Here is a 110,796-nt window from a genome sequence, read left to right as displayed (position 1 = left end):
TCACCTCTTCCCATTCCGAACAGAGAAGTTAAGCCCGACTGCGCAGATGGTACTGCATTTATGTGGGAGAGTATGTCGCCGCCTTTTTTTTGAAAACCCTTCATCATTCGATGAGGGGTTTTTTGTTTTGTGAAATTTTTGAAACAAGCAACTCAATAGGTTGATTGTTTTTATTGGTTTAAGTTTTTAAAATAGTTACAATGTATATTTATCGGGCAATCATCACATTTTGGATTGGTTGGTCGGCAAATTTCTCTTCCTAAAAATGAGAAAGCCATTCCAATTTCATTCCAAATTTCATAAGGGAGTTGTTGTATTAATAGTTTTTCGATTTTATTTCCGTCTTCATATTTTGGTGTTAAACCAATTCTCGGCACAACTCTAATAACATGTAAATCAACTATTATACCTTCTGCTTTTTGATTGGTTTCTCTCAATATTACATTCGCAGATTTTCTTCCAATACCTTTCAAATCAATTAATTCTGTTAGGTTTGTTGGGATATTATTGTCAGTTTTTAGAAGTTTAGCTAATTCAAATATCCATATTGTTTTTGTTGGATAATTTTTAACTTTTTTAAAGTATGGAGTTATCTCTTCAATGCTTGAATTTGAAATGCTTTCAAGATTAGGAAATTTTTCAAAAAAAGGAATAGTGATATTATTAATATTCGCATCCGAATCCTGAGCTGACAAAATCACCATTATCAGTAATTGATAGGTATTGTTATAGTTTAGAGGATGCTTTCTTCCTTTATATTTATCAATTAAGGGTTCTAGATTTTCTTTCCAATTTTCAAATAGCATTTTTATTTTAAAGATAATAAAAAAAGGAGTTCAGCAATTAAGTTGAACTCCTTTAGTAAATTATTTATTTTAGACTATTTTACTAAACCTCTTGAAATAACAATTCTTTGAATTTCTGAAGTTCCTTCATATATCTGAGTGATTTTTGCATCACGCATCATTCGTTCTACATGGTATTCACTTACATAACCGTTTCCTCCGTGAATTTGTACGGCTTCGTTAGCAACTTCTAATGCGATTTCAGAAGCATATAATTTAGCCATAGCACCAGAATGTGCAATATCTTCACCATTGTCTTTTTCTGTTGCTGCTTTGTGAATTAACAATCTAGCACATGTGATTTTAACGTGCATATCGGCTAATTTGAAAGCAATTGCTTGGTGGTTGAAAATTGGTTTTCCAAAAGCAACACGCTCTTGAGAATATTTCAATGCTAATTCATAAGCTCCTTGTGCAATTCCTAACGCTTGTGATGCAATTCCAATACGCCCTCCGTTTAAAGTTGACATAGCGAACGCAAATCCAAATCCGTCAGCACCAATTCTATTTTCTTTTGGAACTTTTACATCGTTAAATAATAAGGTATGTGTGTCTGAACCACGGATTCCCATTTTCTTTTCTTTTGGACCTACTTCAAAACCTGGCATTCCTTTTTCTACAATAAGAACGTTTATTCCTTTGTGTCCTTTTGAAGCGTCGGTTTGAGCAATTACTAAATAAGTAGAAGCGGTTCCACCGTTTGTAATCCAGTTTTTAGTTCCGTTTACTAAATAATGGTCGCCCATATCGATAGCAGTAGTTCTTTGCGAAGTAGCATCTGAACCTGCTTCTGGCTCTGATAAACAGAAAGCTCCAATTTTTTCACCTTTAGCAAGTGGCGTTAAATATTTTACTTTTTGCTCTTCTGAACCATATTTTTCCAAACCAGCACAAACTAATGAGTTGTTTACCGACATGATAACCGCTGCAGAAGCATCCACTTTTGCAATTTCTTCCATTGCCAAAACGTATGATAAACTGTCTAATCCAGCTCCTCCGTATTTTGGATCAACCATCATTCCCATAAAACCTAGCTCAGCCATTTTCTTAACTTGCTCTGTAGGGAAGATAGAATGTTCGTCTCTTTCAATAACTCCAGGTAATAATTCTGTTTGAGCAAAATCTCTAGCAGCTTGCTGAATCATTAAATGCTCTTCGGTTAATTTAAAATCCATATTATTTAGATGTAATGTTTGATTATTTTGTAATTTCAGGAACCAAATGTAAAGATTAATTACCAAATTTTCAATAACAATTTGTAATTTTAACCCATGTTTAAAGAAAACTACAACGTTATCGGAGTTATGTCGGGCACATCCTTAGATGGTGTCGATTTAGCCTATATAAAATTCAAACATTCAGATTGTTGGACGTTTGAAATTTTTCAATCCGAAACCGTTTCGTATTCCGAAGAATGGCTTATTAAATTGAAAAATGCGATTCATTTTAGTCCATCAGAATTAGAAGAATTGAATGTCGCTTACACAAAACTTCTAGCTTCCATAATTTCTGAATTTATTTCCAAACATAAGCTGACCGAAATTGACGCCGTTTGTAGTCATGGTCATACTATTTTACACCAACCACAAAACGGATTTACACTTCAAATTGGAAATCTTCCAATGATTCGTGATTTAGTTAATCAAACCATTGTTTGCGATTTTAGAGTGCAAGATGTACAATTGGGAGGTCAAGGCGCACCATTAGTTCCGATTGGAGATGAATTACTTTTTTCGGAATATGATTATTGTTTGAATTTAGGTGGATTTTCGAATGTTTCCTTTAATGAAAATGGAAAACGAATTGCTTTTGATATTTCGCCCGTAAACACCGTTTTAAATTTCTATGCGAATGAATTAGGTTTTCCGTATGATGATGCTGGAAATTTTGCAAAATCTGGAAACATAAATCAAGAGTTATTGCAACAATTGAATGATTTGGAATTTTACAAATCACCATATCCAAAATCATTGGGAATGGAATTCGTGAACGCGGAAATTTTTCCTTTGATAAACTCGTTTTCAATTGATGTAAAAGACAAACTTTGCACATTTGTAGAACATATTGCTGTTCAAATTTCGAAAATATGTTCAAAATCAAATGCGAAATTATTTATAACTGGAGGAGGAGCTTATAATCAATTTTTAATTGAAAGATTACGTAGTTATTTGCCTACAACTAAGGTAGTAATTCCTGATGATAAAACCATTCAATTTAAAGAAGCGCTTATTTTTGGTTTTTTGGGTGTTTTACGATTGCGAAATGAAATTAATGTATTGTCTTCAGTAACAGGAGCTAGCAAAAATCATTCTTCTGGAAAAGTCTACATGTAAATGTTATATAAAACTAAAAAAAGGAGTTTAGGCTTTAGTGCTTAAACAGATTATGTATATTTGTAAAACGAATAAAATTTAACCGACACAATGAAAGATTTATTAAAGAAATTTGAAAACAAAGAACCAGAAATCGTATTTAATTGGAAAGACTCTGAAACTGAAGCAGAGGGATGGACAGTAATCAACTCGTTAAGAGGAGGTGCTGCAGGAGGTGGAACTCGTATGCGTAAAGGGTTAGATATGAACGAAGTACTTTCTTTAGCAAAAACGATGGAAGTTAAGTTTTCAGTTTCGGGACCAGCAATTGGTGGCGCTAAATCAGGAATCAATTTTGATCCAAGTGATCCTAGAAAAAAAGGAGTTTTAGAAAGATGGTTCAAAGCTGTTTCTCCTTTGTTAAAAAGTTACTATGGTACGGGAGGTGATTTAAATGTAGATGAAATTCATGAAGTAATTCCAATGACAGAAAATTGTGGTATTTGGCATCCACAAGAAGGAGTTTTCAACGGACATTTTAAACCATCGGAAGCTGAAAAAATCAATAGAATTGGTCAATTACGTCAAGGAGTTATTAAAGTGATTGAAAATCCAAATTTCTCTCCTGATGTAGAAAAAAAATATACCGTAGCAGATATGATTACTGGATATGGTGTTGCTCAAGCCGTTCGTCATTATTACGATATTTACGGAGGTGATGTGAAAGGTAAGAAAGCTATTGTTCAAGGTTTTGGAAATGTAGGTTCTGCTGCTGCTTATTATTTGTCACAAATGGGAGCAAAAGTGGTTGGAATCATCGATAGAGATGGTGGTGTTATCAACGAAAATGGATTCTCATTCGAAGAAATTAGAACATTATTTTTAAATAAAGACGGAAATAAATTAGTAGCAGATAACATGATTCCGTTTGAGGAAATCAATGAGAAAATTTGGTCTATTGGTGCTCAGGTTTTTGCTCCTTGTGCGGCGTCTAGATTAGTTACTAAAGAGCAAGTAGATAAAATGGTGGCTTCTGGATTAGAAGTTATTTCAAGTGGGGCAAACGTTCCATTTGCAGATAAAGAAATTTTCTTCGGACCAATTATGGAAGAAACTGATAAAAAAGTAAGTTTGATTCCTGATTTCATTGCAAATTGTGGAATGGCTAGGGTTTTTGCTTATTTTATGGAACAGAAAATTCAGATGACAGATGAGGCTATTTTCTCGGATACTTCGTATACCATTAAAAATGCAATTGAAAAAGCACATGCTTTAAATGCTGATAAAAAGAATATCAGCGCGACTGCATTTGAAATTGCGCTTAAACAATTAGTGTAATGAAGCTAACAAAACTTTTCAACTCTTTTTTTGAAAGCGAGAAAGCGGGCGGATTAATTTTATTAGTCTGTACCGCTTTTTCGTTGTTAATTTCCAATTCTGCAATAGCTCAAAATTATTTTGATATATGGCATTATCCTATAGCAAATCATAGTTTTGAATATTGGATCAATGATGGTCTAATGGCGATTTTCTTTTTGATGATTGGATTAGAATTAGAACGAGAAGTTTACAAGGGGGAACTATCAAAGATAAAAGATGCTATTTTGCCACTTTCAGGTGCTTTAGGTGGTATGCTTTTTCCAGCTTTGATTTTCTTGTTGTTTAATTTTGGCACCAAAACACAGTCTGGTATAGGTATTCCTATGGCAACTGACATTGCTTTTGCATTAGGAATTTTATCATTAGTAGGAAAGAATGTTCCAAATTCATTGAAGGTTTTTTTAACGGCTTTGGCTGTTATTGATGATTTAGGAGCAATTATTGTTATCGCTTTATTCTATACCAAAACACTTTTTTTGACGAATCTCTTAATTTCTTTATCCATTTTTGGTGGACTATTGATTTTAAACAGAATGAAGGTTTATAATCTTTGGATATATTTAGTTGCGGGTGTTTTTATGTGGTATTTTATGTTAAGTTCAGGGGTTCATGCAACAATTACAGGAGTACTTTTGGCCTTTGCGATACCTTTTCAGGATGGAAGTGAAAAATCGATATCTTATAAATTACAACATTTTTTACATAAGCCCGTTAATTTTATAATACTACCTTTATTTGCATTGTGTAATACAGCAATAGTTATAGGTTCAGACTGGATAAATAATTTTACAGAACCTTATTCTTTAGGTATTATTTTAGGATTAGCTGTAGGAAAACCGCTTGGTATTTTCTTGTTTACTTTCACAGCAGTTGCACTTGGATTAACGCAATTGCCTAAAGATTTGAATTGGATAAAAATAATTGGTGTTGGGGCTTTGGCTGGTATTGGTTTTACCATGTCGATTTTTATAACGCTTTTAGCTTTTGATGATAATGCTATTATTAATAATGCTAAGTTCATGATATTAGCGGCATCATTTTTATCAGGGATTATAGGTTTTTTGTTTTTTAAAGTTAAAAAGGCATAAAAATTGTATAATTTTAACTAATATATACGTTATAAGACTATTAATGTTATGTCTATGAGAAGAAAAGGTAATTTACTAGAACTCTTAACTGAATACGTCCCGTTATCGTTACTACTAACGGTTTTGTTAACAGTATTATTTTTTGTTTTATACAAGCAACTTCAAAAAAGTGATATTCCAGATGAAAGACGTTCTTTTATACTGAGTACTTATTCATTTCTTTCAATTGTATTGATTTTATTTTCTATTCGATTTTGGCCTCCCTCAAATATTAAAGAGTTAATTATCGCTCAAGGAGGAGGTGGTGGTGGAATAGAGGTGAATTTTGGGGATAGTGACTTAGGTTCGGGAGATAATTTTACGAGTGAAGTTTTAGATGTTACTAATCATAAGGTAATAGCTAGTTCCGAATCAGTCTCTGCTGAAGATATTATTACTCAAGATAACACTGATGATATTCCATCTGTTATCAAAACTCCTTCAAAAGAAAAAACAAATGAAGTTGTAAAAAAAGAAGTTAAACCAAGTGAGAGTAAAGTAGATCCAGTTAAGAAAAATTCAGCTTTGGCTAACATTCTTAATGGAAAAAATAAAGGGGGAGATGGTGATGATAATGTTGCCGGTAATAAAGGAGATAAAAAGGGGAGTTTAAGTTCTTCAGATTACTACGGAGATGGAGGGTCTGGTGGAGGATCTGGGGGTGGTAATGGTAAAGGTGTCGGAACTGGAGACGGTGACGGATATGGCCCTGGTTCAGGAAATGGAAGCGGAGGGGGGATTGGATATTCTCTTGGAAATAGAAAAGCATTAGTAAAACCTGCTCCAAAATATGTCTGTAACGAAACTGGTAAAGTAGTTGTGGAAGTTCAGGTTGATAAAACAGGAAGAACTATTAGCGCCGTTGCAGGTGTAAAAGGAACTACGAATACAGCTAAGTGTTTATTAGATCAAGCTAAAATAGCTGCATTAAATACAAAATGGCAGGCTAGTGAGAGCGCACCTGAAACACAAAGAGGGAATATTATATACAACTTTACAATTTCTGAATAGAGTAGTATAACTGTTATAAAAGAAAAGACCAACATTTGTTGGTCTTTTCTTTTATTAGTTAGGGTTTGTAGCAATCACAAACTTTAGATTGTTTTTGACTCCTATTTGTAAAACATCAACTAAATCTTGTACTTGCATATTAAAAGGAATTCTAATTACTACAGTTTGCTCTTTGTTTGGATCTATTTGAGCTAGTAATTCTTTTTCTAAATTTTCAAAAGATGTTTCTTGCTTATCTATGTAAAAGCGTTTCTCTTCTGTTACAGATATAGTAATTAATTGTTTATTTGTTTTTTCATTAGTTTTAGATTTTGGCAAAGTCATGCGAATTACATTAGGATTTGCCAATGTAGAAATAATTAGAAAAAACAAAAGCAAAAAGAACATGATGTCACTCATTGATGACGCATGAACTTCTGCATGAAATCTCCTGTTTCTTTTAATTGCCATGAGGTCTTTGAATTATATTTACGAATTCTAAAACTTGTTTTTGTACATTTAACATAAAATGGTCGATTTTGCCATTTAATAAATGATAACCTGCATAAGCAAAAAGACCCACAATAAGTCCTGCTCCTGATGAAATCATTTTTTCATATAGACCTCCTGAAATATTACCAATACTTATGTCTTCTGTAATTGAAATACTATAGAAAATTTTAATTACACCCCCAATAGTTCCAACAAATCCAAGTGTTGGCGCCATACCAGCAATTAATCCTAGATGTCCCATTTTTTCTTCCATTTGCCCCAATTCAATTTGGGCAGAACGCTCCATATTAGATTCAATTTCAGAGATTGGTCGGCCTATTGTAAGAATTCCCTCTTTAACTACTCTTGCAGTTGCACTGTCAATTCTTTCTGTTGCTCCTACTGCTAATTCTAAATTTCCATTATTTAAATGAGTTCGTACTTCTTTAAGTAGATAAGCGTCGTTTTTAGCAGATTTACTAATATACAAGTATCTCTCTATAATTAAGTAAATCGTGTAAAAGAATAAAATTGCTATTGGAATTAAAAAGACACCACCCTTGAAAACAAATTCTAAAACAGAAACCTCAGTATCAATTGGTTTTTTTTCTAGAACTTCTGCACCACTTTGTGCAATCGTGTCTATTTGAGTTTGTAAAAAATAAATCATCATATAAATTTACACTTAAAGTTAATCGTTAAAAATTAATTTGCAATAAAGATACTTTTCTATTACATATTAAACTAAAAAAAAGTAGAAATATTTTGTAAGATGTTTAATTTTATGAAAAATTTGAGAATGACTTACAAAGAGACTACAGATTGGATGTTTAGTCAGTTACCTATGTTTCAAATGCATGGTGCTTCGGCTTATAAAAAGGATTTAACCAATACAAATTTGTTAGTTGAACACCTTAAGCATCCAGAGTTTAAGTTTAAATCCATTCATGTGGCGGGAACTAATGGTAAAGGTTCAACATCATCAATGATTGCTTCAATTCTTCAAGAGGCTGGTTATAAAGTAGGGTTGTACACTTCGCCTCATTTAAAAGATTTCCGAGAACGAATCCGTATCAATGGTGTAATGATTTCGGAAGATTTTGTAGTGGATTTTGTTTCGGAAAATATGCCTTTTTTTGAAGCTCACCACTTAAGTTTTTTCGAAATGACAGTAGGTTTAGCTTTTGATTATTTTGCCAAAGAACAAGTCGATATTGCGGTGATTGAGGTGGGAATGGGCGGTAGACTTGATTCTACGAATGTAATTGACCCTTTAGTTTCTGTGATAACCAATATTGGTTTTGATCATACACAATTTTTAGGAGATACTCTACCTAAGATTGCTTTTGAGAAAGCGGGTATAATAAAATCAAATACGCCTGTGGTTATTGGGGAGTATTCGGAAGAGACAAAACCAGTTTTTTTAGATAAAGCTGCATCAGAACATGCGCCTATTTATTTTGCTCAAGATACGCCAGAAGTAACATATGAATGTGCTTTATTAGGCGATTATCAAATTCATAATAAGAAAACGGTTTTAAAAGCTATAAAGTTGTTGCAGTCCGACTTTGTTATTAAGGAGATTCATATTGTAAATGGATTTAAAAACGTAATTAAGAACACAGGTTTATTAGGTAGATGGCAAATTTTAAATAAAGCGCCCTTTATAGTTTGTGATACAGCACATAATAGTCACGGATTAAAAATTGTGATGAACCAAATTCAAAAACATTCTTTTGAAACTCTTCATGTGGTTTTGGGAGTTGTAAATGATAAAGATTTAGATGTTATTTTGCCATTATTTCCAACTAAAGCTAAATATTATTTTTGCAAACCTAATGTTCCTCGCGGATTAGAGGCTGAAATTTTAAAACAAAAAGCTAATGTCTTTGGTTTGTCTGGAGAAGTATTTCATTCGGTTTCAAGTGCTTACAGAGAGGCGAAAAATTCAGCATCAAAAGCTGATTTTATATATATTGGCGGAAGTACTTTTGTTGTGTCAGAAATTGTATAATTTTTTTCAAAAATACTTGCAGAAACAAATATTCCTTGTATATTTGCACTCGCAATACAGAACAAGTGTTGTTTTTTAATGGGGCAATTAGCTCAGCTGGTTCAGAGCACCTCGTTTACACCGAGGGGGTCAGGGGTTCGAATCCCTTATTGCCCACCAATTTTAAATCCTACAGTAATGTAGGATTTTTTGTTTTTAAATATTTCAATTTTATTATTCATCTAGTTTATCCTTTTGAATTTATTGTTGATTGTTTATTAATCTATTCGATGCATTTGGTACTAGTTATTTATGTAAAACAAAAAAACCTACAATTTGTAGGTTTTTCTTTTTTATAGTTTTTGAATTAGTAATTTACAAAATTTCTAACGTTTTTTCTAATGCCATTCCTCTAGACCCTTTGATGAGGAGTAAAGAATTTGAAGGTTTTTCAAGTTTTATAAATTCCGCAAAAGTGTTGAAGTTTTCAAAGAAATGTAAGTGATTGCTTTTTATTTCATTAGCGTAAAAATCTTTACCGATAAAATATGTTTGTATGTCTTTTTGTGATTTTAATATTTCAACTATTTTATTATGTTCCAATAAACTTTCCGATCCTAGTTCAAACATGTCTCCTAAAATGGCAATTTTATTATCCTTTTCGAGTTGTATAAAATTAGTTAACGCAGCAGTCATACTACTTGGATTTGCATTATAAGCGTCCAAAATAATCTCATTGCTGTTTTTTTGAATCAATTGTGATCGGTTGTTTTCTGGAATATAATTTTCAATTGCTTCTTTTATAAGTTCGTCTGTTACTTTGAAATAATTTCCAATTGTTATTGCGGCATTAATATTGTTGGCATTATAAATACCGATAAGATGTGAATTAATTTCAACGTCTTTATAGGTGATTTTTACCATCGGATTTGCTTCAACTCTAGTAATTTTTACATCACAATTGTCAGTTGTAACCCCAAATGTAAATTTATTTATTGAATACGTTTTTTCTTGTTGAATAGGATCGTCTAAATTGACAAAGACTGTTTTATTTTGTGTCTTAAGATAGTTATATAACTCACTTTTGCCTTTGATGACTCCATCCACACCTCCAAAGCCTTCTAAATGTGCTTTTCCAAAATTAGTAATGTATCCAAAGTCAGGTTGTGCTATTTGGCATAAAAATTCAATTTCTCTTTGATGATTTGCTCCCATTTCTACAATTCCAATTTCGGTTTCTTTTGTAAACCTCAGTAATGTTAGAGGGACACCAATATGGTTGTTAAGATTCCCAATGGTAGCTAATGTGTTATATTTTTTGGATAATACCGCGTGAATTAATTCTTTAGTGGTAGTCTTTCCATTACTTCCGGTTAAAGCAATTATGGGTAGTCCAAGATAATTTCTATGAAATTTTGCTAGTTCTTGTAATGTGATTAAAGTGTTGTCAACTAATATGGTGCTATCCTTTATGTAATAGTCTTTGTTGTCAATTATTACATACTTTGCCCCTTTTTTTAAGGCTTCTTTAGTAAAAGTGTTGGCGTCAAAATTTTCTCCTTTTAGAGCAAAAAATATACAGTCTAGCTCTATTTTTCTAGTATCAATTGAAACACCAGATGAGTTTAAGAATAGTGCATGTAAATCAGCTATAGGTAGTGAGTTCATATTGCTTATTTTATTAAAACGAATATATAAAAAAAGCCCTTTCATATGAAAGGGCTTTTGAAATATTTATTGAAAATTATTTTCTAACATTACCTCTTGCTGTTTTCGCTTTTGATTTTGGTCCTACTTTTGACATTGCACATCTAAAACCAATATAATCTGTAGCCATATCTTGAGGGAAGAATCTTCTTGATGCTGGGTCTAACCAATAAGCTCTATCTCTCCAAGAACCACCTTTATAAACTCTTACATTGTCGTCAATTAAAGTTGTTCTTTTGTTAGAAGTGTCAAATCTCTTATTCATTTTACCTAAACTATCTACAGAGATTGAGTGTTTCGGAGACTCGTACATTCTTTTTTCATCTTTAGATTCAGTAGTTTCTTCTGAACCACCAAATTTATAGAAACGTGTAGATTGTCTATCACCATCTCTATAATTTCTGTTGTCAGATGTAGAGAATTGAGTTCTTAAGTAAGTTTCATTTTCGTCAACAGGAACTTGAGCAATCTGACCAGGGAAATTTCTTGCCATGATTCTACCATTACTTAAAGTGTCATATTTAATGTTGTCAGAAGTTACTAACTCTACTACACCATCTTCACCAATTTTATTTTTCGTATATACGTTACCTCTGAAGTAGTTAAAGTCGTTAGCTTCGTCATCAACCATCGGTCTATAAACATCTTGTACCCATTCTGCTACGTTACCAGCCATATCGTATAATCCGAAATCATTTGGAGCATAACTTTTAACTTTATTAGTGATGTCAGCTCCGTCATCAGACCATCCAGCAATTCCTCCGTAATCTCCTTTACCTTGTTTGAAGTTAGCTAATTGATCGCCTCTGTATTGTCTTTTAGAAGAACGAGTATATTGACCATTCCAAGGATATTTTTTCTGTCCTTTGTAAATGTTGTATTCTCTGTTTCCTACTAAAGCTACGGCTGCGTATTCCCATTCAGCTTCAGTTGGAAGTCTGTACTCTGGTAAAATTAAACCTGAACTTCTTTGAGCATAAACATTTTTAGCAGAGTCAGAAGCTTTTTTTCTTCCAGATCCCATTTCTTTTTTAAGCACAACATCTGCATTACCACCAAAAGCTTTTGAAGGAGTATTGATGTATGTTTCTGTGTTGAATGATTTCTCAGCAGTTACTTCTTTACCTAAACTAATTTTATTATCTCTTTTTAAGTATCCTTCTCTTTCCAAGATATTTTCGTTTACACGGTCAGTTCTCCATTTACTGAACTCAACTGCTTGAATCCAGTTAACTCCTACTACTGGGTAGTCAGCATATGCTGGATGACGTAAGTAGTTGTTAGTCATGGTTTCGTTGTATCCTAAACGATTTCTCCATACTAAGGTATCAGGAATAACACCGTTATAGATGTTTTTGTAATTTTCATCAGTAGGAGGGAAAACAGTCTTTACCCAAAACAAATATTCTGTGTACATTTTGTTTGTTACCTCTGTCTCATCCATGAAAAATGACTGTACGTGTTGTTGGTTTGGAGAATTATTCCAATCGTGCATTACATCGTCCTGTACTTTACCCATTGTGAAAGTTCCACCTTCAATAGAAATCATTCCAGGAGGAGTTTCTTGTTGTTTAAACTTGTCATTGAATTGGAACCCGCCTTTTTTGTCATTAATTTTCCATCCCGTAGCAGTAGAACCACCTTTAGTGCTTCCTTTTTTGCTACAGCCAGTAAAACCTAAAGCTAGTGCCAATAACACGAACACTTTTAAAGCCATAATTTTCTTAATTTTCATACTTTTGTAGGTAATAAATTTTGCGTCGCAAGTTAATAATTATGAATTAATATGCAACATGTTTTTTAAATTTTGTAAAAAAAAATAATAATGGATTAATTATTTTCTTTCAAAACGATTTTATTTGTTTTTTATTGTGAAAAAATTGCATTAAGAAAAAATATTTTTTTCTCTTTGTAATATATATGTCCCAATTACGTTTTATACCTAATGAAAAAGTTTTTATTGTTTTTGTTTTTGATGTTTGTCATGTTTGTTTATTCTCAGCAATCGGAAAATGTTTCGATTTCTTGGAGTGCAAATACCAATTTTGATGCAGGCAGTGTATCATTAAAAATACCTCAGTTTGATCCACAATATCTAGAGGTTGACATTACTTCGAGAGTAATTCAATACAGACGATTTGTTCCTGTTTCAATGGCAACTAACATATCGAGTTTATCAATTACGAATTTAAATTTTCAAACCATATCAGAAACAGACCTTTATGATTTAAATAAAAAACTAATTCCTACAACCATTAATGCTAAACTTGAAATCCATAACACTAGAAATACGACTAAAGGATTGTTGATTTTGAGTCCTATAATTAAAGAGGGTAACATTTATAAAAAATTAATCTCATTTACCTATTCTTATCAAGAAAGTAATTCAGCACGAAACACCAATCAAAATGTTATTCAATCTGTTACAAATTCAGTTTTAACTAATGGAAGTTGGTATCGTTTTTATGTCGAAAAGTCGGGTGTTTATAAAATTTCAAAATCATTTCTGCAAAGTTTAGGTTTTAACGTTAATACAGATCCTAGAAATATTAAAATTTATGGAAATGGTGGCAAAATGTTACCTCTTTTAAATGCTACTTATTATCCAAATGATTTAGAAGAAAATGCAATTCAATTTATTGGTGAAGAAGATGGTGTTTTTGATAATACTGATTACATATTGTTTTATGCTGAAGGTGTTGATACTTGGAATTCTGAAAGCTTAACTTCAGTGAATTTATTTGCTGACAAATCGTATTACTATGTTACTTCATCTGGTTCGGCTGGTAAAAGAATTACTAATGCAGTAGAGCCAACAGGTACTCCTAATCTTTATTTTTCACAGTTTGATGATGTTGTCTATCATGAGAAAGATTTGGTAAATGCAGGAAAAGTTGGAAGAAGATGGTTTGGAGAACAATTTAATATAGATAATTCTCAAACATTCAATTTTTCTATTCCTAATATCGATGTAACGGTACCAGTTCAGATAAAAGTCAATACGGCTTCAAAATCATTTGGTAACTCATCTTTCAATATTAAAGCAAATACAATTGATTTAGGGACTTTGTTTTTTCCCCAACTTACTGCTGGAAGTGGTGTTGAAGGTTATGAATCGGCTCTTTCAGGAACTTTTACTGCCGCAAATTCAGACATATCAGTTCTTTTAACTTATGATAACGGAGGTGTGCCAAGTTCTAATGGATACTTGGATTTCATTCGAATCAAAACCAAGCGAAATTTAGTTGGATATGCTAAGCAGTTTAATTTCTTTAATGAACAAGAGCAAAACAACATAGGAATTGGCGAATATAAAATAACAAATGCAGCGGGTATATCACAAGTATGGGATGTTACCGATTTATACAATGTAACTAAATATGAAAATACAACTGGAGCTAATTTTAATTTTAAAGTTAACTTAGGTTCGGTTCGAAAATATGTGGCTGTTGATTTGTCAGATACTTATTTACCAAAGCGAGAAGCGAATGCGCTCGTAGCTAATCAAAATATCAAAGGAACAATTTTTAAAGATAGTCAGGGTAATTTTCAAGATATCGATTATTTGATAATTTCACCCGATTTTTTGTCAACTCAAGCGGAACGCTTAGCAGATTTTCATAGAAATTATTCTGGATTAGTTGTTCGAGTAGTTACTTTGGAAAAAATATATCAAGAATTTTCATCAGGAAAACAAGATTTAGCGGCTATTCGAAATTTTATTAAATATGTATATTGGAATGCTTCTACACCTGAAAAAAGGGTAAAGTTTGTAAATCTTTTTGGAGATGCTTCTTACGATTATAAAGATAGAGTGTTTAATAATACGAATATAGTTCCCGTTTTTCATGGGTTTAATCCCTTCGCTATTGAAACTAATAACACTTCAAATTTTTCTTTATTCTCTTCCTTTATGTCAGATGACTTTTTTGGTTTAATGGACGATAACGAAGGAACTATGTTGGGTGGTTTTGATGGAATTGATATAGCAGTTGGAAGAATGTTAGTTAGTTCAGTGACGCAAGCCAAAGAAATGGTGGATAAGGTAATTGAATATCACGATGAAAAATCTTATGGTAGATGGAGAAATAATTATGTAATTTATTCTGATGATGCGGATAATTTAACCGATTCAACTTTGCAATTTGGTTTAGATGGATTAGCGAATACATTGGTTACTCAAAAACCATTTGTTAATGTAAAAAAAATCCATTCGGATTCATATATTCAGCAGGTTGCCGCTGGAGGTGAACGTTATCCTGATGCCAAAAAAGATTTTTTAGATGCTTTGGAATTAGGGGCTTTAGTTTTTAATTATTTTGGACATGGAAATGAAGAATTTTTAGCCAGAGAAAGACTTTTTGAAAAATTAGAAGCTCAAAACCTTACAAATCGTTATCGCTATCCATTATTCATAACAATAACTTGTGAATTTACACGTTTTGATGATCCAAATCGTTTTACTGGAGGGGAGTATATGTATTGGAACAAAAATGGTGGGGCAATCGGGCTTATTGCTACAACCCGACAAATTGGTGTAACAACAGGGTTTGTTATGAATAATTTATTGAGTGAAGATTTGTATGCCTATGGTTCAAATGATTATCCCACAATTGCAGAAGCATTAAGATTAACTAAAATTAATACGGGTTCTGATAACAGAAGAGTTGTCTTCTTTATTGGTGATCCAGCACTAAAATTAGCCATTCCTAAGCCTAAAGTTATACTTACTAAAGTTAATGATGTTTCTGTTAATCAGCCGCTTCCTGTGCTTCAGGCACTGAGTTTAGTTAAAATTTCTGGCGAAGTGCGTGATGAAAATGATGTGGTTATTTCTGATTACAATGGAGATTTAGCCGTTCAAATTTTTGATAAAGATATTAGTCGCTCAACTTTGGCTAATGATGGTGTTGTAGCGCCAAGTCCAGGTGGGGTGACCATTATGGGGAATTATTTTTCTGCTGGCCAACAAATAAAAATGAATTTTTTAACCTCTGGCGAAACGGTATTTAGAGGAAACGCATCTGTTATTAATGGTCAGTTTGAGTTTAATTTTATTATGCCTCAAGATATAAGAATTCCTGTAGGTAATGGTAAAATTAGTTTTTATTCAAAAAGGAGTACTCCAGTTTTAGATAATCAAACAGGATATGATAGAACAATCCAAATTGGAGGAGTTAACGTAAATGCAGTAGCAGATACGAATCCTCCAAAAGTAAGGTTGCACATGAATGATGAATCTTTCGTTTCAGGTGGAATTACAAATTGTTCGCCAATTTTATTAGCTTTTTTGGAAGATGAAAACGGAATAAATACTGCTAGTGGAATAGGACATGATATTGTAGCAATCTTAGATGGTGATGAATCAAATCCGTATATTTTAAACGAATATTATGAAACTGAAAATAACGATTACACTAAAGGGTTTGTAAGATTTCCATTTCGAGAATTGTCTCCTGGGCTCCATACTATTTTATTTAAAGTTTGGGATGTTTATAACAATTTGGTTACAGCTGAAATCCAATTTAATGCTATTTGCTCCGATGAAGGTTTGCGAATTGAAAAAGTTTTGAACTATCCAAATCCTTTTGTGAGTTATACAGAATTTTGGTTTAATCACAATATGCCTTTTGAACCATTAGATGTTCAAGTTCAAATCGTAACTATTTCGGGTAAGTTGGTAAAAACAATAAACCAGCAAGTACTTACTGATGGTTTTTTGTGTAGGGATATTATTTGGGACGGAAGAGATGATTTTGGAGACAAAATTGGAAAGGGAGTTTATGTTTATAAAATAAAGGTTAGGTCGGTTACAACCGGTAAATCAGTAGAAAAATATGAGAAACTTGTTATCCTATAATAAAATACTATATTTGTAAAATTAATTTCTATGCAAAAAATGAAAAAAATTGGTTTATTATTAACCTTATTTGCAGTTGGTCAGTATGTTAAGGCTCAGGAAGATAATAGTAGAGTTATTACTACTGGAGTTCCTTTTCTATTAATTGCTGCTGATGCACGTTCTGCTGGTATGGCAGATATGGGGGTAGCTACTTCGGCAGATGCTTTTTCGCAACAATATAATCCTGCTAAATATGCTTTTTCCTTACAAAAGCAAGGTTTTTCGGTAAGTTATACGCCTTATTTGTCTAGTATTGCTAATGATATATCTTTAGGTCAAATAACTTATTATAATAGAATCAATGAGAGAAGTGCTTTTGCTGGTTCGTTGCGTTATTTTGGTTTAGGGGATATCGAATTAAGAGATACTCCTGATCCAAATGAGGTTGTTAGACAAGTAAATCCCAATGAGTTAGCAATTGATGGTTCTTATTCTTTGAAGTTAAGTGAGCGTTTTTCAATGGCTGTTGGAGGTAGATTTATACGTTCTGCTCTAAAAATTCCAGATCTTAATAATGATGTTTCTGCAGCTACATCATTTGCAGTTGATATTGCAGGTTATTACCAATCCGAGGAATTAGCTTATGATGATTTCAATGGAAGATGGAGGGCAGGTTTTAATTTTCAAAATTTAGGTCCAAAAATCAGTTATGATAATGATGATTTAAATGATAATTTTTTACCAGCAAACATGCGTTTAGGTGGAGGTTTTGATTTTATTTTTGATGAATATAGTAAAATTGGTGTAACTGCAGAAATCACAAAATTGTTAGTGCCAACTCCGCCTGCAAAAGTGGTTGCTATTGATGCTGATGGAAGCGGTTCTATTGAGCAATCAGAACAAGATATTGCTGATGCAGCATACGATCAAGCTTTAACAGATTATAGAAAAACAAGCTGGACAAGTGGAATTTTTAAATCTTTCAACGATGCTCCAGATGGTTTTTCAGAAGAATTAAAAGAGTTTACTTGGGCATTAGGAGCAGAATATTGGTATCAAGATTCATTTGCTTTACGAATGGGCTATTTTAATGAGAATCAATTAAAAGGCGCTAGGAAGTTCTTTACCCTTGGTGCAGGATTTAAATACAATGTAGTTAAAATTGATGTTTCGTATTTGTTTTCAGCATCAAAAGTAAGAAACCCACTAGAAAACACATTGAGATTTTCTCTAACGTTCAATTTTGGTGATAACTACGATGAGTTATAAAAAAGTAATTAATTAATTAAACTATCCAAATTCTTAATTTTAGAATTTGGATTTTTTTTCCTCACATATGAAGCAAATTTCAATAAACACTACCATTTCAGTACTTTCAAAAAACGAGTTGTCTCAAGAAGAGCTAAGTTTAATGATGCATGCAGTAGATGCAAGAAGTAAAGCCTATGCCCCATATTCTAATTTTACCGTTGGCGCAGCTATACTTTTGGATAACGGTGTCATTGTGCAGGGTTCTAACCAAGAAAATGCGGCCTATCCTTCTGGTTTATGTGCTGAAAGAGTAGCGATTTTTTATGCAGGTGCAACATATCCAGATGCGAAAATTGTAAAAATGTTTATCACGGCATCACCTAAAGATAGAGATTTAGAAGAGCCTATTCCGCCTTGTGGAAGTTGTAGACAATCTATAGCTGAGTATGAATTTAAGCAAGATTTACCAATTGCCATTTTTTTTATGGGCGCAAAAGGTGAAATTTATAAGTCAGATTCGTTAAAAAACATTTTACCACTAGTTTTCGATAAGAATCACCTATAACGATTTCGTGATTTTTTTATCGATTTTGTTGTAAAAAATGCAAAAATCATAGGATTTAATTTTTTCAATCAGGTTCTATGTAGTATTTTTGCGATTCGTAAAATTGTGAACACTTAAGAACGCAGTTTGCAGTTCAATTGTATTAAAACAAACAAAAAATGAAACCAATTACAAGAGAAGTTTACCTAAAATGGTATGAGGATATGCTATTTTGGAGAAAGTTTGAAGATAAACTTGCTGCTGTTTATATCCAACAAAAAGTTAGAGGATTTTTGCATTTATACAATGGGCAAGAAGCTGTTTTAGCTGGTGCTTTACATGCAATGGATTTGTCAAAAGATAAAATGATTACAGCTTATCGTAATCACGTTCAGCCAATTGGAATGGGTGTAGATCCAAGAAAAGTAATGGCAGAATTATATGGTAAAGCAACTGGAACTTCAAAAGGTATGGGCGGTTCTATGCATATTTTCTCTAAAGAACATGGTTTTTATGGAGGACATGGGATTGTAGGGGCTCAAATTCCTGTCGGAGCAGGTATTGCTTTTGCTGATAAATATTTTGAAACAGGTGGTGTTACTTTAACCTATTTTGGTGATGGTGCCGCACGTCAAGGTTCTTTACATGAAGCTTTCAATATGGCAATGAACTGGAAATTGCCAGTAGTTTTCATTTGTGAAAATAATGGATATGCCATGGGAACTTCTGTTGAAAGAACAGCGAATCATACTGATATTTGGAAACTTGGTTTAGGGTATGAAATGCCTTGTGGACCAGTAGATGGCATGAATCCAGTTAAAGTTGCTGAAGCTATGCACGAAGCTATAGAAAGAGCTCGTCGTGGCGATGGTCCAACTTTCTTAGAAATGAAAACATACCGTTACAGAGGACACTCAATGTCAGATGCACAATTGTATAGAACGAAAGAGGAAGTGGAAGAATACAAAAAAATCGATCCAATTACTCAAGTTTTAGATATTATCAAAGAAAATGGTTACGCTACAGATGCTGAAATCGAAGTAATCGATCAAAGAGTAGCTGATTTAGTGGCTGAATGTGAGAAATTTGCCGAAGAATCTCCATTTCCAGATGTTCAGCAATTATATGATGTGGTTTATGAAGAACCAAATTATCCATTTTTACCTCATAAATTATAAGAACTATGGCGCAAATTATAACAATGCCCCGTTTGAGTGATACGATGACCGAAGGAGTTGTAGCAACTTGGTTAAAAAAAGTGGGTGATACCATTAAAACAGGTGATATTTTAGCCGAAATTGAAACGGATAAAGCTACCATGGAATTCGAATCTTTCCATGACGGTGTTTTATTACACATCGGAATTCAAGAAGGACAATCGGCTCCGGTAGATTCTTTATTAGCTATTATTGGAACAGCTGGTGAAGATATATCTGCTTTATTAAGTGGTGGAACAGCTACTGAAACTAAAGAAGAAAAGGTTGTAGAGGAAACTAAAGCTGTCACATCGAGCGCAGTTGAGATGCCAGCTGGTGTAAAAGTAGTAACGATGCCTCGTTTATCAGATACTATGACAACAGGAACCGTTGCAACTTGGTTGAAAAAAGTAGGAGATACTGTAAAAGAAGGCGATATTTTAGCTGAAATCGAAACGGATAAAGCTACTATGGAATTCGAATCTTTTAATGCAGGAACATTATTATATATCGGAGTTCAAGAAGGTGATTCTGCTCCAGTGGATACTGTTTTAGCCATTTTAGGACCAGCAGGAACTGATGTTTCAGGAATTGCAGCCAACTACAAAGTTGGTGCTGTGGCTGAAGTTCCAAAAACTGAAGAAGTAAAAGTAGTTTCTCAAGAAGTAGCAATCGCAGAACAATCTACTTCAGGTAGAGTTTTCGCTTCTCCCTTAGCTAAAAAAATTGCGCAAGAAAAAGGAATCAATTTATCTCAAGTAAAAGGTTCTGGTGAAAATGGAAGAATTGTAAAATCGGATGTAGAGAATTTCTCTTCATCTGCAGTTGCAACTCCATCTCAAGCCGTTGCAGAAGCTTCAAATACTGTAGCAGCTGTGAAACCATTTGTTCCAGCAGGAGAAGTGTTTCAAGAAGAAATCAAAAATTCGCAAATGCGTAAAACCATTGCGAGACGATTATCAGAATCTAAATTTACAGCACCCCATTACTATTTAACAATTGAGTTAGATATGGATAATGCTATTGCTTCAAGAAATATGATTAACGGATTACCTGATACGAAAGTTTCTTTTAATGATATGGTAATCAAAGCAAGTGCGATGGCATTGAAAAAACATCCACAAGTAAATTCACAATGGAGAGAAGATGCAATGGTTATCAATCACCACGTGAATATTGGTGTTGCTGTTGCTGTTGAAGATGGTTTAGTAGTACCAGTATTGAAATTTACAGATCAAATGAGTTTAACTCAAATTGGTACATCAGTAAAAGACATGGCAGGAAGAGCTAAAGCGAAAAAAATTCAACCAGTAGAAATGGAAGGAAGTACTTTTACAATTTCTAATTTAGGAATGTTCGGAATTCAATCGTTTACCTCAATTATCAATCAACCCAATTCAGCTATTTTATCTGTGGGTGCTATTGTTGAAAAACCAGTTGTAAAAAATGGGCACATCGTAGTTGGAAACACTATGACTGTTACTTTAGCTTGCGATCACAGAACTGTGGACGGAGCAACAGGAGCTCAATTCTTACAAACGTTCAAAGCGTTTATGGAAAATCCAGTAACAATGTTAGCCTAATAAGTGTTAAATTTATCATACAAAATCCCGATTTACTCGGGATTTTTTTATTTTTACTAAAACTAAAATGCTATGAAAAAAATTGTACTGCTTTTCTCTTTGATTGGGTTATCATTGCATGCACAAACCAATGTTAGTTCGAAAAATATTTCTAATTTAAATTACCAAGTTGCGGAGGAAAATGTAATTAAAACTTTGTCTTATTTAACTTCAGATGAACTAGAAGGAAGAGATTCGGGTAGTGAAGGAATTGAGAAAGCTGCTGTTTATTTGGAAAATTTACTTCAAGAAAACGGTATAAAACCTTATTTTAAAACGTATCGCGACACGCTTTCTAATTATGATAAAACGGCATATAATATAGTAGGTTATATCGAAGGAACGGATAAAAAATTGAAAAACGAATTTGTCGTAATCGGTGCGCATTATGATCATATCGGGATGTTGCAAAATGGTGTAAATGGCGATGTAATTGTAAATGGAGCCAATGATAATGCGACAGGAACCACAGCGGTTACTGAAGTAGCTAAATATTTCGCGAAATTCAAAAACAACAAGCGAAGTGTACTTTTTGTATTTTTTTCAGCAGAGGAAAAAGGACTTTTAGGTTCGAAGCATTTGGCTGCTAAATTGAAAGAACAAAAAATGGATTTGTATTTCATGTTCAATTTTGAAATGATAGGTGTGCCAATGAAAGACAAAGGAATGGATTTCTATTTAACAGGTTTTGGTAAATCAAACATGGCAACCACAATGAATGAATATGCAGGAGAAAAGTTAGTAGGATATTTACCAATTGAAACCAAATATATGTTGTTTAGAGCGTCTGATAATTATCCTTTTTTCACTGAATTCAATGTTCCAGCACAAACGGTGTCCACTTTCGATTTTGAAAATTTCCAATTCTATCACCAACCTGATGACGAGTTTGAATTAATGGATACCAAACACATGACAACTGTAATTTCGAAAACAATTCTAGTTTTAGAAAAAATGATAAATGCCCCAAAAAAAGAAATCAAATTAAATGAAAAGTAAACACATCATCTTAACCGGAACTTCTCGTGGGATTGGTTATGAACTAGCCTTACAATTTGCGAATGCGGGTCATCAGGTACTCGCTATTTCGCGTAAAACTCCTCAAGCTTTAATAGAACATTCAAATATTTCGTGTTTGTCAATTGATATTTCTAATCCAGATGAAGTATTACAAGTAGAAAAATTCATTCAGCAAACTTGGAAAAAAGTAGATGTTTTGATTCATAATGCTGGAAGTTTATTGAATAAACCTTTTACACAAATTACTTCAGAGGAATTTCAGGGTATCTATAAAGTCAATGTTTTTGCAGTGGCTGAATTAACAAAAATATGTATTCCCTTTATGGAAAAAGGAAGCCATGTGGTAACTATAAGTTCAATGGGTGGAATTCAAGGTAGTATGAAATTCGCTGGTTTAGCTGCTTATTCGTCAAGCAAAGGTGCTGTAATTACTTTATCAGAATTATTAGCAGAAGAATACAAAGAACAAGGAATTGCTTTTAATGTTTTAGCTCTTGGAGCGGTGAATACCGAAATGTTACAAGAAGCTTTTCCAGGTTATGAGGCGCCACTTTCAGCAAAAGAAATGGCAGATTATATATTCGATTTTGCTTTAACAGGAAACAAATATTACAACGGAAAAGTATTGCAAGTTTCATCTTCAACTCCGTAATTTTTCGTAAATTGTATTTCATTTAAATTATAAGACCATGACAAAAGTAAACGCCATTCAATTATTTGAAGATAAAAAAGTAAGAACCGCCTGGGATGCAGAGCAAGAAAAGTGGTATGTTTCTATTATTGATGTGATAGAAGTTTTAACCAATAGTGATCGTCCAAGAAAGTATTGGAGTGATTTAAAATCAAAGTTAATTAAAGAAGGAAGTGAAGTGTCCGATAAAATCGGACAGTTGAAAATGCAAGCTCCTGATGGTAAAATGCGACTAACCGATGTTGCAGATACAGAACAACTTTTTCGATTAATTCAATCCATTCCTTCACCAAAAGCGGAACCCTTTAAATTATGGTTAGCCCAAATTGCCGTTGAACGTTTAGATGAATTACAAGATCCTGAAATTTCAATCGATAGAGCTCTGAACCAATATATACAATTAGGATATTCTGAAAGTTGGATTAATCAAAGATTAAAAAGCATAGAAATTCGTAAAGAATTAACTGATGAGTGGAAAAGCAGAGGAATTAAAGAAGGACAACAATTTGCTATTTTAACCGATATTATTACACAATCTTGGTCAGGAAAAACCACTAAAGAATATAAAATTCTAAAAGGTTTAAAGAAGGAAAATCTTCGTGATAATATGACCAATACAGAATTAATTTTGAATATGTTAGCAGAAGCTTCTACAAAAGATATTTCAAAAGCAGTAAATCCAGATACATTCGAAGATAATATAAACGTTGCCAAACAAGGCGGAAATGTTGCTAATGTAGCTAGAAAAGAATTAGAAGCTAAAACAGGTCAAAAAGTAGTTTCAAGTTCAAATGCAAAGTTATTATTGAAATCTAAAAGCTCAGGAAATAAAAAATAATGAGCGACGTATTAAAAAAATACTTACCTGAACACGCAGTTCATCCTTGTTTTGAGTTAATCAAAGCGAATCATGTGCATCTTAAAATTGTTAACGAGCGTCAAACTCGCCATGGCGATTATCGAAAAGATGCGCAAGGCTATCATTTGATTACTGTGAATGCTAGTTTGAATAAATACCGATTTTTAATTACTCTGATTCACGAGATTGCTCATTTGGTTGCTTTTGAAAAATACGGCCGACTCATAAAACCGCATGGAGAAGAATGGAAGCTTACTTTCCAACGTTTGATGGTGCCATTTATTCGTCCTGAAATATTTCCGCATCAATTGTTGCCATTACTTGCCAAACATTTCAGAAATCCGAAAGCGAGTAGCGATACCGATGCAAAATTAGCCATCGCTTTAAAACTATTTGACCAAAAAGAAACCGATAAAAATTATATCTTTGAAATTCCAATGGGAAGTCATTTTAGAATTCACAATGGGAAAATTTTTAAGAAAATAGCATTAAGAGTTAAACGATACGAATGTTTAGAGATTAGTTCGGGGCGTTTGTATTTGTTTCAACCGAATGCTGAAGTAGAATTGTTGCCAAATAAGTACTAGCAACAAAAAAGATACAAAATGAACAAAAATTATTACGCAATCATAATGGCTGGCGGAGTTGGTTCTCGATTCTGGCCAGTAAGTACAACCGAATTTCCTAAGCAATTTCACGATATGTTAGGAACTGGCGAAACCTTAATTCAAAAAACGTTCACGCGTTTGTCTCAAATTATTCCTAAAGAAAACATTCTTATTTTAACTAATGAGGCTTATAACGATATAGTTTTGGAACAACTTCCGATGATTCAACAAGAGCAAATTGTTTTGGAACCTGCCATGCGAAACACTGCGCCTTGTATCTTGTACGCTTCTTTGAAAATAAAAAAACAAAATCCAGATGCCGTTATGGTAGTGGCTCCTTCTGATCATTGGATTGAAGACGAAGTGCAGTTTTGTTCTAACCTTCAGTATGCTTTTGATTTTTGTGAGCGCGATGAAAATTTAATGACTCTAGGAATTTTGCCTACATTTGCTAACACGGGTTATGGTTATATCGAGTTTGATAAATTAGATTCTCGTCCCATCAAAAAAGTAAAACAATTCAGAGAAAAACCAGATTATGCAACGGCAAGAAAATTCATCCAGAGCCGAAATTTTCTTTGGAATGCAGGAATTTTCGTTTGGAGTGCTAAAACCGTTTTAAAAGCGTATGAAGAATTTCAACCAGTGATGTATAATCATTTCATGAATGGTTATGAGGTTTTAAATACGCCAAATGAAGAAGCTTTTATAAGAGATAATTATCCGTTAGCGCAAAATATTTCTGTCGATTATGCTATCTTAGAGAAAGCGCAAAATGTATATGTATTGCCAGCTACTTTCGATTGGAACGATTTAGGAACTTGGGGGTCGTTATATGACAAATTACCAAAAGACGAACAAGAAAATGCCGTAGTAAACGCTTCAGTTTATCTTGAAAATGCAACCAATAATATCATCCGAACTGAAGGTAAAAAATTAGTGGTAATTGATGGTTTAACGGATTACATTATCGTAGACAAAGACGATGTGCTGTTGATCTACCCAAAAAATAAAGAGCAAGATATTAAGCAAATAGTGTCTAAGATTCAGTAGCACTATTTTACATCATCCTCTAAATACATTTTTCGAACGCGTTTGAATAATTCTGAAGAATATACAAAATCGGTAACCGCTTCGTTATCGGTTTTGAATATTTCTTTGTTCGAACCTTCCCATTCTAATAAACCATTTTTTAAGAACACAATTTTTTCGCCAATTTCCATTACCGAGTTCATGTCGTGTGTGTTAATCACGGTGGTAATGTTGTATTCTTTAGTAATTTCTTGAATTAAGTTATCAATTACAATAGCTGTTTTGGGGTCTAAGCCCGAATTTGGTTCATCACAAAACAGATATTTCGGATTGTTTACTATAGCTCTAGCAATCGCCACACGTTTTTGCATTCCACCTGAAATTTCAGAAGGTCTTTTTTGGTGTGCATTTACTAAGTGAACTCTGTCAATTACAAAATCAACTCGTTCTTTAATTTCTTTTGCAGTTTTATTGGTAAACATTTTTAAGGGAAATCCAACATTTTCCTCCACAGTCATACTATCAAAAAGCGCACTTCCTTGAAATACCATCCCGATTTCTGTTCTTAACTCACGTCTTTCATCATTTGAAAGTTCAGAATAAATTCTACCATCAAAAGAAATAGTGCCGCTATCTGGTGTGTGAATTCCTAATAATGATTTTAAAAAAACAGTTTTTCCAGAACCACTTTGCCCAATGATGAGATTGGTCATTCCAGCTTCAAAACGAGTAGAAACTCCTTTTAAAACGGTTTGTTCGCCAAACTTTTTTACGATATTTTTTACTTCAATCATTAGCTTAAAAGAAGTTGCGTTAATATAAAGTTCATTAAAATAATAACTACCGATGTCCAAACAAATGAAACCGTACTCGCTTTACCCACTTCTAAAGCGCCACCCTTCATGTAATAACCATGAAATGAAGGAATAGTTGCTAAAATAAAAGCAAATACAAAAGTTTTTATGAAAGCATATGTTATGTGAAATGGAATAAATTCAGCTTGCAATCCAGTGGTGAATTCGAAACTTGTGGTGAAACCTCCATAAACGGCTGCCATCCAACCACCAAAAACACCTAAAAACATACTTAATCCAATCACAAAAGGATACAAAAACAATGCAATGATTTTTGGGAAAACTAAATAGTTTAAAGAATTTACACCCATAACTTCCAAAGCGTCTATTTGTTCCGTAACACGCATCGTTCCAATACTAGAAGTTATAAATGAACCCATTTTCCCAGCCATGATGATGGAAATAAAAGTAGGAGCAAACTCTAAAATAACGGATTGACGTGTTGCAAATCCAATTAAAAATTTAGGAATTAACGGGTTAGTTAAATTCAACGCTGTTTGAATAGCCACAACACCACCAACGAAAAATGATATGAAAGATACAATTCCAAGCGAATCGATAATTAAATCATCAACTTCTTTAAGAATTAGTTGTTTCATCGCCGACCATTTTGTAGGCTTGTTGAAAATTTCTTTCAACATGATGAAGTATTTTCCTATTTGCGATAAGTAGCGAATGAGCATCATTTTGATAGTGTTCTGTGTTCGGTTTCTAGTGAGCAGTAAAAATACTATATTTTTATGGAAAAGATTAAAATAACTTTTCTTTCATCTTCTGCCAACGATATTTTCTAACAAATTTTGCTTGTTCAGGTGTTACCAACATGGTTTTGTTTTCTCTTTTGGCTTTCCAAAAACCTTTGATGTAATCTAAAAACAACAAAGGTTTTCCTTTTCGCATGGCTAATTTTAAAGAAGCAACGGCTGTGATAAAAAATCCATAACCTAAGGTGTAGAATGCTTCTCCTTGTTTGAATCTCGCCGCTTGGTTATAACTAGCGCCTGTTGGTTTTAAATGTTTTACGTGCAAACTTTCATCTGTTACAACTTTCCAATGGTAGAATTTACAAAGTAATTCGTCAACGGTATCCCAACCCATTTGTGGTTTTAATCCTCCAATTTGTTTGAAGGTTTCTTTTCTGTAAGCCTTTAAAGCACCGCGAATATGGTCTTTATCGGTTAAATTTTCTAAAACCCAATTGCCGTTTTTCTCGATGTAACAAAAGCCACCCGCCATTCCAATTCGTTCATCGGATTGAAAATGTTTGATGATGGTTTCAAAGTAGTTCTTTGGAAAAATCAAATCAGCATCTACTTTTACGATAATGTCATAATTGTCATCAATATTTTTTTCTCCTTCATGAAATGCTTGAATCACTTTACTTCCAGGCAAATGAATCGCATCTGATTTTTTATTCACTAAAGTGATAAACGGATATTTAGAAGCAAATTCAGAAACAATTTCCGGAGTTTTATCGGTAGAATTATCATTCACCACTACAATTTTTGTTGGTAAAACGGTTTGTTCTACTAATGATTGCAAAGTTAAGCTCATAAAAGCTTCTTCATTGTAAGCGGGAATGATAATGTAGTATTTCATTTGTTTGTTACTTATCACTTTTTACTCTCTCAGCATAAACCAAATAATATCTCGGAGTAAACCATCTCAGTAAAGGTCTAAAACCAATTTTCTTAACCGGATGTGTGAATTTTACTTTGTCAACAATTTTGAATCCTGTTTTTTCTAAAAGCCAATCCAATTGCCAATCTTCGAATTCGTGATAATGTCTGTCCCACATATCGGTTTTGCTACGATAAGCCGGAGAAAACCACAAACGCAAAGGAATCGAAATTAAAATTTTATCCGCTTTTACATTTTGTAAAACTGTATAAGGATTTAGTAAATGTTCGAAAATTTCAAAACCTGTAAACACAGAATAATTCTCGTTTTGAAGTGCCGATTGATCATTATCGATGTCTTCACCTTTAGTATTGATAACAGTATAACCATTATCTACCATAATTTTTGAAAAAGGATTTGGAACGCCTAAATCAAAAATGGTTTCAGAAGTTTTAATATGTTTTTTTAGAAAATCTAAAGTGATATTGAATCGTTTGCTCGGATATGTTTTTTCGTACATTATAAAGTTTGTTTAGCTTCGCTCAGTTCGTCATTGCCTTGAGTCAAGTTTAAAGTTTCAAGTTGAAAACAGATGGTAAAATTAGCAATTTAACCTGAAACTTGAAACTTGAAACAAAAATTACATTTGATATACAATTGCATTAATGTTCATACCAGAACCAACGGATGCAAAAATAATAACATCACCTTTCTTAAGTTCCTGATTTTCTAATTTGCCTTTCATCATTAAGTCGAAAAGGGTAGGAACAGTTGCAACACTAGAATTTCCTAATTTATGAATACTCATTGGCATAATACCTTCTGGTGGAGATTGCTTATATTGTTTAAAGAATCGATGAATAATAGCTTCGTCCATTTTTTCGTTAGCTTGATGAATCAGTACCTTTTTAACTTTCTCTATTGGAACTCCACTTTTTTCTAGACAAGAAGCCATCGCTTTCGGAACGTTACTTAGCGCAAATTCGTAGATTTTTCTTCCGTGCATTTTGATATAGCGTACATCTGGGTCATGGTCTTTATTGAAAGAATTTCCAAAAAACAAATAATAGGCTTCGTCATAAGTAAATGTAGCTGTTTCATGTGCTAGAATTCCGCCTTCATCATCGGTTGCTTCTATAATTGTAGCGCCAGCACCATCCGAATAAATCATGGAATCTCTATCGTGTAAATCTACTACTCTTGATAAAGTTTCGGCGCCAATAACCAAGCATTTTTTTGCCATTCCAGCTTTGATGAATGCGTAGGCTTGAATTACACCTTCCACCCAACCAGGGCAACCAAAGAGAATATCGTAAGCGACACATTTCGGATTTTTAATTTTTAATCCATGTTTAACTCTAGTAGCCAAACTTGGTAAAATATCCGATTGAATAGCTCCTTTTTTAACATCACCAAAATTGTGTGCTAAAATGATATAATCTAAGGTTTCTATGTCAATTTTAGCATCTTCAATTGCTCTTTCTGCAGCGATTAATGCAATATCTGAAGTGCATAAATCATCTGTTACATAACGGCGTTCGTGAATTCCAGTAATTTCTAAGAATTTTTGAGCCACGACATCATTTGGATGAGGAAATGGAGTTCCGTCATCATTTAAAAAAGTGTGTTGGGCAAAATCGATATTGGAAACTACTTCGGTAGGAATATAGCTTCCCGAACCTGTTATTTTGATATTCATTATTTTATTTTTTGGTTTATCGAAATTACAAAATATTGTTTGTTAATGATTTGGTAACCTATTGGTTTTTACCATTTTTATGAATATCGTATCAAAACAGATAAAAAAAAATAAAATTCTAAAATTTATAACTATTAATTGAATTTTATCTGCATGATGGTAGCCATACTCAAAGCTTGTGTTTTCATTTGTTCAGCATTTTTTCCTGCGAAATATTCATCAATTGTTGAATTGAAATGAGTTAACCAAGAATCGAAATGTTCTTTTTTGAACGCCTGTTTGTTATGAACCTCTTGGTGAATGGAAAACATATTGTTGAAATATCCCCCTTTTAAAAATAAGGATTGCTCCCAAAACGTAGCTAAGATTTCAAAATGTTCTTCCAAATGTTGATCCACTTTAGTGACTCTCGTAAAGAAAAAATTGATCGAATCATCGGCTAAAAGTTTGTCGTAGAACTTTCGCATGATGAGTAAAATATCTTCTCGGGTTTCGATGTCTATCATTTTTGGGAGATGGTTTAAAAAAAGGACTCAAATTAAAAACTTGAGCCCTTTTTGATTTATTACTTTGTACTTTCAATTTTGTACTTCGTACTTTGAATTACATATAAGCTTCAATTGGAGCACAAGAACAAACTAAATTTCGATCTCCATATGCTTCATCTACACGACGAACCGTTGGCCAGAATTTATTCTCAGCAATATAATCTAATGGGTAAGCTGCTTGTTCTCTTGTATATGGGAAATTCCAATCGTTTGCAGTAACCATAGCTAAAGTATGTGGTGCATTTCTTAAAATGTTGTTTGCATCTTCTTTAGTTGAAACTTCAATTTCTTTACGAATTGAAATTAAAGCATCACAAAAACGATCTAATTCAGCTAAATCTTCTGATTCAGTTGGTTCCACCATTAAAGTTCCAGCCACAGGGAAAGAAACCGTTGGCGCGTGGAAACCATAATCCATTAAACGTTTTGCGATATCCGTTACTTTGATTCCTTTTTCTTCGAAAGCTCTACAATCTAAAATCATTTCGTGAGCCGCTCTTCCCATTTCTCCAGAATATAAGATTGGATAATGCCCTTCGAAACGTGCTTTCATGTAGTTAGCATTTAAGATGGCATATTTAGTAGCGTTTGTTAATCCTTCAGCACCCATCATTACAATGTAACCGTAAGAAATCAAACAAACTAAAGCTGAACCATAAGGAGCTGATGAAATAGCAGTGATAGCTTGACTTCCTCCTGTTGGAATAATTGGATTTGTTGGTAAGAATGGAACTAATTTTTCGTTCACACAAATTGGTCCAACACCAGGTCCGCCACCACCATGAGGAATAGCAAAAGTTTTGTGTAAGTTTAAGTGACAAACATCAGCACCAATTGTAGCAGGATTTGTCAACCCCACTTGTGCATTCATGTTAGCACCATCCATATAAACTAAACCACCATTTTCGTGAATGATATTAGTGATTTCAATAATAGCACTTTCAAAAACTCCATGAGTTGATGGATATGTTACCATCAAAGCAGATAAGTTATCTTTATGTTGGATTGCTTTTGCTCTTAAATCTTCTACATCGATATTTCCATTTTCCATGGTTTTCGTAACGATGATTTCCATTCCTGCCATAGCTGCAGAAGCTGGATTGGTTCCGTGAGCAGAAGCCGGAATCAAACATACATTTCTGTGGTTGTCGCCTCTTGATAAATGATAAGCTCGAATCGCCATCAAACCAGCGTATTCTCCTTGAGCACCTGAATTTGGTTGTAATGTAGTTCCTTGGAATCCAGTAATTACATTTAATTGGTGCTCTAATTTTTTCAACATGATTTGGTAACCTTCTGCTTGTTCAACAGGCGCAAAAGGGTGAATGCTGTTCCAATTTGCCATTGATAACGGCAACATTTCAGCAGCAGCATTTAATTTCATCGTACAAGAACCTAACGAAATCATCGAATGATTCAATGATAAATCTTTACGTTCTAATTTTTTGATATAACGCATCAATTGCGATTCTGAATGATGGTTGTTGAAAACATCATATTGTAAGAAAGAAGATTTTCTCACCAAGTTTTCAGGAACCATTGACTCATTTGCTAATTGATTTACAGTAAATGCATCTTTTCCAGTAGCTTCAGCGAAAATAGCAATGATTTGATTGATATCGTTTACTGAAGTAGTTTCGTTAAATGAAATCGAAATCGTTTCAGCATCGGGATAGAAGAAGTTTACTTCGTGTTTCTCAGCAATCGCTTTTACTTTATTTGCGTCAGCTTTTACTAAAATCGTATCGAAGAAAGTGGAATTTGTTTGGTAAACTCCCAATTTATTTAAGGCATCAGCAGTTGTAACGGCAGAAGCATGAACTTTATCAGCAATATATTGTAAACCTTTTGGTCCGTGATAAACCGCATACATTCCAGCCATAACTGCCAATAAAACTTGAGCGGTACAAATGTTTGAAGTTGCTTTTTCACGTTTGATGTGTTGCTCACGAGTTCCTAATGCCATACGTAACGCACGGTTTCCGTTAGCATCAATCGAAACACCGATGATTCTTCCTGGCATCGAACGTTTGTATTCTTCTTTTGTTGCGAAATAACCAGCGTGTGGTCCACCATAACCCATTGGAATGCCGAAACGTTGCGTAGTACCCACAACAACTGCAGCGCCCATTTCACCTGGAGGCGTTAATTTAGCTAACGATAAAATATCAGCAGCAACTGCTACTTTGATTTCGTTTTCAGTCGCTTTTGCGATAAAACCAGCATAGTCATAAACTTGACCGTATTTTCCTGGATATTGTAAAATCGCACCAAAGAATTCTGTTGAGAAATCAAATGTTTCATGATTTCCAACTACTAATTCAATGTTTAATGGAGTTGAACGTGTTTGTAAAACCGATAAAGTTTGTGGTAAAATTTCTTCCGAAACGAAGAATTTATTCACATTGTTTTTCTTTTGATCGCGTGTTCTTACATCGAAAAGTAACGCCATAGCTTCAGCAGCAGCTGTTCCTTCGTCAAGTAATGATGCATTTGCGATTTCCATTCCTGTTAATTCGATAACTGTAGTTTGGAAATTCAAAATAGCTTCTAAACGACCTTGTGCAATTTCTGCTTGATAAGGTGTGTAAGCTGTGTACCATCCTGGATTTTCAAAAATATTTCTTTGAATAACTGCAGGTAAGATTGTTGGGTGATATCCTAAACCGATATACGATTTGAATACTTTATTTTTCTTTCCTAATTCTTGAATGTGAGTTAAATACTCATATTCCGACATAGGAGCTTCTAAATTTAAGTCGTTTTTTAAACGAATATCATCTGGAATAGTTTCATAAATTAATTGGTCTAAAGAATCTACACCAATAGTTTTTAACATGTGATTTAAGTCACTTTCACGTGGCCCTAAATGTCTCAAAGCGAATGCATCTGTTCTCATTTATTAAAAATGTGTATGTGTGTTATTATGTGTTGTTTTGGACAACAAAAGTAATTATTAATCTTGTAATTTTTTGTTTTTAAAATGTGAAATTTTGTGATTTTATCAACTAATTTCAAGTCTTATTAACAGATTGATTAATTTTGTTGAATGGTGATTGTAAAGAAAATTCTCGATTTTTATATCAATAGTAGTTTGCACGTGGCATTATCGGCTTTTGCGTTGGTGTCCATGACGCAATATTTCTTTGATGTTAAGGATGATTTTTCGGTAGCTTTATTTGCTTTTTTTGGAACTGTAGTTGGTTATAATTTTGTGAAGTATGATGCCATTGCAAGGTTAAACAAAACCGAAATCAAAAAAGAGCTCAAAATCATCGTTTTTTTGAGTTTTATTTCTTTGTTGGCTTGTTTTTACTTTTTCTTTCAATTGAGTTGGGAATCAAAACTAAGTGCTGTTGCTTTTTTTGGACTAACACTTTTATACACATTACCTTTTTTTCCAAACAAACAAAATGCTCGAAATTGGAAAGGCGTAAAAATTTACATCGTTGGAATTACTTGGGTAGGAGTAACCGTGATTTTACCTTTAGTAGAAGCTGAAATTCCGTTTTCGAATGATGTATTCTTGATGGCTTTACAACGATTCTTACTGATTTTTTCTATGGTATTGGTTTTTGATATTGTTGATGTTAAAGAAGATGATATCCATTTGCAAACTGTTCCACAGAAAATAGGGGTGGAGCTGACTAAGAAATTGGGTTATGCTTTGTTGTTATTGCTCTTGATTTCTGAATTTTTCTATACGAATAACCATCACTTTTTGCCCTTCTTTTTTAAGCTTTTGGTATGTGGAACGATTGCTATTTTTCTCTTTTTTGCGAATGAAAACCGTTCCAGATATTACGCATCTTTTTGGTTAGAAAGTGTTCCTATTTTGTGGTGGTTGGTGTTGGTGGTAATAGAATAAACCTGACAGGTTTCGAAAACCTGTCAGGTTTGATATTTTACAAAAGCCCAGCTCTCTTCAACAACGCTTCCACTTTCGGTTCTTGACCACGAAACTTTTTATACAATTCCATCGGCAATTCCGTGCCGCCTTTTGAAAGTACGTTGTCTTTGAATTTGGTTGCGACTTCTTTGTTGAAAATGCCTTTTTCTTGGAAATACGCAAACGCATCGGCATCTAAAACTTCCGCCCATTTGTAGCTGTAATATCCTGAAGAATATCCGCCTTGAAATATATGTGAAAACGAAGTACTCATGCAATTTTCTTCTACATCTGGATATAACGATGCAATCTCCATTGCTTGTTTTTCAAAGGCTTTTACATCAGCAATAGTTTGCGATTTTCCATGATACGCCATGTCTAAAATTCCGAAACTCAATTGTCTTAAAGTCGCCATTCCTTCTAAGAAACTTGCACTTTCTTTAATTTTTTCTACATAGTGCTGCGGAATAATTTCGCCCGTTTCGTAATGTTTGGCAAATAAAGCCAATGCTTCTGGTTCGTAACACCAGTTTTCCATCACTTGACTCGGTAATTCCACAAAATCCCAATACACCGAAGTTCCTGATAAACTTGGATAAGTTGTATTCGCTAACATACCGTGTAAAGCGTGCCCAAATTCGTGAAACAATGTTGTAACTTCGTTGAAAGTCAATAATGATGGTTTTGTTTCAGTTGGCGGTGTGAAATTACACACGATAGAAACATGTGGTCTTTCGTTGATTCCATCCTTTATATATTGTGGTTTGTATGATGTCATCCAAGCGCCATTTCGTTTTCCTTTTCTTGGGAAGAAATCCGAATAGAAAACAGCGACTAATTGTCCTTCGAAATCCAATACTTCAAAAGTCTGAACGTCTTCGTGGTATTTGTCAATATCAAAAACTTCTTTGAATGTGATTCCGAATAACTTTTCTGCAATCGTGAAAGCGCCGTTCAATACATTTTCTAATTTGAAATACGGTTTTAACAACTCATCATCCAAACTGAATAATTTTTGTTTAAATTTTTCCGAATAATAAGCGCCGTCCCATTTTTCTAATTGGTCAATTTCGTCTAATGCTGCCGCGAAAGCTGTTAATTCAGCAAACTCTTTTTGAGCCGCTGGTTTTGCTTTTTCTAATAAATCATTTAAAAACGATTGTACTTTTTCTGGATTTTGAGCCATTCGTTCTTCTAAAACAAAATGCGAATGTGATTCATAACCCAATAAATTAGCACGCTTGTGACGTAATTCCACAATACGTTTTACATTTTCTTGGTTATCGAATTCGTTATTCTGAAATGCTTTTTTTCCAGCTGCGATGGTAATTTCTTTTCGTAATTCACGATTCTCGACATAAGTTACAAAAGGCAAATAACTTGGAAAATCCAAAGTAAAAACCCAACCTTCTAAGTTTTTCGATTTTGCCAAACTAGCCGCCATTTCTTTAGCGCCATCAGGCAAACCTTTTAAATCGGCTTCGTTGGTAATGTGTAATTGATAATTATTGGTTTCTGCCAAAACATTTTCTCCGAAAGTTAGTTTTATTTTGGCTAACTCGGTATCAATTTCGCGTAATTTTAATTTGTCTTCGTCATTAAGTAACGCACCATTTCTAGAAAAACCTTTGAATTTTTTATCTAATAATGTTGCTTGTTCAGTTGTTAAATTCAAAGTGTCTTTTTGATCATAAACGGCTTTTACTCGTTTGAATAAGTCTTCGTTCAAAGCAATATCGTTACTAAATGCTGTAAGTAAAGGCGAAACTTCTTGCGCAATTTTTTGCATTTCATCACAAGTTTCGGCCGAATTCAAATTGAAGAAAATATTCGATAAACGATCTAATTGCTCTCCAGAATAATCCAAAGCTTCGATTGTATTAGAAAAAGTTGGTGCATTTGGATTTTTAATTATTGTATCAATTTCTTCTTTTGCTAATTCAATTGTTTTTTGAAAAGCTTCTTTATAATCTGAAAGTTTAATCTTACTAAAAGGCGCTGTGTTGTGTTTTGTGTCAAATTTTTTTAAAAAAAGTGTCATAAAAATTTGTTTTTATCGATAAAGTGTATAATTTTGTCGATGAAATGATTTGCGAATCTCATTTCATTCCAAATAAGAGAGAGTAGAATTTTTTATAGTTGTCACTTAATTGTGAGTAGAGACCCCAAAATAATACTATTTTGGGGTTTTCTGTTTTTATTTCAATCCTTCCGAAGCTTTTAAAACGGCTTGTTTTAGTCCTTCTTTGTAAGTAATGATTTTATCTAAAACACATTTATCAGAACTTCCGATAATTTGTGCAGCTAAGATTCCAGCGTTTTTAGCGCCATTTAATGCAACAGTTGCCACAGGAACTCCGCCAGGCATTTGTAAAATCGATAAAACCGAATCCCATCCATCAATAGAATTACTCGATTTTACAGGAACGCCAATTACAGGAAGTGGCGACATAGAAGCAACCATTCCAGGTAAGTGAGCCGCACCACCAGCTCCAGCAATAATTACTGAAATACCTCTTTCATGCGCATTTTTACTAAAATCAAATAATTTTTCAGGTGTTCTGTGTGCCGAAACAATATCTACTTCGGTTTCAATATCAAATCCTTTTAATATGTCGATGGCTTCTTGCATTACTGGCATATCCGAAATGCTTCCCATTATGATGGCTACTTTGCTCATTTTTTATAGTTTCAAGTTTAAGGTTTCAAGTTAATTTAGTTTTTAAAAATACCAAATTCGACTGATCACTGTGACTGATCACTGATTACTCGTAAAGAATTCTTCACTTCTTCAGCAATTCTTCTTGCTTCCGTCATATCTTCATTTACAATGGTAACGTGACCCATTTTTCGGAAAGGTCTAGTTTCTCTTTTACCGTAAATATGTGGTGTTACGCCATCAATTGCCATGATTTTCTCTATGTTTTCGTAAATTACTTGTCCAGAATACCCTTCTTCACCTACCAAATTTACCATAATTCCGGCAACTTTGCTATCGGTATTTCCTAAAGGTAAGTTTAAAATCGCGCGTAAATGGTTTTCGAATTGTGAAGTATAACTCGCTTCAATCGAATAATGTCCCGAATTATGTGGGCGAGGAGCGACTTCGTTTACCAAAATTTCATCGTCTTCAGTTTGGAACATTTCCACAGCTAATAAACCAACGTGATTGAAAGCTTCTGAAACTTTCAAAGCAACTTCCGTAGCTTTTTGCGCTACTTTTTCATCAATTCGAGCCGGACAAATTACATATTCCACTTGATTTGCTTCTGGATGAAATTCCATTTCTACTACGGGATAGGTTTTCACTTCACCAGAAACCGAACGCGCTACAATTACTGCTAATTCATTTTTGAATGGAACCATTTCTTCAGCAATGCATTCTACATCAGGAAGTTTTACCAAATCTAAAGCAGAGCGACAAATTTTAACACCATTTCCGTCGTATCCAAATTGCGCACATTTCCAAACAAACGGAAATTCTAATTCGTCTTTTGATAACGCGTTTCTTAAATCGTTCAAATCCACAAATCGTTGGTGTGGCGAAGTGAGAATATCGTTAGCAACGTAATAATCTTTTTGTTTTCCTTTGTTTTGAATCAAACGTAAGGTTTTTGGCGAAGGGTAAATAGGTAATCCTTCTGCTTTCAATTTATCTAAAGCATCTAGGTTTACATTTTCAATTTCTATGGTTAACAAATCGACCATTTTACCAAATTGGTAAACGGTGTCAAAATCCATTAAACTGCCTTTGTAAAATCCGTTGCAACTGTATCGTGCTGGAGCTTCTTCACTTGGTTCTAAAACTAAAGATTGGATATCGAATTTTCGAGTTTCGGTCAAAAGCATTTTTCCTAATTGACCTCCTCCTAAAATTCCTAATTTAAAATCAGAAGAAAAATAATTCATTTTGTAGTGTTGTTGTTTGTGTCGCAAAGATACTCAGACAATTGATAATTAACAATTGATAATTAACAATTTGTTACTTGTTGAGTTTTTTCAAAAGATTTCGAGTTGCCGCTTGGTAAGCCGCGGAATGATTTGAATAATCTTGAGAAATAATCGTTTTTAATTCTTCGTGAACCCAGTCGTATTTTTTTCCAAACACAAAAAGAGCTTTCATCGCATACACTTTTGCAGCAACTTTTTCGTCTTGAATTAACCGATCAATTAAGGCTTCTATTAAATTATGTTCTTGTTCTTGAGTGAGAGAAATGCCATTTTTTCTGTGATTGCTTTTTGCTAAGAACATACAAATTTTAGTAGCAGGTCGAATGGCGGAATCGACTTTTAATTTGGGTAAAACTTCACAAAATAAATCGATATACGGTACAAAAAGTTTTAATTTTTTCTCGCAAACGATTTCTAAACTCCAAAAAGCTTTTACATGATTTTCATTTTCTATGTCGAATGCAATTTCAATGAATTCGTTTAGTAGGTTTTCGTGGCGAATAATGAAATTACTCAAAGAAACCCGACTTTTTCGATGAGCGGTGCTTTGGCTAATTTTGGCTACTAAATCAGTTTTCATTTGGTAAATATATCAAATTTGCAAAAAAGTCAAAATACTTTAGACCTATTCGTTTGACTTTCTTAAATTTGTTGTTTATTTCAAAACCTAAACAAAGTGATACAACTACACGATAAAAAATTTGAAGTTTTTATTTCGGGAGAGGAAATTAACTTCGCCATTGAAAACATGGCCAAACAAATTGAAGACGATTTTTGCGATGATGTTCCTGTTTTCATTGGAGTTTTAAACGGTTCTTTTATGGTTGTGGCCGACTTATTGAAAAAATACAGTCACAACTGCGAAGTTTCTTTTGTAAAAATGGCTTCTTATGAAGGCACACAAACAACAAATGAAGTTAAAGAATTGATCGGTTTAAACCAAAATTTAGAAGGTCGTTCTGTGATTATTGTGGAGGATATTGTAGACACGGGTAACACAGTTGAGGAATTAAAATCAATTTTAAAACATCATAATGTGAAGCATTTTAAGATTGCCACTTTATTCTTAAAACCAGAAGCTTACAAGAAAGACATTAAACTAGATTATGTAGGAATTCGAATTCCAAATAAATTCATCGTAGGATACGGTTTGGATTACGATGGTTTAGGTAGAAACTTGAAAGATGTTTATCAGCTTTCAGAATAAAATAAGAAATTCGATCAAAGATTTTTAAAATATAACACAACAAGAGCAATGATTAATATCGTATTATTTGGAAAACCTGGTGCAGGAAAAGGAACTCAAGCTGATTTTTTGAAACATAAATATAACTTAGTGCATTTGTCAACAGGTGATATTTTTAGATTTAATATTAAAAACGATACAGAACTTGGAAGATTAGCTAAGACTTATATGGATAATGGAGACTTGGTTCCAGATGAAGTTACAATTCAAATGTTACAAAGTGAAGTGGATAAAAATCCTCAAGCAGCTGGCTTTTTATTTGATGGTTTTCCAAGAACTATTGCACAAGCAGAAGCTTTGGATAAATTTTTAGCAGGAAAAAATCAGAAAATTACAGCTACTGTAGCTTTGGAAGCAAACGATGAAATTTTAGTACAACGTTTATTAGAAAGAGGTAAAACTTCCGGTAGACCAGACGACCAAGATGAAGAAAAAATCAGAAATCGTTACCAAGAGTATAATGAAAAAACAGCTCCTTTGATGGATTTTTACAAAGCCCAACACAAATTTTACGCTGTCGATGGTATTGGTTCTATCGAAGAAGTTACCGAGAGGTTAAGTTTGGTTTTAGATACATTTAAATAATATAAAAAAAGGCCTGAGAGATAAATTTCGGGCTTTCATTTTTTTTTTAGATATTTGCAAGCAGAAAAGGAGCTATTTCCGAAAATCGGAATGTTGCTCTTTTTTTGTAATTTTAGACTATGGAAATTTTAATTATTCTTTTTCTTATTGTTTTGAATGGCGTTTTTTCGATGTCGGAAATCGCTTTGATTTCGGCTCGTAAAAATCGATTAGAAACAGCGGCAAAGAAGGGAAATAAGAATGCTAAAACAGCGCTGGATTTAGCCAATTCACCCAACGAATTTTTATCAACCGTTCAAATTGGTATTACTTTAATTGGGATTTTGACGGGTATTTATTCGGGAGATAAGATCACAACTGATGTTCAAAATTTTATTTCAGGTTTTGAGTCTCTTGAGCCTTATTCTGAATCTATTGCTGTGGGAATAGTGGTAGTGGTTTTAACTTTTTTTTCATTGGTATTGGGTGAATTATTACCAAAACGTATCGGATTAAATTATCCCGAAAGCATTGCAAAATCGGTAGCAGTGCCAATGAAGTTAATTTCCACAATTACAATGCCTTTTATTTGGTTACTAACCACATCAACCGATTTTCTTCTTAAAATTCTACAAATAAAACCAACAGCTGATGGTAAAGTTACTGAGGAAGAAATCAAGGCAATCATCAAAGAAGGAACAGAAGTTGGTGAAGTTCAAGAAATCGAACAAGATATTGTAGAGCGTGTTTTTCACATTGGAGATAGAAAGGTGAATTCGTTAATGACACATAGAAAGTCAATTGTATATTTGTCTTATGAAGATTCAATAGAAGAAATTAAAGCTAAAGTTTTAGACGAATTACACTCTGTTTACCCGGTTTGTGAAGATAATTTAGATGATGTTGAAGGTATCGTTTCATTGAAAGATTTATTTGCAAGCTTCGAACAAGGAAATTTTGATTTAAAGAAAATTACACAAGAGCCTGTATATTTAATAGAACATACTTCAGCCTATAAAGCATTAGAAAACTTCAAAAACACAAAAGTTCACTATGCATTAGTTACTGATGAACATGGCGTATTTCAGGGAATTATTACGTTGAATGATATTTTGGAAGCATTAGTAGGTGATGCAGCAGATTTTTATGAAGATGAGTTTAAGTTAGTGGCAAGAGAAGATGGTTCGTGGTTAGTAGACGGGCATTATTCTCTTCATGATTTCTTAACTTATTTTGATATGGATGATTTAATTGGGGATTACGAGGTAACCACAGTAAGTGGTTTAATTGTTACTGAATTAGGAGTAATTCCAAAACAAGGACAAAAGTTAATTTGGAACAAACTAGAGTTCGAAGTTATCGATATGGACGGTGTTAAAATTGACAAAGTTTTAATTACCAATTTAAAAGAATAATAATTTAGTATTCAGTGTTCAGTATTTAGTAAGCAGATTTAAATATTGTTCATTGAGAATAATAAATTGTCGTCAGAAAATAAGTTTTTATTGGTTTAAGCAAATCATTGAAAAACTCAACACTGATGACTGAATACCAAAAAGAAATGACAGAAGGAAATTTTGTAGACTACGTAAAAATATATGTTTCTTCCGGAAAGGGAGGAAAAGGTTCGTCGCATTTACACAGAGAAAAATTTATTGAAAAAGGTGGGCCAGATGGTGGAGATGGAGGTCGCGGTGGACACGTATATATAAAAGGTAATAAAAACCTTTGGACCTTATTTCATTTGAAATTTTTGAAACACGTTCGTGCGGGTCATGGAGGTGATGGAGGGAGTTCAAGAAGTACGGGACATGATGGAGAAGATAAATACATTGAAGTACCATTAGGAACGGTTGTTAAAGATCAAGAAACGGGCGATGTTTTGTTCGAAATTACAGAGCACGATGAGGTCAAAATCTTAGCAGAAGGAGGAAAAGGAGGTTTAGGAAACTGGCATTTTAGAAGTGCTACCAATCAAACGCCACGTTATGCGCAACCTGGTATGCCGGTTAAAGAAGTAGATGTTACTTTAGAATTAAAAGTATTAGCAGATGTAGGTTTAGTAGGTTTTCCAAATGCTGGAAAATCCACCTTACTTTCTGTGTTAACTTCGGCAAAGCCAAAAATTGCGGATTATCCGTTTACGACTTTAAAACCTAATTTAGGAATTGTTGCTTACAGAGATTTTCAATCGTTTGTTATGGCAGATATCCCCGGAATTATTGAGGGCGCTGCCGAAGGAAAAGGTTTAGGACATTATTTTTTACGTCATATCGAACGTAATTCAACTTTGTTGTTTTTAGTTCCTGCTGATGCGGATGATATTAAGAAAGAATACGATATTTTGTTAGATGAATTACGCCGTTATAATCCTGAAATGTTGGATAAAGATCGTCTAGTTGTAATTTCAAAATGCGACATGTTAGATGATGAATTAAAAGCAGAATTAAAAAAACAATTGGATGAAGAATTAAAAGGAACACCTTATTTGTTTATTTCATCTGTTGCTCAACAAGGTTTACAAGAATTGAAAGATAAATTATGGCAGATGCTGAATGTTGAAGCAAAGTAATTTTAAAAAAAAAGTAACAAAAAGCACCTTTAATTTTAAGGTGCTTTTTGTTTTTAATGCAGTTTTTATAATAAAAAGTTAAAATTAGTTTAATCAATACCGATTTTAAAATGATAATTTTATCGAAAACGTATTTTTAAGTATATTCGCCACACAAATCAAATGAACACAGAATTATTATGAAAAAATTATTATTATTTGTCGTTTCTGCTATCATGCTTGTGCCAACTTCGGTAAAAGCAGATGAAGGAATGTGGTTTTTAATGTTCATTGAGCGTTTAAATCACCGCGACATGCAAAAAATGGGCTTGCAATTAACAGCCGAAGAAATTTACAGTATCAACAACCACAGTTTAAAAGATGCAATCGTACAATTTAATGGTGGATGTACTGCTGAAATGATTTCAAAAGACGGATTAGTTTTAACCAATCATCACTGTGGATATGATGCTATTGCAGAATTATCTTCAGCAGAAAAAAACTATTTAAAAAATGGGTATTGGGCAAAAAACAGAGCAGAAGAATTAAAACCATCAAGTTTATATGTACGTTTCTTTGTTCGTATGGACGATTGTACAAAAAGAATCTTGTCTGTTGTAAACCCTTCAATGAGCGAAGCGGATAGAGAAAAAGCTATCAATGCTGAAATCGCTAAAATTGAAAAAGAAAATAACGAGGGTGGAAAATATACGGTTTCTGTACGTCCATTTTTCCAAGGAAATGAATATTACTATTTCGTTTACCAAGATTATAAAGATGTTCGTTTAGTAGGAACTCCACCTGAAAGTTTAGGAAAATTTGGTGGTGATACAGACAACTGGGAATGGCCACGTCACACAGCAGATTTCTCTATGTTTAGAGTGTATGCTGATGCAAATGGAAATCCAGCGGAATATTCAACTAACAATGTTCCACTAAAACCAAAACATTATTTACCAGTAAACATCGGTGGAGTTAAAGAAAATGACTTCGCTATGATTTTAGGTTATCCAGGTAGAACAAACCGTTGGATGCCAGCAGGAGGAATTGAACAAAATGTAAAATATGCTTATCCAGCTTGGGTTGAAGGTTCAAAAGTAGGTATGGATAATATGAAAAAATATATGGTTCAATCAGAAGCTTTAAATCTTGTTTATGCTTCAAAATTTGCTGGTGTTGCTAACTATTGGAAAAACCGTCAAGGAATGATTGATGCGTTGACTAAATTTGGTACTGCAAAAACAAAAGCAGCTCAAGAAGCTAAATTCCATAAGTGGGCAAACAAACCTGCTAACAAAGCAAAATATGGTAATGTAGTGCCTACAATTAATAAATATTATGCAATGACGAATGAGAAATCTCGTCATGATAATTATTTACAACAATTATTTAGAACTTCTGCTTTTGGTACTATTGGAAGAACTTTAGGAAGACAATTAGATGCTTATGTTAAAGCAGATGCTGCTAAACGTGCTGAAATGGCTCCAGCTATTTTAGAAATGGTAGACGAAATGTATAAAGAGTTATATATTCCAGCAGAGAAAGATATTTTAGCAGCTCAATTGAGTTTATATTCAAAAAAAGCAGGATATACTTTAGCTCCAATGGTAGAAAAATTAGCTAAAGAAAACAATGGCGATTTCACTAAATATGTTAATGCAGCTTTCGATTTAAGTATTTTTACTTCAAAAGAAAAAGTAAAAGCATTTTTAGATTTACCAACAGAGGCTTTATTAGTAAATGATCCATTATTTGTTTTATCAAATGATTTAACAATGCATTTAGGAAAAAGAAGTGATGAGTTAATGAAAGCGCAAAACGATTTTGGTGCTTCTTTCCGTTTGTTAGTAGAAGGTTTGAGAGAATCTAAAATTGGAGAAATCAAATATCCAGATGCAAATTCAACATTACGTTTAACGTATGGAAAAGTTCGTTCTTTACCAGCTGACAAACGCAATGATGCAACAATTAATAACTACACTACATTAGCAGGTCAAGTTAAAAAATACAAAAAAGGCGATTTAGAATTTGATTTGCCTGCAAGAGTATTAGAAATGAATGCTAAAAAAGAGTTTGGTCGTTATGCAGATAAAGATGGTTCATTACACGTAAACTTCTTAACAGATAACGATATTACAGGAGGAAATTCAGGTTCGCCAGTTTTAAATGGAAAAGGAGAGTTAATCGGTTTGGCATTTGATGGAAATATTGAAGCTATGGCGGGTGACGTAATCTTTGATAAAAAATTACAAAGAACAATCAACGTTGATATTCGTTACGTATTGTGGGTGATTGAGAATTTCTCAGGAGCTAAACACATTGTTGACGAAATGACTATTGTGAAATAATTTTCAAATAAAATAACAATTAAAAACGACTTGAGTAATCAAGTCGTTTTTTTATTACAAAAATCCAAAATCATTTCACTATTTTTGAAAAATGAAAATTAAACAAATATTTTTTCTATTGCTTTCGTTTTCAGTTTTTTCACAATCAACTTTTGAAAAGGCGGAAAAATTGTATACTCAAAAAAAATATAACGAAGCCGAAAAATTATTTTTAGAACATTTGAAAGTACAACCCAATCATATTAAAACAATTGAATATCTTGGTGATATTGCAGGTTATCAAAAAGATTGGGATTCAGCTATCGTGTATTATAAAAGATTAAAAAGTAGTTATCCTCAAAATGCCAATTATTGGTTTAAATATGGTGGCGTCCTCGGAATGAAAGCTAAAGAATCCAATAAATTCAAAGCTTTAGGAATGATTGATGAAGTGGAAGCATCTTTTTTAATCGCTGCTAAATTGGATTCGAAACATATCGAAACCCGTTGGGCATTAGTGATGTTATACATTGAGCTACCAGGAATCATTGGTGGAAGCGAAAAAAAAGCACAAAAATATGCCGATGAATTAATGGCACTTTCAAAAGTTGATGGTTATCTGGCGAAAGGTCATATAGATGTGTATTTCAAGCGTTATGCAAAAGCTGAAATCCAGTATAAAAAAGCACACGAAATTGGGAATTCAAAAACTACTTTCGAAAAATTATATGACTTATATTTGAATAAGTTAAAAGATAAAGCAAAAGCGAATAAATTAAAAGAACAATTTGAAAACAAATAGTGTAATTGTTGAAATGTTGAATCGTTTAATCGATTTAACAAATTAACAGTTTAACAATTCAACATAAAAATGAGAACACATTTCATAGCCATCGGCGGAGCAGCCATGCACAATTTAGCATTAGCATTACATAACAAAGGATTTCACGTAACAGGTAGCGATGATGCTATTTTTGAACCTTCAAAATCGCGTTTGGAGAAAAAAGGATTGTTGCCAGCCGAAGAAGGTTGGTTTCCTGAAAAAATCACAACTGATATCGAAGCGATTATTTTAGGAATGCACGCTAAAGCGGATAATCCAGAATTATTGAAAGCACAAGAATTAGGCTTGAAAATTTATTCGTATCCTGAATTTTTATACGAACAATCGAAAAACAAAACCCGAGTGGTGATTGGTGGTTCACACGGAAAGACTACAATTACTTCTATGATTTTACATGTAATGCATTATCACAATATTGAAGTGGATTATATGGTGGGGGCCCAATTGGAAGGTTTTGATACGATGGTGCATTTAACCGAAGATAATGATTTTATTGTTTTGGAAGGTGATGAATATTTGACTTCTCCAATTGATTTGCGACCAAAATTCCATTTGTACCAACCGAATATTGCATTATTATCTGGAATTGCTTGGGATCATATCAACGTGTTTCCAACGTTTGATAATTATGTAGAACAATTCAGAATTTTTGCGAACCAAATCACGCGTGGTGGTATTTTGGTCTACAACGAAGAAGACGAAACCGTAAAAGCAGTAGCCGAAGGAACCGAAAATCCTATCCGAAAAATTGCGTATCAAACACCAAGTTACACAGTTGAAAACGGAACCACGTTGCTAGATACGCCAGAAGGTTCAATGCCAATTGAAGTTTTCGGGGCACACAATCTAAGCAATTTAGCCGGTGCCAAATGGATTTGCCAATGCATGGGAGTAGACGAAGCCGAATTTTACGAAGCAATCGCTAGTTTCAAAGGTGCTTCTAAACGATTAGAAAAAATTGCCGAAAGTGCAAATAAAGTTGCTTATAAAGATTTTGCACATTCGCCAAGTAAAGTTGCTGCTACCACAAAAGCCGTAAAATCACAATATCCAGATAGAAAATTAGTTGCTTGTTTAGAATTGCATACCTACAGCAGTTTAAATGCCGAGTTCTTAAAAGAATACCAAGGCGCTTTAGACGCAGCCGATGTTGCAGTTGTGTTCTATTCGCCCGATGCAGTTAAAATCAAGCGTTTGGAAGAAGTAACCTATGACCAAATCGCACAATCGTTCCAAAGAGAAGATTTGATTATTTATACCAATCCAACAGAATTTAAAGACTTTTTATTCAGCCAAAATTTAGATAATTCCGCTTTACTATTAATGAGTTCAGGAAATTACGGCGGATTGAATTTTGATGAGGTGAAAGGGTTAGTAAATTAGGATATCTGAATTTGATGAAGAACAAATTTAAGACATATTCGCTATTAAGTGAACTAAGTAATTCAACAAGAAGTAATGAAGAAGATTTTTTGATTTTAAAAGAGTTAAATGAGTCTATTCAAATTATTAGTAATTCTTTATGTGATGACTTTTTTCAGTTATTTGGAGAGAAGATAGAGGTTTCTAACTCTAAAATTTATTTCGATAATCCTGATTATAGACAAAGTTCATCTGCTTTCGTTTTTAAGGCAAATTTAGAAGCAAAAAAAGAAATTTCAATATATATAGAATGTTTAATTGACTTTCAAAAAATCTATTTAAGTTGTAGAAATGATTTAACTGAAATGAATAAAAATTATGTGTGTTTTTTTATTAAAAAGGCATATGGTTTTGAAGAAGTTGCCGAGTTAAGAAATATTAAAATTACTTGGTATGAAAAGTTGAAATTTACTTTCCATATCTAAAATGCCCCACAATTTTCCAACTCAACAAGCAATCTTCTAAAACTTGTCCGCTTCCTACGTTGTGGACAATCATTGGGTTGCCATTTCCTGATTTTATGTGCGTTACAATACCAATATGCGGTAATTTATCACCAATCATCCAAGTGACTAAATCACCTGTTTTGTAATCGTTTGAGTTTTGAGTTATGGGTAAACTTTCTCCTTTTCGAGCAAAGAAAACTTCTAAATTGGGAACCCTTCTGTGGTCGATGTTTTTATCGGTAGTTTTCAAACCCCATTTTTCTAAATTCGGATACAAAGAAAAGTTAGCTTTCATGTCTTCATGAACTTCTTTTTGCAAATCAATTCCTAATTTTCGATACGCTCGAATCAACACATCCGTGCAAACACCCGTTTTTGCCGGAACATCTCCATTCGGATATTTTATCCCAACATAATCCGGAGTGTAAACCACTTCAGGATCAATTATCGAAATCGCTGCATTGGAAAGTTTTTCATAGAAATCAGTTGGGTTTTCAATTGCTTTGATTTCTGTTTTTGATTCAATCTGTTGCGCAACTTTAGTTTTAATGGTTTCTTTTTTACAATTCAGAAATAAAAAAGACAATAAAATAATTCCAGTAAATTTCATAAGTTTGATTTTAATGAAAACGAAACTTTAGTTCAATTTAGTATTAATCATTCTAAAGTTTAGATAAAGTCTTCCATCACCCATCAATAATTTTGACATTCCAATTTTTTCAATTATTTTTGTTCTCATAAACGCCAAAATAAAATTTTATGTACACGCCAATCAACCAATGGGCCGAAGACGATCGCCCACGTGAAAAATTTCTTCTAAAAGGTAAATCCACCTTATCTGATTCCGAATTACTTGCTATCTTAATTGGTTCCGGTTCTCGAAATGAGAGCGCGGTGCAATTGTGCCAACGCATTTTAGCTTCCTCCGAAAACAATCTGAATACGTTAGGAAAAATGTCGGTTTCCCAACTCATGCAATTCAAAGGAATTGGTGAAGCCAAAGCTATTTCCATCGCCGCTGCATTAGAATTAGGACGAAGACGTAGAGCCGAAGAAGCCGTCGAACTCAAAAAAATCACTTCCAGTAAAGCAGTTTTCGATATCATGCAACCCATAATTGGCGAATTACCTCACGAAGAATTTTGGGTATTATATCTTAATAATTCCAATAAAGTCATCTACAAAGCCCAACTCTCAAAAGGCGGAATAACAGGAACTGTTGTGGATATTCGAATTATCTTCAAAATGGCATTCGAACAAAATGCAACGGGTTTAATTCTTTCCCACAATCACCCTTCTGGAAAATTAATCGCCAGTGAAGCCGATTTAAAAATCACAAAACGTATCAAAGAAGCAGGGCAAACCTTAGAAATTCAAGTTTTAGATCATCTTATCATTACTGAGAATGGGTATTTGAGTTTTCAGGATGAGGGGATTTTTTGATTTTTTTCTAAATACACAGAATCTATGTATTTAAAAAAACATACACTTAATTTTTCATTACAATCTTCGCGTTTAAATTAAGAATTATAGAAATTTTAAGATTTGGTAGTTTTTTATCTAATCGATTAGCCGTATTTTTATCAAAATTTAAAATATCATGAAACAAATAAAATTTTTAGTTGCTATACTTTTAGTAACTTTAACTGCATCAGCTCAGTTTACACAAAAAGCATTACCTTATGCATATAATGCTTTGGAGCCTTTTGTAGATGCGCAAACTATGGAAATTCATTATGGCAAGCATCACGCTGCTTATGTGAAAAATCTTAATACAGCTTTAGCAGGAACTGCAGATGGAAAATTAAGCTTAAACGAAATTTTTGCAAAGATTTCTACTTTGCCAGCGGCAGTTCGTAATAATGGTGGTGGACATTACAATCACGAGTTGTTTTGGTCTGTTTTAACATCTGAAAAAAACACTAAAATGTCAGCTGAATTAGAAAAAGCGGTAAATGAAACATTCGGAAGTTTAGATGGATTGAAAGAAAAATTAAATGCGGCTGGAGCAAGTCGTTTTGGTTCAGGTTGGGCTTGGTTGGTAGTGACGAAAGAGGGAAAATTAGTAGTAACTTCAACTCCAAATCAAGACAATCCGTTAATGGATATTGCTGAAGTAAAAGGAACACCGATCTTCGGAATCGACGTTTGGGAACATGCGTATTACTTAAAATATCAAAACAAACGTGCAGATTATTTATCGGCTATTTGGAATGTAGTAAACTGGACAGAAGTTAGTAAAAGATATAAAGCAGCGATGCCAAAACCTGATACTTTTGCTTCATGGCCAGAAATCAAAACGTTTCACAAAGTGATGTCGCAAACTTTCCATCCAAGTGAAGAAGGAAATTTACAACCAATTAAAGAAAGAAGTGCTGAAATGGCTGAAAAAGCAAATGCTTTAAAAATGGCTAAAATTCCAGCTGAATTCAATAAAAAAGCAATTGTTGCTGCAGTAAATAAATTAGCTAAAGACAGCAAAGCCTTAGATAAATTAGTGAAGTCTAAAGCTTCTGACGAAAAAATCACTAAAGCTTTAAATGGTTTACATGACACTTTCCATTCGATAGTAGGATTGTGTACGCATGATGAAGAATAATATTTAAGTCTAAAATATAATTGCCTTGTGATGAAAGTAAATCACAAGGTTTTTATTACAATTTATTTAAGAAATTTTTCTATCCAATTTCTTATCTTGCATCACTAAAATTAATGTTCGTTGAACTATGATTAGCACCAAAAACATCACTTTTTCCTACTCAAAAGACCAAATTTTTCACATGCCCGATTTGTACTGTGAAGCAGGAAGTACTTTGTTAATTACAGGTGATTCTGGAAAAGGGAAAACTACTTATTTACATATTTTAGGAGGTTTGTTAAAACCAAAATCAGGAACAATTGAAATCGATAAAACCGATATCGTTTCCCTTTCTGAAAAAGCAACTGATAAATTTCGTGGAAAGCACATTGGTGTGGTTTTTCAAAAATCACATTTTATTGGGGCGTTGACGGTTTTGGAAAATTTAGAAATGGCAAGTTGGTTAGCAACAGGTAAAAAACATACCAAACGTGCAAAGAAATTATTAGAACAATTGGGAATCGAAAACCAAGCGTCTAAATTACCATCGCAATTAAGTATTGGACAACAACAACGTGTTTCGATTGCTCGAGCGTTGATGAATGAACCAAAAGTATTGTTAGCTGATGAACCCACATCAAGTTTAGATGATAAAAATGCAGATAAAGTAATCGAATTGTTGACTTCATTATCGAAAGAATATAAAGCGGCTTTACTAATCGTTACGCACGACAACCGAATTAAAGAAAGATTTATCAATAAAATTACCTTGATATGATAGCAAAATTAGCATGGAAAAATATATGGTTCAAACCATTAAATACCATCTTGAGTGTTGTTTTGCTGACCTCAAGTGTTGCGATTATTACGACTTTAATCTTGGTCGAAAAGCAATTTGAAGAAAAATTTTCCAGTAATATTGACGGAGTTGATTTAGTAATGGGCGCACAAGGAAGTCCATTGCAATTGATTTTATCTGCAGTTTATCAAGTAGATGCTCCAACAGGAAATATTAGTTACGATTCGGCAAAAGTTTGGATGCAACATCCTTTTGTTCAAAAAGCAATTCCGTTAGCCTTTGGCGACAATTATCGTGGTTATAAAATCTTAGGAACAACACCCGATTATTTAGAAAAATACGGAGCCGAAATCTCCGAAGGAAAACTTTTTGAAAAGAATTTTGAAGTCGTAATTGGAAGTGATATTGCTCAAAAATTAAGCTTAAAAATTGGTGATGAGTTCTTCGGTTCACACGGTGATGCAGCTGAAGGAGAAGTTCATGAACATTACGCTTATAAAGTTGTGGGAATAGTAAAACCAACAGGCAAAGTTGTTGATAATTTGATTTTATGTACGATTCCAAGCGTTTGGCAAATGCACGGAAGTCATGGTGCAGAAGAAAATCCCGCTCACGGCGAAGAAGGTCATGTTCATGTAGAAGGCGAAGAACATCATGAAGAAGCAGACATGACTTTAGATGAACCTAGAATGGAAATTACAGCGGTTTTATTAAAATTCCGCAACAAAATGGGAATTGTAACTTGGCCTAGAATTATAGCACAAAACACAAAAATGCAAGTTGCTTCTCCAGCAATCGAAGTAAATCGTTTGTTTTCTTTATTTGGAATTGGGATTTCAGCATTACAATATTTAGCATACGGAATTATGCTGATTTCAGGAATTTCTATTTTCATAGCGCTTTACAATACATTAAAAGAACGTAAAAACGAATTTGCTTTAATGCGTGTCAACGGTGCTAAAAGATTACAACTTCTTAAAGTAGTAATGATTGAAAGTTTGCTTTTATGTGTGGTTGGATTTGTTTTTGGTACGATTTTGGGAAGAGTGGGATTAAGTATGTTGTCGAATTCGGCAGAAGAAGATTTCAAAATGAGTTTTAATCCTTACGAATTTATTTGGGAGAAAGAAGGAACTTTATTTTTACTAACTATATTTGTGGGCTTTTTAGCGGCGGTTATTCCGGCGGTCAAAGCTTATAATTTAAACATTTCAAAAACATTAGCCAATGCGTAATTATATTAAATTAATTTTAGCTTTCGTAGTTTTTATTTCCTTAATGAGTTTCAGCGATTCTAAAACTACAACTATAAAATCTGTTGTAAAGACTTCGGTTGCAAATGATACCTTAACTTGGAAAATGTTGGGTGACATCAAATACACCAGAAAAAAACATGCAACTTATGGCGAAGTAGAATTTCCACAAGTTAATATGAAACTAAAAATGATGCAAAAGAAAACCGTTTACATGAGCGGATTTATCGTGCCAATTGACAACAAAAATTATGCGTTGAGTAAAAACGTATTTGCAGCTTGTTTCTTCTGTGGAAAATCGGGACCAGAAACTATTGCGGGTATTAAATTTAAAGGAACAACTCCAAAATTAAAAACCGATACTTATGTTACTTTAAAAGGGACCTTCAGATACAACGAAACCGATGTTGAAGATTGGATTTATCATATTGAAAATGCTGAAATTATATCGCAAAGTAAATAAACAGAAGCCCATTTGTTTGGGCTTTTTTTAATGACTCGACATACTAAATCTGAGCCCAGTTAAAGGACTACTGTCTGCTATACAAGGTGTCGTGCCATCTGGGCTTGAATAAGCTTGGCTAAGAAATAAGTAGCATATTAAAACAATCCCTAAATTCAAAATGGGTGACAATTTGAAAATTCGTATTAAAAAATAAAAATGAAACCATTCCATCATAAAAAGCATCTTTTTTTCGATTTAGATCACACGCTTTGGGATTTTGATAAGAATTCTGGATTTGCATTTGATACCATTTTTAAACAACAAGGATTTAATATTGAATTATCCGATTTTTTGAATATTTATATTCCAAGAAATCAATATTATTGGAAATTGTATCAAGACAATCAAATTACCCACGACGATTTACGTTACTATCGTTTAAAAGATGTTTTTGATGCATTACAAATTGAAATCTCCGATAATTTAATTCATCATCTATCAGATGAATATATCAAATATTTACCAGAATTTAATCATCTTTTTGATGGAGCAATTGAGTTGTTAGATTATTTAAAACCAAAGTATCAATTACATATTATAACCAATGGTTTTGCATCGGTTCAAACCAAAAAAATGAAGAATTCTAAAATCGATCATTATTTTGAAACGATCACAAATTCAGAAATGGCCGGTGTAAAAAAACCACATCGCAAAATATTTGATTTTGCCTTATCTTTGGCTAACGCTTTAAGAGAAGAAAGCTTAATGATAGGGGATAGCTATGAAGCTGATATCATGGGGGCTCTAGAGGCTGGGATTGAAGCTGTTTTTTTCAACGAGCAAAATATTGAAGTCGAAAATCCTGTTTTTCAGGTCAAACATTTATTAGAATTAAAAAATATATTATAGTTGTGAAGAAATCAGTTTTACTATTATTACTAATTGGATTTTCATTTTCATTTGCATTTGCTCAAGAAAATTATAAGTATATTATTGTTCCGTCACAATTTTCTTTTTTGGATGAGGCTAATAAATATGATTTAAATGAACTAACAAAGAAATTTTTTCAAAGTGAAGGTTTTGAGGTTTTTTATGATAATGAAAAATTTCCAGATGATTTACTAAGAAATAGATGCTTAGCTCTTTATGCTCTTCCAGTTGAAACCAATACTATGTTTTTAACTAAAATTTATTTTGAAATAAAAGATTGTACAAATAGTGTTTTATTAAAAAGTGAATTAGCATCTAGTAGAGAAAAAAATTATAAAAATGCTTACACTATTACTTTTAGACAAACGTTATCTTCTTTGAAAAATAAATTAAATTTTAAAACCGAAAATAATCTAGAAGCGGTAGTGCCTCCAAAAGAAGTCGTTGTAGTGTCAAATATTAATGACAACTTGAATAGTGGCGTAAAAATAGAAAGTTCAAATGACCAGCTATTTGCCATACCGATTAACAATGGTTTTAAACTTGTAAATGATACACCAGAAACCATGTTTATCTTGATGAAAACATCGGTTAGTAACACTTATTTTGCACAGAAAAGTGATAAATCTGGGGTTTTAATTAAGAAAAATGAGAATTGGTACTTCGAGTATTATGAAGGGGAAAAATTATTTTCAGAAAAGGTTGAAGTAAAGTTTTAATTTAACTTAGTTTCATGTTAATAACCATATTTGTCTTTCCAACGATTCTTTAAAAACTGACGTAATTCCTTTTCACGAGCATTTTCTCCTGGCTCAAAGAATTTTGTTTCGGAAATTTCGGTTGGTAAAAATTCTTGTTCGGCAAAGTTGTTTGGAAAATCATGAGAATATTTATATTCTTCTCCATAACCTAATTCTTTCATTAGCTTGGTTGGTGCATTTCTTAAATGAATTGGAACAGGTAAATCACCTGTTTGTTTTACGAGTTGTTGCGCTTTACCAATTGCCATATAACTAGCGTTACTTTTTGCTGAAGTTGCTAAATAAATTGCACATTGACTCAGAATTATTCTGCTCTCTGGATAACCAATTGTGGTAACGGCCTGAAACGTATTGTTAGCCATAATTAAAGCTGTTGGATTCGCATTTCCGATATCTTCACTAGCTAAAATCAGCATTCTTCGGGCAATGAATTTTACATCTTCACCACCTTCAATCATTCTAGCTAACCAATACACAGCGCCATTGGGGTCGCTTCCACGAATCGATTTTATAAAAGCTGAGACTATATCATAATGTTGTTCACCAGTTTTATCATACAACACGGTGTTTTTTTGAACCAATTGCATGACTCTCTCATTTGTGATCTCAATGGGTGCTGAGCTTGTCGAAGTATCGGTAGCATTAATAACTAATTCGAAAATGTTTAATAATTTTCTACCATCTCCGCCAGAAAGACGTAATAGAGCTTCGGTTTCTTTTAATTGGATATTTTTCTTTTGAAGTTCTACATCGGTTTTCATCGCACGATGCAATAAAGCTTCTAAATCTTCTTTGGTAAACGCATTCAAAACATAAACCTGACATCTTGACAATAAAGCGGGAATGACTTCAAAACTCGGATTTTCAGTGGTAGCACCAATTAAAGTAACCCAACCTTTTTCCACTGCTGCCAACAAAGAATCTTGTTGAGATTTAGAAAAACGATGAATCTCATCAATAAATAAAATTGGATTTTTTGCAGTGAATAAACCGCTACTTTGTTTCGCTTTTTCAATCACTTCACGAATATCTTTAACACCTGAATGTATCGCACTCAGTTGGTAAAACGGACGTTTACTTTCTTGCGCCATTATTTGTGCTAAGGTGGTTTTTCCTGTTCCTGGTGGTCCCCATAAAATCAAACTTGGAATTAATCCTTTGGCTATTTGTTGTATTAACGAGCCCTCAGGTCCAACTAAATGCAATTGGCTGATGTAATCCGATAATTGTTGTGGTCGAATGCGTTCTGCTAGTGGTTGATTCATGACGTAAAATTACAATTTTATGACAAATGTGCATAGAAATAATTTTGGCTTTATCTTTGAATTCAATTCAATATGGAAAAACAGCACGATAATCCTTTTCAGTTTACAAAAACGGTTATTTTATTACCGTTATTTTTTGTGTTGACTTTGTGGTTAGTTTTCTGGTATGAAATGCAATTTCAAGATAATTTGTCGCATTTTGGAATTTATCCAAGAGAAGTATATGGATTGAAAGGAATTCTTTTTAGTCCATTTCTCCATGGCGATATTGAGCATTTGGCAAATAATTCTTTTGCGTTATTGGTATTGTTGCCTATTTTAAGATATTTCTACAAAGAACAATCGTTTGTAGTGTTATTTTTAGGTATTCTCTTTTCAGGATTAGGGACATGGTTGTTAGGAAGACCAAGTTACCACATTGGCGCCAGTGGATTAATTTATGCTTTAGTGAGTTTTATTTTCTTCAAAGGCATTTTTACCAAATATTACCGATTAGTGGCTTTATCATTTACCATCGTAATTTTATACGGCGGAAGTGTTTGGTATATGTTTCCAAGTGTAAAAGAAGGTATTTCGTGGGAAGGACATTTAGCAGGATTTCTTGTGGGATTAGCCTTAGCCTTAGTTTTAAAAACGCCTCAATTTTCAAAACCTATTTTCTACGAATGGGAAAAACCCGATTTCAATCCAGAACTCGATCCATTTATGAAAAACTTTGACGAAAAAGGAAATTTCAATCCACTACCAAAACCAGAAGAAGTGATTAAAGAGTACTTTAGTTCTTCTATGAAAGTGGTTTATGAGTTTTTAGGTGGGAAGAAATGAAGTTGTTTAGTTTAAAACTTACAACTCATCACGAATAATTTATTATTTTAAATTAAAATGGTTGAATGAAATTATCCTTGATAAACTTTAAAATCACAAATTTTTCCATCAAGACCAATGTAAAATATTAATCTCCCTGTATTTATGCCTCTTCCTGAATAGCCTAAATAATAACTAAATTCGGAATTAGTTTCTTCAAATTCAGGTTTTCCTAAAAGATTAATAATTTCATTTTTGGTTTTTCCTTTTAGATCGTGATTGTTACGTAGGCTATTCATCATGTCCCAACGAGTTGAAAATTCCATTTCAGATTCTGTCCAGTTTTTCCATTTTTTGCTATCAAATTTTTCACCAGACAATTTTCCTCGTAAAGAAAATGAAAGAAATATAATAGTTACAATAAATAATATTCCGAAAGTTTTATTTTTACCCATAATTTTCAAAATTGTTTATTATTACCATTTAACTATTAATTTTGAACACTGAACTACATTCTCTGTCTCAACGCCTCATATAAAAAAGCACCGCAAGCTACCGAAACATTTAATGATTCAATAGTTCCAAACATTGGTAATTTTGCTTTTTCATCTACAATTTTCAATACCGAAGGATTTACACCTCGGTCTTCGCTACCCATAATGATGGCAACGCCTTCGTTGAAGTTGATGTCGTAAATGTGTTGGTCTGTTTTTTCAGTTGCTGCAACGGTTTTGATGCCGCTTCCTTGCAAATAGAAAATAGCGTCTTTAATGTGGTCGACTTTACAAATTGGCACATTAAAAACTGCCCCAGCCGAAGTTTTAACGGTATCACCATTCACAGGAGCTGAACCTTGTTTTTGGATGATGATTCCATCAACACCTGTACATTCTGCTGTTCGGATAATAGCGCCAAAGTTTCGCGCATCTGACAATTGGTCTAAAATAATGAATAAAGGTTTTTTACCGCTTTCAATAACACTTTCAACCAAGGTTTCTAATGCAACAAAAGAAATAGGAGCAATGGTTGCCACCGCACCTTGATGGTTATTTGGTGTTAATCGGTTTAGTTTTTCAACAGGAACATAGGAAAAGTTGATGTTGTTTCTTTTCATCGTTTTCATCAAGTCTTGCATCAAGTCGCCTTGCGCATCTTTTTGAACGAATACTTTGTCAATTTCCTTTTTAGCGTTTATTGCTTCAATTATTGCTCTAATTCCGAATATTTGGTTGTCTTTTTCCATGAGGCAAATATAAAGAAAAACCATCACTTATGCAGTGATGGTTTTAGTAATATAACTACAAAATAAATTAATTAATGTCCCAGAATATTTTAGTTGACAATAAATCGCCTCCAATTTGAGATGCTGCAGCTTGATAATTTATTCCGTTTAATGTTTGTTCACTAACAGGATAAGTATATCTTGTTGGTACAGGTAAGCCTGAACTCGCTGCTACATTTAATACTGGTGCGTCATATTTTCTGTAAACGGACCATCCTTCAAAACCTCTGTTGTACATTGCTAACCAAAATTGTAAACCAATTTTTTGTCTCCAAGTTCCAGATGCAGTTGTATAAGCAACAGATGGATTTGATAAATAAGTTGTTATGTTAGTAGCACTCACTCCCCAATCTTCCATAGAAGCAGTAATTGCAGCATTGTAATGAGATTCTGCTGTTCCTGGAGCAGTGTAATTTCTTTCTTTTGCTTCTGCAATCAAGAATTCTACTTCTGCATAATCCATAAGAACACCTCTGAAAGTTGGATCATGAAGCATTTCTCCAATATGTGTAAAGTTTGAGAATGGACTACTTGCTCCGTAAGTACCTCCTGAATATACACCAGCTCCTAAATTATCATCAAAATAGAAAGCTCTTCTTGGGTCGTTCAATGTGTTCATGTAGTCAACAATTGTATTTGCAACAACAAAGTCACTTCTACCTGACTGAACTAAATCTAACCAAATAGGATTGGTGTTAGGAGTAGCATTTTCATAAACAAGTGTTGCATTATCGCTGTTAGAAGTGAAAACACCCGCTAAAATTGCTGCTTCAGCTGCGCTTTTAGATTGTGCTGCCATTGATGAAACATCAGCAATTCTCATTGCTAATTTTAGTTTTAAAGAATTAGCAAATTTTTTCCAATTATTTACGTTTCCGCCATAAATGATGTCAGATGATCCAAAAGCTTCGTCGCTAGAATCTAATTGAGTGATTGCTGTATTAATTCTGATAAGTAAATCAGCGTAAATAGTTGCTGCGTCATCATATGAAGGTGTTGGATTAGAAGATCCTTGCAATGCATTGCTGTAAGGTATATTTCCATAGGTATCAACAAGTTGTTGCCATGTGTACACTTCTAAAACTTCTATCATACCTTTTTTAGTATCTGAGGTTGCTTTTGATTTTGCATCTTTTAAATCATAAAGAACATCTCTATATAATTCTGAAAAATGATTTCCAGGGATATTTCTGGTTACTAAATCATAATTAGCTTCATCAATATAAGTTGTTTCTGTCCAATATTGAGCAAATAATCTGAACACATTTGTATTTACATTTGTGCTTTCCATTTGGTCAAACAAACTCTTTATAGAAGATGTAAATAATGCATCTGCTGATAAGTTGGTCGGTTTGTTTGGATCTCTATTGATATTTTCATAGGTTTCATCACTAGCACAAGAGGCTATAAATAAAACAGAGAATAAAACTATAAATTTTTTCATAATATTTTTTTTTAGAATTCAAATTTTAAACTGAAACCAATTTCCTTAACTGCAGGATAAACACCTGATTGATTACCTTGAACATTACCAGCACTAAGACCAGCTTCAGGATCTGAATAAGGAGTGTTTTTATGGATAATCCATAAATTTCTTCCTACTAAAGAAAGTGATAAATTGTTTAAATTTAATTTGCTGTAGATTTTTTCAGGGAAATTAAATCCTAATGTTAACTCTCTTAATTTTACAAAAGAAGCATCATATACGTGAGCAGCATTTGGTGTTCTTGCATATCCCCAACCATTTGTGTATTGTGATGCATCACCCACTGTAGTGTTTGGCGTTCCATCAGCATTTACCCCAGGAAGTAGTAAACCACCACCATTAGCTATTGTATTACGTACAGGGTTTCCTAAATGGTTAGTTCCTGCAGTAAAATCATATAATCCTGTTGCGTATCCATACCAAGTATCCAATGAAAATACATCTCCTCCTTTTTGAACATCGATTAAGAAGCTTAAATTCACATTTTTATAACGGAAAATGTTTTTAATACCTCCTGTCCAATCTGGGTTTATGTTTCCAATAACTTTGTCATTAGTAGATGTTCTTGCGTATTTACCTATCCAAGATGGAGACGGAGCATCTGTAGATGTATAAATTATCGGTTGTCCATTTTCATGGTAAACATAATCACTACCTCTAATTACCCCAAAAGGTTCTCCTAATTGTGCACCTAGAGAAATACCACCTTGAGCGTTAGCTAATCTAATAAATTCAGTACCTTCAGCTAATCGAGTTACTTCACTTCTGTTCTGTGCATAATTTACTTTAATATCCCAGCTAAAATTATCAGTTTTTATTGGTGCACCTGATAAGACCATTTCGATACCTTTGTTTTCAATATCTCCTGCATTTAACCATAAATTAGAAGATCCGGTTGCTGTAGAAACATCTAATGGAGTAATTAAATTTACAGTTTTTCTATTGTAATATGATAAATCTAAACCTAATCTGTTATTAAATAATTGAAACTCTAATCCTGTCTCAATATCTTTAGATTTTTCTGGTTTTAAATTTGCATTATTGAATACAGAAGGATTAGAACCACTTGCATTACCACCAAAACCTGAGTTAATATCATAAGTATTAAATACATTGTAAGGGTCTGTATCACTTCCAACTTCAGCATAGTTGATTCTTAATTTTCCAAAATTTAACCAATCAAAGTCAACTAAGTTTGAGAATATGACACTAGAAGAAATCGATGGATAAACATATGAGTTGTTGTTTTTTGGTAACGTAGAAGATCTGTCTCTTCTTATTGTTGCATCAAGATAATAAGTGCCTTTGTATCCTAAGCCAGCTTTTGCAAAAATACCATCTACTTTTTTGGTATAATCTACTTTAGCAATGTTGTCTGGTGTAATTGGATTTAAAGTGTTAGCTAAAGTAAATAGACCTGGCGTTACAATACCTCCATTAGTTGATATACCTAAGCTGTTTAATTTATTAACTCTCAAATTTATTCCAACCAATCCGTCAAAGTTTAAATCACTTGTAATGTCAAAATTAAAATTACCCATCAAGTCGTAATTTATTTCTGAAACGGTTCTATTGTTAACATAGTAACGAGAAGGATCAGCGGAACCTACTTCAATTCTTTCTTCTCTTGTTTCAGAATAAGAATCGAAAGCAAATCTACCTAAAACATTAAACCATTTGTTAACTTCATAAGTTAAACTAGTGTTTCCTGTAAATCTACTTCTTTTATCATTTTGATAATTTTTGTATAGAGTCCAATAAACATTATCTGTATATATTGGAGATAAATCATCAACACTATTAACATTCCATGTAATGTTTTGACCTGTATTGAAGAATGCATCTTTCTGTTGTTTTAAATCAACATTCGTTTGCCACCATTGACGAAATGCTTGCATAGGGTTTCTAGAGTCATAACCTGTACCATTTCTACCTTTTGCTCTGTTGTCTGTGTAAGTAAAATCAATAGAAGCTTTTAATTTTTCATTCAATTTAGTGCTTCCTGAAAAAGTAAGAGTGTTTCTTAATATCTCACTATTAGGCATTACACCTGTTTGTTTTTTATTTGTAAACCCTAATCGGAAAGAATTTTTATCATCACTTTTACCAAAAGAAACAGAGTTTGTGTTGGTTAGTGCTTTTTCAAATATAGAGTTTGGGTTATTAGCTCCTGCTACCCAAGGTGTTGCTATTCTGTAACCCGGTAATTGAGGAAAAATAGATGTCCATTGGTAAACTAATAAATTTGGATCAAATGGAGCTCCATAAGAGGCATCTTCTGTAAATGGAACAACTAAGTCGTCATTTCCATCTCCTGAGAAATCAAAATAGCTGAAATATCCCGTTGGGTCATCATAATATGGTCCATATCCTGCTCCGTATTTATCTTGATATTTAGGTAATGTTTTTTTGTCAACAGTTCCTATTGTTAGAGAACTATTAAAAGTCACTCCAATTCCAGTTCCTTTTTTACCTTTCTTTGTAGTAATGATTATGGCTCCATTTGAAGCTCTAGATCCATAAAGTGCCGTTGCAGCAGCACCTTTAAGAACTGTAAGTGATTCAATGTCGTCTGGATTAATATCAGAAGCGGCATTTCCGTAGTCATATCCTCCTCTTCCTGTTCTTTGATCAGAACTATTGTAAGTTTCATTGTTTACGGGTGTTCCATCAATTACAATAAGTGCTTGATTGTTTCCATACAAGGAACTGTAACCTCTAACAATAATATTGGCAGAGCCTCCCATGGTACCAGATGAAGAAATGTCTAAACCAGCTACTTCTCCAGATAGAGATTCAACAAAGTTTGAAGTTGGAGTGTCAGATACATCATCACCTTTAACTTGTTGTGTTGCATAACCTAGAGCTTTTTTCTCTCTTTTAATCCCTAAGGCGGTAACTACGACTTCCGATAATTCTTTAGTGTCGTCAGTCATTTTAACATTTAATGTTGTTGATGAGGCTGTAATTTCTTGCGTTTTCATTCCTAAGAATTTAAACACAAGGATTTGAGAATTACTAGCTTTGATACTGTAATTTCCTTCAAAGTCTGTTTGCGTACCTGAGCTTGTTCCTTTGACAAGTACAGCTACACCTACAAGTGGTTCGCCATTAGAATCGGAAACCTTTCCAGAAACTGTTCTAGTTTGAGCAAATGCTATCTGCCCATACAGCACTAACATGAGTGCTAAAATTCCAAAGATTTTTGATTTCATATTTGTAATTTAAGTTGGTTTTCACAAATATCACAAATAATTTTCATAAAAACTTAACAAAAAAACAACATTTGATGAATAAAATGTTAAAAATTTGTTTTAAAACTGATGTGTATAATAGAATTGGAAAGTTTGATAATTTGATTGCTCGTGCTACCGTTGGCATAAACCAAATTAAGTAATCCATTCTTGGTAAATAATCCAAATCCAAATCCAAATCCAAATAATCGGTCTTTTATTTTGGAAGTTTTGTCTTGGAAATAACCAAAGTCAGTAATAGAATGTAGGTATAAATTAGAAGCTAATAAATAACGATATTCGGCTATGAATCCGGTGTAGGCATTTGCTTGTAGACTATTTTCGTTGAAACCTCTTAACGAATTGATACCGCCAAATCGGAATAATTCGTTTACTACATAACTATCACTTTGTAAATAAAAGGTTTGATTCCGAATAAAAATGCTGTTTTTAGGATTTAAATTAAAATTGTAATTCACATCCAATTGTGTAAAAAACTGATTCGTTTTCTGAGATGCAATCGTTCGATTTCCTATTCCAAATTTTAGAGAAACTTTTGCTTTTTCAGGAAAAATAAAACTATCGGGATTTAATTCAATATGTTCAAAACTCGTTGTTAAAAAGGTATTGATAAAATCATTTAAACTGAACGAATTTGTATTCTGAATATCTACCGAGGAAGTTTTTTGATATCCAATATAAGCTTTGGTATTGTATGCAAAATAGTAGCCCAAGTTCAAATCAGTAACCGTATTCTGAAAAGTAGAATCTTGTTTGAAAATTTTCAAATTTGCTTTAATTCCAATCGAACTTTTAAAAATATACGGCAATTCCGTTCCTATGTTAAACGAAGTTTGTTTATTACCATCATTTTTCCAATACAAATTGAATTTTTCACCCGAATTTAAAATGTTCTGTAATTGCAAATCTAAAAAACCATTAAAAGTTAATTTGCTTTGGTCATCATTAGAAAATCCAATAAATCCGTCAAATTTATTAGGTTTCGATTTCTCTAAATACACAAAAATTTTAGTAGAATCGGTTGTAAATAATATTTCAGGATATTTGATTTGATTTACGAATTGCAATTTGTCAAAATTGTCGTTAATCTGTTTTAAATTATCTTGATTAAAAGTTGCTTTTTTTGCTTTTTTAGTAATTGCTTTTTTAATTCCAGTTGGAAATTTGTTGTAACCTATAATTACTAAATCGGTAATATTTCTTTTTGAGTTTAATTTGAGTTGTAAATCCGATAGTAAATTATTTCCAATTTTTCGTTGATTAACCAATTGTAAATTTGCTAACAAATAGCCTTTCTTTTCTAATAAAGCTAATCTGTTCTTCATGAAAATTTCTACTTCATTCGTGGGTAGAATCAAAGTGTCTTTTTCTAATTTTAAGAGTGATTTTTCTTCGTTTGAAAGTTTACCTATATATATGGAGTTGTTTTTTACTTCGCTTCCTAAGTTGTATTTAAAAACAAAACTGCTATCATTGAGTTTATTTTGTTCTAAAAGCAGCCAATCAAAGAAACCTTGATTGGTTAACTTGCTTTCAAAACGTTTTTGTTCCTCAAGAATGGAGGCAATGGTAGGGTGTTTTGATTCGTATCTTAGACTATCTATGGTTTTGGTATCTTTTTCAGATGTTCCTAATACTTTTAAATAGAAATTCTGTCCAAGTGAAAATTGGAAAATTAATAGTGTAATAAAAAAGTAAATGAATTTCATCGCTGTAAAGTAACGAAAAAATGTAAAATAAATTTTATTAGTAGAAGCGAATGGTCTGGGAATTCTTATAATCCATGTTTCCGCTTTTCGTTGCAATCCTTTTAAACTCCTTTAGATAATTGTGTGATGTAGGAGTTTTAAAAAGATTTTCATCATAATCGAAGGCGGGAGTTTCTTGTTTTGTTTTTTTGTATTTGAATAATAATCAAAACCTTGTAAAATCAAATTGTATTGAAAATTAATAAATTATGATTTGGAAAGTAAAAAATAATTCCTACATTTGCAACCCCGTAAAAAGCGGGAATTTTAAACATTAAAAATTTTTAGTATTTAATTATGCCAACAATTCAACAATTAGTAAGAACAGGGAGAACCCAAATGACTAAGAAGAGTAAATCGGCTGCTTTAGATTCTTGTCCTCAAAGAAGAGGTGTGTGTACTCGTGTTTACACAACAACTCCTAAGAAACCAAACTCAGCAATGAGAAAGGTGGCTAGGGTTCGTTTGACAAACGGAAACGAGGTGAATGCATACATTCCTGGAGAAGGTCACAATTTACAAGAGCACTCGATAGTATTAGTTAGAGGTGGAAGAGTAAAAGATTTACCAGGAGTGCGTTATCACATCGTACGTGGAGCATTAGATACTGCGGGTGTTGCAGGTAGAACACAACGTAGATCTAAGTATGGGGCTAAGCGTCCAAAACCAGGACAAGCACCTGCTGCAGCTGGAAAGAAAAAGTAATTTAAAATCTTTTAAACAAAAGACATGAGAAAAAGACAGGCCAAAAAAAGACCTCTTTTGCCAGATCCAAAATTTAACGATCAGTTAGTTACACGTTTTGTGAATAACTTAATGTGGGATGGTAAAAAATCAACTGCTTTCAAAGTGTTCTATGATGCTTTAGAAATTGTAGAAAACAAAAAGCAAGATGCAGAAAAATCTGCATTAGAAATTTGGAAAGATGCATTAACAAATGTAATGCCACACGTAGAAGTTCGTTCTCGTCGTGTGGGTGGAGCTACATTTCAAATTCCAATGCCAATTCGTCCAGATAGAAAAATTTCTTACGCTATCAAATGGATGATTTTATATGCAAGAAGACGAAATGAAAAATCGATGGCTGCTAAGTTAGCATCTGAAATTTTAGCTGCTGCTAAAGAAGAAGGTGCTGCTGTTAAGAAAAGAATGGATACTCACAAAATGGCAGAAGCTAACAAAGCATTCTCTCACTTTAGATTTTAATTCATAAAGAAATGGCTAGAGATTTAAAATATACAAGAAATATAGGTATTGCGGCTCACATTGATGCTGGTAAAACAACAACAACTGAGCGTATCTTATTCTACACAGGTAAAACACATAAAATTGGAGAAGTTCACGACGGTGCTTCTACAATGGACTGGATGGAGCAAGAAGCGGAAAGAGGTATTACAATTACTTCTGCAGCTACAACTTGTGAGTGGAACTTCCCAACGGTTCAAGGAAAAACTATTCCAGAATCTAAGGCGTACCACTTTAATATTATTGATACTCCTGGTCACGTTGACTTTACGGTTGAGGTAAACCGTTCGTTACGTGTATTAGACGGTTTAGTGTTCTTGTTTAGTGCGGTTGATGGTGTTGAGCCACAGTCTGAAACTAACTGGAGATTAGCTGATCAATATAGAGTTCCTCGTATGGGATTCGTAAACAAAATGGACCGTCAAGGTGCTAATTTCTTAGCGGTTTGCCAGCAAGTCAAAGATATGTTGAAATCAAACGCGGTTGCGATTACCTTGCCAATTGGTGAAGAGGCTGATTTCAAAGGAGTAGTTGACTTGGTAAAAAATCAAGCTATTGTATGGCATGATGAATCACAAGGAGCTACTTTTGATATCATTGATATTCCTGCTGATATGGTAGATGAAGTAAAAGAGTATCGTTCTAAACTTATCGAAGAGATTGCTACTTACGATGAGAACTTGTTAGACAAGTATATGGAAGATGAAAACTCTATAACTGAGGAGGAAATCAATAAAGCATTACGTGCAGCTACTATTGATATGGCTATTATTCCTATGTTGTGTGGATCTTCATTCAAAAACAAAGGGGTTCAGTTCATGTTAGATGCAGTTTGTAAGTACTTGCCATCTCCATTAGATAAGGAAGGTATCGAAGGTATTCATCCTGATGATAAAGATTTATTGGAAGAAGATCAAAGAAAAGTTGTTCGTCGTCCTGATGTAAAAGAACCATTTGCTGCATTAGCATTTAAAATTGCTACTGACCCTTATGTTGGTCGTTTAGCATTCTTCCGTGCTTATTCGGGTCGTTTAGACGCTGGTTCTTATATCTTAAATACGCGTTCAGGAAACAAAGAAAGAATTTCTCGTATCTACCAAATGCATGCTAACAAACAAAATCCAATCGAATTCATCGAAGCTGGAGATATTGGAGCTGCTGTAGGATTTAAAGATATTAAGACTGGAGATACAATGTGTGATGAAAAACACCCAATTATTCTTGAGTCAATGAAATTCCCTGATCCAGTAATTGGTATCGCTATTGAACCTAAAACGAAAGCTGACGTAGACAAAATGGGTATGGCTTTAGCAAAATTAGCTGAAGAAGATCCAACGTTTACAGTTAAGACTGATGAAGCTTCTGGACAAACGATTATTTCGGGTATGGGTGAGCTTCACTTAGATATCTTAATTGATCGTATGAAACGTGAGTTTAAAGTGGAAGTTAATCAAGGTGAGCCTCAGGTAGAATACAAAGAAGCGTTTACAAAAGCTGCACAACATAGAGAGGTTTATAAAAAACAATCTGGAGGTCGTGGTAAATTCGGGGATATCGTATTCCGTCTTGAGCCTGCTGACGAAGTTGATGGAAAAGTGCCAGTTGGATTACAATTTGTTAACGAAGTTAAAGGTGGTAACGTACCAAAAGAATATATTCCTGCTGTAGAAAAAGGATTTAGAGAAGCTATGAAGCAAGGTCCTTTAGCTGGTTACGCTGTAGACAGTTTAAAAGTTACTTTATTAGATGGTTCGTTCCACCCTGTGGATTCTGATGCATTGTCATTCGAATTAGCAGCTAAAATGGGTTATAAAGAAGTGGCAAAAGCTGCAGGAGCTGTTATTCTTGAACCAATCATGAAAATCGAAGTTATTACTCCAGAAGAAAACATGGGTGATATCGTTGGTGACTTGAATCGTCGTAGAGGTCAAGTAAATGATATGGGTGACAGAAATGGTGCTAAAACTATCAAAGCTAATGTTCCTTTATCAGAAATGTTTGGATATGTTACTACGTTAAGAACATTATCTTCTGGTAGAGCTACATCTACAATGGAGTTTTCTCACTATGAAGAAACACCTTCTAACATTTCAGAAGCTGTAATCAAAAAAGCAAAAGGTAACGCCTAATTTTTAAAGAGATGAGTCAAAAAATCAGAATAAAATTAAAATCATACGATCATAACTTAGTAGATAAATCTGCTGAGAAAATCGTTAAGACTGTAAAAAGTACAGGTGCTGTGGTAACGGGTCCTATTCCATTACCTACTCACAAAAAGATTTTTACTGTATTACGTTCTCCACACGTTAACAAAAAATCAAGAGAGCAATTCGAATTAAGTTCTTATAAGAGATTGTTAGATATCTACAGTTCTTCTTCTAAAACAATCGATGCTTTAATGAAATTAGAGTTACCTTCTGGAGTTGAAGTAGAAATTAAAGTGTGATAAACACCATTGCAAAAAAGCAATGATTAATAAAAAAACCGTTAATGTGAAAGCATTACGGTTTTTTTCTTATCATTTTTAGTGAGTAAAATCTTCTTTTTTTAATGAAATTTTACTTAACTATTTATTTTTGCGATAATTAAAAAATAATTTATATATTTGCACCCTCAAAATGAGTAGTGTGCAAGTACTATTTGTATTATAAATAAGAGTTTAATTAATAATTAGTTTAATATGTCTGGGTTAATCGGAAGAAAAATTGGCATGACTAGCATTTTTGATGAGAACGGGAAAAATATTCCTTGTACTGTAATCGAGTGTGGTCCATGTGTTGTTACCCAAGTCAGAACCAAAGAAGTAGATGGCTATGAAGCTATACAATTAGGTTTCGATGACAAAACTGAAAAGCATACAATTAAAGCAGAGTTAGGTCACTTTAAGAAAGCTGGAACAGTTGCGAAAAAGAAAGTAGTTGAATTCAAAGGTTTTGAAACGGAGTACAAATTAGGCGATATCATCGCTGTTGACTTATTCGCTGAAGGTGAATTTGTTGATGTTGTTGGAGTTTCTAAAGGAAAAGGATTCCAAGGGGTTGTTAAACGTCATGGTTTTGGCGGAGTTGGTCAGTCAACTCACGGTCAGCACAACCGTTTAAGAGCGCCGGGTTCTGTTGGAGCTTCATCTTATCCGTCAAGAGTATTCAAAGGAATGCGTATGGCAGGTAGAATGGGAGGAGAAAATGTAACAGTACAAAACCTTAGAGTTTTAAAAGTAGTTGCTGAAAAGAACTTGCTTTTAGTTAAAGGAGCGATTCCTGGACACAAAAACTCTTATGTAATCGTTCAGAAGTAATGGAAGTAAAAGTTTTAGATATCAACGGAAAAGAAACTGGAAGAAAAGTTCAACTTTCTGATTCAGTTTTCGCAATTGAGCCAAACAAACATGCGGTTTACTTAGATGTAAAACAATATTTGGCTAATCAAAGACAAGGTACCCACAAAGCTAAAGAAAGAGCTGAGGTTGCAGGAAGTACTCGTAAAATCAAAAAACAAAAAGGAACTGGTACTGCTCGTGCAGGATCTGCAAAGAGTCCGGTTTTCAAAGGTGGGGGTACTATTTTTGGACCTAGACCAAGAAGTTATTCTTTCAAATTAAATAAAAACTTAAAAAGATTAGCTAGAAAATCGGCTTTATCTTTAAAAGTAAATGAGTCTAATTTGTTAGTGGTAGAAGATTTTACATTTGATACACCAAGCACTAAAAATTTCATTAACGTATTGAAAGCTTTAGGGTTAGAGAACAAAAAATCATTATTTGTGTTGGGTGATACAAATAAAAATGTATATTTGTCGTCACGCAATTTAAAAGCGTCTAGTGTTGTAACCGCTTCAGAATTAAGTACTTATGCAATTTTAAATGCAAAAAGTTTAGTTCTTTTAGAAGGTGCTGTAGACGGAATTGAAGCTAATTTAAGTAAATAATAAGATTATGAGTATCATAATTAAGCCTATTATAACTGAAAAAATAACTAAAGATGGTGAAATTTTTAACCGTTTTGGTTTTGTAGTTGCTAAAAATGCGAATAAAATTCAAATCAAAAATGCTATCGAAGCTGCTTATGGTGTGAATGTAGTTGCAGTTAATACAATGAATTACAGAGCTGATAGAAGTGTTAAATACACCAAAAGTGGATTAATCAGTGGTAAAACAAATGCTTATAAAAAAGCAGTTGTTCAAGTACAAGAGGGAGAAACAATAGATTTTTATACTAATATCTAATAGAAAATGTCAGTTAGAAAATTAAAACCTATTACCCCGGGTCAGCGTTTTAGAGTTGTTAATAGCTTTGACACTATTACAACTGATAAGCCGGAGCGTTCATTAATCGCACCGAAAAAAAACTCAGGAGGTAGAAATAGTCAAGGAAAGATGACCATGCGTTACACAGGCGGTGGTCACAAACAAAAGTATCGTATCATCGATTTTAAAAGAGCTAAAGCTGGAATTCCAGCTACAGTGAAAACTATCGAGTATGATCCAAATCGTTCAGCTTTTATTTCATTATTAGTGTATGCTGATGGAGCTAAAACTTATGTTATTGCTCAAAATGGATTACAAGTTGGACAAACTGTAGTTTCAGGTGTTGATGCTGCTCCAGAAATTGGAAATGCAATGCCTTTAAGTAAAATTCCTCTAGGAACTGTAATTTCGTGTATCGAATTAAGACCAGGTCAAGGAGCTGTAATCGCTCGTTCAGCAGGAACTTTCGCTCAGTTAATGGCAAGAGATGGAAAATATGCTACAATTAAAATGCCTTCTGGAGAAACAAGATTAATCTTGTTGACTTGTATGGCAACAATCGGAGCAGTTTCTAACTCAGACCACCAATTAATCGTATCAGGTAAGGCTGGTAGATCAAGATGGTTAGGTAGAAGACCAAGAACAAGACCAGTAGCAATGAACCCAGTTGATCACCCAATGGGAGGTGGTGAAGGACGTTCTTCAGGAGGTCACCCACGTTCAAGAAAAGGTTTACCTGCTAAAGGTTATAGAACTCGTTCTAAAGTTAACCCGAGTAATAAGTATATTGTAGAACGTAGAAAGAAATAATTAGATAGACATGGCACGTTCATTAAAAAAAGGACCATTCGTTCACTATAAATTAGAGAAGAAAGTTCAAGAAAATATCGCAGGTGGTAACAAAGGTGTTGTAAAGACTTGGTCTAGAGCATCTATGATTACTCCAGATTTTGTTGGGCAAACTATCGCAGTTCACAATGGTCGTCAATTTGTTCCAGTATACGTTACTGAGAACATGGTAGGACACAAATTAGGAGAGTTTTCACCAACAAGATCTTTTAGAGGTCATGCTGGGGCTAAAAATAAAGGTAAAAAATAATAGGAAGCTATGGGAGTTCGTAAAAGAGAAAGAGCAGAGCAGACTAAAGTGGCTAAAGCACAAGTGGCTTTTGCTAAATTAAATAACTGCCCTACTTCGCCTAGAAAAATGCGTTTAGTTGCAGATTTAGTTAGAGGTCAGAAAGTAGAAATGGCTCTTAATATATTAAGATTTAGTCAAAAAGAAGCTTCAAGAAAATTAGAGAAATTGTTGTTATCAGCAATTAATAATTATCAGCAAAAAAATGCTGATGCTAATTTAGAAGAAGCTGGCTTATTTGTAAAAACGATTACTGTAGATGGTGGAATGATGTTAAAAAGACTTCGTCCAGCTCCACAAGGTCGTGCACACAGAATTAGAAAGCGTTCTAACCACGTAACAATCGTGTTAGGATCAAATAATAACACACAAAGCAATTAATAAACAGTATGGGACAAAAGACAAATCCAATCGGAAATAGACTTGGTATCATCAGAGGATGGGACTCAAACTGGTATGGAGGAAATGATTACGGTGATAAAATCGCTGAAGATGCTAAAATCCGTAAGTACATCCATGCACGTTTATCAAAAGCTAGTGTATCTAAAATAATTATCGAGAGAACTTTAAAACTTGTAACCGTTACTATCACTACTGCTAGACCTGGTATCATTATCGGAAAAGGTGGTCAAGAGGTAGACAAGTTAAAAGAAGAACTTAAGAAAATTACTGACAAAGAAGTTCAAATCAACATCTTTGAAATCAAAAGACCTGAGTTAGATGCTTACTTAGTGGCAACTTCTATCGCTCGTCAAATTGAAAGCAGAATCTCTTACAGAAGAGCTATTAAAATGGCTATCGCGGCTGCAATGAGAATGAATGCTGAAGGTATCAAAGTTATGATTTCTGGACGTTTAAATGGTGCTGAAATGGCACGTTCTGAACACTTCAAAGAAGGTAGAATTCCTTTGTCAACTTTCAGAGCTGATATTGATTATTCATTAGCTGAAGCGCATACTACTTATGGTAGAATGGGTATCAAAGTATGGATAATGAAAGGTGAGGTTTATGGAAAAAGAGATCTTTCTCCGTTAGTTGGTATGGACAAAAAACAGTCTAAATCATCAGGATCATCTGCTCCAAAAAGAGACGGTAAACCAAACGCACGCAAAAGAAAGTAATTATTTAAACTAAAGAAAAATGTTACAGCCTAAAAGAACAAAATACCGTAAGGTACAGAAAGGTAGAATGAAAGGCGTTTCTCAAAGAGGACACGAGCTTTCTAACGGAATGTTTGGTATCAAATCTTTAGATTCTGCATTTATTACTTCTCGTCAAATTGAAGCAGCTCGTATCGCAGCAACACGTTTCATGAAGAGAGAGGGTCAATTATGGATCAAAATATTTCCAGATAAGCCTATTACAAAGAAACCATTAGAAGTACGTATGGGTAAAGGTAAAGGTGCAGTTGAATATTGGGCTGCAGTTGTTAAACCTGGTAAAATTATGTTTGAAGTTGGAGGAGTGCCTCTATCTGTAGCTAAAGAAGCATTACGCTTAGCAGCTCAAAAACTTCCTGTTAAAACTAAGTTTATCGTTGCTAGAGATTTCGAAGCATAATCAAAATTTATTATGAAACAATCAGAAATTAAAAATCTATCTGCAGCTGAGTTACAAGAACAACTTAGTCAGTTAAAGAAAACGTATACCGACCTAAAAAATGCTCATGCAATATCTCCAATTCAAAATCCTCTTCAGTTAAGAACTTTAAGAAGATCAGTTGCGAGATTACACACAGAGTTAACTAAAAGAGAGTTACAATAATTGTACACTAGCTGAAAGATGGAAAAAAGAAATTTAAGAAAAGAGAGAATTGGTGTAGTGACTTCAAACAAAATGGAGAAATCTATTGTTGTGTCACAAACTACAAAAGTGAAACACCCATTATACGGTAAGTTCGTGTTAAAAACTAAAAAATACGTTGCACACGACGAAACAAACGATTGTAACATTGGAGATACTGTAAGAATTATGGAAACACGTCCATTAAGTAAATCTAAATGTTGGAGATTAGTTGAAATCATTGAAAGAGCGAAGTAATTATGGTACAACAAGAGTCAAGATTAAAAGTAGCAGATAACACAGGAGCGAAAGAAGTTCTTACGATCCGTGTTTTAGGAGGAACGAAACGTCGTTATGCCTCTGTTGGTGACAAAATTGTAGTTTCAATTAAAGATGCAACTCCAAACGGAAACGTTAAAAAAGGAGCAGTATCTACTGCAGTAGTTGTACGTACCAAAAAAGAAGTGAGAAGAGCTGATGGATCTTACATCCGTTTTGACGATAACGCATGTGTATTGTTAAACGCTGCAGGAGAAATGAGAGGAACTCGTGTTTTTGGTCCGGTTGCCAGAGAACTTCGTGAAAAACAATTCATGAAAATTGTATCATTAGCACCTGAAGTGCTTTAATTCTTATACAAATGATAAAGCTAAAAATTAAATCAGGAGATATCGTAAGAGTTATTGCTGGAGACCACAAAGGTTCTGAAGGTAAAGTTCTTAGAGTTCTTCGTGAGAAAAACAAAGCGGTTGTTGAAGGAGTTAACATGGTTTCGAAACATACTAAACCAAGTGCTAAAAACCCTCAAGGTGGAATCGTTAAGAAAGAAGCTCCTATTCATGTGTCTAACTTGTCTTTAATTGATCCTAAGTCAAAAGAAGTGACTAAAGTTGGTTTTAAACAAGATGGAGACAAGAAAGTGAGATTTTCAAAAAAATCTAATCAAGTACTATAGTTATGGCATATATTCCTAGACTAAAAGAAGAATATAAGAGTAGAGTTATTGCTGCTCTTAAAGAAGAGTTCGGTTACAAAAATGTAATGCAAGTTCCTAAACTTGAAAAAATTGTTGTTAGCCGTGGAGTTGGTGCAGCTGTATCTGATAAAAAATTAGTAGATTACGCTGTTGAAGAATTAACAAAAATTACTGGACAAAAAGCAGTTGCTACTATTTCTAAAAAAGACGTTGCTTCTTTCAAATTAAGAAAAGGTATGCCAATTGGTGCTAAAGTAACGTTACGTGGAGAAAGAATGTATGAATTCTTAGATAGATTGATTACTTCATCTTTACCACGTGTTAGAGACTTCAGCGGCATCAAATCTACTGGATTTGATGGTAGAGGGAACTACAATTTAGGAGTGTTAGAACAAATCATTTTCCCAGAAATTGATATTGATAAAGTAAATAAAATTGCTGGTTTTGATATTACTTTTGTAACTTCTGCTGAAACAGACAAAGAAGCAAAAGCATTATTAGCGGAATTAGGATTACCTTTTAAAAAGAATTAAGACATGGCTAAAGAATCAATGAAAGCCCGTGAGGTGAAAAGAATTGCATTAGTAGAAAAGTATGCTGAGAAAAGAAAAGCTTTAAAAGAAGCTGGTGATTTCGAAGGTTTACAAAAATTACCAAAAAATTCTTGTCCAGTTAGAGTACACAATCGTTGTAAATTAACAGGTAGACCAAGAGGGTATATGCGTCAGTTTGGTATTTCTCGTGTAACATTCCGTGAAATGGCAAATCAAGGATTAATTCCAGGTGTAAAAAAAGCATCTTGGTAATTCCAAAAAAAGTTATTACTTTTGCAATCCAAAAAATAAGTTTAATTGGTTAAAGGTTCAATCCGCTGAGGGCGGATTGAAAACCATAACCGTAATTTTATACATATGTATACAGATCCAATTGCCGATTATCTAACTCGTGTTAGAAATGCAGTAAGAGCTAATCACAAAGTGGTTGAAATTCCTGCTTCTAATATGAAGAAAGAAATCACAAAGATTTTATTCGATCAAGGGTTTATCTTAAGTTACAAATTTGACGATTCTACTGTTCAAGGTACAATCAAAATTGCACTTAAATATGATAAAGACACGAAAGAGTCTGTAATTAAAGATATCCAAAGAATTAGTAAACCAGGTTTACGTAAATATGCTAGTTCATCAGACTTGCCAAGAATCTTAAATGGTTTAGGTATTGCTATTGTTTCTACATCAAAAGGATTGATGACAGGAAAACAAGCTAAGCAATTAAATGTTGGTGGAGAGGTAATTTGTTACGTATATTAATAAAAAGACGAGACAATGTCAAGAATAGGTAAAAATCCAATTGCAATTCCAGCTGGAGTAACTGTAGAGGTTAAAGATGCTGTAATTACAGTAAAAGGAAAATTAGGCGAGCTTACTCAAGAATTTTCTGATGTAACCGTTAAAATCGAAGATAACCAAGTTATCGTTGAACGTTCATCTGATTACAAAACTGAGAGAGCGAAACACGGACTTTATCGTTCATTAATCAACAACATGATTGTTGGTGTTTCTGAAGGTTTTACAAAAGAATTAGAATTAGTTGGAGTTGGATACAGAGCTTCTAATCAAGGACAAAAACTTGATTTAGCTTTAGGTTTCTCTCACAACATCGTTCTAGAAGTTGTAAAAGAGGTTACTGTTGAAACAGTATCAGAAAAAGGTAAAAATCCGATAGTGAAATTATCTTCATTCGACAAACAATTATTAGGTCAAGTAGCTGCGAAGATCAGAGGTTTCCGCAAACCTGAGCCATATAAAGGAAAAGGAGTTAAGTTTGTAGGAGAAGAACTAAGAAGAAAAGCAGGTAAATCAGCTTAAAAATTAAGACTATGTCATTAACAAAATCTGAAAGAAGACAAAGAATTAAGTTCAGAATCAGAAAGATTGTAAGCGGAACTGCTGCTCAACCAAGACTTTCTGTATTCAGAAGTAATAAAGAAATCTATGCGCAAATCATAGATGACGTAAATGGTACTACTTTGGTAGCAGCTTCATCAAGAGATAAAGGTGTTGCTCAAGGTACTGCTGTAGAAACTGCAAAAGCAGTTGGTAAATTAGTTGCTGAAAAAGCTCTTAAAGCTGGTATCACTACTATCTCTTTTGATAGAGGAGGGTATTTATACCATGGACGTGTGAAATCATTAGCTGAAGGTGCTAGAGAAGCTGGACTTAAATTCTAAGAAAAATTATGTATCATAATTATAAAAACGTAGAGATTGTAAAACCAGGAGGTCTTGAATTAAAAGATCGTTTGGTGAGTGTAAATCGTGTTACTAAAGTTACTAAAGGAGGTAGAGCATTTGGTTTCTCTGCTATCGTAGTAGTTGGTGATGAAAACGGAGTAGTGGGTCATGGATTAGGAAAATCTAAAGATGTTTCTGAAGCAATCGCTAAAGCGGTGGAAGATGCTAAGAAAAACTTAGTTAGAATTCCTCTTCAAGGTCAGTCTGTTCCTCATGAGCAAAAAGGTAAATTTGGTGGTGCTAGAGTATTCTTAATGCCTGCTTCTCACGGTACTGGAGTTATTGCTGGTGGTGCTGTTCGTGCGGTATTGGAGTCTGTAGGTGTTCACGATGTATTATCTAAATCGCAAGGTTCATCTAACCCTCACAATGTGGTAAAAGCAACTTTTGATGCTTTATTACAAATGAGAAGTGCTGCTACTGTGGCTAAACAAAGAGGAGTATCTTTAGAAAAAGTATTCAAAGGTTAATTAACAGGAAATCATGGCAAAATTAAAAGTAAAACAAGTAAGAAGTAAAATCAATTGTCCTCTTGATCAAAAGAGAACTTTGGAAGCTTTAGGTCTTCGTAAAATGGGACAAGTTGTTGAGCATGATGCAAATCCTGCTATCCTTGGAATGGTAAATAAAGTTAAACACTTAGTTTCTGTTGAAGAAACTAAATAACACTATACAGTTATGAATTTAAGTAACTTACAACCAGCTGAAGGTTCAGTTCACAACCAAAATAAAAGAGTAGGTAGAGGAGAAGGTTCTGGTAAAGGTGGTACTGCTGCACGTGGTCACAAAGGAGCTAAGTCTCGTTCTGGATACTCTAAGAAAATTGGTTTTGAAGGAGGTCAAATGCCACTTCAAAGACGTGTTCCTAAGTTTGGTTTCAAGAACATCAATAGAGTAGAATATCAAGGTATTAATCTTGATTCGTTACAATTATTAGTAGATAACGGTGTAGTAACTGATACAGTAGATTTTTCTGTATTTGTAGATACGCGTTTAGCTACAAAAAATAGCTTAGTAAAGATTTTAGGAAGAGGTGAGCTAAAAACAAAACTTAAAGTAAGTGCTCACAAATTTACTGCATCTGCAAAAGCGGCTATCGAGGCTGCTGGTGGGGAAGCTGTAACTTTATAATCCTTTAGTAAAATGAAGAAATTTATAGATTCATTCATCAACGTTTGGAAAATCGAAGAGTTAAAAAATCGTATTTTATTAACTCTTGGATTATTATTAGTGTACCGTTTTGGTGCGCAAGTTACCCTTCCGGGGATTGATGCTACTAAATTGACAAATCTTACAAACCAAACTGATGAAGGTATCGGATGGTTAATCAATGTATTTACAGGAGGTGCGTTTTCGCAAGCTTCTGTATTTGCATTAGGTATCATGCCATATATATCAGCTTCCATCGTAGTTCAATTAATGGGAATTGCGGTGCCATATTTACAAAAATTACAAAAAGATGGTGAAAGTGGTAGAAAGAAAATTAACCAAATTACAAGATGGTTAACGATCTTAATTACTTTAGTTCAAGGACCAGGTTATATTTATAACTTGTATAGAACTTTACCTGGTGAAGCATTCATGTTAACTGGTCCAACTTTCATATACTCTTCAGTTCTTATTTTAGTAACTGGAACTATTTTTGCAATGTGGTTAGGAGAAAAAATTACTGATAAAGGTATTGGTAATGGTATCTCTTTATTGATAATGGTAGGTATTATTGCAAGAATGCCACAAGCATTTATTCAAGAGTTTTCATCTAGAACTTCTCAGGCAAATGGAGGAGTTATGATGATAGTAATTGAATTAATACTTTGGTTCTTAGTGATAATTTCATGTATTTTATTAGTAATGGCTGTAAGAAAAATTCCAGTGCAGTATGCAAGACGTACCGTGACTGGGGATTTTGAAGAAGACATGATGGGTGGTAACAGACAGTTTATCCCATTAAAACTTAATGCGTCAGGTGTTATGCCTATCATTTTTGCTCAAGCTATTATGTTTATTCCTGCTGCTGTCTCTGGTTTGGCAAAAGAATCAGATACTGCGCTATCTATTGCAGGAATGTTCAACGATCCATTTGGTTTAGTATATAATATTGTTTTTGCTTTGTTAATCGTAATTTTTACGTACTTTTACACCGCAATTACAGTGCCAACTAATAAGATGGCTGATGATTTAAAAAGAAGTGGAGGTTTCATACCAGGTGTTAAGCCAGGTGTTGAAACTGGAGATTACCTAGATAAAATTATGTCTTTAATTACTTTTCCAGGTTCATTATTTCTTGCTTTAGTAGCTGTGTTCCCAGCTATTGCAGTAAGTTTACTTGGAGTACAAGGTGCTTGGGGTTATTTTTATGGAGGTACTTCTTTACTAATCATGGTTGGAGTTGCAATTGATACTATTCAGCAAATAAATTCTTATTTATTGAATAAACACTATGATGGTTTGATGAAAAGTGGTAAAAATAGAAAAGCAGTAGCTTAATTTTTATGGCAAAACAATCAGCAATAGAACAAGACGGAACAATTATTGAAGCATTGTCAAATGCTATGTTTCGTGTAGAATTAGAAAACGGGCACGTTGTAATTGCTCATATCTCTGGTAAAATGCGTATGCATTATATTAAGTTGTTACCAGGTGACAAGGTTAAACTTGAAATGAGTCCTTACGATTTGTCTAAAGCAAGAATTACTTATAGATACTAAAGCTATTAAAATGAAAGTAAGAGCATCAGTTAAAAAGAGAAGTGCCGAGTGCATTATTGTACGTAGAAAAGGAAGATTATACGTTATTAACAAAAAGAATCCTAGATTTAAACAAAGACAAGGATAATTATGGCAAGAATTGCAGGGGTAGATATACCTAAACAAAAAAGAGGAATCATTGCTTTAACATACATTTTTGGTATTGGTAAAAGCAGAGCTAAAGATATTTTAGCTAAAGCTCAAGTGAGCGAAGACAAGAAAGTTCAAGATTGGAATGATGACGAGATCGGAGCGATCCGTGATGCGGTATCATACTACAAAATTGAAGGTGAATTGCGTTCAGAAGTTCAATTAAACATCAAACGTTTAATGGATATCGGATGTCAAAGAGGTATTCGTCATAGAGCTGGACTTCCATTAAGAGGTCAAAGAACTAAAAACAACTCTAGAACTAGAAAAGGTAAGAGAAAAACTGTTGCTAACAAGAAAAAAGCAACTAAATAATAAGTAATAATATGGCTAAAGCAACTGCAAAAAAACGTAAAGTTATCGTTGAATCTTCGGGAGAAGCACATATTAATGCTACTTTTAACAACATCATCATTTCTTTGACAAACAAGAAAGGTGAAGTAATTTCTTGGTCTTCAGCTGGTAAAATGGGCTTTAGAGGTTCTAAAAAGAATACTCCTTATGCAGCTCAAATGGCAGCAGAAGATTGTAGTAAAGTAGCTCTTGAAGCTGGACTTAAAAAAGTTAAAGTTTATGTGAAAGGTCCAGGAAATGGTAGAGAATCTGCTATTAGATCAATCCATAACTCAGGAGTTGAAGTTACAGAAATCATTGATGTAACTCCAATGCCTCACAACGGATGTCGTCCTCCGAAAAGAAGAAGAGTATAATTTAAGTATAACACGGGTAGGTTTAAAATTATCGAAGGATATAAGACCTGAATTCATAATTCCTACCTTTTTTAATTTTTTAAAATGGCAAGATATACTGGTCCAAAAACAAAAATTGCTCGTAAATTTGGCGAAGCAATCTTCGGAGATGATAAAGCCTTCGAAAAAAGAAATTACCCTCCAGGGCAACATGGTTTAGCTAAAAAGAGAGGTAAAAAATCTGAATACGCTGTTCAGTTAATGGAAAAGCAAAAAGCTAAATATACTTATGGTATTTTAGAAAAACAATTCAGAAACTTATTCAAAAAAGCATCTGCTGCTTCTGGAGTAACAGGTGAAATTTTATTACAACTATGTGAAGCTCGTTTAGATAACGTAGTTTACAGAATGGGTATCGCTCCTTCTCGTAGAGCTGCTCGTCAAATTGTATCTCACAGACACATCACTGTTAATGGTGAAGTGGTTAACGTTCCTTCTTACCACTTAAAAGCGGGTGATAAAGTTGCTGTACGAGAAAAATCAAAATCTCTTGAAGCTATTGACCGTTCTTTAGCTGCGTCTTCTCATGTTTATGAGTGGATTACTTGGAATAACGATACTAAAGAAGGTACTTTTGTTTCTGTACCTCAAAGACTTCAAATTCCAGAAAATATTAAAGAACAACTAATCGTTGAGTTGTATAACAAATAATAATTGACATTAGTCGAAATATGGCAATATTTAATTTTCAAAAGCCCGATAAAGTTATCATGATCGATTCTACAGATTTCGAAGGTAAATTTGAATTTAGACCTTTGGAACCTGGTTACGGATTGACTGTTGGTAATGCACTTAGAAGAGTTTTGCTTTCTTCTCTTGAAGGATATGCAATTACATCAGTAAGAATTGAAGGTGTAGAACATGAGTTCTCTACAATTTCTGGTGTTGTTGAAGATGTTACAGAAATTATTTTAAATCTTAAACAAGTACGTTTTAAACGTCAAATTGAAGATATTGATAATGAATCTGTTTCTATCTCTCTTTCGGGGAAAGACAAGATTACTGCAGGTGATTTTCAAAAATTCATCTCTGGTTTTCAAGTTTTAAATCCAGATTTAGTTATCTGTAATTTAGATAGTAAAACAGCTATCAATATGGAACTTTCTATCGAAAAAGGTAGAGGATACGTTCCTGCTGAAGAGAACAAAAAGTCAAATGCTCCAATAGGGACTATTTTTACAGATTCTATTTACACTCCAGTAAAGAATGTAAAATATGCTATTGAAAATTTCCGTGTGGAACAAAAAACAGACTACGAAAAACTAGTTTTTGAAATCATTACAGATGGTTCTATCCATCCTAAAGATGCATTAACTGAAGCTGCTAAGACGTTAATCCACCACTTTATGTTGTTCTCTGACGAAAGAATTACTCTTGAGGCAGATGAAATAGCTCAAACTGAGTCTTACGATGAAGAATCTCTTCACATGAGACAGTTATTGAAAACTAAATTAGTTGATATGGACTTATCTGTTAGAGCATTAAATTGTTTAAAAGCGGCTGAAGTTGATACATTAGGTGATTTAGTATCTTTCAACAAGAACGACTTAATGAAGTTCCGTAATTTTGGTAAAAAATCATTAACTGAATTAGACGAGTTAGTGGCAAATAAAAACCTTACATTCGGAATGGACTTAACTAAATATAAGTTAGATAAAGAATAATTGCTTCATATTTTGCGCTCCTTAAATGGATTGATGCAAGATGAAGATTAATAATAGACGTCATGAGACACGGAAAAAAAAATAATCATTTAAGTAGACAAACAGGACATAGAAAAGCTATGTTAGCTAATATGGCTTGTTCGTTAATAGAGCATAAACGTATTAATACTACTGTTGCTAAAGCAAAAGCTTTAAAACAATTTATTGAACCATTAGTAACAAAATCAAAAGAAGATACAACTCACAATCGTCGTATTTGTTTCTCTTATTTAAGAGATAAATATGCAGTTACCGAATTGTTCAGAGAAGTTGCTGCTAAAGTAGGTGACCGTCCAGGAGGATACACTCGTATCATCAAGTTAGGTAATCGTTTAGGAGATAACGCTGACATGGCAATGATTGAGTTAGTAGATTTCAATACATTGTATAATGGTGGTAAAAAAGAAGTTAAGAAAACGACTCGTCGTGGTAGAGCTAAGAAAACAGAAAGCACTTCTTCTGAAGCTCCTGCTACTGAAACTTCTGAAAATACTGAAGCTACAGAATAATCATTATGATTTTCATGTAAAAATAATAAGGATAAACTTTTTTAAGTTTATCCTTTTTTTTTGGTTTTACGAATCATAGATTTTCTTAAAACAACTTTTATAACTAAATTTGCATCCGCAACAACACAACACAATGAAATATAACAATCGCTCAAAGGCCGTTTTACTTCTTAAAGACGGTACCATTTTTCATGGAAAATCAATCGGAATTGAAGGAGTAACTTTTGGTGAAGTCGCTTTTAATACTGGTACCACAGGTTATCAAGAAATTTTTACTGATCCTTCTTATTTTGGACAAATCATGGTTACGACTAATGCGCATATAGGAAATTATGGGGTTAATTCAAATGAAGTTGAGTCAGACTCAGTGAAAATTTCGGGATTGGTTTGTAAAAATTTCAGCTTTAATTATTCTCGTGTAGATGCTTCTGAGAGTTTGTTTGACTACTTAAAAAAACAAAATCTTATCGTAATTTCAGATGTAGATACAAGAGCTTTAGTAAGTTATATCAGGGATAACGGAGCTATGAATGCTGTTATTTGTACTGATGACACTCCATTAGAAGAATTAAAAGAAAGATTAGCTCAGGTACCTGATATGAACGGTTTGGAATTGGCTTCAAAAGTTTCTACCAAAGAGCCATATTTCTTTGGCGAAGAAACAGCAAAGTATAAAATTTCAGTATTAGATTTAGGAATCAAAACTAATATTCTTAGAAACTTTGCCAAGAGAGATTGCTATATTAAAGTTTTTCCATACAACGCATCATTTGAAGATTTGAAATCTTTTAATCCTGATGGTTATTTCTTATCCAACGGACCTGGTGACCCAGAACCTTTACAATCTGCTCAAGAAGTAGCAAGACAAATTCTTAAAGAAAATAAACCTTTATTCGGAATTTGTTTAGGACACCAAATTATTGGCTTAGCGAATGGAATTTCAACTTATAAAATGTTTAATGGTCATCGTGGAATTAATCACCCAGTTAAAAATGTGATTACAGGAAATGGTGAAATTACTTCTCAAAATCACGGTTTTGCCATTGTAAGAGAAGAATTAGATAAGCATCCTGATTTCGAATTAACACATGAACATTTGAATGATGGAACGGTAGCAGGAATGCGAATGAAATCGAAAAACTGTTTCTCAGTTCAATACCACCCAGAAGCAAGTCCTGGACCACACGATTCAAGTTATTTATTTGACCAATTTATCGAAAATATAAAATCTGCAGCTAACTAAAACGTTATCGTTTATAAGTTTTCTGAGTTTTTTAATATCATTATAGTTTAAATTATAAATTTGTTATTATTCAATAAATAACAACTTAAAAAAAATAAAATGAGTATAATTATCAAAGTTCACGCAAGACAAATTTTAGATTCGCGTGGAAACCCAACAATCGAAGTTGATGTAGTTACAGATAACGGAATTTTAGGAAGAGCAGCTGTGCCAAGCGGTGCTTCAACCGGAGAACATGAAGCAGTTGAACTTCGTGATGGCGGAAAAGCTTTCATGGGAAAAGGGGTTCTAAAAGCAGCTGAAAATGTAAATACAAAAATTGCTGAAGCCATTGTAGGAATGTCGGTTTTCGAACAAAATTTAATCGACAAAATGATGATTGATTTAGATGGTACTGCTAACAAATCTAACTTAGGTGCTAATGCTATTTTAGGGGTTTCTTTGGCTGTAGCGAAAGCTGCTTCTAATGAATTAGGTATGCCGTTATATCGTTATGTTGGAGGGGTTTCTGCGAATACGCTACCAGTTCCCATGATGAACATTATCAATGGTGGTTCACATTCAGATGCTCCAATTGCTTTTCAAGAGTTTATGATTATGCCTGTGAAAGCAAAAGATTTCACGCATGCCATGCAAATGGGAACTGAAATTTTCCATAACTTGAAAAAAGTATTACACGATAGAAATTTATCTACAGCAGTAGGTGATGAAGGCGGATTTGCTCCAAATTTAGCTGGCGGTACTGAAGATGCTTTGGATTCAATCAAATTAGCGGTAACTAATGCAGGTTATACTTTTGGCGATGATGTAATGATTGCTCTAGATTGTGCAGCTTCTGAATTTTATGTAAACGGAAAATATGATTACACTAAATTTGAAGGTGAAACTGGAAAAATCAGAACTTCTGAAGAGCAAGCTTCTTACTTAGCAGAATTAACTGAAAAATATCCTATTATTTCTATCGAAGACGGAATGTATGAAGACGATTGGGAAGGTTGGAAATTGTTAACTGAAAAAATCGGAGATAAAGTACAATTAGTCGGTGACGATTTATTCGTAACTAATGTAGAAAGATTATCTCGTGGAATTAGTCAGTCTATTGCGAATTCTATTTTGATTAAAGTAAACCAAATTGGAACTTTAACCGAGACAATTGCAGCCGTGAACATGGCGCATAATGCAGGATATACTTCAGTAATGTCACATCGTTCTGGAGAAACAGAAGATAACACGATTGCAGATTTAGCAGTTGCTTTGAACTGTGGACAAATCAAAACAGGTTCTGCTTCTCGTTCAGATCGTATGTCAAAATATAACCAATTATTACGAATTCAAGAAGAATTAGCAGATGTAGCTTATTTTCCAGGTGTAAATGCTTTTAAAGTAAAAAAATAATCACTTTTTGATATCTTTTTAAATCCTGTTGTAGTACTTTGCAGCAGGATTTTTCATGTATATTATTTAACCATAAATTATAGATATTTTCTTTATTGTTTGATTATTATTTGTTAAATTCGCAATTCACATTAATTTTATTATAAAATACCATATAAATAATATGTCAAAAACTGCAATATTAGAGCTTGATGGCAAAAAGTATGAGTTCCCTGTAATCGTAGGAACTGAGAATGAGATTGCTATCGACATAGACAAGTTGCGTAGTGCATCTGGTGCTATTACTATTGATCCGGGTTATAAAAATTCAGGATCTTGTATGAGTGAAATTACGTTCTTAGATGGTGAAGAAGGAATTTTACGTTACAGAGGATATGCTATTGAAGATTTAGCTGACAAAGCGAACTTCCTAGAAGTTTCTTATTTGTTAATTTTTGGAGAGTTGCCAACAGCTGCTCAATTAACAAAGTTTGAGAACGATATCCGTAAATACACTTTAGTTAATGAGGAAATGAAAAACATCATCGATGGTTTCCCTAAAACAGCTCACCCAATGGGCGTCTTAGCTTCATTAACAAGTGCTCTGACAGCTTTCAATCCTAAATCTGTAAATCCTCATAATGAAAAAGAAATGTATGAGGCTGTTTGTAAAACTATGGGTAAATTCTTAGTAATTGCAACATGGACTTACAGAAAAACAATGGGATATCCTTTAAATTATTATGATAATACAAAAGGATATGTTGAGAACTTCATGCGTTTGATGTTTGAATTACCAACAGGGCCCTACAAAGCGGACGCAAAAGTTATTGAAGCTTTAGATAAATTATTTATCTTACACGCAGATCATGAACAAAACTGTTCTACTTCTACAGTAAGAATCGTAGGTTCTTCACATGCTGGTTTATTTGCTTCAATTTCTGCAGGTGTTTCTGCTCTTTGGGGACCACTTCACGGTGGAGCTAACCAAGCGGTTTTAGAAATGTTACAAGAAATTCATGATAATGGAGGTGATGTTGCGAAATACGTTTTAAAAGCAAAAGATAAAGACGATCCATTCCGTTTAATGGGGTTCGGACACCGTGTTTATAAAAACTTTGATCCTAGAGCCACAATCATTAAAAAAGCTGCTGATGATGTATTAACTGCTTTAGGTGTTGATGATCCATTATTGGATATTGCAAAACAATTAGAAAAAGTAGCATTAGAAGATGAATATTTCAAATCAAGAAACTTGTATCCAAACGTAGATTTCTATTCAGGTATTATATATCGCGCTATGGGGATTCCAGTTGAAATGTTTACGGTTTTATTTGCAATTGGTCGTTTACCAGGTTGGATTGCACAATGGAAAGAGATGAGAATCAACAAAGAGCCTATTGGTCGTCCAAGACAAGTATATACAGGATATGCATTACGTCCTTTCAAAGAAATGAAAGATAGATAAAAATTAAAACCCATCTGAATGATGGGTTTTTTTATGCAAGAAATCTAATGGTTTATTTCTTCTCATTTCCGTATATTTGCCTAATACCATAAACCAAATAATGCTAAACAAACAAGCTTATGCTAAAATTAAATATAAAAAACGAAACCTCTCGGTTGAGGGCCGTGGTGTTAGGAACCGCTGTAAGTAACGGTCCAACACCTACAATCGAAGAAGCCTATGATCCAAAATCATTAGAGCATATTAAAGCCGGAACCTATCCAATAGAAGAAGATATGGTAAAGGAAATGGAAGCATTTAATAAAGTATTTCAGAAATACGACGTTAAAGTCTTCAGACCTCAAATTATTGAAAATTACAACCAAATTTTCGCTAGAGACATCGGATTTGTTATCGATGACATTTTTATCAAAGCCAATATTTTACCAGACAGAGAACGTGAATTGGACGCTATCCAATATGTGATTGATCAAATTGATCCAAAGAAAGTAGTGCGTCCACCAGAAGAAGTACATATTGAAGGTGGCGATGTAATGCCTTGGAATGAGTATATTTTTATCGGAACATATAAAGGTTCGGATTATAAAGATTATATCACTGCAAGAACCAACATGCAAGGTGTGAATTATATTAAAGAATTATTTCCAAATAAAATTGTGAAAGCATTCGACTTAGTAAAATCGAAAATTGAACCACGTGATAACGCTTTGCATTTAGATTGTTGTTTTCAACCGGTTGGAACCAACAAAGGAATCATCTACAAAAGTGGTTTCCGTGAAGAAGCTGATTATATGTTTTTAGTGAATTTATTCGGAAGAGAAAATCTATTTCACATCGAAAGAGAAGAAATGTATCACATGAATTCCAACGTGTTTTCTATTGCTCCTGATGTAGTAGTTTCCGAAAAAAACTTCTCAAGATTAAACAATTGGTTGCGAGAAAACGGATTTACAGTAGAAGAAATTCCCTACGCAGAAATTGCCAAACAAGAAGGTTTGTTGAGATGCTCAACTTTGCCTTTGATTAGAGATTAACAACTTTGTTTCAAGTTACAATACCTAAAACTTGAAACCTAAAACAAAACAACATGAACCAAACAACTAACTCTATATTGATGATTCGTCCGGTAGCATTCCGAATGAACGAACAAACAGCGGTGAATAATTATTACCAAAAAGTATTGGATAATTTAACTCCGGAATCAGTAAATGCTAAGGCTCAAGAAGAGTTTGATACTTTTGTGCAAAAACTTAAAATGATTGGTTTAAATGTAGTGGTAGTTGAAGATACGTTAAGTCCAGATACGCCAGATAGTATTTTTCCAAACAATTGGATTTCATTTCATGAAAATGGAGATGTTGTGTTATATCCCATGTTTGCCGAAAACCGTCGTTTAGAAAGGAGAGAAGATATTTTAGATACTTTAGAAGAAAAAGGATTTGTAATCAATGAGATTATGGATTACACTTCGGCTGAAGAAGATAATATTTTCTTGGAAGGAACCGGAAGTATTGTTTTAGATAGAGCTAACGGGAAAGCCTATTGTGCTTTATCTCCAAGAGCTGACGAAGAATTATTTATCGAATTTTGTGAAGATTTTGAATTTACACCCGTAATTTTTGAAGCCTTCCAAACCGTAAATGGAGAGAGAAAACACATTTATCACACGAATGTAATTATGTGTGTGGGTGAGACTTTTGCAGTTATTTGTGCCGATTGTATTGACGATAAAAAAGAACGTAAAATGGTATTAGATAGCTTAAAAGGCGATGAAAAAGAAGTAATTCTTATTACCGAAGACCAAGTAAATAATTTTGCCGGAAATATGTTAGAGGTAAAAGGAAACGATGATAGAAGATATTTAATCATGAGCGCCTCAGCACATCAAAGTTTGACTAAAAAGCAAATTTCGCAATTAGAAGAACATGTAACGATTGTTAGTTCAAGTTTAGATACAATTGAAGCTTGCGGTGGTGGAAGCGCGCGTTGTATGATGGCGGAAATTTTCTTGCCAAGAGAATAATTTTAACTTCATTTAAAGTGATGTTAAAATTTAAAATCCCAAATTTAGATTGAATTCTCAATTTGGGATTTTCTTCTTTCATCTTCGCATTTCCAGCTTTAAATACCTCTCACAATACTCAAAACTGCACTGATAATATATTGAATACCAATGGCTATTGTTAAGAAACCGATGATTCTAGATATGGCAACAATTCCTGAAGATCCTAACATTTTTGCTAAAAAATGAGCACTTCTAAGAACTAAATATATAGTTACAGCTACAACTATAATTGAAACTGTTGAAATAATAATTTCAGAAGTAGTATTGTGTTCCTGATAAAAAGCAATTAACAAAGAAATAGAACCTGGTCCAGCTAACATTGGCATAGCTAAAGGAGTTAAGGCAATATGCGCTCGGTTTTGAACCTCTTTTTGTACTTTTTTGTTGATCCCTTTATTTTTATTGAAATTACCATTCAGTAATCCAAATCCTGAACTTGTAATGATAATTCCACCCGCAATTCGTAATGCTGTAATTGTAATCCCAAAGAAACTCAAAACATATTGCCCTATAAAAAACGAAATTAGTAAAATTACTAAAACGTTAATACTCGTAATCAAAGATACTCTTGCGCGTTCGGCACTCGTATAACCTTCAGTTAAAGCCACAAAAATAGGAACGGTTCCAATCGGGTTTAATACAGAGAATAAGGCTGCAAATAAATAAATAAATAATTCCATGGTATTTTATTAAGTAAGGCTAATATAAGTTTTTTTAATTTATAAAAAGAAAAGTAGGAGTCAATTAATTGTTATGTTAAACTTAAACCAAAAGACTTCTAAGAGTAAAAAAGTAAAAAATATTTCGTAAATTTAAAATTCTAAAAAAGTATAAAATGAAAACATTAGTTATAGGAGCTTCCACAAATAAAGAGCGTTATTCGTATAAAGCCATTCATAGTTTAGTAGATAAAAGTCATCAAGTTGTGGCTATTGGTGCTAAAAAAGGAATGGTATTTGATATTCCAATAGAAACCGAAAAATTAGATTTTCATGCAGTGGATACAGTGACTTTATATATTAATCCAAAAGCTCAAGAAGACTATTACGATTATATTCTGTCGTTAAAACCAAGACGCGTTATTTTTAATCCAGGAACCGAAAATCCGAATTTTTATAAAATATTGGAAGCAAATAATATCAAATATGAAGTTGCTTGTACCTTGGTTTTATTAGCAACCAATCAATATTAAAATTTGGTTTGACTAGTAGCTGGTTTGCTGATTAACAATAATCCAATAAAAGTAATAATTCCGTTTACGATAATTAATTCGTTATCAATTACATAATCTCCAAAAAGTGCTGCCGAATTTTTGGCTAACAAAAAGCAAATCAAAGGAGAAATAAAACAGATAATTGGGACTAATTTATCGTGAACGGTTTTTGATTTCATAAATAGTCCAAATGCGTACAATCCCAAAAGTGGACCGTAAGTGTAACTCGCTACTTTAAAAATCATGGTTACCACGGATTTATCATTCAAAGAATTGAAGATAATAATCACCAAAAACATCAGCAACGAAAATCCAATGTGAACAAAATGACGTGTTCTCACAGTATTGGGTTTGTTTTGGTTTTCCGCTTTATCCATTCCAAGAAAATCTACACAAAAAGATGTGGTCAAAGCAGTTAAAGCAGAATCCGTTGTGGCAAAAGTGGCTGCAGTTAAACCTAATAAGAAAACTACTGCTGGAATAATATTCAAATGATTAAAAGCGATTTCAGGAAAAAGTAAATCGGTGCGTTTTACACCATCAACCATGGGAACTGAAATTCCGTTTTTCTCTGCATATAAGTAAAGTAAAGCGCCAACACTCAAGAAGAAAATATTGATAATTACAAAAATTCCGGTGAAAGTAAACATGTTTTTTTGTGCTTCTCCAATGTTAGCGCAACTTAGGTTTTTTTGCATTAAATCTTGATCTAATCCCACCATAGCTATAGTAACGAAGATGCCACCTAAAACTTGCTTCCAGAAATAATTTCCCTTTACATAATCTTCAAAAAAGAAAACTTTGGAATACTGACTTTCTTTAACGGTTTCAAAAGCATCAACAAATCCTAAATCTAAACTATTACAAATAAAAATTATCGTTAAAAATACAGACGAAACCAGAAAGAAGGTTTGTAAAGTATCAGTAATAATAATGGTTTTTAGGCCACCACGATAGGTGTAAGCAAATATTAAGGCTAACGAAATTAAAACGGTAAGTGCAAAAGGAACTCCAAAATCATCAAAAACAAAACGTTGCAATACAATTACTACCAAATACAAACGAAAAGCTGAACCAATAGTTCTACTAATCAAGAAAATAGTCGCGGCAGTTTTGTAACTTACCACACCTAATCTTTGCTCGATGTAACTGTAAATCGAAGTTAAATTCATCCGATAATATAGCGGAAGTAAAACAGTGGCGATAATGATAAATCCTATCGCGTTTCCAAGAACAAACTGAAAATATTTAAACTGCAAATCAGGATTTCCTACTTCTCCAGGAACAGATATAAAAGTTACGCCTGAAAGCGCAGTTCCAATCATTCCAAAAGCAACCAAATACCATTTCGCGTTTTTATTAGCTTTAAAGAAAGCATCGTTACTACTGTCTTTTTTACTCACAAAGTTGGAAATTAAAATCAGAATTCCGAAGTAGATAACAATAATGGCTAAAATAGTTCCTGAAGTCATAAATAGGTTTTTGAAGATGCTAAAATAACAAAAAAGATAGTAGTTTGTTGAGAGAAGCTAAAAGAAATTCATTTGGAATTATTTTCGGAAAACTCCCAACTTATAACTTCCATCTCCCATCTTTTTTTTACTTTTGCTAAATGGAATTGCCTTCAAAATTATTGGAAAATGCTGTTAACGAAATGTCTCAATTGCCAGGAATTGGTAAAAGAACAGCGTTGCGATTAGTATTGCATTTGTTGAAACAACCTGCGGAACAAACTGAAATTTTGTCTTCAGCTTTAACCGCTATGCGAAATGAAATCCAATTCTGTAAAGAATGTCATACCATTTCTGATGATGAAATATGCGGTATTTGTTCCAATGCTTCTCGTGATAAATCTATTATTTGTGTTGTAGAAGATGTTCGTGACGTGATGGCGCTCGAAAATACAGGCATGTTCAAAGGTGTATATCATGTGTTGGGAGGGAAAATTTCGCCAATAGAAGGAATAGGGCCGAGCCAACTCAAAATAACTTCGTTAGTTGAAAAAGTAAAAAAAGGAAATGTTGCTGAAATCATATTTGCTTTAAGTTCAACAATGGAAGGCGATACCACGAATTTCTACATTTATAAACAGATAAAAGATTTCGAAATTAAAACGTCTACTATTGCTAGAGGAATTGCAGTAGGAGATGAATTGGAGTATGCAGATGAAGTAACATTGGGGAGAAGTTTACTAAATCGAATTCCTTTCGAAAATTCAATTAAACCGTATTAATTAAATTTTCATCAAAAAAGAACAAATCACTTCCTTATTTTAATGGTAAAAACTATATTTGTTTCTTAATTTATTGACATTAGCATTTATACCGTTTTTTGATGAATGCAAGTCTTAAGAGCTAAACTTATGAAAAAAATATTTTTTCTAGCGATATTGTCTGTTTTCTTTACTTCGTGTATATCAATTAAAGATCTGACTTACTTACGTTCAAATCCAAATAAAAAATCACAATCTATTGAAGTTTCTCAAGAAGTTTCGAAACCATATCGTGTACAGACAGGGGATATCTTGAGTATAAATATCAAAGCACTTGACCAAAAATTAGTGGATATGTTTTCTATTTCACAAACCTCTGGACAGACAATGGCTTCACCACAAGCTTTATTTTTTAACGGTTTCACTGTAGATGATCATGGAAATATTAGAGTGCCAATTTTAGGAGAAGTAAATGTGTTAGGATTTACAACAGATGAAGTGAGACAAAAAATAGAAAAACAATTATTAGAAGAATATTTCAAGAAAGAAGCTAATATTTTTGTTACCGTAAAATTAGCGGGAATTCGATATACAATCAACGGAGAAATTGGAAGTCCAGGTACTAATGTTTTATATCAGGATAAAGTAACTATAATGGAAGCCATAGCAAATTCTGGCGATATTACTACGACAGGTAACCGAAAAGAAGTGCAGATTATAAGAAAGTTTGCGCACGGATTTGAAACTTTTACTATAGATTTAACAAGCGATAAAGCGATGAGTTCGCCTTATTATTATATTCAACCCAATGATTACATTATCATAAAGCCACTAAAACAAAAAACTTGGGGAACAGGTGTAACGGGAGTACAATCGGTTGCTACAATTATGACAGCAATTTCATTAATTACAACGTTACTAGTGTTGTCTAAAACTTTATAATAGAAAGACATGTTAGACACTAAAGATTTTAATTTTTTTGAGTCGCAGAATTCATTTGATTTCAAGGGTTTTTTCTTTAAGATTTTAACCTATTGGAAGTGGTTTTTGCTGTCTCTTGTAATAACTTTCATCATAGCTTATAATGTAAATATAAGAAAGGAGAGTCTGTATGGAATGGAATCTTTAATAGTAGTTGAAGATGAAAATAATCCTTTTTTTACCTCCAATACAAGTTTAGTTTTTAATTGGGGAGGAACATCAGATAAAGTACAAACTATTATTACAACGTTAAAATCTAGATCTCACAACGAATTAGTCGTTGATAAACTTCAGTATTACGTAAAGTATTTAAAACAAGGAGAATATTTTTTTAAAGATGTCTATGGAGAAGTTCCATTTTATATAGAAATAGATAAAGCTAAAGGGCAACTTTTTGGACAACTCGTAAAGATTAAATTTATATCGCCCACTCAATATGAATTGAGTGTGGATTTTGGAGAAGCAACTTCAGCATCTGTTGTACATTATAACGATTTAAGTATTCGACCAGTTAATGTGTCAGGTGTTTTTAAAAAAGTGTACAAGATTAATGAACTTGTAGAATTACCTTTTTTATATTTTAAATTAATAATCAAGTCTGAAGCTATAGATTACACTAATCAAGAATATTTCTTGCGATTTGATGATTTTAATTCAACAGTAGCTTCTTACAGAGGTTTAGATGTTAGTGCGGATTCAAAGGCTTTGTCGGTTATACGTTTGCAGCTTGAGGGTACAAACAAATATCGATTGGTTGAATATTTAAATACTACTGTGGATGTTCTTAGGAAAATACAGTTAGATAGTAAAAATCAATTTGCAAACAATACCATTAGTTTTATTGATAGCACGCTTCAAGAGATGGAAAAGCAAATCAAAGAAGCAGAAAATGAATTGAAAGAGTTTAGAAAAGGCAAAAATATTTTCGAGTTAGAAGGTGAGGGTAATAGTAGTTTGTTAAGTTCAAAACTTTCAAATTACGATTTGGAACGTGATGCCATAAATAGAAAAATGGCATATTACAATTTGCTAAAAAATTATTTAGAAAAAACTACCGATTATTCTAAACTACCTGCACCTTCAGTTGCGGGAATAGATGATCCTAATGTAGTAGGTAATATTTCTAAATTAATACAGCTTTCAACAGAACGAGCTAACATGTCCTATTCAGTTAAAAACAAAAAGTTGTTTTCTGACTTTGAAATGGAGATGGAATCTATTAAGAAAGTGCTATTAGAAAATATTACTAGTGCAAAAAGTGCACTATATTTAGATTTGTCATTAATCAATAAAAATATTGCTTCAGCAGAAGCAGAGGCTAGTGTGCTTCCAGAAAACAAACAAGAGCACATCAAAATTACCAGAAAGTATAATTTAAAAGACAAAATTTATAGTACTTTTTTAGAAAAAAGAAGTGAGGCCGAAATTGTAAAAGCGGCTAATATTTCTGATATAAAATTTTTAGATCCAGCTAAAGATGTGGGTGGGGGATTAAGAGGTCCAAAAACAAGTATTAATTATATTTTAGCTGGATTTCTGGGTTTTTTAATACCATTAACTATTGTCTTTATTTTGGTATTACTTGATAATAAAATTAATACTATTGAAGATATTCAAAAGCTTACTAATATTCCTATTATTGGTGTAATTGGCAAGAAAGATGTAGAAAGTAATTTAGCTGTTTATGAAAAACCTAAGTCATCACTTTCTGAATCTTTTCGAGCTATACGTTCTTCTTTACAATTCATTTATAAAAAGCAACAAAAGCAAGGAGCTAAGACATTAATGATTACATCCTCAATAAGTGGAGAAGGCAAAACATTTTGTTCTATAAATTTAGCAACTGTTTTTGCCTTAAGCGATAAAAATACTATCATAGTAGGATTAGATTTAAGAAAACCTAGAATTTTTAGTGATTTTAAAATTAATAACTTAATTGGAGTTGTTAATTATTTAATCGGTCAAAAAACGTTAGATGAAGTTATTCAAAAGACAAGTATTGCACATTTAGATGTTATTCCATCGGGTCCAATACCTCCAAATCCTTCAGAACTATTAATGAGTGAATCATTGGCTGAAATGATTGAAGAACTAAAAAAACGTTATGATTATATTATTTTAGATACACCTCCTGTAGGATTAGTTTCGGATGCTTTGGAATTAGTTCAGTTTTGTGATGCAACATTGTACGTAACACGACAGGGAGTTACTGAAAAGAAAATGTTAAATGTCGTAAAAGAAAAACACAATAGAGGTGAATTACACAATATTAGTGTTGTATTAAACGATTTTCAATTGAATGCTATTTATGGATATGGATATGGGTATGGATATGGATATGGCTACGGTGAAGCATATCATGATGATGTACAGTCAAAGTCAAAGTGGGGGGAGTTGATGGATAAATTTTGGAGGAAAGGTTAATAAGTATTATTTAGATGGGGAAGATTGAGGGTAAAAAAATTGTAATTACTGGTGGGGCTGGTTTTATTGGGTCTAATCTTTGTGCGTATTTTTTGAAGGATAATGAGATAGTCTGTTTGGATAATTTCTCGACTGGATTTAGAAAAAATATTGTTTCTTTTTTAGAGCATCCTAATTTTACACTTGTTGAGGGTGATATTCGAGATTTGGAGGTTTGTAGGATGGCGGTTGCGGGAGCGGATTATGTTTTGCATCAGGCGGCGCTGGGGAGTGTGCCTCGTTCTATTCATGATCCTATTACGACTAATGAGGTGAATATTTCTGGGTTTTTGAATATGTTGGTGGCGGCTAGAGATGCGGGAGTGCAACGTTTTGTGTATGCTGCTTCTTCCTCTACTTATGGTGATTCTGAGGGTTTGCCTAAGGTGGAAGGTGTGATTGGAAAACCTTTGTCTCCTTATGCGGTTACTAAGTATGTGAATGAACTTTATGCGGATGTTTTTAGTAAGACGTATGGTATAGAAACTATAGGGTTGCGCTATTTTAATGTATTTGGGAGGCATCAAAATCCGGAGGGGGCTTATGCTGCGGTGATACCGAAGTTTATTTCGTTGTTTATGAAGCATGAAAGTCCGGTGATAAATGGTGATGGTACTTATTCACGTGATTTTACTTATATTGATAATGTAATTCAGATGAATGCCTTAGCTTTGCAGACTCAAAATCCTGAGGCGGTGAATCAGGTGTATAATACGGCTTTTGGAGAGCGTACTACTTTGAATGAATTGATTCAGTATATAAAAGAAAATTTACTGCCATTTGATCCTGCTGTTCGGGATGTTGAGGTGGTATATGGTCCGTCTCGTGGTGGTGATATTCCTCATTCTTTGGCGGATATTTCTAAAGGGAAGATTTTGTTAGGGTATCAGCCTACGCATTCCGTGAAGGAAGGATTGGAAGAAGCGATTCGTTGGTATTGGGAAAATTTAAAATAATTTCAAAAAATGATTAAAAGTATTTGTTGCATCGGGGCGGGTTATGTTGGGGGTCCTACTATGGCGGTTATTGCTCAAAAATGTCCCCACATTAAAGTTACGGTTGTGGATTTAAATGAGGCACGAATTGCTGCTTGGAATGCTGCTGATTTGTCAAAATTGCCTGTTTACGAACCTGGATTGGATGCTGTAGTAGCGGAAGCTCGCGGCAGAAATTTATTCTTTTCCACGGAAGTTGATCGTGCTATTGAAGAAGCGGAAATGATTTTTATATCGGTGAATACTCCTACCAAAACGTATGGTGTTGGGAAGGGAATGGCTGCCGATTTGAAATATATTGAATTGTGTGCGCGTCAAATTGCGCGTGTCGCTAAAAGTGATAAGATTGTAGTGGAGAAATCTACTTTGCCTGTTCGTACGGCTAGTGCTATTAATGAAATTTTGGATCATACGGGGAATGGTGTTCAATTCCAAATTTTGTCTAATCCTGAGTTTTTGGCGGAAGGAACGGCTATGGAAGATTTGTTTGCTCCCGATCGTGTTTTGATTGGTGGTGATACTACTCCTGAAGGGCAAAAAGCGATTCAGGCTTTGGTGGACATTTATGCGAATTGGGTTCCTAAGGAGAACATTTTAACGACGAATGTTTGGTCTTCGGAATTGTCTAAGTTAACTGCGAATGCCTTTTTAGCTCAGCGCGTTTCTTCTATCAATGCGATGAGTGAATTGTGTGAAAAAACGGGGGCGGATGTGAATGAAGTAGCAAGGGCAATCGGTTTGGATAGTCGCATTGGGTCTAAATTCTTGAAGGCTTCTGTTGGTTTTGGAGGTTCTTGTTTTCAAAAAGACATTTTGAATTTGGTTTACATTGCTAAATCGTATGGTTTGCACGAGGTGGCGGATTATTGGGAACAAGTTATCATTATGAACGACCATCAAAAAAGAAGATTCGCTAAAAACATTATCAGCACGCTTTACAACACCGTTTCTGGTAAGAAAATTGCCTTCTTGGGTTGGGCTTTCAAAAAAGACACCAATGATACTCGTGAATCTGCTGCTATTTATGTTGCGGATGATTTAATGGGAGAGCAAGCTCATATTGCCGTTTTCGATCCCAAAGTAGAAAAAGTACAAATGCTATCTGATATTAATTACTTAAATACAAGATCAGAACACGATAATGAAAAGTTATTAAGCACGTTTTCAGATCCTTATGAAGCTTGTCATAATGCTCATGCTATTGCTGTATTAACAGAATGGGATGAATTTAAGACCTATGATTGGCAAAAAATATATGATGGTATGTTAAAGCCTGCTTTTGTTTTTGATGGTCGCAATATCTTAAACAAACATGAGTTAGAAAAAATAGGATTTGTTTACCAAGGAATTGGGATGATGTAGTTGAGAGGGAGACGAGGAGAGAGGGAGACGAGGAGAGAGGGAGATGTGGAGAGAGGGAGACGAGGAGAGAGGGAGATGTGGAGAGAGGGAGATGTGGAGAGCGGGAGATGAGGAGAGCGGGAGATGAGGAGAGAGGGAGATGTGGAGAGAGGGAGATGTGGAGAGAGGGAGATGAGGAGAGAGGGAGATGAGGAGAGAGGGAGATGAGGAGAGAGGGAGATGAGGAGAGAGGGAGACGAGGAGAGAGGGAGATGTGGAGAGAGGGAGATGAGGAGAGAGGGAGATGAGGAGAGAGGGAGATTGGGTGACTTGGGGGATGTTAGTTTTAAAAATTATAAATTATGGCGAAAATTGCTACTCACAAAGATTTAAGGGTTTATCAGGCGGCTTTTCAGGCGGCTATGGTTATTTATCAATTATCTAAATCCTTTCCTGCTGAAGAGAAATTTTCCTTAACGGATCAAATTAGAAGAAGTTCTCGCTCTGTTTGTGCTAATCTTGCTGAGGCTTTCAGGAAGAGACGTTATCCTAAAAATTTTGTTTCAAAACTTTCTGATTGTGAATCTGAAGCTGCCGAAACTCACGTATGGCTAGATTTTGCTCTAGCTTGTGATTATGTTACGATTGAAGAATACGAAAAATTATATAAATAATACGATATGATATTAGGAATGTTGGTGCGAATGATTGTTGAACCTGAAAAATGGAATTTATAATGTCTCAAAATCACCCTATCACACCATTACCCCGTCTGGCTATTATCGGTTTAGGATATGTTGGGCTGCCTTTGGCGCGATTGTTTGCTACGAAGTATCCTGTGGTGGGATTTGATATCAATGCACAACGTATTGCGGAATTGAACCAAGGAATCGATGTAACGCTTGAAGTAGCGCCTGATTTGTTGCAATCGGTTTTACAATCGCACTCTTCAGATGATCGTTCGCATTATCTTGTTTGTTCGGATCAATTAGCAGCTATTGCCGACTGTAATTATTATATAGTGACGGTGCCTACTCCTGTTGATAAGCACAATAAACCCGATTTAACTCCTTTGTACAAAGCCAGTGAAACTGTGGCTAAAGTTTTAAAAAAGGGAGATGTTGTGATTTATGAATCTACGGTTTATCCGGGAGTTACTGAAGAAGAGTGTGTTCCTGTTTTGGAAAAATTATCGGGCTTACGATTTAACATTGATTTCTTTGCGGGTTATTCGCCTGAGCGCATTAATCCGGGTGACAAAGAGCATACTGTTGAAAAAATTTTAAAAGTAACGGCGGGTTCTACTCCAGAAATTGGACAAAAAGTGGATGCTTTGTACCGTAGTGTTATTACAGCGGGAACGCATCTTGCTCCTAGCATTAAAGTGGCTGAAGCTGCCAAAGTTATCGAAAATTCACAGCGCGATATTAATATTGCTTTTGTGAATGAATTGGCTAAGATTTTCAATTTACTCGATATTGATACTCAGGCGGTGCTTGCAGCAGCGGGTACCAAATGGAATTTTTTACCTTTCCAGCCGGGATTGGTTGGAGGGCATTGCATTGGTGTGGATCCGTATTATTTAGCACAGAAGGCTTTGGAAGCAGGGTATCATCCCGAAATTATTTTGGCGGGTCGTCGTATGAATGATAGTATGGGAGAGTACGTTGCGTCTCAGGTGGTAAAATTGATGATTAAGAAAGAAATTGTGTTGCATGATGCACAACTTCTGTTGCTTGGTGTTACTTTTAAGGAAAATTGTCCTGATGTGCGCAACACCAAAATCATTGATATTGTTCATGGATTGCGGGAGTATGGAATACAGATTACGGTTTATGATCCTTGGGCGAAACCTGAAGAAGTGCTGCATGAATATGGGATTACTACCACTCAAGTGTTGCCTGATTTGAAATTTGACGCTTTAGTTTTGGGTGTTGCGCATCAAGAATTTCGTGATTTAGATCTTTTATCCCTATTACGACCTAATCATGTTGTTTATGATGTAAAAGGTTTTTTGGATTTTCCTGTTGATGGCAGGTTGTAATTTTAAAATTCAATATCTTACATTGAAATTTTGATTTTAAAAAAAAATACGTATTTTTGACAAAATAATCTTATAAAATTAAAAAAATGAAAAAAACTATTCTACTAGTATTGTTAACATTAGGAACTTTTTCTTATGCTCAAGAGCAAGAGGTTAGTAAAAAGTGGTTGTTTGGATTTGGTTCCAATTTATTGAATAATAATGCTTTACATGCAGATAAATATTTCAGTTCAAAGGATATCAATGTGATCCCGACTGTTTCTGCTTTTACGGTTCAAAGAAAATTTGACAATAAATTCAGTGTTGAGGGACAATTTTTTCTTAATGAATTAGAAAAAGAAAATCTTCACAATGGTATGATGATTGATCGCAATGTAACTTATGCTTCTATTAATGTTAATGGTTTGTATACATTTGATTCTCATTTAGTAGATGTTAAGTGGTTTGATGCTAGTGTTATTGCGGGATTAGGTGCTATGTGGACTGATGGAGTTCCGAATCAAACGTTTAATACTGGACTTGCTTTAGATTTCTGGTTGTCACCACTTGTAGGTTTGCGTTTGGAAACACAAGGAAGATTCGCTTTTGAAAAAGAACAGTTAGGGAATAATCATATTATTCATGCGGCTTCTATTATTCTACCTATTCAGTAGTTTTTAGTCTTACTATATTGGACACCCAGCAAAGGTTACTTTGTTGGGTGTTTTTTTTGTGATTGTTTTGTTTTTTTTGGAACGCGGATGGTGATGGATTTTTGGAATACGGATTTTTTTGAAAAGTGAAGGGTTAAGGGTGAAGGGTGAAGGGTGAAGGGTAAGTGTGAATTTAGAATTTAGAATTTAGAATTTAGAAGTGAGAGGTACGAAGTTAGAATTTAGAAGTTAGAATTTAGAATTTAGAAGTGAGGTGAAGTACAAAGTTTGAAGTACTAGTTACACGATTTGGTTTTTTGGGTGTTGCATAACGAATGTTGAAGGTTGGTTTTACTGCGTAAAGTTTAGTAGCCTACTTTGTAGGAGATTCCTATTTTGGCGGAATGACAAAAAAATCGGTGTAGTTTTGAGTTTTTGGAACACGGATTTTTGGAACACAGATTTGGATAATTGGAGAAATCTTTAAAATTCTTGGATTTGTTCTTGAACTTGTTTTAGGAACTTGGATAACGGAGGCTGAGGTTCTCGAAGCAGTAGTTGTTGGAACGCGGATGAAACGGGTCCGTTTGGCGGAGCGCTGATGAAGTGGATTTTCTTTGTTTGCGTTGAAGGGTTCGCTAAAGCGAAGATGGATGATGACGGATTTTCTCTGTGACTGAAAACTGTTACTGAACACTTATCTTGGCTCAAGTTTTTGGAACGCGGATGAAACGGGTTCGTTTGGCGGAGCGCTGATGAAACGGATTTTCTTTGTTTGCGTTTAAGGGTTCGCTAAAGCGAAGATGGATGGTGGCGGATTTTATCTGTGACTGAGAACTGAGACTGAATACTTATCTTGCCTCAAGTTGTTGGAACGCGGATGAAACGGGTCCGCTTAGCGGAGCGCTGATGAAGCGGATTTTCTTTGTTTGCGTTGAAGGGTTCGCTAAAGCGAAGATGGATGGGGACGGATTTTCTCTGCGACTGAAAACTGCGACTGAACACTTATCTTGCCTCAAGTTGTTGGAACGCGGATGAAACGGGGTCCGCTTAGCGGAGCGCTGATGAAGCGGATTTTCTTTGTTTGCGTTGAAGGGTTCGCTAAAGCGAAGATGGATGGGGACGGATTTTTTGGAACACAGATTTGGATAATTGGATAAATCTTTGAAATTTTAATTGGGGAGTGGTTTTACCACACAGAAGGATAGGTTTTTTTGTTGGGGTTTTTTACGGGGCGTTGCACTTGTTTTATTTTGCTCGCAAAGGCGCTGAGATGGTGGTTGGTTTTAACCGCAGATTAAAGGATTGTGAGGATTTTTTAATTGAAAAGATATGAACTTAAAGTTATTAGAAGGTATTGTCCCCTTGAGGGGACTTTAGGGGTGTTACTTGAGTGAGTAGTGAATGGTTAAGGGTGAATGGTTAAGGGTGAATGGTTAAGGGTGAATGGTTAAGGGTGAATGGTTAAGGGTGAATGGTTAAGGGTTAAGGGTGAAGGGTGAATGGTGAAGGGTGAATGGTGAATGGTGAATGGTGAATGGTGAAGGGTGAATGGTGAATGGTGAAGGGTGAATGGTGAAGGGTGAATGGTTAAGGGTTAAGGGTGAAGGGTTAAGGGTGAATGGTTAAGGGTGAATGGTGAGAAGTGAAAAGAGATTAGGGATAAGTGAATAGTGAAAAGTGATTGATGATGGGGAGATGGATTGGGTGTGAGGTGTTTATAAAAAAGGGTTTTATTTTTTCTTGATTGGGTTAAAATGGGTTATATTTAGGCGGGGGGAATTTCTCTGTTTTTATTGTTTAATTTTTTTGTTGGAAATATGAATTGGTATGTTTTGTATACGAAGGCTCGTAATGAAAAGAAGGTGGCGGATCGGCTTACGCAGTTGGGTGTTGAGAATTATTGTCCTATGGTTGAAGAGGTGAAGCAGTGGAGTGATCGCAAAAAGAAGGTATCTTGTCCTCTTTTTTCTTCCTATGTTTTTGTGCGTTTGCCTGAGCATGAGCGCGATGTGGTTTTTCAGGTTCCGGGAGTGGTTCGGTATTTGTTTTGGTTGGGCAAGCCTGCGGTTGTTGCTGCTGCTGAAATTGCAGATTTGCAACGCCGTTTGTTGGAGGGGTATCAAAAAGTGACGGTTGCTGCTTTGGAGCGTGGGAGTGTTATTACTCTGGATTCGGGCTATTTTAAAGGGCAGGAAGCTGTGGTGGATGAGGTTCGAGGACGCCGTGTTCGCGTTTGTTTGACCGGTTTGGGACTTTATGTGGTTTTGGAGCGGTCTGATTCTTGATTTGGTTATAATTGGAATTATTGCAATTGTTTTGTTTTGAAATTTATAAAAAGTTATTTTTTTAACATAATATTAATAAAATATACTATATTTGTATGTTAAATATTTTCCAATATTATAAATTATGATAAACAATTACGATTCGGTTGTTCCCCAAAATTCTTCTGGGGCAACTTTTTTTCAAAAGCAGAAAGCGGCATCGTATTCGTTTGGCAATCGAAACTGGTTTTCGTTTGTCTATACGTTTTTGATGTTATTTTCGTTTGTTTTTGTGCAAGGGCAGTCTGCTGCCAATTACACATTTACGTATGGACCCAGTATTTTGAATTCAATGTCGGGTAGTACTCCTGTTCCTGGAATAGCTGCTTATCCAGCAGACAGTGGAGCAAGTACCATTTTACCAATAGGATTCAATTTTACTTACATGGGGACCAATTATTCCCATTTTAATGTTAATACTGATGGACAAGTAAGATTACATACAAGTGGAAGTGGAACGGCAATGGGTAATTCTGTTTCTGGATATTCAGCTTCTACTGTAACGTTAGCTCCAATGGGGGGTGATAATGAAACAGGTACAGGTATTTCTTACTTGGTTACAGGAACAGCACCAAACAGAAAATTAATCATTGAATGGAATAATTTTTATGCTAATTGGACTGATCCTCAAACTTCTGGGAATATGCAATTGGTGCTTAATGAAGGTACTGGTGTATTTGAATTTTTATACGGAGGTATAAAGAATTCTTCAACTGCTAGTGTAACGAAATCTATATTTCACAGTTCAAGTAATACTGCTAATGCTTCTGCATATATTACAGTAGGTGCTACGCCAACTCAAAATACAACTGCTACATCACCTACAACAAATTCATTTGCTGCGAGTGTACTAATAGCAAATTTGGCAAATACTTTTTATAAATTCACACCTGCTTCAACAGTTGAAGCGCCTACTGCATTAACTTTTTCAGGAGTAACTTCAGCAGGAACAACAATTAATTGGGTGGATAATTCAACTACCGAATATGGTTTTTTAGTTACCAGAGCAACTGATGCTGGTTTTACCTCAGGCGTAGTAACTTCAACGGTAGCTTCAACAACTGCTGCTACAACAGGTCAGGCTTATGCTTCAGTTCAAACAGGTTTATTACCTTCAACAACTTATTATTATAAAGTTCAAGCACTCTCTGAAGCAGTAATCTCTGCTGATATATCAGGGTCTCAAATAACTAATGCACCAGGAAATTTTGTTTCCATTGTTACAGGAAATTATGGTACCCCTTCTACTTGGGATATTAATTCGGTTCCTACTGTATATGATAATATTATTATTTCGGCTGGAACTACTGTAACTGTTGATGCGGTTGGTCAAGCAGCAAAAAATGTTGTTGTTGATGGAACTCTAACCTATGGCACAACTCCTACTTCTTTTACTATTGATGGAAATTTAGCTGTAAATGCGGGAGGTTTGGTAAATGTATTTAATGGTACTACCGGTAAAACACTTACAGTTTCGGGTAATATTACGAATAATGGTGTTATTGATATTTCTGTTGGAGCGACTACAGCAGGGAATTTAACATTAAATGGTACGGCAGTGCAGATGGTTTCTGGTACAGGTTCGTTTAACTCGAGTGTCATTAGAAATTTAATTTTTAGCAATACGGCTACAGTGACACCGAATATTGTTTGGTCATTTAATAATATTAAAATTGCTTACAATCTTAACTTAACAGGAGCTCGAGTAGATTTAGGAGCTAATAAATTAATTTTTGGAAATGCAGCAGCAGGGAATACTTTAACAGCTCCTGTTGGTACTGGATTCTTACCAGGGGCAACTTTTGCAAGATGGTGGTCTGCTACTTCTACAGGTACTTCTGTTACAGCAGGATCAGATCCTACTAATTCCACTTCAAGATATCCTTTTATTTCTTCTACTGGAGTTCAAAGAGCTATGTACATTTCAAGAACAGGTTCGACTACTGGTAATGTGGCAGGTGAATTGGCTGTAACTTATACAGATGCTACCTCTATGACAACAGGTCTTTCGGTAGTTGATGGTACTTACACCATAACAGATAGATTTGATGGAAAATGGACTATTACAAAAGATGGTGCTTATTCACATGCAGGAGCTCATACTGTGGTAGCTGTAGCCAATAATGTATTTTTACCATCAAACGGAAACTCAAGACTTATGTTGGCTAATGCTCCATTGGCAGGTACTCATCAAAATGGTACAATAACACCAGGAGCTCAACGTGTTGGATTAACAACTGCACAATTGATAGCAGGTGATATTTACATGGGTATTAATGCTACAGATATACCTTTTATCTCGGTTGCTAATGGTGATTGGGAAACTCCTTCAACATGGAATAAAAATGCGGTTCCTACTGCATCAGATGTGGTTTATATTGCTGGAGGCACGACAGTTGCAGTAAATGCAACTGCAGCGGTTTCTAACACTATGATAATTTATGCTGGAGGAACTTTAAATGTTTCAGGTAGTACTTTAGGAGTTACTACATCTCTTACTAATAACGGTACCTTAAATATAAGTGGTGGTTCAATGTCTACTACAACTTCGGTTACTAATGGAGCATCCTCTACTATTACCATTTCAGGTACAGGGTCATTGTCTGTTGGAACAACTATTACCAATAATGGTATCCTTAATGCTAATGCAGGGAATTTAACTGTTACAGGTGGAAGCGCTTCTGGTATTTCAAATACTAGTACAGGAGCCTTAGTTGTAGCAGGAGGAACTGTTACATTAGGTCCGTCTGGAGGAGGTAATCGCCTTTTATCTAATGCAGGAACTTTAACGGTATCGAGCGGTACCTTAACTATTAATGGACAACTTTCGGTTTCTAATACTTTCAACCAAAGCGGTGGAACCATTATTGTGGATGGTAATGCAGCAGGTGTTGCTGCGAATAGTGTGGCTTCTTCTGCGGGCTCATATTCTTACTCTGGAAGTATCGTATATTTAGGAACGAATTTATTAAACTTAACGGGGGGTACCTTAATTGTTGTAGACCCACATGCTGGTTCAAGTACTACTTATGATATGGCATTGGCCTACTCTGGTTCTAGTGTGACTCTAGGAACTGGTCATACCGTTCAATTTGGAGATGGTTTATCGACCGATGCAGGTGGACATACAAATGGTTTTTATAATTATCTTTGGGTTGGTTCAGGTTATTTGTCTTACGGAAATTTAGCTATTAATATTGAACCTGGAACCAATCGTTTTTATAAATCAACTTCTACTATTGGTGTATTAGGAAACTTGAATATTATAAAAGGAGAGCATCAATTGGCTAGTACAACTCATGTTGCCGGTAATATTGTTAACAATGGTGTTTTAACTGCTACAGGTATTCTTAGTTTAGCTACATGGTCGAATGCTGCTGTTACTGCATCTACAAACGCGCAGACTATTTCAGGTTCTGGTGTTTTTAGAAATTTAGCTACTTCACCAACGGCTAATTTAACTTCTTTAACTGTTAATAATTCAAACGCTACAGGAGTTACATTAAATGTTCCTTTATCAGTAAGTGGAACGTTAAACATGACATCAGGTATTATAAACACTACTACTACTAATTTATTAACATTAGGAACAGCTACAGCAGCTGGAACTTTAACAGGTACACCAAGTGCTACTAATATGGTTAAAGGTCCGTTCCAAAGAACGATTGCTTCTGGTAACAGTGCAACCAATTATATTTCATTCCCAGTTGGGAAATCTACTTATGCTCCTATTGCTATTGCTCCTGTAACAACAGCAGTATCTGTTGTTAAGGCTGAGGCATTTGATTCAAATACAGGAACTCTAAATCCTTCGATTGTTAACATGACGACTTCAAAACGATGGGAAGCTCCTATTGTTTCAGGAACTGTTACAGGTGTTAATGTTCGTTTGTTTGATTCGGGTATTTTGGCTAGTAGTATTCCGGTACAGGCTGCTTCTGCTGCTGGAGAATATACTAATTCTTTCGGATCGGTGGCAACTGCTGCTGCTGGTGCTTCTACAGAGTCTAATACTCCGCTAGCTTTTCCTGATTATACTGGTTTCTTGAGTTATGCGGATTCTAACGTATGTAGCGGAACTCCAACGCCAGGAAATACTGTTGCTTCATCAACTGTTATTTGTTTAGGTGCTAATGTGAATTTGAGTTTACAAAACAGCACTAATGGAACAGGAGTAACTTATCAGTGGAAATCTTCTGTTGATGGTACTTTATATACTACTATTGCTGGTGCAAATCAGGCTACTTTAACTGTTAGTCCAACTCAAGCCACCTATTACATGTGTGAGGTTACTTGTGCTACGGGACCAGCAATGGGGGCTTCAATACCAGTACAAATTACTTTTACTAATAGTGTAACTTCAACAACAGCAGGTACTCGTTGTGGTACAGGTACAGTACAATTAGGTGCTACAGGAAATAGTGGTTCTACGATTGAATGGTTTGATGCTGCTACTGGAGGTGTATCATTAGGTTCAGGAGCTACTTTTACTACTCCTTCTATTGCTACTACTACAACTTATTATGCAAGTGCCACTACCACTTCACCTTCAAATGGTATAATTGGTACAGGAACTTCAACGACACCTTTAACAAGTCAACCTTCAGCTTTCGTAAATAGATGGTCTTCATATAGAATCCAAACTTTATATACTGCTCAGGAATTATTGGCTGCAGGTTTGGCTGCAGGTACGTTTACTTCCATGTCTTATTTTACTACTAGTTTAGGGGATGCTGCTACTAATGCAGGATTTACAGTTAAGATAGGTACATCATCACAAACGTCAATGACCAGTTCATGGGTTTCCACCACAGGATTTACCACTGTTTATGGACCAGTAGTTCATACGCATACGGCATCAGGTGAGCAAGTTATTCCTTTTTCTACTCCTTTTATTTGGGATGGAATTTCTAATGTTGTTATCGATGTTGTTTATAGTGGTGCTAATCAAACGAACAATGCGGAGACCTTATTCTCTACTACCAGTAGTCCTATGGTAGTTCATTCCAATACAAGTGGAATGTCTGCTACTACAGGATCTACATCGACTACGCGTTTGAATTTAAGGTTACAAGGGGTTTCTAGCTGCGGATCTGTACGAGTTCCTGTTGTAGCAACAGTTACACCACCTCCAGCCTTAACATTAAGTGCGACTTCGGCTACTATTTGTGAATCAGAAAGTGCACCTGTTGTGACGGTTACTTCAACAATTGGGGATTATGATTCTTATGTTTGGACACCAGCTTTAGGAGTTAGTGGAGATCAAAATATAGGATGGACATTTAATCCAGCAGTTTCAACTGTTTATACGTTGACAGCAACTCAGTCTTCAGGTAGTTTATGTTCTACAACAGCAAATTTTGCTGTTACCGTGAATCCAAGACCTGAAGTTATCACTATTGCTCCAGCTAGCATCAACACTTGTTTAGACACTTCAGTTGCATTAACGGCGACGGGAGGTTTAGAAAGGTCTAATGCTTATGGGGCTACAATGGAAGTGTTGCCAAGTGAATTAGTGGTTAGTTCAAATGCTACAGCAACTTTAAATACTAGTTATTATGCGCAAGGTAGTTCGTCTGTTCGTTTTAACACTACTAATAGTAGTGCAACCGCTACTTATTCTTTAAATCAGAACATCGATTTAACAGGTGCTGAAAGTGCTCAAGTTGTATTTTCACATATTGCTGCTTTTGAAGGTAGTACGAATTCTTATGATTATGGTTTTGTAGAATATTCTACAGATGGAGGTACAACATGGACTTCTTTTGCTCCAGAAAATTATTCTGGTTCAGCAGCCAATACCATTTTTAATACGACAGCAGTTCGATTTACTACAAGAAGTTATGCTGATTGGATAAGCACTTTTTCTTCTTCTACTTCTACACCAGGTGCTTCGCCTGCCACTAGTTTATGGAAGACAGAAACTTTTACTATTCCAGCAGCTGCTTTGACAAGTTCTCAATTCAGAATTCGATTCCGTTACACTACGGATTCAAGCACTAACTATTATGGATGGTTAATTGATGATGTTAAAGTAATTAAGTCTCGAGAGCACATTACTTGGACTCCAGTGACTAATTTATATACTGATGCTGCTGCCACTACTGCTTATACTGCAGGTACATCTTCTAGAACAGTATACTTTAAATCTAATGTAGTAGCACCTGCTGTAACTTACACTGCTACTGCAAGTACTTTAGCAGGTTGTACTCGTACGGCTTCAACAGATGTAACGGTTAATGCTTTACCAACAGTTGTAACGGTTAATCCTACAGCCGTTTGTAGTCCAGCTACTGTTGATTTAACAGCTGCTGCTGTAACAACAGGATCTGATACTGGATTGACATTTACCTATTGGACAGATGCTTCTGCCACAGTTGCTTTAGTGAATCCTTCTGCTGTAACCACTTCGGGTACTTATTTTATCAAAGGAACGAATACTAATGGTTGTAGTGCTGTTGCTTCGGTAGTTGTCACTGTTAACCCATTACCAGTATTAACTATTACTAACCCTGCAACCGTTTGTAGTCCATCAACAGTAGATCTTCAAGATGCTGCTGTAACTTTAGGTTCTGACTCAGGATTAACTTTGTCTTATTGGTCAGATAGTGCCGCTACAATTGCTTTAGCAACTCCAAGTGCGGTAGCTACTTCAGGTACTTATTATATTAAAGCGGTTAATGCTAATGGTTGTGAGAAAATCATGCCAGTAACTGTTACTATTAATGTTACAAGTGCTCCTACTGGAGCAGCAACTCAGACCTTCTGTGGTTCGGCTAGTATGGCTAATTTAGTAGTAACAGGAACGGATATTAAATGGTATTCTGCTGCTACTGGAGGAACGGAGTATCCGTCGGCTATTTTAGCGAATATTGGATTGGTTAATGGTACTACTTATTATGCTTCTCAAACCGCTAACGGTTGTGAAAGTACTACGCGTTTGGCTGTAACGGTTACTCTTAATGCAGTACCAAGTGCTCCAAATGCTGTGAATCAAGATTTCTGTACGGCTCCAGTAGTGGCGCAAGTACAACCTCATGGTTCTTCTTTCAACTGGTATACAAGTGCTACTGGAGGTAGTCCGTTATTGTCTACGGATGTTTTAACTCCGGGTACGTATTATGTGTCGCAATTGAGCAATGGTTGTGAGAGTACTAGAACGGCTGTAACGATTAGTGTTACTCCAATTGCTTCTCCAACAGGTGCTTCTACGCAAAACATTTTTGGTGCTATTTCTTCTGATGCTACTATCGAGGATATCAACGTTTCGGGTACTGGAATTGTGTGGTATGCTACGGCTCAAGATGCTGCTGATGGTACTAATCCACTTGCTGCTGGAACTGAATTGGTAAACGGTCAAACGTATTACGCAGTTTCTGTAGTGGGAACTTGTAGAAGTGCTGCTTTAGCGGTTACGGTTACGGTTACTTTAGGTGCTGCTGAATTTGACGCTAACGCGCTTCAGTATTATCCTAACCCAACTCGTGATATTTTACATATTACTTACTCTGATGCGATTACTCACGTACGTGTGATTAATTTATTGGGTCAAGTTGTGATTGATCGTAAAGAGCAGTCGCCAGCGGTTCAAATAGATTTGTCTGCTTATGCTGCTGGAACTTACGTTATTGAAATCATGGCGCAAGATGCTGTTAAGCAAATTAAAGTAGTGAAAAGCGAGTAATACTCCTTCTTCTTTATAAATTAAAACCACCGCAATGCGGTGGTTTTTTTTATGTAAAATAAATTTAGCTATGCCGGTTTTAACTTCATGAGTGTGTCTAGATATGAAGGGGAAGAGGTTTGATTTTGGTGTAGTATTTAACGCAAGTTTGTTGGTTTTTTATGTTTTGTTTTTACTTAATGTCATACACCAAATTTATGCTCAAACGATACGGCAGCCATTCGCCACTTTTGTTCCACTTTTTGGCAAGGTCGTACCGAATGCCTGTTTCATAGTCGTATCCTTTATAAAAACTACTAATGTTTCCACCTCCTATATAGGTTTCGAGGTTCAGTTGCTTGGTTAGAGGAAAGACGTACCCCACGCTGCCACCTAACATGAAATTGTATCCTTTTTGTACCGAGTTGGTATTGTAATAGTTATACTTTTGTAAGTAGAAATGACTTCCTGCTACATGAGCACCAAAAAACCATCCTTTTTGAATGCCTCGTGGATAGTATCTTAGTTCGGTTGTAATTAGGGTTACTTCTAAAGGTTTTCCATTGTGGCTTTTCGCTATGGATTGGGTTCCATCGACTCCTAAAGAAAATTTTGAATTGAGTTGGGTTTCTACCCCAACATGTATCATTGAAAATATCGGACTTACTGGATTGGTTTTGATATAGGTTTGTCCGTATCCCCAGCTGCTTACAAGGCAAGCTAAATACCAAGGTTTTTTCAATAGCTTATTTATTTTTTTCTTGATCAATTTGTTTGAATAGGATTTTTTAATAAAAAAGTAATTTTACTTACAATGGTACAATATTTTTTGAATTATTCGTAATATTTTTTCTATTAGATGTAGTTCGTCGTGTTTTTTTGCTTTTGGTAGAGTTTTTCTCTCTTTTTTTGGTGTAGTTTTTTATATGAGTACTTTTGTTATGCAGCGTATTTTTTGAATGTTGCCTGGTGAAGGTTGGCTTTATTGGGTAAAGTGGTGGGCTACTTTGTAGGGGATTCTGAAACGAGTTCAGAATGAACTGTGTTTTTTTCCAAATTTATTTTAGTTAATTTTCACTGAATAATATTCTTTTTTTGTTGCAATCGCAAAAGCTTGTTTTAATAGTTTGTTTACAACTGCAATTAAGGCAAGCTTTTTC

106 protein-coding genes, 1 tRNA gene, 1 rRNA gene and 1 pseudogene are annotated in these 110,796 nt (G+C 34.1%); 82 read left to right on the top strand and 27 right to left on the bottom strand.

Going from position 1 to position 110,796, the window contains the following annotated elements; all coding sequences use genetic code 11:
- Nucleotides 1-87: ribosomal RNA gene (rrf, locus tag NAT47_RS10300) — 5S ribosomal RNA — on the top strand; the annotation flags it as partial.
- A gap of 83 nt (nt 88-170) precedes the next feature.
- Here the strand turns inward: rrf and NAT47_RS10295 are convergent.
- Together NAT47_RS10295 and NAT47_RS10290 are read right to left on the bottom strand one after the other, a co-directional pair.
- Nucleotides 171-806, bottom strand: a complete 636-nt coding sequence (locus NAT47_RS10295; protein WP_250582470.1) for an endonuclease III domain-containing protein — start codon at nt 804-806, stop codon at nt 171-173.
- Nucleotides 807-880: 74 nt separating this feature from the next.
- Complete coding sequence (locus NAT47_RS10290) at nt 881-2,020, bottom strand: acyl-CoA dehydrogenase (protein ID WP_250582468.1); 1,140 nt, start codon at nt 2,018-2,020, stop codon at nt 881-883.
- 96 nt (nt 2,021-2,116) lie between these two features.
- Between NAT47_RS10290 and NAT47_RS10285 the strand changes: the two genes are divergently transcribed.
- The 4 genes from NAT47_RS10285 (at nt 2,117) to NAT47_RS10270 (ending at nt 6,675) form a co-directional block, all read left to right on the top strand.
- Nucleotides 2,117-3,178: an anhydro-N-acetylmuramic acid kinase gene (locus NAT47_RS10285; protein WP_250582466.1), complete on the top strand. Its 1,062-nt coding sequence runs from the start codon at nt 2,117-2,119 to the stop codon at nt 3,176-3,178.
- Between the two features lie 90 nt (nt 3,179-3,268).
- Entirely contained in the window at nt 3,269-4,495 is a 1,227-nt protein-coding gene (locus tag NAT47_RS10280) for a Glu/Leu/Phe/Val dehydrogenase dimerization domain-containing protein (protein ID WP_250582464.1), read from the top strand.
- Entirely contained in the window at nt 4,495-5,625 is a 1,131-nt protein-coding gene (gene nhaA, locus NAT47_RS10275) for a Na+/H+ antiporter NhaA (RefSeq protein WP_250582462.1), read from the top strand. Before NAT47_RS10280 ends, nhaA begins: the two co-directional genes overlap by 1 nt.
- 54 nt (nt 5,626-5,679) lie before the next feature.
- Nucleotides 5,680-6,675, top strand: coding sequence for an energy transducer TonB (locus NAT47_RS10270; protein WP_250582460.1), 996 nt, complete (start codon nt 5,680-5,682; stop codon nt 6,673-6,675).
- 54 nt (nt 6,676-6,729) lie between these two features.
- Here NAT47_RS10270 and NAT47_RS10265 read toward each other — a convergent pair whose 3' ends face one another.
- A complete protein-coding gene (locus tag NAT47_RS10265) occupies nt 6,730-7,125 on the bottom strand; it encodes an ExbD/TolR family protein (protein WP_250582459.1) in 396 nt (131 codons plus the stop codon).
- The gene (locus NAT47_RS10260) at nt 7,115-7,816 is read right to left on the bottom strand and encodes a MotA/TolQ/ExbB proton channel family protein (protein ID WP_250582457.1); all 702 of its coding nucleotides are present in this window, start codon (nt 7,814-7,816) and stop codon (nt 7,115-7,117) included. Before NAT47_RS10260 ends, NAT47_RS10265 begins: the two co-directional genes overlap by 11 nt.
- 129 nt (nt 7,817-7,945) lie before the next feature.
- Here NAT47_RS10260 and NAT47_RS10255 point away from each other — a divergent pair, with 129 nt between their 5' ends.
- Nucleotides 7,946-9,160, top strand: a complete 1,215-nt coding sequence (locus tag NAT47_RS10255; protein WP_250582455.1) for a bifunctional folylpolyglutamate synthase/dihydrofolate synthase — start codon at nt 7,946-7,948, stop codon at nt 9,158-9,160.
- Between the two features lie 81 nt (nt 9,161-9,241).
- Nucleotides 9,242-9,319, top strand: a tRNA-Val gene (locus tag NAT47_RS10250).
- A 195-nt stretch (nt 9,320-9,514) separates the two neighbouring features.
- On the opposite strand, the gene NAT47_RS10245 is transcribed toward NAT47_RS10250, so the two are convergent.
- The gene (locus NAT47_RS10245; protein WP_250582453.1) at nt 9,515-10,852 is read right to left on the bottom strand and encodes a UDP-N-acetylmuramoyl-tripeptide--D-alanyl-D-alanine ligase; all 1,338 of its coding nucleotides are present in this window, start codon (nt 10,850-10,852) and stop codon (nt 9,515-9,517) included.
- A 31-nt stretch (nt 10,853-10,883) separates the two neighbouring features.
- Nucleotides 10,884-12,581 carry a gliding motility lipoprotein GldJ gene (gene gldJ, locus NAT47_RS10240; protein ID WP_250582451.1) on the bottom strand — a complete coding sequence of 566 codons (1,698 nt, stop codon included), beginning with the start codon at nt 12,579-12,581 and terminating at the stop codon, nt 10,884-10,886.
- Nucleotides 12,582-12,791: 210 nt separating this feature from the next.
- Between gldJ and porU the strand changes: the two genes are divergently transcribed.
- From porU to NAT47_RS10190, 10 genes are all read left to right on the top strand, one after another.
- Nucleotides 12,792-16,706 (top strand): type IX secretion system sortase PorU, encoded by a 3,915-nt coding sequence (gene porU, locus NAT47_RS10235; protein ID WP_250582449.1) that lies wholly within the window; start codon nt 12,792-12,794, stop codon nt 16,704-16,706.
- 39 nt (nt 16,707-16,745) lie between these two features.
- Complete coding sequence (porV, locus tag NAT47_RS10230; RefSeq protein ID WP_250582447.1) at nt 16,746-17,957, top strand: type IX secretion system outer membrane channel protein PorV; 1,212 nt, start codon at nt 16,746-16,748, stop codon at nt 17,955-17,957.
- A 67-nt stretch (nt 17,958-18,024) separates the two neighbouring features.
- Nucleotides 18,025-18,504, top strand: a complete 480-nt coding sequence (locus NAT47_RS10225) for a cytidine deaminase (protein ID WP_250582445.1) — start codon at nt 18,025-18,027, stop codon at nt 18,502-18,504.
- A 158-nt stretch (nt 18,505-18,662) separates the two neighbouring features.
- A complete protein-coding gene (gene pdhA, locus NAT47_RS10220; RefSeq protein ID WP_250582443.1) occupies nt 18,663-19,661 on the top strand; it encodes a pyruvate dehydrogenase (acetyl-transferring) E1 component subunit alpha in 999 nt (332 codons plus the stop codon).
- A 5-nt stretch (nt 19,662-19,666) separates the two neighbouring features.
- Nucleotides 19,667-21,262 (top strand): 2-oxo acid dehydrogenase subunit E2, encoded by a 1,596-nt coding sequence (locus NAT47_RS10215; RefSeq protein ID WP_250582441.1) that lies wholly within the window; start codon nt 19,667-19,669, stop codon nt 21,260-21,262.
- Between the two features lie 72 nt (nt 21,263-21,334).
- Nucleotides 21,335-22,300, top strand: a complete 966-nt coding sequence (locus NAT47_RS10210) for a M20/M25/M40 family metallo-hydrolase (RefSeq protein WP_250582438.1) — start codon at nt 21,335-21,337, stop codon at nt 22,298-22,300.
- Nucleotides 22,290-22,973 (top strand): SDR family NAD(P)-dependent oxidoreductase, encoded by a 684-nt coding sequence (locus tag NAT47_RS10205; protein WP_250582436.1) that lies wholly within the window; start codon nt 22,290-22,292, stop codon nt 22,971-22,973. Before NAT47_RS10210 ends, NAT47_RS10205 begins: the two co-directional genes overlap by 11 nt.
- Nucleotides 22,974-23,010: 37 nt before the next feature.
- Complete coding sequence (locus NAT47_RS10200; RefSeq protein ID WP_250582435.1) at nt 23,011-23,850, top strand: BRO-N domain-containing protein; 840 nt, start codon at nt 23,011-23,013, stop codon at nt 23,848-23,850.
- Nucleotides 23,850-24,458: a SprT-like domain-containing protein gene (locus NAT47_RS10195; protein WP_250582433.1), complete on the top strand. Its 609-nt coding sequence runs from the start codon at nt 23,850-23,852 to the stop codon at nt 24,456-24,458. Before NAT47_RS10200 ends, NAT47_RS10195 begins: the two co-directional genes overlap by 1 nt.
- Before the next feature lie 18 nt (nt 24,459-24,476).
- A complete protein-coding gene (locus NAT47_RS10190; protein WP_250582431.1) occupies nt 24,477-25,532 on the top strand; it encodes a mannose-1-phosphate guanylyltransferase in 1,056 nt (351 codons plus the stop codon).
- A 2-nt stretch (nt 25,533-25,534) separates the two neighbouring features.
- Here NAT47_RS10190 and NAT47_RS10185 read toward each other — a convergent pair whose 3' ends face one another.
- The 7 genes from NAT47_RS10185 to gcvP all read right to left on the bottom strand — a co-directional run bounded on the left by NAT47_RS10185 (nt 25,535) and on the right by gcvP (nt 33,131).
- Nucleotides 25,535-26,305 carry an ABC transporter ATP-binding protein gene (locus NAT47_RS10185; protein WP_250582429.1) on the bottom strand — a complete coding sequence of 257 codons (771 nt, stop codon included), beginning with the start codon at nt 26,303-26,305 and terminating at the stop codon, nt 25,535-25,537.
- Complete coding sequence (locus NAT47_RS10180; RefSeq protein ID WP_250582427.1) at nt 26,305-27,051, bottom strand: MlaE family ABC transporter permease; 747 nt, start codon at nt 27,049-27,051, stop codon at nt 26,305-26,307. The genes NAT47_RS10185 and NAT47_RS10180 overlap by 1 nt, the downstream gene beginning before the upstream one ends.
- 64 nt (nt 27,052-27,115) lie before the next feature.
- Nucleotides 27,116-27,964 carry a glycosyltransferase gene (locus NAT47_RS10175; RefSeq protein WP_250582425.1) on the bottom strand — a complete coding sequence of 283 codons (849 nt, stop codon included), beginning with the start codon at nt 27,962-27,964 and terminating at the stop codon, nt 27,116-27,118.
- A gap of 7 nt (nt 27,965-27,971) precedes the next feature.
- Entirely contained in the window at nt 27,972-28,505 is a 534-nt protein-coding gene (locus tag NAT47_RS10170; RefSeq protein ID WP_250582423.1) for a methyltransferase, read from the bottom strand.
- Between the two features lie 120 nt (nt 28,506-28,625).
- A complete protein-coding gene (locus NAT47_RS10165; protein ID WP_250582421.1) occupies nt 28,626-29,684 on the bottom strand; it encodes a 3-oxoacyl-ACP synthase III family protein in 1,059 nt (352 codons plus the stop codon).
- 134 nt (nt 29,685-29,818) lie between these two features.
- Nucleotides 29,819-30,190, bottom strand: a complete 372-nt coding sequence (locus NAT47_RS10160; RefSeq protein ID WP_250582420.1) for a group III truncated hemoglobin — start codon at nt 30,188-30,190, stop codon at nt 29,819-29,821.
- A gap of 97 nt (nt 30,191-30,287) precedes the next feature.
- Nucleotides 30,288-33,131, bottom strand: coding sequence for an aminomethyl-transferring glycine dehydrogenase (gcvP, locus tag NAT47_RS10155; protein WP_250582418.1), 2,844 nt, complete (start codon nt 33,129-33,131; stop codon nt 30,288-30,290).
- Nucleotides 33,132-33,281: 150 nt separating this feature from the next.
- On the opposite strand from gcvP, the gene NAT47_RS10150 reads away from it, so the two are divergent.
- The gene (locus NAT47_RS10150) at nt 33,282-34,100 is read left to right on the top strand and encodes a UbiA prenyltransferase family protein (protein WP_250582416.1); all 819 of its coding nucleotides are present in this window, start codon (nt 33,282-33,284) and stop codon (nt 34,098-34,100) included.
- A gap of 37 nt (nt 34,101-34,137) precedes the next feature.
- On the opposite strand, the gene NAT47_RS10145 is transcribed toward NAT47_RS10150, so the two are convergent.
- From NAT47_RS10145 to NAT47_RS10130, 4 genes are all read right to left on the bottom strand, one after another.
- Nucleotides 34,138-36,162 (bottom strand): M3 family metallopeptidase, encoded by a 2,025-nt coding sequence (locus tag NAT47_RS10145; RefSeq protein WP_250582414.1) that lies wholly within the window; start codon nt 36,160-36,162, stop codon nt 34,138-34,140.
- Between the two features lie 156 nt (nt 36,163-36,318).
- Nucleotides 36,319-36,801 (bottom strand): 5-(carboxyamino)imidazole ribonucleotide mutase, encoded by a 483-nt coding sequence (purE, locus tag NAT47_RS10140; RefSeq protein WP_250582412.1) that lies wholly within the window; start codon nt 36,799-36,801, stop codon nt 36,319-36,321.
- 65 nt (nt 36,802-36,866) lie between these two features.
- On the bottom strand, nt 36,867-38,030 hold the full coding sequence (locus NAT47_RS10135; protein WP_250582410.1) for a 5-(carboxyamino)imidazole ribonucleotide synthase: 1,164 nt from the start codon (nt 38,028-38,030) through the stop codon (nt 36,867-36,869).
- Between the two features lie 73 nt (nt 38,031-38,103).
- Nucleotides 38,104-38,652, bottom strand: coding sequence for a hypothetical protein (locus NAT47_RS10130; protein ID WP_250582408.1), 549 nt, complete (start codon nt 38,650-38,652; stop codon nt 38,104-38,106).
- 96 nt (nt 38,653-38,748) lie between these two features.
- Here NAT47_RS10130 and hpt point away from each other — a divergent pair, with 96 nt between their 5' ends.
- The 8 genes from hpt (at nt 38,749) to NAT47_RS10090 (ending at nt 47,451) form a co-directional block, all read left to right on the top strand.
- Nucleotides 38,749-39,279, top strand: a complete 531-nt coding sequence (hpt, locus tag NAT47_RS10125; protein ID WP_250582406.1) for a hypoxanthine phosphoribosyltransferase — start codon at nt 38,749-38,751, stop codon at nt 39,277-39,279.
- Nucleotides 39,280-39,327: 48 nt separating this feature from the next.
- Nucleotides 39,328-39,903 carry an adenylate kinase gene (locus NAT47_RS10120; protein WP_250582404.1) on the top strand — a complete coding sequence of 192 codons (576 nt, stop codon included), beginning with the start codon at nt 39,328-39,330 and terminating at the stop codon, nt 39,901-39,903.
- Nucleotides 39,904-40,073: 170 nt separating this feature from the next.
- A complete protein-coding gene (locus tag NAT47_RS10115; RefSeq protein ID WP_250582475.1) occupies nt 40,074-41,297 on the top strand; it encodes a hemolysin family protein in 1,224 nt (407 codons plus the stop codon).
- Between the two features lie 146 nt (nt 41,298-41,443).
- Nucleotides 41,444-42,454, top strand: a complete 1,011-nt coding sequence (gene obgE / locus NAT47_RS10110; protein WP_250582473.1) for a GTPase ObgE — start codon at nt 41,444-41,446, stop codon at nt 42,452-42,454.
- A 179-nt stretch (nt 42,455-42,633) separates the two neighbouring features.
- Nucleotides 42,634-44,781, top strand: a complete 2,148-nt coding sequence (locus tag NAT47_RS10105) for a S46 family peptidase (RefSeq protein ID WP_250582402.1) — start codon at nt 42,634-42,636, stop codon at nt 44,779-44,781.
- Between the two features lie 91 nt (nt 44,782-44,872).
- Nucleotides 44,873-45,562 (top strand): tetratricopeptide repeat protein, encoded by a 690-nt coding sequence (locus tag NAT47_RS10100; RefSeq protein WP_250582400.1) that lies wholly within the window; start codon nt 44,873-44,875, stop codon nt 45,560-45,562.
- Between the two features lie 69 nt (nt 45,563-45,631).
- The gene (locus NAT47_RS10095) at nt 45,632-46,987 is read left to right on the top strand and encodes a UDP-N-acetylmuramate--L-alanine ligase (protein ID WP_250582398.1); all 1,356 of its coding nucleotides are present in this window, start codon (nt 45,632-45,634) and stop codon (nt 46,985-46,987) included.
- 14 nt (nt 46,988-47,001) lie between these two features.
- On the top strand, nt 47,002-47,451 hold the full coding sequence (locus NAT47_RS10090) for a hypothetical protein (protein WP_250582396.1): 450 nt from the start codon (nt 47,002-47,004) through the stop codon (nt 47,449-47,451).
- Here the strand turns inward: NAT47_RS10090 and NAT47_RS10085 are convergent.
- The gene (locus tag NAT47_RS10085; protein ID WP_250582394.1) at nt 47,435-48,082 is read right to left on the bottom strand and encodes a DUF1287 domain-containing protein; all 648 of its coding nucleotides are present in this window, start codon (nt 48,080-48,082) and stop codon (nt 47,435-47,437) included. The genes NAT47_RS10090 and NAT47_RS10085 overlap by 17 nt on opposite strands.
- A gap of 149 nt (nt 48,083-48,231) precedes the next feature.
- Between NAT47_RS10085 and radC the strand changes: the two genes are divergently transcribed.
- From radC to NAT47_RS10050, 7 genes and pseudogenes are all read left to right on the top strand, one after another.
- Entirely contained in the window at nt 48,232-48,915 is a 684-nt protein-coding gene (radC, locus tag NAT47_RS10080; protein ID WP_250582392.1) for a RadC family protein, read from the top strand.
- A 157-nt stretch (nt 48,916-49,072) separates the two neighbouring features.
- A pseudogene (locus NAT47_RS10075) lies at nt 49,073-49,732 on the top strand (superoxide dismutase); the annotation flags it as partial.
- 466 nt (nt 49,733-50,198) lie between these two features.
- Nucleotides 50,199-50,828, top strand: coding sequence for an ABC transporter ATP-binding protein (locus tag NAT47_RS10070; protein ID WP_250582390.1), 630 nt, complete (start codon nt 50,199-50,201; stop codon nt 50,826-50,828).
- Nucleotides 50,825-52,084 carry an ABC transporter permease gene (locus NAT47_RS10065; RefSeq protein ID WP_250582388.1) on the top strand — a complete coding sequence of 420 codons (1,260 nt, stop codon included), beginning with the start codon at nt 50,825-50,827 and terminating at the stop codon, nt 52,082-52,084. The genes NAT47_RS10070 and NAT47_RS10065 overlap by 4 nt, the downstream gene beginning before the upstream one ends.
- Nucleotides 52,077-52,565: a hypothetical protein gene (locus tag NAT47_RS10060; protein ID WP_250582387.1), complete on the top strand. Its 489-nt coding sequence runs from the start codon at nt 52,077-52,079 to the stop codon at nt 52,563-52,565. The genes NAT47_RS10065 and NAT47_RS10060 overlap by 8 nt, the downstream gene beginning before the upstream one ends.
- 198 nt (nt 52,566-52,763) lie before the next feature.
- A complete protein-coding gene (locus NAT47_RS10055; RefSeq protein ID WP_250582385.1) occupies nt 52,764-53,456 on the top strand; it encodes a YjjG family noncanonical pyrimidine nucleotidase in 693 nt (230 codons plus the stop codon).
- A 2-nt stretch (nt 53,457-53,458) separates the two neighbouring features.
- A complete protein-coding gene (locus tag NAT47_RS10050; protein WP_250582383.1) occupies nt 53,459-54,196 on the top strand; it encodes a hypothetical protein in 738 nt (245 codons plus the stop codon).
- Between the two features lie 17 nt (nt 54,197-54,213).
- On the opposite strand, the gene NAT47_RS10045 is transcribed toward NAT47_RS10050, so the two are convergent.
- A complete protein-coding gene (locus NAT47_RS10045; RefSeq protein ID WP_250582381.1) occupies nt 54,214-55,503 on the bottom strand; it encodes a replication-associated recombination protein A in 1,290 nt (429 codons plus the stop codon).
- A gap of 72 nt (nt 55,504-55,575) precedes the next feature.
- On the opposite strand from NAT47_RS10045, the gene NAT47_RS10040 reads away from it, so the two are divergent.
- The gene (locus tag NAT47_RS10040) at nt 55,576-56,328 is read left to right on the top strand and encodes a rhomboid family intramembrane serine protease (RefSeq protein ID WP_250582379.1); all 753 of its coding nucleotides are present in this window, start codon (nt 55,576-55,578) and stop codon (nt 56,326-56,328) included.
- Nucleotides 56,329-56,399: 71 nt separating this feature from the next.
- Here NAT47_RS10040 and NAT47_RS10035 read toward each other — a convergent pair whose 3' ends face one another.
- From NAT47_RS10035 to NAT47_RS10015, 5 genes are all read right to left on the bottom strand, one after another.
- Entirely contained in the window at nt 56,400-56,762 is a 363-nt protein-coding gene (locus NAT47_RS10035) for a hypothetical protein (RefSeq protein WP_250582377.1), read from the bottom strand.
- Nucleotides 56,763-56,815: 53 nt separating this feature from the next.
- Nucleotides 56,816-57,550, bottom strand: a complete 735-nt coding sequence (gene rlmB, locus NAT47_RS10030; protein ID WP_250582375.1) for a 23S rRNA (guanosine(2251)-2'-O)-methyltransferase RlmB — start codon at nt 57,548-57,550, stop codon at nt 56,816-56,818.
- Between the two features lie 67 nt (nt 57,551-57,617).
- Nucleotides 57,618-59,033 (bottom strand): SusD/RagB family nutrient-binding outer membrane lipoprotein, encoded by a 1,416-nt coding sequence (locus tag NAT47_RS10025; RefSeq protein ID WP_250582373.1) that lies wholly within the window; start codon nt 59,031-59,033, stop codon nt 57,618-57,620.
- 11 nt (nt 59,034-59,044) lie between these two features.
- Nucleotides 59,045-62,290, bottom strand: a complete 3,246-nt coding sequence (locus tag NAT47_RS10020; protein ID WP_250582371.1) for a SusC/RagA family TonB-linked outer membrane protein — start codon at nt 62,288-62,290, stop codon at nt 59,045-59,047.
- A gap of 86 nt (nt 62,291-62,376) precedes the next feature.
- Entirely contained in the window at nt 62,377-64,038 is a 1,662-nt protein-coding gene (locus tag NAT47_RS10015) for a BamA/TamA family outer membrane protein (RefSeq protein WP_250582369.1), read from the bottom strand.
- A gap of 336 nt (nt 64,039-64,374) precedes the next feature.
- Here NAT47_RS10015 and rpsL point away from each other — a divergent pair, with 336 nt between their 5' ends.
- The 37 genes from rpsL (at nt 64,375) to ctlX (ending at nt 87,723) form a co-directional block, all read left to right on the top strand.
- The gene (rpsL, locus tag NAT47_RS10010) at nt 64,375-64,782 is read left to right on the top strand and encodes a 30S ribosomal protein S12 (protein ID WP_250582367.1); all 408 of its coding nucleotides are present in this window, start codon (nt 64,375-64,377) and stop codon (nt 64,780-64,782) included.
- 24 nt (nt 64,783-64,806) lie between these two features.
- Nucleotides 64,807-65,283: a 30S ribosomal protein S7 gene (gene rpsG / locus NAT47_RS10005; RefSeq protein WP_250582365.1), complete on the top strand. Its 477-nt coding sequence runs from the start codon at nt 64,807-64,809 to the stop codon at nt 65,281-65,283.
- Nucleotides 65,284-65,294: 11 nt separating this feature from the next.
- Nucleotides 65,295-67,451, top strand: coding sequence for an elongation factor G (fusA, locus tag NAT47_RS10000; RefSeq protein ID WP_250582363.1), 2,157 nt, complete (start codon nt 65,295-65,297; stop codon nt 67,449-67,451).
- Nucleotides 67,452-67,462: 11 nt separating this feature from the next.
- Nucleotides 67,463-67,768, top strand: a complete 306-nt coding sequence (rpsJ, locus tag NAT47_RS09995) for a 30S ribosomal protein S10 (protein ID WP_009779180.1) — start codon at nt 67,463-67,465, stop codon at nt 67,766-67,768.
- Nucleotides 67,769-68,002: 234 nt separating this feature from the next.
- Nucleotides 68,003-68,620, top strand: coding sequence for a 50S ribosomal protein L3 (gene rplC, locus NAT47_RS09990; RefSeq protein WP_250582361.1), 618 nt, complete (start codon nt 68,003-68,005; stop codon nt 68,618-68,620).
- The gene (gene rplD / locus NAT47_RS09985) at nt 68,620-69,249 is read left to right on the top strand and encodes a 50S ribosomal protein L4 (protein WP_250582359.1); all 630 of its coding nucleotides are present in this window, start codon (nt 68,620-68,622) and stop codon (nt 69,247-69,249) included. Before rplC ends, rplD begins: the two co-directional genes overlap by 1 nt.
- A gap of 7 nt (nt 69,250-69,256) precedes the next feature.
- A complete protein-coding gene (gene rplW / locus NAT47_RS09980; protein WP_231842252.1) occupies nt 69,257-69,547 on the top strand; it encodes a 50S ribosomal protein L23 in 291 nt (96 codons plus the stop codon).
- A 6-nt stretch (nt 69,548-69,553) separates the two neighbouring features.
- On the top strand, nt 69,554-70,378 hold the full coding sequence (rplB, locus tag NAT47_RS09975) for a 50S ribosomal protein L2 (RefSeq protein ID WP_250582357.1): 825 nt from the start codon (nt 69,554-69,556) through the stop codon (nt 70,376-70,378).
- Between the two features lie 10 nt (nt 70,379-70,388).
- On the top strand, nt 70,389-70,667 hold the full coding sequence (rpsS, locus tag NAT47_RS09970; RefSeq protein ID WP_073583326.1) for a 30S ribosomal protein S19: 279 nt from the start codon (nt 70,389-70,391) through the stop codon (nt 70,665-70,667).
- 9 nt (nt 70,668-70,676) lie between these two features.
- Nucleotides 70,677-71,087: a 50S ribosomal protein L22 gene (gene rplV, locus NAT47_RS09965; protein ID WP_250582355.1), complete on the top strand. Its 411-nt coding sequence runs from the start codon at nt 70,677-70,679 to the stop codon at nt 71,085-71,087.
- Between the two features lie 8 nt (nt 71,088-71,095).
- Nucleotides 71,096-71,827 carry a 30S ribosomal protein S3 gene (gene rpsC / locus NAT47_RS09960; protein ID WP_231842250.1) on the top strand — a complete coding sequence of 244 codons (732 nt, stop codon included), beginning with the start codon at nt 71,096-71,098 and terminating at the stop codon, nt 71,825-71,827.
- A 19-nt stretch (nt 71,828-71,846) separates the two neighbouring features.
- Nucleotides 71,847-72,266: a 50S ribosomal protein L16 gene (gene rplP, locus NAT47_RS09955; protein ID WP_231836122.1), complete on the top strand. Its 420-nt coding sequence runs from the start codon at nt 71,847-71,849 to the stop codon at nt 72,264-72,266.
- A gap of 12 nt (nt 72,267-72,278) precedes the next feature.
- Complete coding sequence (rpmC, locus tag NAT47_RS09950) at nt 72,279-72,470, top strand: 50S ribosomal protein L29 (protein WP_073583320.1); 192 nt, start codon at nt 72,279-72,281, stop codon at nt 72,468-72,470.
- An 18-nt stretch (nt 72,471-72,488) separates the two neighbouring features.
- Nucleotides 72,489-72,746 carry a 30S ribosomal protein S17 gene (gene rpsQ, locus NAT47_RS09945; RefSeq protein WP_026725636.1) on the top strand — a complete coding sequence of 86 codons (258 nt, stop codon included), beginning with the start codon at nt 72,489-72,491 and terminating at the stop codon, nt 72,744-72,746.
- 2 nt (nt 72,747-72,748) lie between these two features.
- Nucleotides 72,749-73,117, top strand: a complete 369-nt coding sequence (gene rplN / locus NAT47_RS09940; RefSeq protein ID WP_007803649.1) for a 50S ribosomal protein L14 — start codon at nt 72,749-72,751, stop codon at nt 73,115-73,117.
- Between the two features lie 11 nt (nt 73,118-73,128).
- Complete coding sequence (rplX, locus tag NAT47_RS09935) at nt 73,129-73,443, top strand: 50S ribosomal protein L24 (RefSeq protein ID WP_250582353.1); 315 nt, start codon at nt 73,129-73,131, stop codon at nt 73,441-73,443.
- Between the two features lie 2 nt (nt 73,444-73,445).
- Nucleotides 73,446-73,997 (top strand): 50S ribosomal protein L5, encoded by a 552-nt coding sequence (rplE, locus tag NAT47_RS09930; RefSeq protein WP_250582351.1) that lies wholly within the window; start codon nt 73,446-73,448, stop codon nt 73,995-73,997.
- A 3-nt stretch (nt 73,998-74,000) separates the two neighbouring features.
- Nucleotides 74,001-74,270, top strand: a complete 270-nt coding sequence (gene rpsN / locus NAT47_RS09925) for a 30S ribosomal protein S14 (protein WP_014387709.1) — start codon at nt 74,001-74,003, stop codon at nt 74,268-74,270.
- 105 nt (nt 74,271-74,375) lie between these two features.
- Nucleotides 74,376-74,774, top strand: coding sequence for a 30S ribosomal protein S8 (gene rpsH, locus NAT47_RS09920; protein ID WP_250582349.1), 399 nt, complete (start codon nt 74,376-74,378; stop codon nt 74,772-74,774).
- A gap of 15 nt (nt 74,775-74,789) precedes the next feature.
- On the top strand, nt 74,790-75,332 hold the full coding sequence (rplF, locus tag NAT47_RS09915; protein WP_250582347.1) for a 50S ribosomal protein L6: 543 nt from the start codon (nt 74,790-74,792) through the stop codon (nt 75,330-75,332).
- 11 nt (nt 75,333-75,343) lie between these two features.
- Nucleotides 75,344-75,694, top strand: coding sequence for a 50S ribosomal protein L18 (gene rplR / locus NAT47_RS09910; protein WP_231836126.1), 351 nt, complete (start codon nt 75,344-75,346; stop codon nt 75,692-75,694).
- 8 nt (nt 75,695-75,702) lie between these two features.
- A complete protein-coding gene (rpsE, locus tag NAT47_RS09905) occupies nt 75,703-76,227 on the top strand; it encodes a 30S ribosomal protein S5 (RefSeq protein ID WP_035693159.1) in 525 nt (174 codons plus the stop codon).
- A gap of 13 nt (nt 76,228-76,240) precedes the next feature.
- Entirely contained in the window at nt 76,241-76,423 is a 183-nt protein-coding gene (rpmD, locus tag NAT47_RS09900) for a 50S ribosomal protein L30 (RefSeq protein WP_111566953.1), read from the top strand.
- A 12-nt stretch (nt 76,424-76,435) separates the two neighbouring features.
- Nucleotides 76,436-76,888, top strand: a complete 453-nt coding sequence (gene rplO, locus NAT47_RS09895) for a 50S ribosomal protein L15 (RefSeq protein ID WP_073583310.1) — start codon at nt 76,436-76,438, stop codon at nt 76,886-76,888.
- A gap of 12 nt (nt 76,889-76,900) precedes the next feature.
- The gene (secY, locus tag NAT47_RS09890) at nt 76,901-78,244 is read left to right on the top strand and encodes a preprotein translocase subunit SecY (RefSeq protein ID WP_250582344.1); all 1,344 of its coding nucleotides are present in this window, start codon (nt 76,901-76,903) and stop codon (nt 78,242-78,244) included.
- A gap of 5 nt (nt 78,245-78,249) precedes the next feature.
- Nucleotides 78,250-78,465 (top strand): translation initiation factor IF-1, encoded by a 216-nt coding sequence (gene infA, locus NAT47_RS09885; protein WP_026725626.1) that lies wholly within the window; start codon nt 78,250-78,252, stop codon nt 78,463-78,465.
- 10 nt (nt 78,466-78,475) lie between these two features.
- Nucleotides 78,476-78,592 (top strand): type B 50S ribosomal protein L36, encoded by a 117-nt coding sequence (gene ykgO, locus NAT47_RS09880; protein ID WP_002987490.1) that lies wholly within the window; start codon nt 78,476-78,478, stop codon nt 78,590-78,592.
- 2 nt (nt 78,593-78,594) lie between these two features.
- Entirely contained in the window at nt 78,595-78,969 is a 375-nt protein-coding gene (rpsM, locus tag NAT47_RS09875) for a 30S ribosomal protein S13 (RefSeq protein WP_073583306.1), read from the top strand.
- Nucleotides 78,970-78,980: 11 nt separating this feature from the next.
- The gene (rpsK, locus tag NAT47_RS09870) at nt 78,981-79,364 is read left to right on the top strand and encodes a 30S ribosomal protein S11 (RefSeq protein ID WP_008254446.1); all 384 of its coding nucleotides are present in this window, start codon (nt 78,981-78,983) and stop codon (nt 79,362-79,364) included.
- An 84-nt stretch (nt 79,365-79,448) separates the two neighbouring features.
- Nucleotides 79,449-80,054 carry a 30S ribosomal protein S4 gene (rpsD, locus tag NAT47_RS09865; protein ID WP_231842243.1) on the top strand — a complete coding sequence of 202 codons (606 nt, stop codon included), beginning with the start codon at nt 79,449-79,451 and terminating at the stop codon, nt 80,052-80,054.
- Between the two features lie 20 nt (nt 80,055-80,074).
- Nucleotides 80,075-81,067, top strand: a complete 993-nt coding sequence (locus NAT47_RS09860) for a DNA-directed RNA polymerase subunit alpha (RefSeq protein ID WP_194095178.1) — start codon at nt 80,075-80,077, stop codon at nt 81,065-81,067.
- Nucleotides 81,068-81,129: 62 nt separating this feature from the next.
- Complete coding sequence (gene rplQ, locus NAT47_RS09855) at nt 81,130-81,615, top strand: 50S ribosomal protein L17 (protein WP_250582342.1); 486 nt, start codon at nt 81,130-81,132, stop codon at nt 81,613-81,615.
- A 133-nt stretch (nt 81,616-81,748) separates the two neighbouring features.
- Nucleotides 81,749-82,858 carry a glutamine-hydrolyzing carbamoyl-phosphate synthase small subunit gene (carA, locus tag NAT47_RS09850; RefSeq protein WP_250582340.1) on the top strand — a complete coding sequence of 370 codons (1,110 nt, stop codon included), beginning with the start codon at nt 81,749-81,751 and terminating at the stop codon, nt 82,856-82,858.
- Between the two features lie 99 nt (nt 82,859-82,957).
- Nucleotides 82,958-84,253, top strand: a complete 1,296-nt coding sequence (gene eno, locus NAT47_RS09845; RefSeq protein WP_250582338.1) for a phosphopyruvate hydratase — start codon at nt 82,958-82,960, stop codon at nt 84,251-84,253.
- Between the two features lie 163 nt (nt 84,254-84,416).
- Nucleotides 84,417-85,700: a citrate synthase gene (locus NAT47_RS09840; protein ID WP_250582336.1), complete on the top strand. Its 1,284-nt coding sequence runs from the start codon at nt 84,417-84,419 to the stop codon at nt 85,698-85,700.
- Nucleotides 85,701-85,819: 119 nt separating this feature from the next.
- Nucleotides 85,820-86,734 (top strand): dimethylarginine dimethylaminohydrolase family protein, encoded by a 915-nt coding sequence (locus NAT47_RS09835; protein ID WP_250582334.1) that lies wholly within the window; start codon nt 85,820-85,822, stop codon nt 86,732-86,734.
- Nucleotides 86,735-86,787: 53 nt separating this feature from the next.
- Nucleotides 86,788-87,723 carry a citrulline utilization hydrolase CtlX gene (gene ctlX / locus NAT47_RS09830; protein ID WP_250582332.1) on the top strand — a complete coding sequence of 312 codons (936 nt, stop codon included), beginning with the start codon at nt 86,788-86,790 and terminating at the stop codon, nt 87,721-87,723.
- A gap of 98 nt (nt 87,724-87,821) precedes the next feature.
- Here ctlX and NAT47_RS09825 read toward each other — a convergent pair whose 3' ends face one another.
- Nucleotides 87,822-88,445, bottom strand: a complete 624-nt coding sequence (locus tag NAT47_RS09825) for a MarC family NAAT transporter (RefSeq protein WP_250582330.1) — start codon at nt 88,443-88,445, stop codon at nt 87,822-87,824.
- A gap of 155 nt (nt 88,446-88,600) precedes the next feature.
- On the opposite strand from NAT47_RS09825, the gene NAT47_RS09820 reads away from it, so the two are divergent.
- Nucleotides 88,601-88,957, top strand: a complete 357-nt coding sequence (locus NAT47_RS09820) for a CoA-binding protein (RefSeq protein ID WP_250582328.1) — start codon at nt 88,601-88,603, stop codon at nt 88,955-88,957.
- On the opposite strand, the gene NAT47_RS09815 is transcribed toward NAT47_RS09820, so the two are convergent.
- The gene (locus NAT47_RS09815; protein ID WP_250582326.1) at nt 88,954-90,450 is read right to left on the bottom strand and encodes a sodium:solute symporter; all 1,497 of its coding nucleotides are present in this window, start codon (nt 90,448-90,450) and stop codon (nt 88,954-88,956) included. The two genes, NAT47_RS09820 and NAT47_RS09815, sit on opposite strands and share 4 nt — an antisense overlap.
- Before the next feature lie 140 nt (nt 90,451-90,590).
- Between NAT47_RS09815 and recR the strand changes: the two genes are divergently transcribed.
- The 10 genes from recR to NAT47_RS09765 all read left to right on the top strand — a co-directional run bounded on the left by recR (nt 90,591) and on the right by NAT47_RS09765 (nt 109,657).
- Nucleotides 90,591-91,211 (top strand): recombination mediator RecR, encoded by a 621-nt coding sequence (gene recR, locus NAT47_RS09810; RefSeq protein ID WP_250582324.1) that lies wholly within the window; start codon nt 90,591-90,593, stop codon nt 91,209-91,211.
- Nucleotides 91,212-91,340: 129 nt separating this feature from the next.
- Nucleotides 91,341-92,132: a polysaccharide biosynthesis/export family protein gene (locus tag NAT47_RS09805; protein WP_250582322.1), complete on the top strand. Its 792-nt coding sequence runs from the start codon at nt 91,341-91,343 to the stop codon at nt 92,130-92,132.
- 9 nt (nt 92,133-92,141) lie between these two features.
- Complete coding sequence (locus tag NAT47_RS09800) at nt 92,142-94,595, top strand: polysaccharide biosynthesis tyrosine autokinase (protein ID WP_250582321.1); 2,454 nt, start codon at nt 92,142-92,144, stop codon at nt 94,593-94,595.
- A gap of 14 nt (nt 94,596-94,609) precedes the next feature.
- A complete protein-coding gene (locus NAT47_RS09795; RefSeq protein WP_250582319.1) occupies nt 94,610-95,590 on the top strand; it encodes an SDR family oxidoreductase in 981 nt (326 codons plus the stop codon).
- A gap of 9 nt (nt 95,591-95,599) precedes the next feature.
- Nucleotides 95,600-96,991 (top strand): UDP-glucose 6-dehydrogenase, encoded by a 1,392-nt coding sequence (locus NAT47_RS09790; RefSeq protein ID WP_250582317.1) that lies wholly within the window; start codon nt 95,600-95,602, stop codon nt 96,989-96,991.
- A 341-nt stretch (nt 96,992-97,332) separates the two neighbouring features.
- Nucleotides 97,333-97,644, top strand: a complete 312-nt coding sequence (locus NAT47_RS09785; protein WP_317236597.1) for a four helix bundle protein — start codon at nt 97,333-97,335, stop codon at nt 97,642-97,644.
- Nucleotides 97,645-97,694: 50 nt separating this feature from the next.
- A complete protein-coding gene (locus tag NAT47_RS09780; RefSeq protein WP_250582315.1) occupies nt 97,695-99,014 on the top strand; it encodes a nucleotide sugar dehydrogenase in 1,320 nt (439 codons plus the stop codon).
- Nucleotides 99,015-99,100: 86 nt separating this feature from the next.
- Nucleotides 99,101-99,667, top strand: a complete 567-nt coding sequence (locus NAT47_RS09775) for a porin family protein (RefSeq protein ID WP_250582313.1) — start codon at nt 99,101-99,103, stop codon at nt 99,665-99,667.
- A 1,799-nt stretch (nt 99,668-101,466) separates the two neighbouring features.
- Nucleotides 101,467-101,934, top strand: coding sequence for a UpxY family transcription antiterminator (locus NAT47_RS09770; RefSeq protein WP_250582311.1), 468 nt, complete (start codon nt 101,467-101,469; stop codon nt 101,932-101,934).
- Nucleotides 101,935-102,058: 124 nt separating this feature from the next.
- Entirely contained in the window at nt 102,059-109,657 is a 7,599-nt protein-coding gene (locus tag NAT47_RS09765) for an Ig-like domain-containing protein (RefSeq protein WP_250582310.1), read from the top strand.
- 172 nt (nt 109,658-109,829) lie between these two features.
- Here NAT47_RS09765 and NAT47_RS09760 read toward each other — a convergent pair whose 3' ends face one another.
- Nucleotides 109,830-110,378, bottom strand: a complete 549-nt coding sequence (locus NAT47_RS09760; protein WP_250582308.1) for a DUF3575 domain-containing protein — start codon at nt 110,376-110,378, stop codon at nt 109,830-109,832.
- Between the last annotated feature and the right edge of the window lie 418 nt (nt 110,379-110,796).

It is taken from the genome of Flavobacterium fragile (genome assembly GCF_023634865.1).
GTDB classification, from domain to species: domain Bacteria; phylum Bacteroidota; class Bacteroidia; order Flavobacteriales; family Flavobacteriaceae; genus Flavobacterium; species Flavobacterium fragile.
This window is presented reverse-complemented; position numbering and strand designations above follow the sequence as displayed.

Coding starts and splice junctions, on each gene's coding strand:
- infA (WP_026725626.1), top strand. CDS start 78,250: ATGGCAAAACAATCAGCAATAGAACAAGACGGAACAATTATTGAAGCA.
- NAT47_RS09795 (WP_250582319.1), top strand. CDS start 94,610: ATGGGGAAGATTGAGGGTAAAAAAATTGTAATTACTGGTGGGGCTGGT.
- NAT47_RS10225 (WP_250582445.1), top strand. CDS start 18,025: ATGAAGCAAATTTCAATAAACACTACCATTTCAGTACTTTCAAAAAAC.
- NAT47_RS10150 (WP_250582416.1), top strand. CDS start 33,282: ATGGTGATTGTAAAGAAAATTCTCGATTTTTATATCAATAGTAGTTTG.
- NAT47_RS10255 (WP_250582455.1), top strand. CDS start 7,946: ATGACTTACAAAGAGACTACAGATTGGATGTTTAGTCAGTTACCTATG.
- NAT47_RS10095 (WP_250582398.1), top strand. CDS start 45,632: ATGAGAACACATTTCATAGCCATCGGCGGAGCAGCCATGCACAATTTA.
- NAT47_RS10055 (WP_250582385.1), top strand. CDS start 52,764: ATGAAACCATTCCATCATAAAAAGCATCTTTTTTTCGATTTAGATCAC.
- NAT47_RS10035 (WP_250582377.1), bottom strand. CDS start 56,762: ATGGGTAAAAATAAAACTTTCGGAATATTATTTATTGTAACTATTATA.
- rpsQ (WP_026725636.1), top strand. CDS start 72,489: ATGGAAAAAAGAAATTTAAGAAAAGAGAGAATTGGTGTAGTGACTTCA.
- NAT47_RS10060 (WP_250582387.1), top strand. CDS start 52,077: ATGCGTAATTATATTAAATTAATTTTAGCTTTCGTAGTTTTTATTTCC.
- pdhA (WP_250582443.1), top strand. CDS start 18,663: ATGAAACCAATTACAAGAGAAGTTTACCTAAAATGGTATGAGGATATG.
- NAT47_RS10135 (WP_250582410.1), bottom strand. CDS start 38,030: ATGAATTATTTTTCTTCTGATTTTAAATTAGGAATTTTAGGAGGAGGT.
- NAT47_RS10280 (WP_250582464.1), top strand. CDS start 3,269: ATGAAAGATTTATTAAAGAAATTTGAAAACAAAGAACCAGAAATCGTA.
- NAT47_RS10160 (WP_250582420.1), bottom strand. CDS start 30,190: ATGATAGACATCGAAACCCGAGAAGATATTTTACTCATCATGCGAAAG.
- NAT47_RS10210 (WP_250582438.1), top strand. CDS start 21,335: ATGAAAAAAATTGTACTGCTTTTCTCTTTGATTGGGTTATCATTGCAT.
- NAT47_RS10290 (WP_250582468.1), bottom strand. CDS start 2,020: ATGGATTTTAAATTAACCGAAGAGCATTTAATGATTCAGCAAGCTGCT.
- NAT47_RS10195 (WP_250582433.1), top strand. CDS start 23,850: ATGAGCGACGTATTAAAAAAATACTTACCTGAACACGCAGTTCATCCT.
- NAT47_RS09790 (WP_250582317.1), top strand. CDS start 95,600: ATGATTAAAAGTATTTGTTGCATCGGGGCGGGTTATGTTGGGGGTCCT.
- radC (WP_250582392.1), top strand. CDS start 48,232: ATGTACACGCCAATCAACCAATGGGCCGAAGACGATCGCCCACGTGAA.
- obgE (WP_250582473.1), top strand. CDS start 41,444: ATGACAGAAGGAAATTTTGTAGACTACGTAAAAATATATGTTTCTTCC.
- NAT47_RS10065 (WP_250582388.1), top strand. CDS start 50,825: ATGATAGCAAAATTAGCATGGAAAAATATATGGTTCAAACCATTAAAT.
- recR (WP_250582324.1), top strand. CDS start 90,591: ATGGAATTGCCTTCAAAATTATTGGAAAATGCTGTTAACGAAATGTCT.
- rplO (WP_073583310.1), top strand. CDS start 76,436: ATGAATTTAAGTAACTTACAACCAGCTGAAGGTTCAGTTCACAACCAA.
- NAT47_RS10170 (WP_250582423.1), bottom strand. CDS start 28,505: ATGTACGAAAAAACATATCCGAGCAAACGATTCAATATCACTTTAGAT.
- gldJ (WP_250582451.1), bottom strand. CDS start 12,581: ATGAAAATTAAGAAAATTATGGCTTTAAAAGTGTTCGTGTTATTGGCA.
- rplX (WP_250582353.1), top strand. CDS start 73,129: ATGATAAAGCTAAAAATTAAATCAGGAGATATCGTAAGAGTTATTGCT.
- rpsD (WP_231842243.1), top strand. CDS start 79,449: ATGGCAAGATATACTGGTCCAAAAACAAAAATTGCTCGTAAATTTGGC.
- NAT47_RS10045 (WP_250582381.1), bottom strand. CDS start 55,503: ATGAATCAACCACTAGCAGAACGCATTCGACCACAACAATTATCGGAT.
- rplN (WP_007803649.1), top strand. CDS start 72,749: ATGGTACAACAAGAGTCAAGATTAAAAGTAGCAGATAACACAGGAGCG.
- rplD (WP_250582359.1), top strand. CDS start 68,620: ATGGAAGTAAAAGTTTTAGATATCAACGGAAAAGAAACTGGAAGAAAA.
- rplC (WP_250582361.1), top strand. CDS start 68,003: ATGTCTGGGTTAATCGGAAGAAAAATTGGCATGACTAGCATTTTTGAT.
- NAT47_RS10205 (WP_250582436.1), top strand. CDS start 22,290: ATGAAAAGTAAACACATCATCTTAACCGGAACTTCTCGTGGGATTGGT.
- rpsL (WP_250582367.1), top strand. CDS start 64,375: ATGCCAACAATTCAACAATTAGTAAGAACAGGGAGAACCCAAATGACT.
- rpsH (WP_250582349.1), top strand. CDS start 74,376: ATGTATACAGATCCAATTGCCGATTATCTAACTCGTGTTAGAAATGCA.
- NAT47_RS10015 (WP_250582369.1), bottom strand. CDS start 64,038: ATGAAATTCATTTACTTTTTTATTACACTATTAATTTTCCAATTTTCA.
- NAT47_RS10115 (WP_250582475.1), top strand. CDS start 40,074: ATGTCGGAAATCGCTTTGATTTCGGCTCGTAAAAATCGATTAGAAACA.
- NAT47_RS10130 (WP_250582408.1), bottom strand. CDS start 38,652: ATGAAAACTGATTTAGTAGCCAAAATTAGCCAAAGCACCGCTCATCGA.
- rpsK (WP_008254446.1), top strand. CDS start 78,981: ATGGCTAAAGCAACTGCAAAAAAACGTAAAGTTATCGTTGAATCTTCG.
- NAT47_RS09835 (WP_250582334.1), top strand. CDS start 85,820: ATGCTAAAATTAAATATAAAAAACGAAACCTCTCGGTTGAGGGCCGTG.
- gcvP (WP_250582418.1), bottom strand. CDS start 33,131: ATGAGAACAGATGCATTCGCTTTGAGACATTTAGGGCCACGTGAAAGT.
- NAT47_RS09825 (WP_250582330.1), bottom strand. CDS start 88,445: ATGGAATTATTTATTTATTTATTTGCAGCCTTATTCTCTGTATTAAAC.
- NAT47_RS10040 (WP_250582379.1), top strand. CDS start 55,576: ATGGAAAAACAGCACGATAATCCTTTTCAGTTTACAAAAACGGTTATT.
- ykgO (WP_002987490.1), top strand. CDS start 78,476: ATGAAAGTAAGAGCATCAGTTAAAAAGAGAAGTGCCGAGTGCATTATT.
- NAT47_RS09770 (WP_250582311.1), top strand. CDS start 101,467: ATGAATTGGTATGTTTTGTATACGAAGGCTCGTAATGAAAAGAAGGTG.
- rpsC (WP_231842250.1), top strand. CDS start 71,096: ATGGGACAAAAGACAAATCCAATCGGAAATAGACTTGGTATCATCAGA.
- rpsM (WP_073583306.1), top strand. CDS start 78,595: ATGGCAAGAATTGCAGGGGTAGATATACCTAAACAAAAAAGAGGAATC.
- secY (WP_250582344.1), top strand. CDS start 76,901: ATGAAGAAATTTATAGATTCATTCATCAACGTTTGGAAAATCGAAGAG.
- rpsE (WP_035693159.1), top strand. CDS start 75,703: ATGTATCATAATTATAAAAACGTAGAGATTGTAAAACCAGGAGGTCTT.
- NAT47_RS10200 (WP_250582435.1), top strand. CDS start 23,011: ATGACAAAAGTAAACGCCATTCAATTATTTGAAGATAAAAAAGTAAGA.
- NAT47_RS10175 (WP_250582425.1), bottom strand. CDS start 27,964: ATGAAATACTACATTATCATTCCCGCTTACAATGAAGAAGCTTTTATG.
- rplV (WP_250582355.1), top strand. CDS start 70,677: ATGGGAGTTCGTAAAAGAGAAAGAGCAGAGCAGACTAAAGTGGCTAAA.
- NAT47_RS10085 (WP_250582394.1), bottom strand. CDS start 48,082: ATGAAATTTACTGGAATTATTTTATTGTCTTTTTTATTTCTGAATTGT.
- porU (WP_250582449.1), top strand. CDS start 12,792: ATGAAAAAGTTTTTATTGTTTTTGTTTTTGATGTTTGTCATGTTTGTT.
- NAT47_RS10090 (WP_250582396.1), top strand. CDS start 47,002: ATGAAGAACAAATTTAAGACATATTCGCTATTAAGTGAACTAAGTAAT.
- rplF (WP_250582347.1), top strand. CDS start 74,790: ATGTCAAGAATAGGTAAAAATCCAATTGCAATTCCAGCTGGAGTAACT.
- ctlX (WP_250582332.1), top strand. CDS start 86,788: ATGAACCAAACAACTAACTCTATATTGATGATTCGTCCGGTAGCATTC.
- NAT47_RS10215 (WP_250582441.1), top strand. CDS start 19,667: ATGGCGCAAATTATAACAATGCCCCGTTTGAGTGATACGATGACCGAA.
- NAT47_RS09860 (WP_194095178.1), top strand. CDS start 80,075: ATGGCAATATTTAATTTTCAAAAGCCCGATAAAGTTATCATGATCGAT.
- NAT47_RS10105 (WP_250582402.1), top strand. CDS start 42,634: ATGAAAAAATTATTATTATTTGTCGTTTCTGCTATCATGCTTGTGCCA.
- rpsJ (WP_009779180.1), top strand. CDS start 67,463: ATGAGTCAAAAAATCAGAATAAAATTAAAATCATACGATCATAACTTA.
- rpmC (WP_073583320.1), top strand. CDS start 72,279: ATGAAACAATCAGAAATTAAAAATCTATCTGCAGCTGAGTTACAAGAA.
- rplQ (WP_250582342.1), top strand. CDS start 81,130: ATGAGACACGGAAAAAAAAATAATCATTTAAGTAGACAAACAGGACAT.
- carA (WP_250582340.1), top strand. CDS start 81,749: ATGAAATATAACAATCGCTCAAAGGCCGTTTTACTTCTTAAAGACGGT.
- fusA (WP_250582363.1), top strand. CDS start 65,295: ATGGCTAGAGATTTAAAATATACAAGAAATATAGGTATTGCGGCTCAC.
- eno (WP_250582338.1), top strand. CDS start 82,958: ATGAGTATAATTATCAAAGTTCACGCAAGACAAATTTTAGATTCGCGT.
- rplW (WP_231842252.1), top strand. CDS start 69,257: ATGAGTATCATAATTAAGCCTATTATAACTGAAAAAATAACTAAAGAT.
- NAT47_RS09800 (WP_250582321.1), top strand. CDS start 92,142: ATGTTAGACACTAAAGATTTTAATTTTTTTGAGTCGCAGAATTCATTT.
- rpsG (WP_250582365.1), top strand. CDS start 64,807: ATGAGAAAAAGACAGGCCAAAAAAAGACCTCTTTTGCCAGATCCAAAA.
- NAT47_RS09780 (WP_250582315.1), top strand. CDS start 97,695: ATGGAATTTATAATGTCTCAAAATCACCCTATCACACCATTACCCCGT.
- NAT47_RS09805 (WP_250582322.1), top strand. CDS start 91,341: ATGAAAAAAATATTTTTTCTAGCGATATTGTCTGTTTTCTTTACTTCG.
- NAT47_RS09785 (WP_317236597.1), top strand. CDS start 97,333: ATGGCGAAAATTGCTACTCACAAAGATTTAAGGGTTTATCAGGCGGCT.
- NAT47_RS10190 (WP_250582431.1), top strand. CDS start 24,477: ATGAACAAAAATTATTACGCAATCATAATGGCTGGCGGAGTTGGTTCT.
- NAT47_RS10270 (WP_250582460.1), top strand. CDS start 5,680: ATGAGAAGAAAAGGTAATTTACTAGAACTCTTAACTGAATACGTCCCG.
- rplE (WP_250582351.1), top strand. CDS start 73,446: ATGGCATATATTCCTAGACTAAAAGAAGAATATAAGAGTAGAGTTATT.
- NAT47_RS10145 (WP_250582414.1), bottom strand. CDS start 36,162: ATGACACTTTTTTTAAAAAAATTTGACACAAAACACAACACAGCGCCT.
- NAT47_RS09775 (WP_250582313.1), top strand. CDS start 99,101: ATGAAAAAAACTATTCTACTAGTATTGTTAACATTAGGAACTTTTTCT.
- rpsS (WP_073583326.1), top strand. CDS start 70,389: ATGGCACGTTCATTAAAAAAAGGACCATTCGTTCACTATAAATTAGAG.
- NAT47_RS09815 (WP_250582326.1), bottom strand. CDS start 90,450: ATGACTTCAGGAACTATTTTAGCCATTATTGTTATCTACTTCGGAATT.
- rpmD (WP_111566953.1), top strand. CDS start 76,241: ATGGCAAAATTAAAAGTAAAACAAGTAAGAAGTAAAATCAATTGTCCT.
- NAT47_RS09765 (WP_250582310.1), top strand. CDS start 102,059: ATGATAAACAATTACGATTCGGTTGTTCCCCAAAATTCTTCTGGGGCA.
- purE (WP_250582412.1), bottom strand. CDS start 36,801: ATGAGCAAAGTAGCCATCATAATGGGAAGCATTTCGGATATGCCAGTA.
- NAT47_RS10245 (WP_250582453.1), bottom strand. CDS start 10,852: ATGAAAGGGCTTTTTTTATATATTCGTTTTAATAAAATAAGCAATATG.
- rplR (WP_231836126.1), top strand. CDS start 75,344: ATGTCATTAACAAAATCTGAAAGAAGACAAAGAATTAAGTTCAGAATC.
- NAT47_RS09820 (WP_250582328.1), top strand. CDS start 88,601: ATGAAAACATTAGTTATAGGAGCTTCCACAAATAAAGAGCGTTATTCG.
- NAT47_RS10025 (WP_250582373.1), bottom strand. CDS start 59,033: ATGAAAAAATTTATAGTTTTATTCTCTGTTTTATTTATAGCCTCTTGT.
- NAT47_RS10285 (WP_250582466.1), top strand. CDS start 2,117: ATGTTTAAAGAAAACTACAACGTTATCGGAGTTATGTCGGGCACATCC.
- rplB (WP_250582357.1), top strand. CDS start 69,554: ATGTCAGTTAGAAAATTAAAACCTATTACCCCGGGTCAGCGTTTTAGA.
- NAT47_RS10120 (WP_250582404.1), top strand. CDS start 39,328: ATGATTAATATCGTATTATTTGGAAAACCTGGTGCAGGAAAAGGAACT.
- rpsN (WP_014387709.1), top strand. CDS start 74,001: ATGGCTAAAGAATCAATGAAAGCCCGTGAGGTGAAAAGAATTGCATTA.
- nhaA (WP_250582462.1), top strand. CDS start 4,495: ATGAAGCTAACAAAACTTTTCAACTCTTTTTTTGAAAGCGAGAAAGCG.
- NAT47_RS10165 (WP_250582421.1), bottom strand. CDS start 29,684: ATGAATATCAAAATAACAGGTTCGGGAAGCTATATTCCTACCGAAGTA.
- NAT47_RS10180 (WP_250582427.1), bottom strand. CDS start 27,051: ATGATGCTCATTCGCTACTTATCGCAAATAGGAAAATACTTCATCATG.
- NAT47_RS10265 (WP_250582459.1), bottom strand. CDS start 7,125: ATGGCAATTAAAAGAAACAGGAGATTTCATGCAGAAGTTCATGCGTCA.
- porV (WP_250582447.1), top strand. CDS start 16,746: ATGAAAAAAATTGGTTTATTATTAACCTTATTTGCAGTTGGTCAGTAT.
- rplP (WP_231836122.1), top strand. CDS start 71,847: ATGTTACAGCCTAAAAGAACAAAATACCGTAAGGTACAGAAAGGTAGA.
- rlmB (WP_250582375.1), bottom strand. CDS start 57,550: ATGGAAAAAGACAACCAAATATTCGGAATTAGAGCAATAATTGAAGCA.
- NAT47_RS10295 (WP_250582470.1), bottom strand. CDS start 806: ATGCTATTTGAAAATTGGAAAGAAAATCTAGAACCCTTAATTGATAAA.
- NAT47_RS10260 (WP_250582457.1), bottom strand. CDS start 7,816: ATGATTTATTTTTTACAAACTCAAATAGACACGATTGCACAAAGTGGT.
- NAT47_RS10100 (WP_250582400.1), top strand. CDS start 44,873: ATGAAAATTAAACAAATATTTTTTCTATTGCTTTCGTTTTCAGTTTTT.
- NAT47_RS09840 (WP_250582336.1), top strand. CDS start 84,417: ATGTCAAAAACTGCAATATTAGAGCTTGATGGCAAAAAGTATGAGTTC.
- NAT47_RS10070 (WP_250582390.1), top strand. CDS start 50,199: ATGATTAGCACCAAAAACATCACTTTTTCCTACTCAAAAGACCAAATT.
- NAT47_RS10020 (WP_250582371.1), bottom strand. CDS start 62,290: ATGAAATCAAAAATCTTTGGAATTTTAGCACTCATGTTAGTGCTGTAT.
- NAT47_RS10185 (WP_250582429.1), bottom strand. CDS start 26,305: ATGATTGAAGTAAAAAATATCGTAAAAAAGTTTGGCGAACAAACCGTT.